This is a genomic window from Mesorhizobium temperatum (genome assembly GCF_002284575.1).
In the GTDB taxonomy this organism is placed as follows: Bacteria; Pseudomonadota; Alphaproteobacteria; order Rhizobiales; family Rhizobiaceae; genus Mesorhizobium; species Mesorhizobium temperatum.
This window is the reverse complement of record NZ_NPKJ01000019.1, coordinates 282,364-365,864: the sequence shown is the minus strand read 5'-3', so window position 1 is coordinate 365,864 and position 83,501 is coordinate 282,364. Positions and strand designations below refer to the sequence as shown.

Sequence of the window (83,501 nt, the reverse complement as noted above, 5' to 3'; positions counted from 1 at the left end):
CGTCGAAATCTCCAGAATCAACAATGGCAGCTACAGAATCACATACGATTCCAACCCTTCAAGCCCCTTTCGCAGCCGCCGGACCCTTCCCGCTTGACATCCCCAAGACGCAAATGTGTGCGCACGCTAGCCCCTTGTGGGAGAAGGGAAGGCGCTTTGCTACCGCCCCTCGCGGTACCACATCGAGCCCAATGCCAGAAGCAGCAGGCCGAGGCCGAGGAACCCGCCGAACAACGGCACGCGCGAGACGGCCTTCAGCACGCTGTCGTCGGTGGTGCGCAGGCCGATCCAGTCGTTGCCGGCCGCCGCGCCCGTGGAGCGGACCGGGACGACCGATGGCAGCGTCACGCCGCCGGTGAGGTTGCCAAGGGTCGACGATTGTGCCAGCCGGCGCACGCTGCCGCCGGTGGCCTCGGCCGGCGCTTTCAGCCGGTTCTCGGTGGAAACGACGTCGGTGAATTCCGGCGCATTGACCGGGCCGACATGGGCAAGCGCCTTCAGGTCGCCATTGCCGACCTGATAGAGGCCGATCTCGCTGGTTTCGATGCTGCCCAGGAAGACGCCGGGTTCGGCTCTCTCTAGCTTGACGGTCATCGCCTTGCCGGACGGGGTGATGATCTGCGCCGGGCCGGGATCGTCGCTCATCGTCTGGCGGCGGATTTCCAGCATCATGCCGCGGCCGTCGGCGGTCAGCCGCTCCTCCTCGAGTTCGGGCTCCTTCATCAGCCAGTGGGCGATGCGGCGATAGAGCTGGACATGCGGGCCGCCGCCCTCGAAGCCACGCGCCCACAACCAGCCCTGGTCGGACAGAAACATGCCGACGCGGCCTTCGCCCTTGCGGTCGAGCAGGAGCAGGGGACGGTTGTCGGCGCCCTTCATCACCGCCTCACCCTCGGGGTTCTCGACGCCGATGGTGCGGAACCAGCGGCTCCAGTGCGGCGGCTCGGTAGCGGAGCCGTCGAGCCCGCGCGTCACCGGATGGCGCTGGCCGAGCTCGGTGAGGCGCGGATAGAAGGCCTTGTCGACGACTTCGCCGGTCGGCATCGCCGGCAGCGCCGACATCAAAGGCGTGCGGGCGATGGAGCTTTCGCCGGCATATTCGGGCCCTGCCGCGATCAGCAGCGCGCCGCCCTTTTCGACATATTCGGCGATGTAGTCGTAGTAGAGGATCGGCAGCACGTCGCGATGCTGATAGCGGTCGAAGATGATCAGGTCGAAATCCTTGATCTTCTCGACGAACAACTCGCGCGTCGGGAAGGCGATCAGCGACAGTTCGTTGATCGGCGTACCGTCCTGCTTTTCCGGCGGCCGCAGAATGGTGAAGTGGACCAGATCGACCGAGGCGTCGGATTTCAGAAGGTTGCGCCAGGTGCGCTCACCGGCATGCGGCTCACCGGAAACCAACAGCACGCGCAAATTCTCGCGGATGCCGTCGATCAGCGCGATGGCGCGGTTGTTGGTGTCGGTGAGTTCGTCGGGCTCGGGGTCGATGGCGAGTTCGACGATGTTGCGGCCGGCGCCGGGAATGGTCACTTGCAGCGGCATGGCCTGGCCGATGGTGGCGCGCTCGACCGAAACCTGCTCGCCATTGACCGAGACACGCACATCGACCGAGCCGGCCTCGTTGTTGGTGCCGATGACACGATAGGTCATTTCGAGCGGCTTGCCGACCAGACCGAAGCGCGGCGCATTCTCGAAACGGATGCGGCGATCCTTTTCCTGGTCGTTGCCGGTGATCAGCGCGTGCAGCGGGGCATTGAAGTCGGGTGTGCCGCCGGGGGCGTCGTGCACCTCGCCATCGGTGATCATGATGGCGCCGCCGATGCGCGAAGGCGGCACGTCGCGGAAAGCGCTTTCAAGCGCGCCGAAAAGCCGCGTTTCGGTGCGCTCCTCGGCGGCTTCCGACTTGCCGGCCTCGACGACGCGGACGTCGAACTGCTTGAAGCGGCCAAGACGCTGCTGAAGCCCGGCCAGCGCCTCGTCTGTCTGCTTGGTGCGCTCGCCAATGTCCTGGCTCTGGCTGCGGTCGACGACGACGGCGACGACGCTTTTCAGCGCCTCGCGCTCTTCGTCGAGCAACACCGGGTTGAGCAGGGCCGCAGCCAGCGCCAGCAGGGCGGCAAATCGGAAGATCGCGCCGCGCTGGCGAAACCACAGACCGACCAATGCCAGCAGCAACAGCGGCGCCAGCACCAGGCCAAGCAGCGGCCAGGAGACGAGCGGTTCGAAGGCGAGCGACAAGTTCATGGCTTACTGCCCCAGCCGTTCGAGCAGCACCGGCACATGCACCTGATCGGATTTGTAGTTGCCGGTCAGCATGTACATCATGATGTTGACGCCTGCGCGCAGCGCATAAATGCGCTGCATCGGGTCCGACGGCACGGTCGGCAAAAGCGGATCGCCATTCTCGTCGACCGCCCAGGCGCCGGCGAAATCATTGGCGGTGATCATGATCGGCGAGACGCCGTCGCCGGTGCGTACCGGGCGGTTCTCGGTGTTGCTGGCTTCGAGCGACGCCGCGACCCAGAGCGGGCCGCCGGCGAAGCGTCCGGGAAACTCAGGCAGGATGTAGAAGGATTTGGTCAGCACATGGTCCGACGGCACCGGCTCCAGCGCCGGCACGTTGAGGTTGCCAAGGATGTCGCGCAGCCGCTCCGTCGCCGGGCTGGCCGAATCCGCGCCGATGCCGGTGGCGAACTGGTCGCGCGTGTCGAACAGCACCGTGCCGCCCTGCTGCATATAAGCATCGACGCGGGCGATCGCGGCCTGGCTCGGCATCGGTGCAGCAGGGTCGATCGGCCAGTAGATCAGGGGATAGAATGACAGCTGGTCCTTCGAGATATCGACGCTGGCCGGCGCCCCCGGCTCGAGCGCGGTTTTTTCGATCAGGAAGCGGGTCAGGCCCTCCAGCCCGGCTTGGCTGATCGAATCGACGCTCCGTTCGCCGGTCTGCACATAGGCGATCCGGGTCTTGGAAATGTCCTCGATCGCCCGTTCGTCGCCAGGTTTGGCATCGTCGGCGCGGGCGATGTCGGTGTGGCCGACCAGGGCGCCGAGCGCAATCAGCAGGGCGGCGGTGGTCGCAGCAGCCGTGCCGGCGCGGCGCGGCCGGCGCGAGAACAAGCCGCCCATCCAGAACACGGCCAGCGTGTCGAGCACCATCAGCAAGAGAGCTGCCGCCACCAGCGGCCCCTTCAAATTGTGCGATTCGTCGAAGGCGTACTGGATGGTGGTGACCGGCACGGTGATCTGAGGACGGACCAGCGGTGCGAAGCTGCTTTCGGCATTGAGCAGATTGTGGGCGAGGACGCCGGTTTCGGAGCCGTACAGGCCGGGCGGATTCTCGAACGTCACCGGCAGCCGGCCGGCACCCGGCACCAGCGGCCGTGCATCCGGCGTCGGCGGCACCAGCGTGCCGTCGGCTGATATCATGCGGTAGGGCGCCAGCGAGGTGGCGGCGGCCTCGGCATTGGCAACCGCCGCACCCTGGTTGCGCGACAATTGCACGATGCGCCGCAGCATCTCGACGAAGCTGCCGGAGATCGGCAGGTTCGACCAGGTCGCCTCCGGCGTGACATGGAACAGGACGAGCGTGCCCTTTCCCTTCTTCATCCCGGTCACCAGCGGCGTGCCGTCGGCAAGCGTCGCCCAGGTGCGCTCGACGATATCGGGCGTCGGCTCGGCCAGCACCTGCCTGGTGACGGTGACCTCGGCGGGCGGAGCGAGGTCGGCGAAGGGACCGGTCTTCGGAAAATCGGTGACCGGCTGCGGCGTCGTCCACGACAGCGCGCCGCCGAGCGAGCGCTCGCCGGTGCGCAGCCTGACCGGCAGCAGGTCGTCGTCATTGCCGGCGGCGACCAGCCGCGAGCCGGCGAACCGCACCAGCGTGCCGCCATTGTCGACCCAGTCGACCAACCTTTGCCGCACCTGCTCCGGAATGGTGCCGACATCGGCCATGACGATCATCGCCGGCTTCTGGTCGAGGAGCTGCGGGATGGCGTCGGCAAGGTCGGCGCTCGACGGCTCAGTCAGATCGGCGAAGGGCTGCAGCGCGCGGCGGATATAGTACAGTGGCGACAAAAGCGGCTGCGCCTGGTCGGCCTCGGCCTGCGACAGCAGCCCGACACGGCGGCGCTTGGAATTCTCGTCGAGCACGCGGACGGCGCCGGCCTGCCGCTGGCCGTCGAGCGCGATCGAGGCGAAGTCGTTGCGCAGTTCGAACGGCACCGCCATCGTGCCGGTGGCGGTGGATTCGCCCGGTGAGAAGGTCAGCGTGGCGTCGGCGATGCGGCGGCCCTTGTCGTCGAAGGCGCCGGCGGTCACCTGAGCCGGCGCCGGATCGCCCGGCGCGCGGATGGCGGTCAGCTCGAAGCCGTCGACCTGGTTGTCGGCGCCGGTCAGGCCGATCAAGCCAGGCCGGTCGGAGGCGGCCCAGACGACACGGGCGGCGTTCTTCGACAAAAGCGTGTTGAAGGCGGCCTCGTCGCCTTCCGCCGCCAGACCGTCGGCGAGCACGGCAACGCTGGCGCCCGGCAAGGTCTCCAGGGTTGCCGCGACGCGGGTGTAGACGGCAGGGCGGTCGGTCGGGATCGGCCGCGGCTTTGCCGCGCGCAGCCGGTCGAGCGCGGTGGCGGCGTCGAAGGGGCCGATCTCGGCGTTCGGCTTCTCGGCGGTGAAGGCGATGATGACGGGCACGTCGTTGGAGCTGGCATCGGTGATCAGCCGTTCGGCAGTGGCGACGCGCTGGCCCCAGTCGGCGGCACTTGCCCAGTCATTGTCGATGACCAGCGCAAGAGCGGCGCCCTCGGCCGGCAGTCTTTCACGCGGGTTGAAGACAGGTTCGGCAAGCGCCGCAACGATAAGGGCCGCCATCAGCAGCCTGAGCAGCGTCAGCCACCACGGGCTCTGTTGCGGCGTCTCCTCGCGCTTCAGCACGCGGGCCAGGATCTTCAGCGGCGGGAAGACCTCGGTCTGCGGCTTGGGCGGGGTGAACCGCAAAAGCCACCAGATCACCGGCAGCGCCAGAAGGCCCCACAGCACCATCGGTGCCCCGAAGGATAGCGGCAGCCAGCTCATGTGCGGATCCTCCCGGCTGAGCTGCCATCGACGGTCATCGCCATGTGGACTCGCACCAGCGCATCGGAGGCAAGGCGGTCGGTGTGGTTGACGGTGAAGCTCCAGCCGAGCCGCTTGCACCAGTCGGTCAGTTCCTGACGGCGGGCGATGTAAAGCAGTCGGTATTCATCGCCGAGCGTTTCGGCACGGCCGGCGGTCAGCTTGTCGCCGGTCTCGGGATCGGTGAATTCGGTGCGGCCGGCATAGGGGAATCTCTCCTCGGCCGGGTCGGCGACCTCGATCAAATGGGCACGCACGCCGTGGCGGGCGAGCACGTCGAGCCAGGCGATGGTGTCCTCGACCGGGTCGAGGAAGTCGCTGACGATGACGATGTCGCAGAAGCGGCGAATGGCGGACAGGTCGGGCTTCACCGGCAATTCGCCGGCATGGGTGAGTTGTGCCGCGATGCGCTCGGCGCCGTTGCGGGCGGTGAACGGATCGGTCAGCCCGGGCCAGGCGATGCGCTCGCCGCTGCGCGACAGAAGCTCGGCCATGGCCAACGCCAGCACCAGCGCGCGGGATTCCTTCGAGACGGTGGCTCCGGTCGATTTGTAGAGCATGGACGGCGAGGGATCGGCCCACAGCCACACCGTATGGGCAGCCTCCCATTCGCGGTCGCGCACATAGATGTGGTCGTCGCGGGCCGAGCGCCGCCAGTCGATACGCGAGGAATCGCCTTCGACATAGGGCCGGAACTGCCAGAAATTCTCGCCGATGCCGCGCTTGCGGCGGCCGTGCCAGCCGGCGATCACCGTGTTGACGATGCGGCGCGCCTCGACCAGCAGGTCCGGCACCAGCGACGCCCGCAACCGGCCGCGGGCGAGCGCGTCACGCGTCGCCGCCGGTGCCTGGGCCTCGCCTATACGCGCCATCAGATGCCTTTTGCCAGTTTCGCCACCACGTCGCGTACGGTCGTGCCCTCGGCACGGGCGGCGAAGGTCAGCGCCATGCGGTGCTGCAGCACCGGCTCGGCCAGCGCTCTGATATCGTCTATCGACGGCGCCAGCCGTCCATCATAGAGGGCGCGGGCGCGGGCGCACAGTGTCAGCGACTGGCTGGCGCGCGGGCCGGGGCCCCAGGCGACGTGCTTGTCGGTCTCGGCATTGCCCTGGCCGGGTCGCGCCGAGCGTACCAGCTGGAGGATCGCCTCGACGACGCTTTCCGGCACCGGCATGCGGCGAATGAGGGTCTGGATCTCCTTCAGCCGCGCCGGCTGCAGCACGTTCTGCGCCTTGGCGTCCTCGATGCCGGTGGTCTCCAGAAGGATGCGACGCTCCGCCTCGATTTCCGGATAGAGGATGTCGACCTGCATCAGGAAGCGGTCGAGCTGCGCCTCGGGCAGCGGATAGGTGCCTTCCTGCTCCAGCGGGTTCTGCGTCGCCAGCACGTGGAAGGGCGCCGGCAGGTCGTGGCGGACACCGGCAATGGTGACGTGGTATTCCTGCATCGACTGCAGCAGCGCCGACTGGGTGCGCGGCGAGGCGCGGTTGATCTCATCGGCCATCAGCAGCTGCGCGAAGATCGGCCCGGAGATGAAGCGGAAGGAGCGCTTGCCGAATTCGTCCTGCTCCATCACCTCGGAGCCGAGAATATCGGACGGCATCAGGTCGGGCGTGAACTGGATGCGGCGGGAATCGAGGCCGAGCACGATGCCCAGCGTCTCGACCAGCTTGGTCTTGGCAAGGCCGGGCACGCCGACCAGCAGCGCATGGCCGCCGGCCAGCAGCGCCACCAGCGTGCGTTCGACGACGCTTTCCTGGCCGAAGATGACGCGGCCGACGCCCTCGCGAACCCTGGAAATGTCGGCCAGCGCCGTCTCGGCCTGGGCGATCATGTCCTTTTCGCTGATCGGGCTTTCCTTGATCATCACGCTCATGCAGCATCGATCCTTCTCGTTGGAAATACCGGCTTGCACCTTAGACGCCACAGAGTGCCGCGATTCGGCCTCGCGTGGTGCCTGTCTTTGAACTTAAATCACAGACTTAGGCTGACAAGCGGAACAACAGTGACTATTTCGTGACCATGACAGAACGCGCCGAAGATCGTGATGAAAGTTTGACGACCGCGACCGGGGCGCGCGGACTCGAGGCGCTGATCTCGCGTGCCGCCCGCGCGGGCAAGGGGCCGGCGCCGGTGGAGCGCTGGAACCCGGCTTTTTGCGGCGATCTCGACATGGAGATCAGACAGGACGGCACCTGGTTCTATCAGGGCACGCCGATCGGCCGCATGCCGCTGGTGCAGCTGTTTTCCTCCGTGCTGCGCAAGGACGAAGACGGCAAGACCTACCTGGTGACGCCGGTGGAAAGGGTCGGCATCCGCGTCGTCGATGCGCCTTTCATTGCCGTCGAGATGGATGTTTGCGGCACCGGCTATGGCCAAGTCATCACCTTTCGCACCAATGTCGGCGATGTGGTCGAGGCCGGGCCGGAGCATCCGCTGCGCTTCGTCGACGAGGAGGCGACCGGTGGCCTGAAACCCTATGTGCTGGTGCGCGGACGGCTGGAAGCGCTGGTGGCGCGGCCGGTCATGTACGAACTGGTCGATCATGGCGAAGAGATCGAGGTCGGCGGCAGAAGGATGTTTGCCGTCCGTTCGAGGGGCGCGGTCTATCCGATCATGCCGGCCGAAAAACTGCAGCGGCTGAGCCCATGATGGACAGCGTATGATGGACAAGGTGACGCCGACGCCGTTTTCCGCAGAGGATTTTCGCGCCCGCGTCGCGGCACAGCCGCTGGCGCATGCCGCCGACGATTATGGCGACCATCGCTTCAACCCCGGCCATCCGCGTTTAAAGCTCGCAAAGGCATTGCGCGATGCCGCCGTGCTGATCCCGGTGGTCGATCACGGATACGATGCCACGGTTCTGCTCACCAAACGGGCGGAAAACCTGCGCAACCATTCGGGGCAGGTGGCCTTCCCGGGCGGCACGATCGATCCTACCGACCCGAGCCCGGAGGCGGCGGCATTGCGCGAGACATTCGAGGAGATCGGGCTCGGCCGGGACCGGGTAGAGATCATCGGCCGCATGCCCGATTATGTCTCCGGCAGCGGCTACCGGATCGCCCCGGTGCTGGGAATAGTGCGGCCGGGTTTTTCGCTGACGCTGAATTCTGAGGAGGTCGACGCCGCCTTCGAAGTGCCGCTGCGCTTCCTGATGGACCCGGCCAACCACGGCCGCGACAGTCGCATGTGGAACGACCTCGAATGGGTCTTCTACGAGATGCCCTACGACGGACAACGCATCTGGGGCGTCACCGCCGGGATCATCCGGACGCTCTATGAAAGGCTCTATACGTGAGCGGCCGGATGTCGCTCGCGGGCAAAGCCGAGTGGCTCGGCGAACGGCACCTGCAGCGCCTGCTGGCGGCGCTGGCGGATGGCGGCGAGGAGGCGCGTGTCGCCGGCGGTGCGGTGCGCAATGCGCTCATCGGCCAGCCGGTCGCCGACGTCGATATCGCCACCACGACCGTGCCTGATGAAACCATCCGCCGCGCCGAGGCGGCGGGCTTCAAGGCTGTGCCGACCGGCATCGAGCACGGCACCATCACGATTGTCGCCGGCGGGAAGCCGTTCGAGGTAACCACGCTGCGCGCCGACATCGAGACCGACGGACGGCGGGCCAAGGTGTCGTTCGGGCGCGACTGGAAGGCCGACGCGGAACGGCGCGATTTCACCATCAACGCTCTCTATGCCGAGGCCGACGGGACGATCGTCGACCTTGTCGGCGGCGTCGCCGACATCGAGGCGCGCCGGCTGCGCTTCATCGGCGATCCGGAAGCGCGCATCCGCGAGGATTATCTACGCATCCTGCGCTTTTTCCGCTTCTTCGCCTGGTATGGCGACGGCCGGCCGGATGCCGAAGGGCTGAAGGCTTGCGCCCGGCTCAAGGAGGGGCTCGGCCAACTCTCGGTCGAGCGCGTCTGGTCCGAGCTGAAGAAGTTGCTGTCGGCCCCCGATCCATCGCGCGCCTTGCTGTGGATGCGCCAGGCCAGCGTGCTCACCAGCGTTCTGCCGGAGAGCGAGAAATGGGGCATCGATGCGATCCATGCGCTGACCAGGGCCGAGAAGGATCTGGGCTGGACGCCGGACCCGCTGCTCAGGCTGGAAGCGATCGTGCCGCCGGACGCCGCACGGATGAAGACGCTCGCTGAGCGGCTGAGATTCTCCGTCAGCGATGCCGGCCGTCTGAGGCAGTGGGCGCTGACAGCGCCTGCCGAGCCGAAGACGACCGAAGCCGAACTCGCAAAACGGCTCTATCGTGGCGATCATCAGGGCGTTGTCGATCGCTTGCGGCTGTCGCTCGCTTCCGCTCGAGCCCGCGCCGTCGAGGACAATGACGCGCTGCTCGAAGCCGGCGGCTTCTCGCGCCTGCTGGCCTTCACCGGAAAGTGGAAAAAGCCCGACTTTCCGCTCAAGGGCGCCGATCTGACGACGCTTGGCGCGTCGCCCGGACCGAAACTCGGCGCAACCTTGAAGAACCTCGAAAACGAATGGGTCGAGTCCGGCTTTGCGCTGGATCGCGGCGCGCTCCTCGAGCGCGCCGCAGAAGCACTCGAAAGTTAGAGACCGTTTGGAAACTCTGCTCTGGCGGCCATCTGATGGCGTTTTCTGCGCTTCCGGTGCTCACGGACCCAAATGTCCGCTGCGCTCCGGTTCTCGAAACCACCACCATATGACTCGCCAGAGCGAATTTCGAAACAGTCTCTTAGGTAAATCAGGCCGCGTCGCGGGGCTTTTCGATGCGCGAACGGATGGCTTCGATCATCGTCTCGCGGATGATCGTCTCGCCATGCGTCTCACGCATGTGCTCGACCGCACGACGCATGATCTCGGCTTCCTCTTCGGCGCGCGTATGCCAGTCACAACCCGGAACGAGCGAGCCGCAGTGGAATTCTTTCATCGGATTTCTCCCTTTTCCTCCTCGGAGCGTCGCATCTGCTCTGACACGGAGCTCCAGCACCTTTGATCGACGCATGATCTCTGTCGGAAACCGGTTCGGTTTCGGGTCATGCGCTGGCCGAGCCAGCATAACACGATCGAATGGTTTTGGTTGCTGCAGAGACCGAAAAAGGCGGAGCAGCGCTGCTCCGCCCTCTTACGCTACCCCGGAGGCAAGACCTCGTCTTGCCCCAGCGAGCAGGCGATCACTTCATGATCCTGACTGCCTCGGCAATTTTGTGCTTGCCGCTCATGTCCCACGAAACGCGGACCTTTTCGCCGGCCTTCAGGCCAGGATTCTTGAAGGCCTTGGGCAGCGTAAAGGTAGATCCGTTATCCAGAACAAGGCTCATGGCCGTTCCATCATAGGTCTTGACCGTGCCCGTGGTGTGCTTGACCGCTGCGAAGGCAGCGCCACCAGAGGCAAGAACGGCAGCAGCCGCAACCGACATAATAAGCGTGCGCATGGCATGCTCTCCTGGAAAATGAGGGCACCATTTTGGGGAAGGTGCCCCACTCAATGATGGGCCGTCCGGTCGCGTCGGGTCGCGGTTCTAGGGAGGATGAACCGCCGGCGTTTCCCGGCCCGGAACGAAAAATAGTCCTGTTTTTTCAAGTGGATATTAGACGAAAAAGATATTCTGCGCGCCACATTCGACGCCAAAATCAAACGATTTAGACCTCATTGCGCCTCACGTCCGACTCACCCAGATTTTACGGCCATTTCACTTCCGGCGGCAGGCTGGACAGGATCGAGGCGACGTTGCCGCCGGTCTTCAGTCCGAAGATGGTGCCGCGATCGTGAAGCAAGTTGAATTCGACATAGCGGCCGCGGCGAATGAGCTGTTCTTCACGGTCGCCGTCGGTCCAGTTGTCGTTGAAATTGGCCCGCACCAGATGTCCGTAGACGACGAGAAAAGATCGCCCGACATCCTGGACGAAGTTGAAATCGGCGTTCCAGCCGCCTTTGTCCTCACCCGAATGCAGCCAATCGAAGAAGATGCCGCCGGTGCCGCGCGGTTCGTCGCGGTGCGGCAGATAGAAATACTCGTCGCACCAGGCCTTGAATTTCGCGTGGTCGGCGACGCCAGCGTGCTTCTCGCAGGCGAATTGCATGGCCCGGTGGAAGGCAACCGTGTCCGGGTCGTCCTGGGTGCGGCGACGGTCGAGCACCGGCGTCAGGTCGGCGCCGCCGCCGAACCACTGGCTCGAGGTGACGACCATGCGCGTGTTCATGTGCACGGCCGGCACGTTGGGGTTCCACGGATGGGCGATCAGCGAAATGCCGCTCGCCCAGAAGCGCGGGTCTTCCTCGGCGCCCGGCATCTGCTTCCTGAACTCCGGCGAAAACTCGCCATAGACGGTGGAGGTGTGGACGCCGACCTTCTCGAAGACGCGGCCACGCATCATCGACATGGTGCCGCCGCCGCCCTTGCCGGCGTCGCGCTCCCACGGCGTCTTTTCGAAGCGGCCGGGCGACCATGAGGCCTGCGGCCCCTGCAGATCCTGTTCGATCTGCTCGAAGGCGGCGCAGATGCGCTCGCGCAACGTCTCGAACCACAGCCGCGCCTTCCTCTTCTTCTGTTCGATGTCGGCTGGCAGCCCCGCCGGTATTTCGGGTCGTTGCAAATGCTATCTCCGGTTGTGGGGCGCGTACCCCGACAAATGACTCGTCTTTTCCGGCCGCGATCCCTAATCTCTTAGGTGCAAGGGTCAAGTGTGAATGGAGTTCTTTCGTGCGCACCCCGGCAAGACCGCCGCTGGATGGCCTGAAGAAGAGGCTCGACCGTTCGCGCGCCGAGCGCGAGCGTATGCCGCGCGACGGATTCCTGCGCGAGACCTTCGTCCTGCCGCGTTCCGATGCGCGGCTCAAGGCGAAGGAGTGGTTCGAGCGCTTTCCCAAGCAGGCCTACTGGACCGAAATCGAAAGCTGGTTCGAGCGGCCGGGCGACGTCATCGAATTCACCATCAGGCGGCTGCCGGCTGCGGATTAGCGAGCGACCAACAACCGCCTTGCGCCCGGGCCTTGGGCGCTCAATCGGTCTTCCTTGTTCCGCAGCGGGCATTTGTCGATCGACATGCAGCCGCAGCCGATGCAGTCGGTCAGCCCGTCGCGCAGCTTCTTCAGCTGGGCAATCTTGCGATCGAGCTGGTCGCGCCAGGCCGTTGAAAGCAGGTTCCAGTCCTCGCGCGTCGGCGTGCGGCCTTCAGGCAGCGATTCAAGCGCAGCACCGATCTCGGCCAGCGAGATGCCGACCTCCTGCGCGATCCTGATGATCGCCACACGTCGCAGCACGTCGCGGCCGTAGCGCCGCTGGTTGCCTGATGTGCGGTGGCTGCGGATCAGTCCGCGCGCCTCGTAGAAATGCAGCGCCGATACCGCCACGCCGCTCCGCGTGGCCACCTGGCCGACCGTCAGTTCCGTCACCGCCATTCGAATTTTCCGCTTGACCTCAAGTTAAGTTGAGCTTGTGACGAAGAAACCCTTGATATGCAAACCGCAGGAGAAGGCGATGTGCGCCTGGGTGAGAATGACTAGAGAGGGTGCGGTCGTCGGCCAGAAAGCGGCCGTGTTCGCTGCGCCCACTGAGGGTCTGCGAATGCTATCCGAGCTGCCGGATCGCCTCGCCGGCCACCATGGCGACGGAAAGCGCGACGTTGATGCTGCGCGCGCCCAGCTGCATCGGGATGATCAGTCGCGCATCCGCCGCCTCGTGGACAGGATCCGGCACGCCTGCGGATTCGCGGCCGAACAAAAGAATGTCGGCATCGGCGAAGGCGAAATCGGTGTAGGCGGTCGCGGCTCTGGTCGACAGCAGCACCAGCCGCCGCGCTTCGCCTCTGCGCCAGTTCTCGAAGGCGTGCCAGTCGACATGCCGGGTCAGCGCCGCCATTTCGAGATAATCCATGCCGGCCCGTTTCAGCGCACGGTCGGAGAGCGGGAAGCCGGCCGGTTCGATGATGTCGACGCCGAGACCGAGGCAAGCCGCGAAGCGTAGGATTGTCCCGGTGTTGCCGGCGATATCCGGCTGGTAGAGCGCGATGCGGAGACGGTTGTTCATTTCCGCATCCTGCTAATAAGTGGCAGATCGGCCACAGCAGGTTCGCGGTTTTGGAAATTGCTGGACTGGCGGGTGGTCATTTTCTGCGAAGTCGGCTATACGCCGGGCATTGTCAACCCGAACCGATGGAGGGGTAATTCATGATGATCATGTACATCCAGCGCCCCTCTTGTGGGCTTACCAGCCTGCCGGCGGTTTCGGTACGACGATTCTCCTGACTTTTTAGACTTCGATCGCACCGATTCTTAGCCGAAACCCTTTTTCGGCCTTCGAAGGAATCCTGCGATGTTTTTCAAGCTGTCGAAGGGGCTGAACGCCCCACCTGAACACGCCTCTGTTCAATCCCCGCCTTTCGCCGGCCATTCGCCCGCGAACAGGCCTGACTTTTTTCCGTATTTTCACATGGAGGACGGACCGATGTTCGATCCCTGCAAGATTCCCGGCTCAAGAAACCTGCACGAGCGCAGGATGGCGACCTGGGCGCTTTTGATCGGCGAAACCTATTCGTCTGCGGCTCACGCCGAGACCCGCCGGCGCCCGCATCGCGGCATGCTGCCGGACGTCGATTTCTCGCGCGCGGTTCCCGACCGCAGCCGACCGTCGTTGGTGCGCCGGATCATCAGGCTGATCCGGCCCGGCGCAAAAACCGGCGCGACACTCAGGGTCGTCGACACGGCACTGTCAGGATCGGCGAACGAGCCTGTCGGCGAAAAGCCCGCGACGTCCTATATTGCGCGAAGCAGGACCGGCGGCCCGGGTGATTCCGGCACGCCGGTCTTTGACGCTACGCGCTCCAAGGATGCCACGCGCTCCGCGCCGCGTGAGCGAAAACAAGCACATGAGTACCAAGACAATGTTCCGCTGGTTTGAAACAAGGCTCGATCCGTTCCCTGCCGAGGAGCCGGTCGAGCCGCCGAAGACGCTGATCGCCTTCTGCGTCCACTATACGCGCGGTGCCTGGCCCTACATCGCGATCGATGCGATGCTGGTGACGGCTATCGCCCTTGCCGAGGTGTGGATGTTCGGCTTCATGGGCCGGATCGTCGACTGGCTGTCGGCGCAGAACCGCGAGACGTTCCTGCAGACCGAGGGCTGGAAGCTCGCCGGCATGGCTTTCATCGTGGTGTTCGCCCTGCCGGCGACGGTCTGGTTCCATGCGCTCCTCAACCAGCAGACGCTGATGGGCAACTATCCGATGCGTATCCGCTGGCAGGTGCATCGCTACCTGCTCAAGCAGTCGATGGCGTTCTATCAGGACGAGTTCGCCGGACGCATCGCGACCAAGCTGATGCAGACCGCGCTCGCCGTGCGCGAATGCGTCATCAAGCTCATCGACGTGCTCAATTATGTCGTGGTCTATTTCCTCGGCATGCTGTTCATCGTCGGCTCGGCCGACTGGCGGCTGGCGGCGCCGCTTGCCGTCTGGCTTGCCGGCTATGTCTTGCTCCTGCGCTATTTCATCCCGCGATTGGGCAAGGTCGGCGAGGAGCAGGCCAATGCGCGCTCGACCATGACCGGCCGCGTCGTCGACAGCTACTCCAACATCCAGACGGTCAAGCTGTTCTCGCATGCGCGGCGCGAGGCGTCCTTCGCCCGGGAAGGCATGGCCGGCTTTCTCGATACGGTCTACCGGTCGATGCGGCTGGTGACGCAGCTCTACGGCCTGCTCTACGTCCTGAACTCACTGCTGTTGTTTTCGGTCACCGCGATCTCGCTGTGGCTGTGGCTCGGCCAGGTAGTGACGATCGGCGCTGTCGCCCTGGTCATCGGCCTCGTTCTTCGGCTCTGGGGCATGTCGCAATGGATCATGTGGGAGATGTCCACCCTGTTCGAGAATATCGGCACGGTGCAGGACGGCATCAGCTCGATCTCGCTGCCGCGCGTCGTCGAAGACAGGCCTGGCGCCAAGGACATTGTCGTGACCAAGGGCGAGATCCGTTTCGAGGACATCCGCTTCCACTACGGCAAGCAGAAAGGAATGATCGAAAGCCTGTCGCTGACGGTGAAGCCGGGCGAAAAGGTCGGCATCGTCGGCCGCTCAGGCGCCGGCAAGTCGACGCTGGTCAACCTTCTGTTGCGCTTCTACGACCTTGAAAACGGCAAGATCCTGATCGATGGCCAGGAAATCGCGGCGGTGACGCAGGATTCGCTGCGCGCCCAGATCGCCATGGTCACGCAGGACACCTCGCTGCTGCATCGTTCGGTGCGCGAGAACATCCTTTATGGCCGGCCGGACGCCAGCAACGAGATGCTGCTCGAGGCAGCAAGCCGCGCCGAGGCACTTGATTTCATATCAAGGCTTTCGGACGCCAGTGGCCGCACGGGTTTCGATGCGCATGTAGGCGATCGCGGCGTCAAATTGTCCGGTGGCCAGCGGCAACGCATTGCCATTGCCCGCGTTATGCTGAAGGACGCGCCGATCCTCATTCTCGACGAAGCGACGTCTGCGCTTGATTCCGAGGCCGAGGCCGCCATCCAGGAGAACCTCTACAAGCTCATGCAAGGCAAGACCGTCATCGCCATCGCGCACCGGCTCTCGACCATCGCGGCGATGGACCGGCTCGTCGTCATGGACAAGGGCCGCATCATCGAGGAAGGTTCGCATGAGCAACTCGTCGCCAGCGGCGGGCTCTATGCGCAGCTTTGGCAGCGCCAGTCGGGCGGCTTCCTGCTCGATGACGGTGCCGCCGCCAACGATGCCATCGTCAAGGGTCAAGCAGCAGAATGATGGGCAGCAGAATGATGGCCGCTGAATGATGATTGCCGTCTATCGCTGGTTCGAGAACTGGGTCTATCCGTTCAGGGAGCCCGCGGGGCTTCGGCCACCGGTCAGCGTCAGCGGGTTCCTCTGGCACTATGTCGGCCAGGCGAAGGTCGCCTTCTTCGCCATGCTGGTCATCGGCGGTATTGCGCCGCTGGTCGAGGCTGGACTGTTCTACTTCGTCGGGAGGCTGGTCGACATTCTCGACCAGCTCCCCGGCGAGCGCAGCTGGGATGCGCTATGGGCTGCCGCCGGTCCCGAACTTGTCTTCATGGCCGCCGTGGTGCTGGTCGTCCGCACCATCGTCGTCGGCCTGGCGGCGCTGGTCGACGAGCAGACCATCACCCCCGGCTTCTACAATCTGGTGCGCTGGCAGGCGCACCGTCATGTCTCGCGCCAGTCCTACGCCTTCTTCCAGAACGATTTCGCCGGCCGCATCGCGACCAAGGTCTGGCAGGCGGGCCAGGCGACCGGCGATTTGATGGAAAGCTTCATCGCGGTCATCTGGTTCATGGTCGTCTATACGGTGACGACGCTGGTGCTGGTCGCCAGCCTCGACTTGCGGCTGGCGGTGCTGGTGGTGATCTGGATCACCGCCTTCGGCTGGCTGGCCAAGCGCTATCTGCCGGCGATCCGCAAGCATGCCGAGGCAACCGCCGAGGCTGGTTCGATGATCACCGGCCGCATCGTCGATTCCTATTCGAACGTGCAGACGCTGAAGCTGTTCTCGGCCGACGGCGACGACCGTTACATCAGGAGCGGCTTCGATATCTATCTCGACGCGCTGCGCCCGTTCACCCGCAGGCTGACCGGCGTGCGCATGGCGCTGACGACGCTGTCGGGGATGATGATCACCGCGATCGCCTGTTTTGCCGTCTATCTCTGGGTCGAAGGCTCGATCACAGTCGGCGCCGTCGCCTTCACGCTGTCCCTGGTGTTGCGGCTCAACATGCTGCTCGGACGGCTGATGATGCAGCTCAACGGCATCCTGCGGAATCTCGGCGTGCTGGAAAATTCCAAGGCGCTGATCTCGCAGCCGCTCGGCCTGACCGACGCACCTGACGCCAGGGAGCTTGTCGTCGCCGGCGGCCGCATCGACGTGAAACAGGTCGAGTTCCACTATGGCAAGGGATTCGGCGTGCTCAACGGCATCGACCTTGTCGTGCGGCCGGGCGAGAAGGTCGGACTGGTCGGGCCGTCCGGCGCCGGCAAGACGACGCTGGCCAATCTGATCCTGCGCCTCTACGATCTCGAGGCCGGCAAGATCACCATCGACGGCCAGGATGTTTCAGAGGTGACGCAGGATTCGCTTCGCGCCAATATCGGCGTCGTCAGCCAGGATACCGCGCTTTTCCACCGTTCCTTGCGCGACAACATCAAGCTCGGCATGCCGGACGCGACCGACGCCGAGGTGGTCGCCGCCGCGAAGAAGGCCGAGGCGCACGACTTCATCCTCGACTTGCGCGACAATCGTGATCGCCAGGGCTACGAGGCCTTTGTCGGCGAGCGCGGCGTGAAATTGTCTGGCGGCCAGCGCCAGCGCGTGGCGATCGCCCGCGTCTTCCTCAAGGACGCGCCGATCCTGATACTCGACGAGGCGACGTCGGCGCTTGATTCCGACATCGAGGCGGCCATCCAGGAAAATCTGGCGAGGCTGATGGAGAACAAGACGGTCATCGCCATCGCGCACCGGCTGTCGACCATCGCCGCACTCGATCGCCTGGTGGTGCTCGACGGCGGCCGCATCGTCGAACAGGGCACGCATGACGAACTGGTGGCGCTCGACGGGCTCTATGCGCGGCTGTGGAAGCGGCAGTCCGGCGGCTTCCTGTTCAACGAGGAGAGCATGCTGGAGGAGACGCGGCCGGCGGAGTAGGGCCAGATTTCAGCAAGAACCGGAGTGAAGCATGTCGGTGCGAATGCCATCGAATTTCGGACGGTCGGGAGCGCAGGAGAGCGCGCTCGACCTGCTCGGCCATGAAATCCTCGGCGAAAAGGCAGCAGCGCTCGGCCGCGCCGGCCGGCGCGTGGATGAAACGCTGGCGAAGTTGCGTGAACATGGAGAGGATGGCGAACATCGTGCCCAGCTGCTCAGGGACGCGGCGGAGGCGGTCCACGGCTATTTCATCCAGCGCGAATTGTGCGGCTTGCGCAAGCACGACGCAGTGATCCGGGAATACAACATCCCCAAGGCCGTGCTGGCCAGGCTCGGCGCGAAATAGAGACCAGTGTTGAAATCAGACGCTTGGTACCGAAGGCGAAATACCGATTTCTACCCTAAGCGGAAGCTCGTTCGCCCTCAGTCGAATTCACGCCAATGACCCAAACCACCCATTCCGGCAGCTAAGCTCAAATATCTTGAATGTGGTAGAATACGACATTGGTCAACCATCGCCGCATCAGCCATCAATGAACGCGCGGAAAGTAGGGATTTGCTGAGTGCCGGCGAGGTCAGTTTCTTATCGGAACAACCAATGCTATGATATGGTGGGGTCAGGCCACCAATGGACCGCAAGCTTGCCGCGATTCTAGCCGCAGATGTAGTAGGCTATTCGACTCTGATGGAGCGCGACGAGGCCGGTACGTTTGAGCGACTACGTGCCGGACGCAAGGAACTGTTCGAGCCCGAAATTGCCCGCCACCACGGCCATATCTTCAAGCTGATGGGCGATGGGATGCTGGCCGAATTCGGCAGTGTCGTCGATGCCATCGAATGTGCAGTGTCGTTGCAGCGGGGCCTTTCCGAGCGCAACGCCTCGCTTCCCGCAGTGGAACAGATCCTGGTGCGGATCGGCATCAACCTCGGCGAGGTGATCGTCGACGGCGACGACCGGTATGGCGATGGGGTCAACATCGCGGCCAGACTTCAGCAGTTGGCGGAACCTGGCGGCATCTGCATCTCGGGAAAAGTGGCCAAGGAGGTCGAAAGGAAGCTGGCGTTCGCCTTTGAGCCAATGGGCGAACAGAGGGTCAAAAACATCGCCGAACCAGTTCAGGCGTATCGCGTGTTGCTTGATTCCGTGGCAGCGGGCAAGACCCTCCATGCTCGCCGCCAGCCACGCGCCTGGCGTTTTCCGGTCGCGGCGGGTGTTCTCTTCCTGGCTCTCGGCCTTGCTGCAGCATGGTGGCAGCTGTGGGAGAGGCCTGCACAGCCTGCTGTTCCGGCAGGCAGCGAGGCTGCCGACACCCGGCCCTCGCTAGTCGTCCTGCCCTTCGAAAATCTCAGCGATGACAAGGAACAAGAATATCTCGCCAACGGCTTCACAGAGGACCTGACGACCGAACTGGCGCGCGTGCCGGGTCTTTTCGTCGTCTCCCACAGCGCGGCCTTCGCCTACAAGGATAAGGACCCGAAGCCGGAGGAGATTGCGGCGGCATTGGGCGTCCGGTACCTGCTGAAAGGCTCGATTCGCCGCGTCGGCGACGACATGCGCATCAATGCGCATCTGATCGACAGCTCGACTTCCCGACATCTCTGGGCGGAGCGCTTCGACGGCCGGTGGGCGGACGTGTTCGCGCTGCAGGACAAGGTCGTCGGCAGCATCGCAGGCGCGCTCCAACTCCGCCTGGTGAGCGTCGCGCCGGCCGCCCGCTCGGGAGGCACAAACAGTCCCGAGGCCTATGATGTCTATCTCAAAGGGATGGACATCTATAACCGCATCAACACCCCCGAGGAGTTTGCGCAGGCTGTGAAGCATTTCCAGCACGCGGTTGAACTCGACCCCGATTTCGGCGCGGCTCATGCCCAACTCGCCTGGGCTTACTGGGACGCGGACATCACCCGGGCCGTGGTGATGGGGCTTACGCGAGCCGAGGCCTATGACAAAGTCCACGAAACCCTGAAGCTCGCCGCCCGACATCCCTCGCCCGGCTACTATCAGCTCGTCGCCGAGTTGATGGTCCGTGAACACAACTCGGACGAAGCAGTCACCGTTCTGCTGAAGTCGGTAGCGCTCGATCCCAGCGATACCTGGAATTATCTCTCGCTGGCCAATGCCCTGAATTTCAACGGCAGGCCGAAGGAAGCGCTGAGCTATCTCGAGGCGGCCGCGCGCGTCGACCCGATCTCGTGGATGGACTACCGGCACTACCAGGCCGGACTAGCCGAGTTCGGCCAAGGGAAATTCGAGGACGCGGTTCACTCCATCGAGAAGATGGATCTTGAATCGCCCGACCCACGGGCGAAATTCTATGCCCTGCAAGTCCTTGTTTCTGCCTATGGGCATCTTGGGCGCACCGACCAGACCGCGGCTGCCTTGGAAAGGTTTAGGAAGGTTGTTACGCAAAGGCTACTGTGGGAACCAAACCAACTGATCACCCAGGACTTCATGGTTTTCAAGAATACGGCCGATATCGAACGCCTTTTGGCCGGCCTGACCAAGGCAGGCGTGCCCGATCTGCCGCCATTGGCAAGGGCAGGCATGAATCCGAAGGACCGGCTCACAGGCGCGGAAATAAGGTCTCTCATGTTCGGCCACGAAATTCGCGGAAAATTCGCGTTTGACAAGTTCCTGCCGATGCAGCGCACGACCTCCGTCGACGGCGCCGTCAGCGAAACCTTTGGCCTGAGGACCCGAACAGGAACCTCCTGGGTGCAAGGCAATTTCCTGTGCGATGCCTTTCCCGGAGAGCTGACAAGCTGTGGAGCAATTTATCGCAATGTGTTCAGAACGCCGGGGCGCGACGACGAATACAAGGCCGTTTACCGCTGGGACCAGTTCGAGTTTTCGGTGGTCAAGTGAACTTGCGATTGCGCCTGGCGCAGGCGATCGACTGGCCGGTGCTGGAGGAGCGTTTCGGTGCGGTCCATTCGGACGGTCCCGGCATGCCGCCGCTGCCGACCCGGCTGATGGCGGGGCTGGCGATCCTCAAGCATACCTTCAACCTGTCAGACGAGGTGCTGCGAAAACGCGATCTTCGGTCGATAGGCGGGACTTATGCCGGTGTCCCGTTGTCGCAAGTGCGCCACGGGATGGAGGTCCAATGGGACGATCAATAAAACTAGAATTATGCTGGTAGTGGCAGAACCGACTGGGATTGGATTTCTCCGCTACTAAGGCGGAAACTGTGCGTTGAGGTCAAAAGGAATAATTCGGGTAAGCTTGGTGCCTCCCTCCTCATCGGCCGCCATTTCCTTTAGGATGCTTCAGGATTGCGGGAGCTGGCTATGGCCGTGGATCGCGTTCAGCGCAGAATGGCTGCCATCCTTGCAGCCGATGTGGTCGGCTACAGCCGGCTGATAGGCAGGGATGAGGAAGGTACTCTTGCGACCCTGAGAGCCTATCGCCAGATCATTGACCGGCTGATTGTGCATCATGAGGGACGGGTGTTCGGCAGCGCCGGAGACAGTGTCATCGCGGAGTTCGCAAGCCCTGTCGAGGCGCTGCGGTGTGCCACCGAAATCCAGTTGGAAATCGATAGACAGAACGCCGACCTCCCCGAGCCAGGCCGCCTGCGATTTCGCATCGGCATCAACTTCGGCGATGTCGTCGTAGAGGGTGACAACCTCATGGGCGACGGCGTCAACGTCGCCGCGCGTTTGGAACCGTTATCACGGCCGGGCGGAATATGTGTCTCCGAGGCGATCTATGCGCAGGCTCGCGATCGGCTTTCGCTCGATTTCATCGATCTTGGCGAGCACAAGGTGAAGAATATCGCCCGGCCTGTGCACGTCTATCGTGTACCCCTCGCTTCGGAGGAACAGGTCAGGTCGCCTTTTCGCGGTCTCGACGTCTTCGAATTTGAAAACGCCGACCTCTTTTTCGGCAGAGCGCGGGCGATCACTGCTTGCACCGAAAGGCTGGAGCAGCTGGCAGCCAACGGCAAAGCATTTTTGCTCATCTACGGGATGAGCGGCTCCGGCAAGTCTTCTCTTCTGCGCGCGGGGCTGATGCCTTCAATCACCCGACCCGGCGCAGTGGTAGGCATCAGTCTGTGGCGCCGTTGCCTGATCCGCCCGTCCGAAGGGCCTGATGCTGTCGCCTCGTTGACCGCGGGACTGCTTCGCGAAGGTGCTTTGCCCGAGTTGGCTCTCGAACTGACAGCGGCAGAGCTGACTCAACTCTGTCGAAGCGCTCCCGATCGCGCGCTGACTCTGATCCGCCAGGCACTCGGCAAAGCAGCCACCGCCGCTGGCTCGGTCCCTTCGCAAATACGATTGCTGATCGCCATCGATCAGACCGAGGAGCTGTTCACGACGGAGAAGGAACCGGCGTCGCGCGAAGGGCTTGTGCGGCTCTTGGCGGCGTTCGCCGGCAGCGGACTGGTCTGGGTGATTGCGACGATCCGGTCGGATTTCTTTCACCGCTGCGGCGAAGTCCGAGGCTTCTCGGCGCTGAAGGACGGCCTCGGCAGCTATGAGCTCTTGCCGCCGACGAACCCTGAGATCGCCCAGATCATTCGCGAGCCGGCTCGTGCTGCCGGGCTCCGCTTCGAGGAGCGCGCCGATCTGGGGCGGCTCGATGATGTGCTGCAGGACGCGGCAGCCGCCGATCCCGGATCGTTGCCGCTTCTCGAATTCGTTCTCGATGCGCTGTACGAGGTGGGCCGAGAGCGCCGGATCCTCACCTTTGCCGCGTATCGTGCGCTTGGCGGCCTCGAAGGGGCGATCGCGCGCCGCGCCGATGAAGTCGTCGACGCGCTCCCGCCCGACATCCAGGAGGCATTGCCGGCGGTGCTGCGCGCTCTCACCACGGTGCGTCCGGGCGATGAAACTGTTACGGCAAGTCCAGTCCTGCTCAGCGAAGTGGCTGGAAAGCCGGCACGATTGGCTCTCGTCGACGCGCTGATCGCCGCCCGGCTCCTCGTCAGTGATGAAGATGCCGCGGGCCATGTCTTCGTCCGCGTGGCCCATGAAGCGCTGCTCAGCCGCTGGCCGCGCGCCAGCGACATTGTCAACGCGAATAGGAGCTTCCTCGAGACGCGGGCTCGGCTCAAGGTTGACGCCCATCGATGGCACTCGGACAACAAGAACCGCGATCTTTTGCTGCCGTCCGGCAAGCGTCTCGCCGAGGGCGAGGAATTGCTGCTGTCGAGACGCCAGGAAGTCGACGATCAAGTCGTTGAATACATCGAGGCGTCCTCACGTGCCCAGAAGGAGAGAGAGGAGAAGGACCGGCAAGCAGAGCGGGCACTGATCGAGGCTGCTGAAGTAGCAAGACGCGAACGCTTGGAGCGCGAGGCCGACCGGCTCGCGGGAGAAGCTGAGCGTCGGGATCTGGCAGCAACTGCTGCGATACAGCTGGCACGACGTACGCGCTATGCGGCCATTGTCGCGACGGTGTTGGCTCTCTTGGCTGGAGCAGGCGCATTCATTGGGTTCAGAGGACAGCAGGAAGCAATGCGGCAGGCGGTGCTGGCGCAAATGAGCGCGGACAAGGCCAGGTCGGCCGAGAGGAAGGCCCTTGAGGCGCGCGACCAGGCGCTGCGCAACCAGTCTCTTTCGCTTGCGTTTCTTGCGCAGCAAACCGCAACGAGCGGTAATACTGAGGCCGCGGTTTTGCTGGCGCTCGAAGCGCTGCCGACGGGCACATCTGAACACAGACGCCCGTACATCGTTGATGCGGAGGCCGCGCTTTACAAGGCTTTGTTAGCGCATCGTCAAACGAGGATCTTCCACCAAGACGCCAGTGTGACACATGCAGCTTTCAATCGGACCGGCGACCGCATTGTCACCTCATCGCATGACGCGTCGGCACGCATTTGGGACGCCCTGAATGGTACCGAGACTGCGGTTCTGAAGGGCCACCAAGGCGCCGTTGAGAGAGCCGAGTTCAGCCCGGACGGAAGCCGCGTCATTACAGTTGCTAGAGATGGCACCGCGCGCATCTGGAACGCCACCTCAGGGGAGCAGCTCTTTTTACTTCAGCCGGTCGGCAATTTTCCTACGGCGATTTTCAGCCCAAACGGCACCCGGGTGCTGACAGCGGGGGAGAACAGCGATGCATCACTCTGGGACGCTCAAACCGGAAGGAAAATCCTAAGTGTAGAGAGACGTGGAAGCTCCCTGGCTAGCTTTAGTCCCGACGGCCAGAGCTTCGCAATCGCACAAGGCGATCAACGCTCCATTCTTATCTGGAATGCGGAAGATGGCAAACTGAACCGGACTCTGCGGGTTAACGCTTTTCCGTACAGCGTCGCATTCAGCCCGGACGGAAGCCGGATCCTGATAAGCTCGTGGGGCCCAATTTCATTCCCTTTCCTTTCGCATCTTTGGGACGTGTCGAAAGGCATGGAAATTGCGACATTGGCCGGTCACAAGAGCGACACACAATTACAAGGCGTAATGTTCAGTCACGACGGCCGTCGAATTGCGACGGTATCACTCGATGGTAGCGCACGACTCTGGGACGGAATCTCGGGTAAATTGCTTGGCGTGCTCGGCCAGGAGTCCTCGGGGCTCAAACTAAGTTACATGGGCCCGGATGAGCGCGATCAGGAGATGAACAGCGTCTTCAGCCAAGACGATCGGTTCTTGGCTGCCGCTTCCCTCAACGGCACGGTTCGTATTTGGGATGTCGAGCGCACGTCGCTGCTCACCACCATCATCGGCCATGACGCCTTGGTCGAGCACGTGGAATTCAGCCCAGTTAACAACAGCATTCTTCTCACTGCATCGCACGATCGCACCGCTCGGCTCTGGGATATCGACGGGGTTCTGACAACTGCGCTGTCCCATGAATATCCGCCGACCTTTGCGGTCTTTAGTCCCGATAATGTGCACCTTTTGACTGGAGGCGGGGATAGCGCAGCGCACCTGTGGGAGGTTGTAAGCGGACGTCAGATAGCCGAGCTTGACACACACGAACCTGTCCAAAGTGCGACGTTCAGCCCTGATGGAAGTCGCGTTGCAACCGCATCTCTTGGGGGCCGAGTTCTTGTTTGGGACGTTGCAAGCAGACGCGAGGTCGCGCAGCTCAAATCTCGTGACGGGCTACTTCAAGTTCAATTTAGTCCCAAGGGAGACCTGTTAGCGACGGGTTCGGCTCACGGTACCGCACAGTTGTGGGACGCGGCAAGCGGCGCCGAACTGGCCACCATCAAGACAAGCGGGAAGTTGCCACAGGCGATTTTCGGCCGGGACGGGGATCTCGTCCTTACCGCGACGGACGACAACGCTGCCCACCTTTTGAAGACGGACGGAACTGAATTCAAGGTTCTCATCGGGCATCAGAACCGAATCACCGCGGCCGCTTTCAGTCCAGACGGCCAACTGGTTGTCACGGGTTCACTCGACCGCACCGCGCGGATCTGGTCGATCAAGGACGGAAACAGTGTCGCGACGCTGAAGGGCCACAGCGACGAGCTGACAGCAGTCGCGTTCAGCCAGGACGGTCAGTCTCTCCTAACTGCCTCACGTGATGGGACCGTTCGAATCTGGAGCGTTCCGGTAGGAACAGAAAAGGTCGTTCTCAGGGGTCACAGCGGCGCAGTGGACAGCGCGCAAATCAGTCCTAACGGTTTGTATGTCGTGACGACGTCGTCTCAGGATCGCACGGTCAGGCTCTGGGCGGCGCAGTCGGGGCGCGAGATCGCAGTGCTTGCCAGCCGGGAGGACGAGGCCAACCGACCGGCGCTGATGCGGGCGGCTTTCAATTCCGATGGAACGAGGATCGCAATCGTGTCCGGTGATGATAGCGTCCGAATAATTCGCGCGTTCCAAACACCTCTGGACCTCATTGACTACGCACGTGGGATTGTTCCACGCGAACTGACCGCCTGCGAACGGCGACGTTTCTTCCTTCCTGTCGAACGTGAAGTTGGCGACTGTCCAAGCTGATATCGCTCCAATGCGCTGTCGACCTCACCACGCGATGGTCGGCGTCAGCCATTCCGAGCTAAGAGCGAATGGCAGTTCTGGCGTTCAAAAATTCTGCCTTGCTGAACCGCAATTTTGAAACCGGGTGCAAAAAAGCGATCTTCGGTTGATAAACGGAGCCTATGCCAGCCCACCTTCTCGTACGTGCGCCCTAGAGGAGGTCTAACGGGACGGCCAATCAGCAACGTTTTATGCAGCCAGCGGCAAGGGTGCTAGAGCAAGGGCATTGGTGAGCGGCCGGGGTGCGTCGACTCCCGCCGTTGGATGTTTGTCAACTGAACAGCCGCTTCTGGCGCACATCGTCGGTTGGTGCGTTCAGGCTTCAGATTGCTTGATGAGGCTCAGGAAGGTCCGGCCGGGGTGGAGAGCGGAAGTACCAGGAATTGTCATCTGTGGCAGGATTTGTCTCGACGCGCTGGGAGCGCGGGAGAGCGCGCTCGACCTGCTCGGCCATGAAATTCTCGGCGAAAAGGCGGCGGCGCTCGGCCGCGCCGGCCGCCGCGTGGATGAAACGCTGGCGAAGTTGCGTGAACATGGAGAGGATGGCGAACATCGTGCCCGGCTGCTCAGGGACGCGGCGGAGGCCGTTCACGCCTACTTCATCCAGCGCGAATTGTGCGGCTTGCGCAAGCACGACGCAGTGATCCGGGAATACAACATCCCCAAGGCCGTGCTGGCTAGGCTCGGCGCCAAATAGATACCAGTGTTGAAAATCAGACGCTTGGTACCGAAGACGAATACCCGAGTTCGTTCCATTCCAGTCGTCCAGATTCGCTCGCGCTACGGAATAAGTTGACCCAACGCAGTCATTGCCGCCACACGGGCGGGATGTCTGGTTGCACGGCGGAAGCGGACCCCTTGCGGTTAGTTCGGCGCCCCTCCCCAAAAGGCACCATTTCCACTAGGATGTTGCGAGATCGCGGGAGGGTTCCGGCTTGGATCGCGTTCATCGCAGAATGGCTACCATCCTCGCTGCCGACGCAGTTGGCTATAGCCGTCTGACAGGCAGAGACGAGGAAGGGACGCTTGCGACGCTGCGGGCGCATCGTCAGATCATTGACCGGGTAATCGAGCAACATGAGGGGCGGATATTCGGGAGCGCTGGGGACAGCGTCATCGCCGAGTTCGCGAGCCCTGTCGAAGCGGTTCGGTGCGCGACCGAAATCCAATTCGAGGTCGACAAACAAAACGCTGAGCTTTCCGAGGCGAGCCGGCTGCGCTTTCGCATCGGCATAAATCTCGGCGATGTCGTCGTAGAGGGCGACAATCTCATGGGCGACGGTGTGAACGTCGCTGCCCGTCTGGAAGCGCTGTCACACCCGGGTGGAATGTGCATTTCGGAAGCGGTCTACGCACAGGCACGTGATCGGCTCTCGCTGGAATTCGTGGATCTTGGCGAGCACAGGGTGAAAAACATCGCTCGGCCTGTACACGCTTACCGCGTGCCGCTCGCCTCGGAGGAGCAGGTCACGTCGCCCTTTCGAGGTCTCAACCCCTTCGAGTTCGAAAACGCTGACCTTTTCTTCGGCCGAACCCGCGCGATTGCCGACTGCATTGAGCGCCTCGAGCAGCAAGCTGCCAATGGCAAGGCATTCCTGCTCATTTATGGGATGAGTGGCTCCGGTAAGTCTTCTCTCCTTCGAGCCGGGCTGCTGCCTTCCATCACTCGACCCGGCGCAGTGGCTGGCATCAATTTTTGGCGCCGCTGTCTGGTCCGCCCGTCGGATGGGTCTGATCCGGTCACATCATTGGCTGCGGGGCTGCTTCGGGAAGACGCACTCCCCGAGCTTGGCTGCGAACCGGCAGCGTTGGCTCGACTCTGTCGGAGTTCGCCTGATCGAGCTTTGGCGCTGATACGCCAGGCCCACGCCAAAGCTGCGGCCGCAGCAGGTTCGGTCCCTACGCGACTGCGACTGATCGTGGCCATCGATCAGATGGAGGAGTTGTTCACGACGGAGGATGAGCCGGCAGCGCGTGCGGTGCTGCTGCGGTTCCTCGCAGCTCTCGCCGGCAGTGGACTGGTTTGGGTGATTGCGACGATCAGATCTGATTTCTTTCACCGTTGTGGCGAAGTCCCCGGTTTCTCGGGATTGAAGGATGGGCTCGGCAGCTACGAGCTTTTGCCGCCGTCCGGGCCCGAGATCGCCCAGATTATCCGCGAGCCGGCCCGCGCCGCCGGGCTCCGCTTCGAGGAGAGTCCTGATCGCGGGCGGCTCGACGATGTGCTGCGGGGTGCGGCAGCTGCTGATCCCAGATCCTTGCCGCTTCTCGAATTTGTGCTCGACGCTCTCTACGAGGCGGGGCGGGAGCAGCGCATTTTGACCTTTGCTGCGTATCAGGCACTTGGCGGTTTCGAAGGGGCGATCGCGCGCCGCGCCGACGAAGTCGTTGACGCGCTCCCGCCCGACATCCAGGAGGAGCTGCCAGTCGTGTTGCGTGCCCTTACCACGGTGCGCCCGGGTGATGAAGCCGTTGCGGCACGTCCGGCCTTGCGCGCCGAAGTCACGGGCACACCTCAACGATTGGCTCTCGTTGAAGCACTGGTCGCCGCTCGCCTGCTCGTCAGCGACGAGGATGCCGCAGGCCACGTCTTCGTCCGCGTGGCCCACGAAGCCTTGTTGAGCCGGTGGCCGCGCGCTGGCAACATTGTTAATGCAAACAGGAGATTCCTCGAGGCGCGGGCTCGGCTCATGGCCGATGCCCAACGCTGGCACTCGGATAACAGGAACCAGGAACTCCTCCTGCCATCCGGCAAGCGTCTCGCCGAAGGCGAGGATCTGCTGCAGTCGCGACGGGAAGAAGTCGACGATCAGGTCATCGAATACATCGAAGCCTCTTCGCGTGCCCAGAACGAGAGGGAGGAGAAGGATCGGCAAGCGGAGCGGGCACTGATTGAGGCCGCTGAAGCTGCAAGACGCGAACGCCTCGAGCGAGAGGCTGAACGTCTGGAGCGCGAGGCTGAACGTCTGGAGCGCGAGGCCGAACGCCGTACTCTCGCAGCCACGGCGGCGAGCCGGCTCGCGCGACGCACGCGCTATGCGGCCATCGTGGCGACCGCGTTGGCGCTCATGGCCGGCGCGGGCGCGTTCTTCGGGTTCAAAGGACAGCAGGAAGCGACGCGGCACGCGGAGTTGGCCAGGTCGGCCGAAAAGGAGGCCCTCGACGCGCGCGACCAGGCGCTGCGCAATCACGCTCTTTCGCTTTCGCTTCTTTCGCAGCAAACCGCGGCGAGCGGCGATACCGAGGCCGCGATCCTGTTGGCGTTGGAGGCGCTGCCGAAAGGCGGATCGGTGCCCGCGCGGCCATATCTCTTTGAAGCAGATGCCGCGCTTTTCAACGCTCTGTTGGCACACCGCCAGACGATGGTGTTCAAACACGACGCCGAAGTGACGCAGGCCGTCTTCAATCGGACGGGCGATCGCATTGTCACTGCGTCCCACGACAAGACGGCACGCATTTGGGACGTCTCGAAAGGTACCGAGATTGCAGTCTTGAAGGGCCATCGGGGACCCGTGGAGAGAGCCGGATTCAGTCCGGACGGACGCCGGGTCATTACGGCCGCAAGGGACGGCACCGCGCGCATCTGGGATGCTGCGTCCGGTGAGCAACGTGCTGTGCTCGAGCCGTCCGGCGCCTATCCTACGGCTGTGTTCGATCCCAACGGCGAGCGGGTGCTGACAGAGGGATTAAACGTTCAGGCGTCACTCTGGGACGCCCGGACGGGAACGAAACTCCTGAGCGTAGGCAGCACCGGAGGTGCATCAGACATGGGAGATGCATTGGCCGACTTTAATCCGGATGGTCGCAGTTTTGCGACTTCACAAGCGCGGAAGGTCTTCGTCTGGAATGCCACGGATGGCACTCTGATCCATGAATGGTATGTAGGCACTTGGGCATCCATGCTGACATTCAGCCCCGACGGAAGCCGGCTGTTGGTAGGCTCGTTGGGCACATTTTCATTCAGTAGTTTGCCCGCCCTTTGGGACGTTGGGAACGGGACTGAGATCGCCAGACTGGCCGGCCACAAGAGCGACACCCAACTGCAGGGTGTCATCTTCAGTCACGGTGGCCGCCAGATCGCAACGGTCTCGCTCGATGGCAGCGCACGGATTTGGGACGGCAAGTCGGGAACCTTGCTTGACGTGCTTGGCCAAGAGACGCCGAACTTGAAACTGGCTGACATCGGTTATAACTCTGACAAGGAAATGAACAGCGCGTTCAGCCCCGACGATCGCCTCCTGGTGACCGCATCCATCGACGGTCCGATACGCATCTGGGACGTCGGTCGAGCGTCGCTGTTCACAACCATTGCCGGCCATGATGGCTTGATTGAGCACCTGGAGTTCAATCCGGTCGACAGTAATACTCTTGTCACGGCTTCGCACGATGGCACCGCCCGGCTCTGGGACGTCAACGGGATTCTGACGACGGATCTGCTGCATGAATATCCACCGACCTTTGCGGTCTTCAGTCCCGATAGCGTGCATCTTCTGACTGGAGGCGGGGACGCCAAAGTTCACCTTTGGGATGTCACGACCGAACGCGAGATTGCCAAGTTCGACACAGGCGAGATCGTCCACAGTGCGACGTTCAGCCCGGACGGAACTCGGGTCGCAACCGTATCTCTCGCGGGCCGAGTTCTGGTCTGGGATGTTGAGAGTAAACGTCAGCTCGCGACCATCAAATCGCCCATTCGACTGCGTCATATTCAGTTCAGCCCGGCGGGAAGCCTTCTGGCGGCGGGTTCGGGTCGCGGTACCGCCCTGGTGTGGGACGCGGCGAGCGGCGCCAAAGTCGCCACCATCCCTTCAAGCGAGACGTTACCGCAGGTTGTTTTCAACCGGGATGGCGATCTCGTCTTCGCTGCGACCGGCAGCGCGGGACACCTGGTGAAACCCGACGGGACCGAACTGAAGAGACTGGTCGGGCACGAGCGCTCAATAACCGGCGCGGCATTCAGTCCGGATGGCCAACTGGTTGCCACGGCTTCGCTCGACCACACGGCGCGGATCTGGTCGGTCAAAGACGGACGGACCGTCGCGATCCTGAAAGGGCACAGCAACGAGCTGACAACAGTGTCCTTCAGCCAGGACGGCCGGTCCGTGCTGACTGCCTCACGCGACGGCACCGTACGAACCTGGGGCGTCCCGGAAGGAACGGAAAGAACAGTTCTAAGGGGACACAGTGGCGGAGTGAATAGTGCGCAATTCAGTGGCAATGGCCTTTATGTCGTGACGGCTTCATTCCAGGATCGCACGGTCCGTCTTTGGGCAACTCAATCGGGGCGCCAGATGGCAGTACTTGTCAGTCCGGACGAGGAGAACAAGCGACCAGCACTGACGCGCGCGGCCTTTAATTCGGATGGCACTAGGGTCGTGATCGTGTCCTTTAAGCAAGACCCTCGCGTCATCCGCGTTTTTCAGTCACACCAAGATCTCATTGATTTCGCGAAGCAAACTGTTCCACGCGAACTGACCGCGTGCGAACGGCGTCGCTTCTTCCTTCCCGTAGAAGGCGACGTTAGCGATTGTCCAAGCTGATGTCGCCCAACGCCCATGGCTGGCAACGTTACCTCGACGGCCACGCCGTAGCCCATCTCCGTTGTCTCAAAGGCGCGTATTGGATCTCATAGCGGTCAATGCTGAGCCGTTCGCAGCCGACTGCATTTGTGCGCAAAACAGCCGTTGTACGGAGACCTTCACAACGCGGCCTCCTCTCATTTTTGATCCTTTTACTGGGCAGCGCCTCGCGGTATAATTAGACTTGGCTAAAATGAAGATGGAAGGGCCGTGAAAACGGAACACCTTCCGTCTTTGGGTCGGGGGCCACTATGGGAGGCTCACATGCTTAGCGGTTTTGGCAGGACCTGCGCGGTAATCCTTTTGTCAGGGAACTGCGCTTTCGCCCAATCGGATCTGATAGAACCAGAGGCTGGAACGTGGAAGACGTGGGTAATCACGTCTGGCAAGGACTTCCGAGTCCCACCGCCGCCCGACGCCTCCGCCGCAGCAGCCGAATTGGTGCAGATGCGGGATCTCCTGGCGCAGAAAGATCCGGTTGCTGCCGACAAAATCACCTTCTGGGACGCCGGCTCGCCCGGGTACCGATGGATCGACCTGGTCAACAATCGCATTCTCGAAAACCAGCAGATTCCAAATGCGCACCGCGTCTACACCTATTTGACGATGGCGATGTACGACGCCACCGTCGCGGCGTGGGACGCGAAGTACTTCTACAATCGGCCGCGCCCGAGCGAGGCGGATGCCACGCTGCCGACTGCGCTGCCGCCGCCTCGGAGTCCCTCCTATCCATCCGAGCATGCCGCAGCCGCCGGAGCCGCCGCGACCGTTCTTTCTTATTTCTTTCCCGACGAGACGTCGTCGTTCAAGGCAATGGCCGAAGAAGCGGCACAGTCGCGTGTCCTTGCCGGTCTCCAGTTCCCGAGCGATTCTTCCGCCGGCCTGGAGTTGGGGCGACAGGTAGCAGAGCAGGTGATTGCGTGGGCAAAGGCCGATGGCTCCGATGCAGCGTGGACCGGCACTGTTCCGACCGGGCCGTGCATGTGGGTCGGGAGCAAACCCGCCAATGTAACCATGCCAAACTGGAAGCCGATTGTGCTGGCAGCACCCGATGAATTCAGGCCGCCGGCGCCACCCGACTGCCAATCCCCGGCCGTAAAGGCGGAGATGGATGCAATCCGGCAGTTTGAACGAAAATTCCCTAACAGCTACAAAGCGTTCTACTGGCAAAGTCCATCCGGCTTGTTCACCGACTGGTATGACTATGCCAGCAAGTGGATGTTCGAGGACAAGACGGATTCGAACCCACCCCGCGCCGCTCGGGCTTACGCGATGCTCGCAACGGTCTACTACGACGCCTACATTGCGAGCAACGACGGGAAGTACGCATATTGGTACCTGCGACCCAACATGCTTGACCCGAGCATCATTCCCCTGTTCACAGTGCCGGCACATCCCAGTTATCCGTCGAACCACTCCACGCTCTCGACCGCCAGATGCGAGGTCCTGGCGTACCTGTTTCCCGACCATGCCGACTTCATCCGCGCGGTCGGCAAGGAGGCGGGTGATTCCCGCGTCTGGGCCGGCATCCACTACCAAATGGACAATCAGGCCGGTGCCGCACTCGGCAAAGCGGTTGCGGGGAAATTCATCGAGCGGGCAAAAACCGACGGGGCGGATTAGCGAAAGGAAGTAGGCTTGTTTGATACGATCTCGACCATTTGCGAATAGCACCTATCGCAGTGGTCGAGCCATTCCTTCGCATCTACGAGATCGCGAGTATCGAGACCCGCGGTGAGAGCCGGGCATAAACAGGTGTGAGCAAGTCGCGAGCCCTCCGTCGCTCCTGTGGTCGTGATGTAGCCGCGCGATGCTGAGAGCGCTCGCGAATACACCGAAAGTCCGGAAATGGCGCCACTTTCTCTTCCCAATCGACGAGACGAATGGCAGCATTCCACCCAAAGCGGTTGTCTAACCTCGGGTACCAAGCGTCGGATTCTCACCACCAGTTTGACCATGGTCTTTTCCGAAAACCGGTTCCGCTTTTCGCTGACGCGGACCTTCGGTTCGGGGTCTACTCCAGCCATTCGGTGATGAAGCTGCCGTTTTCGTGGATGTCGGTGGTCTCCAGCGGACCTGGGCCGAGGTTGGTGAATTTGTGCGGCGTGTTCGGCGGCACGATCAATATCTGGCCAGCCGACGCCTCGATCTGCCGGTCGCCGACGGTGAACAGGCCGGTGCCAGTGCGGATGATGAAAATCTCGCAATAGGGATGCATGTGCAGCCGCGGGCCGCCGCCGATCTCCGGCAGATAGTTGAAGATCAGGCAGCTTCTGGAGCCGTACGCGCCGCACTGCAGTTCGCCCTGCCAATGGTCGGGGCAGCGGTCGGGCGTCCTGGCCCATTTGTCGCGGTCGATGACATGCGCCATGAGCCGAGGATAGACCGAGGCTGGGTCTCCTGTCGAGGCAAACACCGGCGCCGGTTTTGCCATTGTTTTCCTGTGGTTTCGCCGTCTTCGCCGCCATGCCGCCCGACGCCGAATTGCGTCCCCGCGACAATCTGCCCTTGTGCCTTCACCCGTCTGGACAAAAACGGGCTTCACGCATAAACCGAAGGCCAATTGCCGGAGGAATTCGCTAGCCTGTTCGCCATGCGCTGTCGGGTTTGGCGTGAAAGAGCGGGGAACAAGCCTCGGCCACCGGCACGGAAGAGGCGAAAGGATCAGGCACCCGTGAGCGCAACCGACATCCAGGATCCCAACCGTCGTGATTTTCTCTACGTCGCCACCGGCATGGCCGCGGTGGTCGGCGCGGGTGCCGTCGCCTGGCCGTTCATCGACCAGATGCGCCCGGACGCCTCGACGCTGGCGCTGGCCTCGGTCGAGGTCGACGTCTCCTCGCTGACGCCGGGAATGTCGCTTGTCGTGAAATGGCGCGGCAAGCCGGTGGTGGTGCGCAACCGCACCGAACAAGAGATGAAGGACGGCGAGGCGGTCAATCTGGCCGAACTCAAGGATCCGCTCGCCCGCAACGCCAATCTGCCGGCCGATGCGCCGGCGACGGACGCCAACCGCACCATGCCGGGCAAGGAAGCCTGGATAGTGATGGTCCAGGTCTGCACCCATCTCGGCTGCATCCCGCTCGGCCAGGAAGGCGAGTTCGGCGGCTGGTTCTGCCCGTGCCACGGCTCGGTATACGACACCTCCGGCCGCGTCCGCGGCGGGCCGGCGCCGGAGAATATGTCGGTGCCGGTGTTCCAGTTCATTTCCGACACCAAGATCCGTATCGGCTGAGGCTAAGGGATATTTCGATGAGCGAGGGACACTCGACCTATACGCCCAAGACCGGTATCGGACGCTGGTTCGACGCCCGCATGCCGCTGCCGCGGCTGGTCTATGACAGCTTCGTCGCCTATCCGGTGCCGCGCAACCTCAATTATGCGTGGACCTTCGGCGGCATCCTGGCGCTCATGCTGACGGCGCAGATGCTGACCGGCATCGTGCTGGCCATGCACTATGCGGCGGACAGCACTCTCGCCTTCGATTCGGTCGAGAAGATCATGCGGGACGTCAATTCGGGCTGGCTGTTGCGCTATCTGCATTCGAACGGCGCGTCATTCTTCTTCGTCGCCGTCTACATCCATATCTTCCGCGGCCTCTATTACGGCTCCTACAAGGCACCGCGCGAGCTTCTGTGGATCCTCGGCTGCATCATCTACCTCCTGATGATGGCGACTGGCTTCATGGGCTATGTGCTGCCCTGGGGGCAGATGAGCTTCTGGGGCGCGACCGTCATCACCGGCTTCTTCAGCGCCGTCCCGCTGGTCGGCGAGTGGATCCAGCAGCTTTTGCTCGGCGGCTTCGCTGTCGACAACCCGACGCTGAACCGCTTCTTTTCACTGCACTATCTTCTGCCGTTCATGATCGCCGGCGTCGTCGTGCTGCATATATGGGCGCTGCACGTGGTCGGCCAGTCGAACCCGACCGGCATCGAGGTCAAGTCGAAGACCGATACCGTCGCCTTCACCCCTTACGCGACCATCAAGGACGCGTTCGGGATGCTCGTGTTCCTGTTCATCTTCGCCTATTTCGTCTTCTACCTGCCGAACTTTCTCGGCCATCCCGACAACTACACAGTCGCCGACCCGCTGAAGACGCCTGCCCATATCGTGCCGGAATGGTACTTCCTGCCGTTCTACGCGATCCTGCGCGCCATCACCTTCAATATCGGGCCGATCAACTCCAAGCTCGGTGGCGTGCTCGCGATGTTCGGTTCCATCGCCATGCTGTTCCTGGTGCCGTGGCTCGACACCTCGAAGGTGCGCTCGGCGGTCTACCGGCCCTGGTACAAGCTGTTCTTCTGGCTGTTCGTGATCGATGCCGTCCTGCTTGGCTGGCTGGGTTCGCAGCCGGCCGAAGGCAGCTATGTCTTCATGGCGCAGATGGCGACATTGTTTTACTTCGCCTTCTTCCTGGTCGTGCTGCCGGTGCTTGGCCTGATCGAGACCCCGCGGCGATTGCCGAACTCGATCACCGAGGCAGTGCTCGAGAAGAACAAGGGTGGCGGTGGCGGGCATCCGGCTCGCGCGACAGCCGCACCGGAAACCAAGAGCTGAGCATGACCCCGAAAAGTGGAGACCGGTTTTCGGACAAGATCATGGTCGAGACGACGACGGCGCGGCAGAGAATCTCAAGGGGATTTGGCATGAAGACGATTCTCACCTCGCTGGCGCTGCTCGGCCTTGTGTTGGCAGGCACTGCGGCCGCGACCACCGGGGCGATTGCCCAGGAGGAGGCGCACAACGAAGCCCAGCCGACGCATTTCCCGATACACGAGCCGAAGGAGATGGACTGGAGCTTCGCCGGGCCGTTCGGCACCTACGACAAGGCGCAGCTGCAGCGCGGACTGAAGGTCTACAAGGAAGTCTGCGCGGCCTGCCATTCGATGAAATTGGTGGCGTTCCGCACACTGGAAGACCTTGGCTATTCGGAAGCGCAGGTCAAGGCACTGGCCGCCGAGTACACGATCAATGACGGTCCCAACGATGCCGGCGACATGTTCGATCGTCCCGGCATACCGTCCGACCATTTCCCGGCGCCGTTCCCCAACGATCAGGCAGCAGCGGCCGCCAATGGCGGGGCTGCCCCGCCCGACATGTCGCTGCTGGCCAAGGCGCGCGGCGTCGAGCGCGGCTTTCCGCGCTTCGTCTTCGACATCTTCACGCAGTACGCCCAGGGCGGTCCCGACTATATCCACTCGCTGCTGACCGGCTATGACGAGCAGCCGCCGGCGGGCATGGAGATACCGGAAGGCACGCACTACAATCCGTACTTCATAGCCGGCGTGTCGCTGAAGATGCCCAACCCGCTTTCCGACGATCAGGTGACCTATGACGACGGCTCGCCGCAGACGGTCGACCAGTATTCCCGCGACGTGTCGGCGTTCCTGATGTGGGCGGCCGAGCCGCATCTTGAAGCCCGCAAGAAAACCGGCTTTCGCGTGCTGGTCTTCATGTTGCTGTTCGGCGCGCTGGTCTATCTGACCAAGCGCAAGGTGTGGGCCGGCGTGGCGCACTGAGCTACGCAAAGCCACGAGATCGAAAGGGCGTCGAAAGGCGCCCTTTTTGTATTTCCTACCGCATCGGCCCGAAAATCGGAATCGATTTTCGGAAAGCACGATGCGTAGATTTCAAAAGTTTTAGAGCGTACTTTGTGCGTCCAAGTGGACGCACGTCGCTCTTAAGGCCGCCAGCTCAGTCCTTTGCCGGACAATTTTCTTCCAGGCGCCACATCGCGGTAGCCGTCGCCGGCCGCGCCGGGTTACGATCGGCCAGAGTTCCTTTTCACGTCTTCAAGTCGAATCGGACGAATGCCCGGAGAGCCGCCCATGAAACCTTCGCTCGAAGACACGCTGCTTGCCGCGATCCGCACCATTCCGGACTATCCCAAGCCGGGCATCCTGTTTCGTGACATCACCACGCTGCTAAGCAACGCGCGCGCCTTCCGCCGCGCCATCGACGAGCTGGTGCATCCCTATGCCGGCCAGAAAGTCGACAAGATCGCCGGCATCGAGGCGCGCGGCTTCATCCTTGGCGGCGCCGTCGCCCATCAGCTTTCGGCCGGCTTCGTGCCGATCCGCAAGAAGGGCAAGCTGCCTTACGAGACAGTGCGCGTCGCCTACAGCCTCGAATACGGGCTGGACGAGATGGAGATGCACAGGGATGGCGTGTCTCCGGGTGAGAAGGTGATCCTGGTCGACGACCTGATCGCCACCGGCGGCACGGCGGCGGCGGCGGTCCAGCTGTTGCGGCAGATCGGCGCCGACATTCTCGCCGCCTGCTTCGTCATCGACCTGCCGGACCTCGGCGGCCGCGACAAGCTCGAAGCACTCGGCGTGCCGGTCAGGACGCTGATCGGGTTTGAAGGGCATTGATACGCTTTTTCCTTCTCCCCTTGTGGGAGAAGGTGGCCTCGCGAAGCGAGGTCGGATGAGGGGTGTTGGACAGATCGCAGCGCCGAAGGCGTAAGTGCTTCAAATCATTTGATTTTTTAGACGAATCATTTCTTCCAACCCCCCTCATCCGTCTCGGCGCTTTGCGCCGATCCACCTTCTCCCACAAGGGGAGAAGGAAGAAACTACCCCATCTTCACCAGCACGGCGCTTTCGAACTCGATGACCTTGTCGCCGGTCGAATCGAAGGCTTCCGAGCGCAGCGTCAGCAGCCGCCAGCCTGGCCGTGACATGATGGGGCGGTGGGCAAGCGCGGTGCGGGTGAAGGTCACGGTTTCTCCGGCATAGACGGGCTTCAGCCATTTGAGGTTCTTGAAGCCGGGCGAGGGGCCGAATTCGGGCGCGGGTCCAGCGACGGCCCAGCGGACGCCCTCGGCCTCCACGCCGGTCTCGAGGTTCAATTTCATCCAGGTTGCTGCTGTGTGCCAACCGGAGGCGCACAGGCCGCCGAACACGCTCTTTTTCGCCGCCTCTTCGTCGAGATGGAATATCTGCGGATCGTATTTCCTGGCGAACGCCTTGATCGCCTCGGGTTCGAATTTGTGCGACCCGAGCGTGACGGTGATGCCGATGCAGAAGAACTCGTCCAATGTCATGAGGGGCCCTGTGCGGCATCACGAGCGAGGAACATGACGGTGTTCTCGAGTTCGAAAACGCCTTCGCCACGCTGGTTGAAAAGCTCGCTGCGCATGGTGACGAGGCCGAGCTGGGGCTTGGACCGGGACAGGCGCTTGGCAAGGACGGTGGTGTTGCCGCTCAAGATGTCGCCGGCCAGCACCGGCCTCTTCCACCGGACCTGATCGACACCGGGGGCGCCTTGCGAGGTCGAGTCCAGCAGGAAGGCGTCGCACAGCATGCGCATGAACATTGCGCAGGTGTGCCAGCCGGAGGCCGCCAGCCCGCCAAGGATGCTGGCCTTGCCCGCCGCCTCGTCGAGATGCATAGGCTGCGCATCGAACTCCTGCGCGAATTCGATGATCTCGGCCGCACTCACCAGCTTCGTGCCGAGGTCGAGCGAGGCGCCCTCGACGAAATCCTCATAGGCCCAAGTCTTTCCGGTCATGGTCTGGAGTTCTTTCCGGTCATGGTCTGGAATCCGGTTCAAGATTGTACGATCGCCACGGATAGGGTTCCCGGATGCAGGCGGGGCGGGATTTGGTCAAGTCATTTCTGGTGCGCCAAGCCATCGCGCCCAACGGGAACAGAGGGTCCGAAGGCTTTACAACCAGCCGCGGCGGCGGAAATACCAGAAGGGCAGGATCGCCGACGCGATCATCAAGCCGATGGCGAAGGGGTAGCCGAAGTTCCAGGTCAGTTCGGGCATGACATTGAAATTCATGCCGTAGATCGAAGCGACCAGCGTCGGCGGCAGGAAGATGACCGCGGCGACGGAGAAGATCTTGATGATGGCGTTCTGCTCGATCGAGATCATGCCGAGCGTCGCGTCGAGCAGGAAGTTGATCTTCTGCGACAGGAAGGTGGCGTGGTCGGCGAGCGACAGCACATCGCGGGACAAGGTCTTGATACGGGCGCGGATATCCTTGCTCATCTTGGTCTGGGTCGAGGCGTGGGTGAGGAAGCCGGCGAGCCGCTGCAGCGAGATCAGGCTGTCGCGGATCGAGGAGGCGATGTCCTCCTTGCGGCCGATGGCCTTCAGCAATTCCTGAAAATCGCGGTTGCGCTTGGACGCCTTGGTCGAGCTTGCCTGGAAGATGTCGCGTGAGATCGTCTCGATGTCGCGGCCGGCGCGCTCCAGAATGTCGGCGAGGCGGTCGACGATCGCCTCCAGCAAACCGATCAGGATGGTGTCGCCGCTGGTGCAGCCGGTCGCCACTTTCTCGGCACGCTGCGGAAAAGTCTTGAAAGCCTTCGGTTCGTGGTAACGCACGGTGATCAGCCTGTTGCCGGCCAGCACGAAGGTGACCGGCGACATCAAGGGATCGTCGGCCTCGGTCTGGGCGGGCAGAATGGCGGTCATGAAATAGGCGCCGTCCTCGACATAGAGGCGGCTCGAAATCTCGATCTCCTCCATCTCCTCGCGCGTCGGAATGGCAACACCGAGCCAGGCCTCGATGGCCGCTTCCTCTTCCTTTGTCGGGCTCACAAGGTCGGCCCAGACAACCTTGTCGCTGTTTGCCAAGAGATCGTCGGCAAGGCGCAGGCGATCATTGTCCACGACGAATGCCTTGATCATCGCCGGGTCTCCCTTGCTGAGGCCAAAAGGATGGGTTCGAACGGGCGCGTCGTTTCGGATTGCACCGGACGGGCGCTTTCGACGAAAGCAGGCCTGAGTGCAGACGCCCCTTAGACCGGGCATTGCGGGCAGTCAAGCGGCGCGGAAATGGCCTGTGCAGTCTCCTCCTTCTCCCCTTGTGGGAGAAGGTGGCCGAGCCCACGGGTCTTGCCTCCGGCAAGCCCGAGGACAGGCTCCGCTCGGTTGATGAGGGGTGTTCCAACTTGGCACCAACAGCGCTCCGGCCAACACCCCTCAACCGTCTTGGCGCTACGCGCCAATCCACCTTCTCCCACAAAGAGGGCTTTGCACGGGGGGAGAAGGAAGAAGGCGCCGTCGGTCAGCTCAGGTGTTGAACTTGAACAGCATGATGTCGCCGTCTTGGACGACATATTCCTTGCCTTCGTCGCGCGCCTTGCCGGCCTCCTTGGCCGCCACTTCGCCGCCTAGCGTGACGAAGTCGTTGTAGGCGATGGTCTGGGCGCGGATGAAGCCGCGCTCGAAATCGGTGTGGATGACGCCTGCCGCTTGCGGCGCCTTGGCGCCCTTGTGCACGGTCCAGGCGCGTGTCTCCTTCGGCCCGACGGTGAAATAGGTGATGAGCTGCAGCAGCTCGTAGCCGGCGCGGATCACCTTGTTCAGGCCGGGTTCCTCGAGGCCCAGCGTTGCGAGGAATTCCATTTCCTCATCGTCCGAGAGCTGCGCGACCTCGGCTTCGATCGCCGCCGAAATCACCACGATGCGGGCGCCTTGCGCGGCAGCCATCTGCTCGACCGCTTTGGTGTGCGCGTTGCCGGTGGCGGCGTCGGCCTCGGCGACATTGCAGACATAGAGCACGGGGTGCGACGTCAGCAGGTTCAGCCCCTGCAGGATGCGCAGATACTCAGGCGCAATGCCGTTGAGCAGGATGCGGGCCGGCTTGCCGGCCTGCAGGAGTTCAAGAGCGGCTTCCATCATGGGAAGCACGGTCAGCGCCTCCTTGTCCTTGCCGGAAGCGCGCTTGCGGAACTGCACGATGCGGCGCTCGAGGCTGTCGAGGTCGGCGAGCATCAGCTCGGTCTCGACGGTCTCGGCGTCGGCGACGGGATCGATGCGGCCTTCGACATGGGTGATGTCGTCATCCTCGAAGCAGCGCAGCACATGGACGATGGCGTCGACCTCGCGGATATTGGCCAGGAACTGGTTGCCCAGCCCTTCGCCCTTCGAGGCGCCGCGCACCAGGCCGGCGATGTCGACGAAGGAGATGCGGGTCGGGATGATCTCCTTCGACTTGCCAATCGAGGCGATCTTCTGCAGGCGCGGGTCGGGCACCGCCACCTCGCCGGTGTTCGGTTCGATGGTGCAGAACGGATAGTTGGCGGCCTGCGCCGCCGCCGTCCTGGTCAGCGCGTTGAAAAGCGTCGACTTGCCGACGTTGGGCAAGCCAACGATGCCGCATTTGAAACCCATTTTTATCCGGTCCTATCGGGAAATCGAAATTTGATGAGGGCTATGGGCGAAAGCGCCGACGATCGTCAAGCCCTCCAGCCCCGATCCGTGGCGAGGCTCAATCCTTGCCGCCGAAGAGCTTCTTCAGCATGGCGGCCATCGGGCCGGTTTCGGGCGGCTTGACCGCCGGCTGCTGCGGCCGCGCCTGACGGATGTGGCTCTGCTGTTTCGGGCTCTGCTGTCTCGAGTCGGGATTTTCGCGTTCGGGCGCAGCACCGGTCTTGCGCTGGACGGCAACGCTGACCTTGTTCATGAAGCCGGGCTCATCACCCCTCACGATCATTTCGGCATGAGCACCGATGGCGTCGAGCAGCGGCTCCAGCCATTCACGATCGGCCTTGGCGAAATCGCCAAGCACATGATGCTGGACGAATTCCTTGACACCGGGGTGGCCGACGCCGATGCGCACGCGGCGGTAAGTATTGCCGACATGGCCGTCGATCGAGCGGATGCCGTTGTGGCCGCCGGCGCCGCCGCCGGTCTTCACGCGGAGCTTGCCTTCGGGAAGGTCGATCTCGTCATAGAAGACGGTGAGCGCCGAGGGAGCGAGCTTGTAGAAGCGCAGCGCTTCGCCGATCGACTGGCCGGAATTGTTCATGAAGGTCTGCGGCTTGATCAGGATGATCTTTTCGCCGCCAAGCGTGCCTTCGGCGATCAGGCCCTGGAACTTCTTCGACCAGGGCGAAAAGGAATGGCGGCGGGCGATCGCGTCCGCCGCCATGAAGCCGACACTGTGCCGGTTGTTGGCGTATTTCGCGCCCGGATTGCCGAGGCCTGCAAACAGCAGCATCGTCACCTCCGGGCGGAAAGGGATTACTTCTCTTCGTCGGCAGGAGCCGCTTCGGGTTCAGCCGCTTCGACGGTCTCTTCTTCCGTCTCCGGCTTCATCGCCGCGGAGCCGGCAATGGTCGCGATGGTGAAGTCGCGATCGAAGATCACCGGCTTGACGCCGGCCGGCAGCTTGACCGCCGAGATGTGGATCGAATCGCCGATATCGGTGCCGGTGAGATCGACGGTGATGAATTCCGGGATCGCATTGGCCGGGCAGTGGAACTCGACGTCGTGACGCACGATGTTGAGCACGCCGCCGCGCTTGATGCCGGGCGACTTGTCCTCGTTGATGAAGTGGACCGGCACGTCGACATTGACTTCGGTGTCCTTGCCGATGCGCAGGAAGTCGACATGGACCGGGAAATCCTTGACCGGGTCGAGCTGGAAGTCCTTGGGCAGGACCTGGATCTTCTTGCCGTCGACATCGATCGTGGCGATCGTAGTCAGGAACCCGCCGCCATGGATCTTGTAGTAGATATCCTTGTAGGTGAGGGCAATCGCCAGGGGAGGCTGCTTGTCACCGTAAATTACTGCAGGCACTTTACCGTTGCGGCGAACTGCACGGGCGGACCCCTTACCGACCTGTTCGCGCGCTTCGGCCTTGAGCTCGTAAGAATCTTGGCTCATGGCATTTCCTTTCGCGTTGTTCTGGAGCGTTCGCGGCCGGCGAGGTGCCTGGGCCGTAAACGTCGAAAGCCGTCATGGCCTTACATGATCTGGTCCAAAATCTTTTTTGGGATCACGCAGGCCGGACAGCCTTCCGCCGCGTTGCCTCCAAGGGTGTCTACGCGGGTGGCGGCTCTATAGCGGAAGGCGGGCCTGGGTGCAAGCCAAAGGCGGGTGGGCAGTGTCTCGCTTTGAATTCGGCCTTGCTCCCCCATTTTCAAACATTTGGGTTATATCTTGAAAGCCGACCGCAATCGATCAGTGTCAGACCGGAAACAGGAGTGCCGAAAGCAACGCAGCGACATACAGCCCGATCCCGAAGGACAGATGAGTCATAAGGCCGCGCAGACGCGCAGTGTTCGGATTGGGCGTTTTCGAGGCTGCAATTCCGGCTCCAAAAGCTGGCTGCATTATGAAGAATGGGGCGACAACAGTGGACATGCCGACGAGAAGGGCAGGAAGCAATGTCGGATGTCGTGCCCAGTCCAAGCCCCATACTCCCATCAGCAATGCAGCAAAGACGATGCCGATCGCGTAATGCGCAACCCAACCGATAGGCGTTTCGCCACGAATTCGGGGAGCCTGCGCGATATTCGCATGCGCGAAACGTCCTCGCGGAAAGTGCCCGATCCAGCGGCCGACCCAGGCATAATCAAGCGATGGAATTGCGAACGCTCGCTTCAGAAACAACCCCCAAAGATCCATCACCGCCGTCGCTCCCGTTCCGATCGCGGCTGCGCGGACAACGAATTCAACCTGCTCGTTCATTTTTTATGCTCCTGTTTTGTCCATGCTCCTGTCATGCGTCAGACACTAGTCAATTAAAACCTCTCATTCAATGTATTGATTGATCGTTTGATTGATGGTAGCCATGCGATATGAAAAACGCAGACGTCCATCATCCGATCTTTGACGAAATAGCCGATCTCGCCCGAACGCTGGGACATGCACACCGGCTGGTTCTCCTCCGCCATATTGCCGACGGCGAACTCGCGGTAGAGCAGCTGACGCAGCTTTCCGGGATCGCGTTGGCCAACACCTCGCAGCATCTTCAACACCTCAAACGGGCCGGCTTGGTGCAGACCCGGCGAGACGGGAAACGCGTGCTCTATCGTTTGGCAGGTGGGCCAATCGAAGACGTGCTCGCGGCCCTGCGAAGCCTTGCGAACCATAGGCGCGAGCAAATCCGTGAGCTCATCAACGACACTATGAGCCGGCCGGACAGGCTGGAGAACATCTCGCGCGAGGAACTCGTGCGCCGCATGCGGGACAACGAAGTCGTGCTGCTCGACGTTCGGCCGCAGGAGGAATACGCAGCCGGCCATTTGCCGGGTGCGATCAACATTCCCGTGGGTGAGCTGGAGGATCGACTTGCGGAGCTTCCACGAGAGAAGATCATCGTCGCCTATTGCCGTGGTGTCCAGTGCGTTCTTTCTGCCGACGCGCTGGCAATCCTGAGGACGCGAGGCCGGGCCTCACGCCGGTTCGAAGGCGGTTTTCCCGAGTGGCTGACCTCAGACCTTGATGTCGACGGCAAGAACTACGAGAGCGGCTGACAGAAGCCAAAGTCGGCGTCGCCGGCCCAAGCCCGAATATGAATGGAAACTGGAACCGCCACAGGGGCAATGCCCGCGGCAGGCTGGACGGCACACGCCGGACGCGCGCTGGCGCCTGCTGGCAAGGGCATGCCAATGTCATTCACCGCGGCCTTGCCTGATGTCGGCTGGCCACCTTGCTCTGCTGGGCGCTCCCGGTCACAACCTCACCAGACCGAAGCCGGCAAAAGCCAAGGCGATCCCTGACGCGATGGTTCGCGCCTGGTTCCAGAACTGCCACCGTTGTGAATAGTCCTGCCAGATCTCTCGCGCAGTCTCGATATCCTTGGGAACGGGAATTGCGGCCAATGCCTCGTTCATCGGCACGTTCACCGTCAATGTGAGGAAAAGGCCCGATGTCAGATAGACGAGCGTTGCGGCAGCGAACCAGAACGCAGGCGACTTGCGGCCATCGAAAAGCATCGCGGCAGCCGTGAGCCCCAGAACGACCGGCGTCAGAAAGAATGCCGGAAAGAATACGGCGTTGCGAACCGATGCATTCATCGCCTGCATAGCCTCGATCGCCACTCGGGGATCGGCCTGGTCGAGCCCCCACATTGTGGAGCAGACCCAGGCGTAGAAAAATCCGAAAATCGCCCCGGAAAAGACGATCGATGTGACCGACAGTCCTGCCACTATGCCAGGCATCACTGCTTTCATAGAACCGTATCATCGTGTACGCTTTCACATATACGTACAAAAGTGTACGGTTTTGGTCAAGCAGTTTCGAAGATTGGCAGTTTCGAAGATTGGCAGTTCGGAGATTGGAATGCGCGAAGACACCAAGGCTGCGCGTCGGGCACAGATCGAGAGGGCAGCCTACAAGCTTCTTAAGGAAAGAGGCTACGGCGGGACTTCCATGCTTGGCATAGCCAAAGAGGCAAAGGCGTCAAACGAGACCCTCTATCGCTGGTATGGCGACAAGAAGAGTTTGTTCAAGACGATGGTCGAAAACAATGCAAGGACGACGAAGGCGGCACTGGATGCGGCAATCAGGGACGAAGCCGATCCTCTGGTAACCCTTGAAGAGGTTGCTCCGATCCTGCTTTCGATGCTGCTTGGCGAGCGGGCAATCTCCCTGAACCGCGCGGCTGCTTCTGACGAAAGCGGCGAATTGGGTGCGACGATTGCCGCAGGCGGCCGCGATTCGGTATTTCCGCTGATCGAGAAACTGATCCAGCGCGGCTTGGAGAGCAGCGTGCTGGCCGCGCCATCTGCGCGCATTGCGGCCGATTGGTTCCTGAACCTGCTGATTGGTGATCTGCAGATCCGGCGGGTCATTCACACTCTGCCCGTTCCTTCAGACAAGGATATCCATTCAAGGGTGGTTGCCGCGACCAGTGCGTTTAGAAAGCTTTGTGGCACGTGACGCCAAAAATCGACCTGTGCCTGTTCCACGCATAAAGGTGGCAGGAAGAGGGCGCTCCCGACCTCTACGGAGCGAGGCCGAAGTCCAACTGAGACTTCACCCGATCGTGGCCTCTTCCTTGAGCTTCCTCGCTTCCTTCATGTTGGGAAGAAACACCGTCAGCAGCCCGAGCAGCGGCAGGTAGGAGCAGATCTGAAAGACGAAGTCGATGCCTTTCAGGTCGGCGACGACGCCGAGCACGGCGGCGGCGATGCCGCCCATGCCGAAGGCGAAGCCGAAGAAGATACCGGCGATCATGCCGACGCGGCCGGGCACCAGTTCCTGGGCGAAGACGACGATGTTCGAGAAGGCCGAGGACAGGATCAGGCCGATCAGCACGGTCAGGACCATCGTCCATTCGAAATTGGCGTAGGGCAGGGCCAGCGTAAACGGCAGCACGCCGACGATCGAGAACCAGATCATCGGCTTCTGTCCGTAGCGGTCGCCGAACGGGCCGCCGAGCAGGATGCCCAGCGCCGAGGCGCCGAGGAACAGGAACAGCATGACCTGCGACATCTGCACCGAAACGCCGAATTTATCGATGGCGTAGAAGGTGTAGTAGCTGGCGAGGCTGGCGATGTAGGCGTTCTTGGTCAGCACCAGCAAGGTCAGCACCGCCAGCGCGCCCATCACCCTGCGGCGCGGGAAGGGCGAGACGAAGCCGACCGCCTCGCGGCTGGCGAGCGAGGCGCGCAGGCGGCTGTACCAGCCGCCGACCCGCCACAGCACGATGATGCCGATCAGCGAGCCGGCGGCAAACCACGCTATGCTGGTCTGGCCGAAGGGTACGACGATGAAGGCAGCCAGCAGCGGCCCGATGGCCTGGCCGAAATTGCCGCCGACCTGGAACAGCGATTGCGCCAGGCCGAACCTGCCGCCCGAGGCGAAGCGGGCGATGCGCGAGGATTCCGGGTGGAAGATCGCCGAGCCGATGCCGATCAGCGATGCGCCGATCAGCAGCAGCGAATAGTGTCCGGCATAGGCCAGCACGATCAGGCCGATCAGCGAGGACGCCATGCCGTAGGGCAGCGAATAGGGCATCGGCCGCTTGTCGGTGACCATGCCGATCAGCGGCTGCAGTAATGAGGCCGTCACCTGGAAGGTGAAGGTCAAAAGGCCGATCTGCCAGAAATCGAGACCGTAATTGTCCTTCAGCAGCGGATAGATTGCCGACAGCAGCGACTGCATGATGTCGTTGACACAATGGCAGAAGCTCACCGCAAGAATGACGGTGAAGGCCGTCGCTTGCGCCGAAGTGTGGCTGGCCGCCGCAGGCGTAGCGACGGTGGTGGCTGTCGTGTCGGTCAAGGCATGCTCCGTGGTCTTTTTGGCGGGCGCTGCAGCAGGCGGCCTCATAGCCCGATTGCTTTATATAAGTCACTTGTCGGGCAACTTCTTTCGTGGTTTGGTCCAATAGTTTCGCGAGTGGGCCATTACTCGATGCCACGTGGCAACGAAATCTTCGAAGCGGGCGACACCGATCTCGGCCAGTTCACCGATCTCGGGCAGTTGCATCAGCGCCGCTGGCAGTGGCTGGAGCAGGCCGTCGGGCCGGCGGTGGCCCTGCCGACCGAATATCCCGACGGCTACCACGTGCCGCAGCACCGTCACAGTCGCAGTCAGCTGCTGCATGCGCTTGTCGGCGTCGTGCTGGTGACGACGCGGCATGGGCGCTGGATGGTGCCTCCCGATCATGCCATGTGGATTCCCGCCGGCACCGAGCATTCCGTCGAGATGCTTGGCGACGTCAGCATGCGCTCGGTCTATGTGATGCCGGACGCCATTGCGGGGCTGCCGCATGGGCTGCGCGTCGTCGGCATCACCGATCTGATGCACAGCCTGATCGTGGAATCGGAAAAGCTGCCGCAGGGCGCCGAGTTGGAGGGGCGCGGCGGGCTGATCATGAGCCTCCTGCTGCATGAAATCCCGAACCTGCCGGAACGGCCGCTCGGCCTGCCTTTTCCTTCCGATCCAAGGCTTGCGGCACTCTGCCGGCGCTTCGTCGCAGCACCCTCGCCGCACGCGACAATCGACGAATGGGCCGATATCGTCGGCATGAGCCGCCGTTCCTTCACCCGTGCCTTTCATCGCCAGACCGGATTGTCGCTGTCGACATGGCGCCAGCAGGCCTGTCTGTTCGCGGCCTTGCCGAGGCTGGCCGACGGCGAGCCGATCACAAGGGTGGCGCTCGACCTCGGCTATGACAGCGTGCCGGCCTTTATCACCATGTTCAAGCGCATGCTGGGAGCGTCGCCGCGCGGCTACATGCGCGGGTCAAGGGACAACATCAGGGTGTCGAACGGATAGCGCATGACCCCGAACCTTCGGTTCGGAAAGGTTCGTGCGCAAAATCAAAGTGCTACAGCGTCCTTCGCGCGTCCGCTGGACGCGCGGCGCTGTAGGCTGGCAGATTTCAGTCGAACAGGCTCGACACCGATTCTTCGGTCGCCGTGCGCGAGATCGCCTCACCCATCAGGTCGGCGATGGAGATGACGCGGATGTTGCTGGCGTCGAGCACCGCCTGGGTCGGCTGGATGGAATCGGTGATGACCAGTTCCTGCAGTTTCGAGGCGCCGATGCGGGCGATGGCGCCGCCCGACAAAACGCCATGGGTGGTGTAGGCGGTGACGCTGGTGGCACCGGCGGCAAGCAGCGCATCGGCCGCATTGCACAAGGTACCGCCCGAATCGATGATGTCGTCGATCAGCAGGCAATCCTTGCCGCGCACGTCGCCGATGACGTTCATGACTTCCGATTCACCGGGGCGCTCGCGACGCTTGTCGACGATGGCAAGCTGGGCATCGATGCGCTTGGCGAGCGCGCGCGCGCGGACCACGCCCCCGACATCCGGCGACACGACCATGACATTGGCAAGCTTCTTGTATTTCGCCTTCACGTCGCGGGCCATGACCGGCACCGAGAAGAGATTGTCGGTCGGGATGTCGAAAAAGCCCTGGATCTGGCCGGCGTGGAGATCCAGCGTCAAGACACGATCGACGCCCGCGCGCGTGATCATGTTGGCGACCAGCTTGGCCGAGATCGGCGTGCGGCCCGAGGCGCGGCGGTCCTGCCTGGCATAGCCGAAATAGGGAATGACCGCGGTGATGCGCTTGGCCGACGAGCGCATGAAGGCATCGATCATGATGAGCAGTTCCATCAGGTGATCGTTGGTCGGGAACGAGGTGGACTGCAGGATGAAGACATCCTCGCCGCGCACATTCTCCTGGATCTCGACGAAGATTTCCTGATCGGCGAAGCGCCTGACGCTGGCTTTGCCCAGCGGGATGTTGAGATAGCGGGCGACCGCTTCGGCCAGCACCCTGTTGGAATTGCCCGCGAAAAGCTTCATGCACCGTTCCTGGTGAAGGATGGAGACTCTGGCAGACTCTCTTGAGCCCCTTAGTCGGGGCTTTTAGCGGCCCGTGCCGGTATTGCAAGCGTCGTGATCGGGAATCCGCCGGCTAATCTCAATAAACGTCGACGACGAGGGAAGCCGGCAACATGTCAGCCCGCCGGTCAGCCCGCTTGGCCGCCAAGCCATGTGGCGAACTGGTCGATCGTCTGGTCGGCGATCGCCTGCATGGTCTCCGGCGCGACAGCAGCCCAGCCTTCGCCATCATTGACCGAGGGCGCCTTCTGCTGACCGTTGATGCGATGCAGCCGGTTGCCTGCCGGGTCATAGACGTCCCAGACATAGATGACGGTGGTATCCTTGCCTTCCGACATCGTTGAGAAATAGCCTTTCAGCACGTGCGTGGGGGTCTGGCCAGCGCTGCCTGCCAAGGTGATGCCGCGCTGCTTGGCTCGCGTTTGAAGCGCCGCGGTCAGCGGTGTCGCGGCTTCCACCGAGGCGCCGACGATCGGCGCTACCTGCAGTCGGGTTCGTGCGATGACGGCGGCGCTCTTTGCGGGCGGCGCGGTCGTGGTTGCAGGTTGCGCAGCGGCGGACGGCTGTGTTGCTGCGGAAGACTGCGCGGTCGTTGCAGGTGTGGTGGGCGTTGCAGCCGTGCCGGTTCCGGCCGTTGGCGACTGCGGGGCGATGGCCGAGGGTTCGAGAACGTCCTTCGCGTTGGTGCAGGCGGCCAGCGTCAGCGCCGCAAGCAATGACACGGTCGTCACGTGCGATCGCCTCATTCCCTCAAAACTCCCTGGCGATGAACGCCCTTTGCATCCGTACCATTATGGATTCATTGCACAATCAAGTCGAGATCATGGCGGGACAGCGGTTTCGGCTGCGATTCAGTCGTCAGATAGGTGCGGCCGAGCGTCATTGCCGTCTCGGTTTCGGAGTCCATGATGATCATGTGGGCGAACAGCGTCATGTTTGGCGCAATGGGTTCCGGATTGCCCTGATAGAACATCGGCGTGTCCATCCATGATGGGGTGAAGCGGGCCCCGAGCGAATAGCCGCAGGCGTTGAGCCGGTGTTTGGTCAAGTTGTGCGCTTCGAGCGTGCGGGCATGCGCGTCGAACACGTCGCCGAAGGTATTTCCGGGCATCATCGTCTTTTCGACCGCCAGAAGTGCGGCGCGCGCAGCATCGAACAGTTCCTGGTGACGTTTCGACACTTTGCCGGTCAGCACCGTGCGCATCATCGCCGCATGGTAATGGTGGAAGACGCCGGCCCATTCGAGCGTCAGCTGGTCGTTCTTGCTCAGTTTGCGGCGGCCAGCCTTGTAACGGCAAAGCAATGCGTCCACGCCAGAGCCGATGATGAACTCGTTGGCCGGATAGTCGCCGCCGCCGGCAAAGATCGCGCCCTGCATGGCGGCGAGGATCAAGGCTTCGTCGCCACCCTGCTTGATCAGCGGCAGGGCCGCGTCCAACGCGTCGTCGGCGAGATTTGCGGCCTTTTCCACCTTGGCGATTTCGGCCGGGCTCTTGAACAGGCGCAGCCGGCTGACGATGCCGGACGCGTCGGCGATCTGGCCAAAGGTCTGCAATTGCTCGTCCAGGCGCCTGCCATTGTAGGCGGTCAGGCCGTGGGTGTCGTATTCGACGCCGATGCGGGCGCCGAGCAGGTCGAGGTCGTTGAGCAAATTGCGCAGGTCGATCGCCGGATTGGCGCCGTCGCGATCGGTCCACAGCACGATGTTGTCGATGATCGAGGTGTGGCGCGCCTGGCGCAGATCGGCCGAGCGCGTGAGCAGGATCATCGAGCCGTCCGCCTTCACCACGAGGCACTGGAAGAAGCAGAAGCCGAACGTATCGTAGCCGGTCAGCCAGTACATGCTCTCCTGCGCAAACAAAAGGACGGCATCGAGCTTCTTCTCGGCGATCTCGATCATCAGCCGATCGCGCCGCGCGTCAAATTCCGACCGTTCGAAATGCAGCGCCATTATTCTGTCTCCAAAACGATTGCCGAAATCTGCCGCCCGTAATCCGGCTCCTCGCGATGGGTGCTGCGCCGGTAGGAATAGAACAGATCCTCCTCGGCGTAGGTGCAGCGGCCGAGCCCATCGGCGGTGACGCCGGCCCGGGTCAGCCGATCGACCGTATAGCGGTTGAGGTCGAACATTGCATGTCCCGGCTTCGCGGAGGGCGCGAAATAGCCGATATTGTCGGCATCGGCCTCGACGAAACGAGCGATGAATTCCGGGCCGACTTCATAGTTTTGCGGGCCGATGGACGGGCCGAGAACCGCAACGATGCGCTCGCGCCGGGCGCCGAGGCTTTCCATCGCCGCAACGGTGTTTTCCAGCACGCCTGACAAGGCGCCCTTCCAGCCGGCATGGGCTGCGCCGACGATTCGCGCCTCGGCATCGGCGAACAGCACCGGTCCGCAATCGGCCGTCGAGGCGCCCACCGCAATCCCCGGCCGGTCGGTGACGACAGCGTCGGCCTTCGGCCGCTCGCCGGGAAAGGGCTTCCTGGCGATGACGACGTCGGGCGAATGGATTTGGTGGGCGGTCAACAGATGGCTTGATGGCACGCCCATCCAGTCGGCGACGCGGCGGCGGTTCTCGGCGACCTGCGTCTGGTCGTCGCTCGAGCCGGTGCCGATGTTGAGGCCCTGATAGATGCCGCTGGAGACGCCGCCGACGCGGGTGAAATAGCCGTGGCGAATGCCTTGCGCCCGCGCTTTCTCCAGCAAGGGCGACCGAACGGGATCCGGTTTGGTCTGATTCAGCATGGCTGCGTTGTTGTCCGTGTGAGCGATTTCGTCAAGCGACAGTCGAAAGATGGCGACAGTCCAAAGATGGCGACAGTCCAAGATCGGCGACAGTCGGAAATTGGGAGAGTGGGAGAGGCGGCAGCGAAAAGTCAATCCGCCGTTGCAAAGGGCGGAACGGCGATGCCGGCAGGCAGGACGGCAAGCACTTTGAACAGGTCGCCCATGGCTTGCGGACCGGCGAGGCGTTCGACCTCGCCTGCAATTTTTTCGCGAGCCGCCTCATTGGCATTGGCGCCGAGCTGGCCGGCGCGTTCGAGAAGTCCCATTTCCACCAGGAATTCGCCTTGCGTGGAGAGATGGGCATCGAGGCCATGCGCCCGCACGATCGCGGCAAGGGCGGCGAAATCGACATGGGCGGTGAGATCGGCTTCGCCCGGATTGGCCAGCACATCTTCGTGATCGTGCTTGCGCAAGGCCTGCAACGTGTCGCCGATCCCTGGTCGGAGATAGCCATAGTCGAGGAACAGGCCGGCGCCGCCGAGCCCGGCCAATCGCTCGGCGATGGTCGCCATCAGCGCGGCTCGGGCCGGCGCGACCTCGACGATCGCGCCCTGTGGGGCGTCTTCGGCATCGTTCGGCAACAGCGTTGGATCGACCGAGCCGGCGCCGGCGAAGAAGTGCAATTCGTCCGCGCTGTCGAGGCCGATCATCCGTTCGCGCCAGCCTGTTCCGGCGCGGACGAACTGGCGGATGGGCACCGCGTCGAACAATTCGTTGCCGACGATGAAAAGCGGGGTCTGCGGCAAGGTGTCTATGCTTTCGTGCCAGCCGATCGCGGCAGGCGTGGCGGCAAGCGTTTGCTTCTGGACATCGGTCAGCCGCGGGCTGGTCTCGATCATGGCGAACGATGCGCCGGCGGTCAGCGCCGGATCGAGCCGCGAAAGCGTGCGCAACATGTCCTTCATCAGCGTGCCGCGGCCGGGGCCGATCTCGGCGATGGTGACCGGCATCGGCCGGCCGGTTGCCAGCCAGGCCTCGTAGAGCCAGACGGCGATCAGCTCGCCGAACATCTGGCTGATCTCCGGTGCGGTGACGAAGTCGCCGGCAGCCCCGAACGGCTCGCGCGTCGTATAATAGCCGTCCAGCGGATCGAACAGGCAAAGCGCCATGTAGTGGTTGACGGGAATCGGCCCCGCCGCACCGATCAGCTCGACGATGCGGGTTTTCAGCCGTGTCATACCGGCTGCGGCTGTGTGATCGCCCTAGGGCGACGTGCGTCCATTTGGAAAGTACGCCCTGGCACTTTGATTCTACGCATCGTGCTTTCCCAGAATCGATTCCGATTTTTGGGCCGATGCGGTAGCCGTCGCCATCGCCCATAGGCCGGCCAGCAGCATCGGCAGCGACAGCACCATGCCCATCGTCAGCCAGCCGGTGCCGAGGAGGTAGCCGAGCTGCTGGTCGGGCTCGCGGAAGAATTCGACAAGGATGCGCGAGAGACCGTAGCCGGCGATGAAGGCGCCGCCGACGAAGCGCGGCGTCTTCAGCTTGAGCCTGGAATGGGTGAGGAAGCGCAGGACCAGGAACAGCACCAGGCCTTCGAGCAGCGCCTCGTAGAGCTGGCTCGGATGGCGCGCAAAGGGCCCGCCATTGGGGAATTCGACCGCCCATGGCACGTCGGTCGGCCTGCCCCAGAGTTCGGAGTTGATGAAATTCGCCATGCGGACGAGGCCAAGGCCGACCGGCACGCCGGCCGCCACCACGTCGAACAGCGACCATGTGCGGATGCCGCGCGACCAGGAAAACAGCGTCATGGCGAGAATGACGCCGAGCAGCCCGCCATGGAAGGACATGCCGCCCTGCCAGACGGCAAGGATATCGAACGGTTGAGCGATGTAGCGCGGGAGGTCGTAAAACAGCACGTAGCCGACACGCCCGCCAAGCACCACGCCGATAGCCGCCCAGACGATGAAGTCGTCGAGATCCTCGGGCTTCATGGGCACGGTGCCGTCGGGCCAGAGCCTTGCATTGGTGACGAGCCGCTTGGCATACCACCAGGCGAAGAGAATGCCGACGATGTAGCCGACGCCATACCAATGCACCGCCAGCGGCCCGATCTGGACGATGACCGGATCGATGTTGGGGAAGGGCAGGGCGGCCAACGGCAGCATAAAATATTCGCTCAACAGGATCTCCCGGTTGCGATCACGTTCGGGCGCGGACCATGCGGCAGGGTTTTGACGGGGTCAAGGCGACGTGGATGCTCATTTCCCAGGGAAAAGGATGGCATCAAAATCCATCGCGCCGTGCAAGACATGCAGTGTCTCCAATGCGTCGGTGGTGATGCGGTAGAAGATCAGATAGCTGCCATGAAGGCGGCGGCGGACGCCGGAAGATCGATGACGCTGCAGGAGCGGATATCGCTCCGGCATGGTCCGCAGTTCCAGGCAATCGTCACGCAATTCCCGGATGAATGTCACCGCGCGAAGCGGGCTGTCGAACGCGATGTGATCGCCAAATGGCTTCAAGATCTGCCTCAGCCTGATGGGTAAAGATCAGCCGCATCACCTGGCCTTCTCGGCCATCGCCTTGTATTTTCCCTCCAGGCGGTCAAGCACGTCTTCCGCGGGCTTCAGTCGCCCTGCGTCGGCATCGCCGATGCCTTTGGCGAGCGCGGCGTCGAGCGCAGCCAGGCGCTTCTCCCGCTCTTCGACGAGGCGAACGCCTTCGCGCAGCACTTCGCTCTTCGAATTATAGCGGCCGGTGCTGACAAGCTGGTTTACGACGTCCTCCAGACGGTTGCCCAAATCTGCGCTGATGGCCATGGAGTGCTCCTCGGAGATGCCTCTCGGGTGATAATAATAGTTATTGATCTGCTAAACCAGTACTCAGTGGACCAAAGTCCACCGACAGTCGGTGCCATCGGCTTCAACGTTCTTGCATTCCGTGTCGCGCGCCACTACGTCAAATCGAGCAAGCGAGGATTTGCCATGTCGACCGGACCGAACCGCATTCTCGATGAATTCGCCAAGCTGATGACCGACGCTGCGGGTGCCGCGCAAGGCGTGCGCCGCGAAGTGGAAACCGCCTTCAAGGGGCAGGCCGAGCGCGTTCTCAACTCAATGGACCTGGTGCAGCGCGAAGAATTCGAGGCCGCCCGCGACATGGCGGCGAAGGCCAGGGAGGAAAACACCCGTCTCGCTGCCCGCATCGAAGTGCTTGAGGCGAAGCTCGCCGAATTGACCGGGCAGGCCGCACCTGCGGCTGCGGCAAAGCCCAGATCAAAAAAATAATCGTTAAACTTTTCCACAAAGCACAATCGCAAAAAGCGCTTTGTCGTGAATCGCTTACCGGCATTGCGTGAATCTTTGTGACAGCGGCTTTCCACATGCGAATGACGCAGTGCGAAAAATTGGGCTGGTCACGCGACTCCCGATCAATAGACTGAATTTGTTGCATGATTCGGAGCAGGGTCATGCGCCGGGCGGTGGGGTCCGGTCTGGGGTCTTTGCGTTGACGAAGTCCCGGCCGTCCGAGTTCTAGACAAGATTGTTCGTTGTGTGTGCCCCGCGGCGCGTGTGGCGCTCACTAGAGCGACGTGCGTCCACTTGGACGCACAAAGTACGCTCTAGAACTTTGAACGTTCGCATCGTGCTTTCCGAAAATCGAACCGATTTTCGGGCCGATGCGAAGGAACGACAGGAAGCATTCCATGGAACTTCTCGAACTCGAATTCTCGCGCGAAATCCATCCGGTGGATGTTATCGAGCAGGTGGCGCACAACAACGAATGGTCCTTCGAACGGGCCGGCGACGACGAGATTTCGATTTCGGTTGCCGGAAGCTGGACCGACTACCACGTCTCATTTTCCTGGATGGAGGATTTCGAGGCGCTGCATCTGGCCTGCGCTTTCGACATCAAGGTGCCGGAGGCGCGCGCGCTCGAAGTGATGCGGCTGCTTTCGCTGATCAACGAGCAGATGCTGTTCGGCCATTTCGACCTCTGGGAACAGGAAGGCGCGATCATGTTCCGCCAGTCGCTGCTGCTCGCCGGCGGGGTAGAGCCGTCGAGCCAGCAGGTCGAGGTGCTGTTGTCGTCGGCGCTGGAAGCCTGCGAATGCTATTTCCAGGCGTTCCAGTTCGTCGTCTGGTCGGGAACCTCGGCCAAGGATGCGCTGGCCGGCGTCCTGTTCGAGACCTACGGAAACGCCTGAGCCAGGTCCTCAATGAGTTCGAGCAGCCAGCGCAAGCCCGAGATCAGCTTCGCCGATTTCGACCGGGTCGATATCCGTGCCGGCACCATCGTCGAGGCCGAGCCGTTTCCGGAGGCGCGAAAGCCGGCGATCAAGCTGAAGATCGATTTCGGCCCTGACATCGGGGTGAAGAAATCGTCGGCGCAGATCACCAAATATTATGCGTCCGAGACGCTGATCGGCCGGCAGGTGTTCGCGGTGGTCAATTTTCCGCCGCGGCAGATCGGACCCTTCATGTCGGAAGTGCTGACGCTTGGCTTTCCCGACGAGGAGGGTGCCGTTGTCCTCGGCGCAATCGAACGCAGGGTCCCTGACGGCGGCCGATTGTTCTAGCTTCGTCATCCACCGGCGAAGCGGACGCGCAGACCCGAGGATCCACGCCGTAGCAGTGGTCGAAGAATAGGACGGTCCAGAATCGCGTTGTTCTTTCCTTGGCCGCTCCCGTGGAGCAAGTGCGGCTCGCCGCCTCAACCCAACAAGTTCTTCACCGAAGGGGCCGCCCGCAGGTCACGGAATGGATCCTCGGGTCTGCGCGTCGGCTTCGCCGCCGCTTCGCCCGTGAATGACGAAAGTTGGTGTCAGTTTTCGCTGGGTGCCCAGTGCCTCTCCAACCGTTTCCAGGAACATCTCCGCGCAGGCTTTCCAGCTATAGCGCATCGCCCGTTGGCGCGCCTCGGCGCGATCGACGTGGAGCGCGGCGAGCGCGGCCTCACGCAAATCGTTCGACACCGCTCCGCCGTCGCCGTCGCCGACAATGTCGATTGGTCCGGTCACCGGATAGGCTGCGACCGGCGTGCCGCTGGCCAGCGCCTCGATGATGACATTGCCGAACGTGTCGGTGCGGCTGGGGAAGACGAAGACATCGGCCGAGGCGTAGATTTCGGCCAGTTCGTCGTTCGGGCGGTGGCCAAGGAAATGGGCATCGGGGTATCTGGCCTTGAGCCTGGCCAACTCCGGCCCCTCGCCGACGATCACCTTGCTGCCGGGCAAATCCAGATCGAGGAAGGCGGCCAGGTTCTTTTCGATTGCGACGCGGCCGGCACAGAGGAAGATCGGTCGCTGGAGTCCCAGATCCTTCTTCTTGTCCGGCCGGAAATGGTCGGTGTCGACGCCGCGTGTCCATGGTCTCAGCTTGGTGAAGCCGCGCGCCGACAGATCGTCCGCCAGCGACTGGGTGGCGACCAGCGTGCCTTGTCCGGAATTATGGAAATTGCGAAGCCAGCGATAGGCCCAGGCTTCCGGTATAGGCAGCCGCGCGCTCAGATATTCCGGAAAGCGCGTGTGATAGCTTGTCGTGAACGGCCGGCCGGCTTTGCGGCAATAGCGCCGCGCCATGATGCCGAGCGGGCCTTCGGTGACGATATGGATATGATCGGCATTGCGCGCCTCGATCAGGCGCGCGACGTGGCCTGGCGTCGTCAGCGCCAGCCGGATGTCCGGGTAGGTCGGCAGGGGCAAGGTGCGAAAGATGTTCGGGGTCAGGAAGTCCGTCTCGACGTCGAAGGATTTCAGGGTTTCCGAAAGCCGTTCCAGCGTGTGGACGACGCCGTTGACTTGCGGGCGCCAGGCGTCGGTAACCATCAGGATGCGCATAGCAGCCCTTTGCTTGAAAGGTCGTCGGTTTCCTTGATGCGAGGCCGCAAGGCCGAATCAATCAGGATCACGCGCTTCATGCGCGCTCTTCAGCATGGTTTCATGACGGGCCGATGAAGGCATAGCCGACGGCCGTCTACAACCACCGGAAAGCAGCGCATCGGCCGAAAATCGAATTCGATTTTCGGAAAATACGATGCGTAGGTTCAAAGTGTTAGAGCGTACTTTGTGCGTCCAATTGGACGCACGTCGCTCCAATCAGGCCGGAACCTTGATGACGGCGCGCAAGCCGCCGAGCGGGCTCTTGTCCAGCATGATGTCGCCGCCATGGCTGCGCGCGATGTCGCGTGCGATGGCAAGGCCTAGGCCGGTGCCGCTGGCGTCGAGGTTGCGGGCCTCATCAAGCCGCACGAAAGGCTTGAACACGTCCTCGCGCTTTTCGGGTGGAATGCCCGGACCGTCGTCGTCAATGGTGACGAGCAGCGAGCCGCGGCCGTGGTTGGCGTTGATCTCAATCGTCTTAGCATAACGGAAGGCGTTGCCGACGACATTGGACAACAGCCGGGCAAAAGCGTGGGGCCGCACATGCACATTTGGATCACCGGCGAGCGCGGTCGACAGTTTGCGCTTGCGCAGCGTGGCCTCCTCGCCGAGCTTGTCGAAATAGGCTTGAAGATTGAAACGGCCGGCGTCTTCCGTCGCCTCGCCGCGGGCAAAGGCGAGATAGCCTTCCAGCATGGACTGCATGTCGTCGATGTCCTGGCCGAGCGCCTCGGTGTCGGCCTTGGTCCCGGTCAGCGCAATCTGCAGCTTGAAGCGGGTGAGGATGGTCCTCAAATCGTGACTGACGCCGGTAAGCATGGCGGTGCGCTGTTCGAGCTGGCGTTCGATACGTTCGCGCATCTGGATGAAGGCAAAGCCGGCGCGGCGAACCTCCTCGGCGCCGCGCGGACGAAAATCGAGCGGCATCGGCCGGCCCTTGCCAAAACTTTCGGCGGCCTCGGCCAACGTCAGGATCGGCCGGATCTGGTTGCGCAGGAACGGGATGGCGATCATCAGCAGGACCAGCGAGGTGCCGACCATCCAGATCAGGAAAATGTGCGTGTTCGAGGCATAGGCCTGACTGCGGCGCACGAAGGCGCGCAGCACCTTGCCCTCGAGCTGGACACGGACCTCGATGATATTGGAATTGCCGACCGTATCGATCCAGAACGGACGGTTGATCTGATGGGTGATCTCGGACGAGAGAATTTCGTCGAGGATCGAGAAGAACGGCTTTGGACCGGGCGCCGGCAGCGGATCGGGCGGCAGCAAGTCGATCTTCAGCTGCATGCGATCCTGCGCGATGCGGATGATGTTGGCGTAGTCGGCGTCGTTCGGATAGGTTTCTACCAGGTCGACGATCGCGGCAATGTCGCGGACCGTGGCCTGCGACAGGCGCTGTGTCACGGTCTGCCAGTGGCGTTCCATGAAGACAAAGGCGAGGACCGATTGCAGCAGGATCATCGGTGCGATGACGATGATCAGCGAGCGGGCATAGAGCCGCTTCGGCATGTAAAGCGAAACGAGGCGCCAGAACCGTTTCCAGGCAAGCGGCACCGCCTTGAGCGCCCGCGTGGCGCGAGCGCTCAAGCCGCGATCTCCCGGCCGTTCCAGTTGTGTGGTCGCCATTCGCCCTTTTTGCTCATCTTCAGCCACTCAACAAGGGGCTGTGGGCGTCAGTCTATTCCACGCTGAGCCGATACCCAATACCGCGCACGGTCTGCAGCCAGACCGGATTGGACGGATCGCGCTCGATCTTGCGGCGCAGCCTGTTGATCTGGACGTCGATGGTGCGTTCGCCGACTTCGGACTCGTCGCCGACAAGCTCATGACGCGGTATCGTTTCGCCGGCCCGCGCCGCGAAGATCGCCAGGATCTCCTGCTCGCGGTCGGTCAGCTTCAGAGCCTCGCCGCCGCGCTTGAGCTCCCGCCTGGCGATCTGGAACGTGTAGGGGCCGAAGACCAGTTGCTCGACCTTGGGCGTCGTTGCCGGACCGCCGCGGCGCAGGATGTTGTTGATGCGCAGGATCAATTCGCGGGGATCGAAAGGCTTCGGCAGGTAGTCATCGGCGCCGGCTTCGAGCCCGGTGATCCGGCTGTCGGTCTCGGAGAGCGCGGTAAGCATCAGGATCGGCACGTTCTTGCTTGCCCGCAGCGCCTTGGCGAGATCGACGCCGGTTTCGCCCGGCATCATGATATCGAGCACGAGCAGGTCGAAATCGAGGCCGGCGAGCTTGCGCCGCGCTTCGCCGGAATTTCCGGCAACGGTGACGCGAAAGCCGTTTTCGGTCAGATATTGTTTGAGAAGATTGCGGATACGGGTATCGTCATCAATCACCAGCAGATGCGGCGCGTCGTCGTCCGGTGCTGCCGGTCGATCAACCCTTTCAATGGTCTCCATGGCTTTTCCCTGACGTTTTTGCGGGCACAATGTCGATCTGCGCCCTTAGTTCCGGATTGACCATCGCTTCCAGGAAGCGCTCGATCAAGGCGCGTTCGGTGGCTCCGGAATCTTCCAATGCAGCATGGATGCGGCGTGACTGTGGCCGTGCCAGCGCCAGTGCCAGGGCGCGGCCCTTGGCTGTCGGATAGAGCTCGCGCTGGCGGCGGTCGCGCGGACCCTGCAACTGGACGATGTGGTCGGTGTCGATCAGTTGCTTGAGCACGCGCGCCAGGCTCTGCTTGGTGATCTTCAGCACGTCGAGGAGTTCGGCGACCGTCAGGCCCGGCCTGCGATTGACGAAATGCAGAACCCGGTGATGGGCGCGGCCGAAGCCGTAGTCGGACAGGATCTGGTCCGGATCGGAGGTAAAATCGCGATAGGCGAAGAAGAACAATTCGATGATGGCAAAGTCGATGCCGTCCTCGTCGGTGATCGCCGTCCTGATCGGTTTTCCGGCTGGGTGGCTGCGATCCGTCATCTTTTCTCCGTGCGAAAGGGAAATTATGTCAGTACTATTGACGTAATTTCCCGGCAATGGTAATTTTTGACAAGCTTTTCGGCGGATTGCGAACGAAAAGGCAAGGGAAAGCCGTTTTTCCGGAACTTCCTGTGTTTGCCAGACCTTATATATCCGCCTACGCTTCGAGATACCGGCCGCTCGGTGCGGCTGACTTGAAACACGCAACGACACAATAATGTGCGGGCGGCCGCCCGCGGGAGGTTACCATGGCATCCGTTCCCTTTGACCAAATGGACGGCTTTATCTGGATGAACGGCGAGTTCGTCAAATGGACCGACGCCAAGATCCACGTGCTGACCCATGGCCTGCACTACGCCAGCGCGGTGTTCGAGGGCGAGCGCGCCTATGGCGGCGAGATTTTCAAGCTGACCGACCACAGCGAGCGCCTGCACGAATCGGCACGCTTGCTCGGCTTCAAGATTCCCTATTCGGTTGCCGAGATCGACGATGCCTGCCGCACGCTGTTGAAGAAGCAGGGTTTCCAGGATGCCTATGTCCGGCCGATCGCCTGGCGCGGCAGCGAACAAATGGGCGTTTCGGCGCAAAACAGCCGGATCAACTGCGCCATCGCCATCTGGCAGTGGCCGAGCTATTTCGATCCGGCACAGAAGCTGAAGGGCATCCGTCTCGATCTGGCCGAATGGCGCCGCCCCGATCCGCGCACCGCGCCGTCGAAATCGAAGGCTGCCGGCCTTTATATGATCTGCACCATGTCCAAGCACGCCGCCGAAGCCAAAGGCTATGCCGACGCCATGATGCTCGACTGGCGCGGCCAGGTTGCGGAAGCGACCGGCGCCAATATCTTCTTCGTCAAGGACGGCAAGATCCACACACCCACCCCCGATTGCTTCCTCGACGGGATCACCCGCCGTACGGTGATCGGCCTTGCCAAGGATCGCGGCTTCGAGGTGATCGAGCGCACCATTATGCCGGAAGAGCTCGAAGGCTTCCAGCAGTGCTTCCTCACCGGAACGGCGGCCGAGGTGACGCCCGTTTCAGAGATCGGTCCATACCGATTCGAGGTGGGTGAAATCGCCAAGACTCTGATGAACGACTATTCTGCAGCCGTTCAACCCAAGCATGCGATCGCCGCAGAATAACGAAAGTCACAGCTTTTTTAATAAGTAGGGGCGGTTTTCGAGCCGCCCCTTTTATTTAAGCAGTTCTGCATTTGACTTTCGTCCAATTCGGCGTCTCATGATGCTGTCGGCCCGGGAGGCTGGCAGCTATGGAGGGACTGGTAATATGGACATGAACACGCTTCTTCCGATCATTGTTCAGGTGATTACGGGTATCATCGGTGGCCAGGCGGTGGGCGCGGCGCTCAAAACAGCGGCAATGGGGCAGCTTACCAAAATCCTGGGCGGCGCGCTTGGCGGCGTCGGCGGTGCGGCCATCCTCGGCAGCCTGCTCGGCGGTGGTACGATCGATCCGGCTGCAGCCGCAGCGGCAACGAGCGGATTGGGCAGCGCGCTGAATGTGCAGAACATCGTCGGCGGTGCCGGTGGTGGCGCCATTCTGACGGCCATCATCGGCGCGGTCATGAATGCGATGAAGAAGTAAGCCTGGCGGTTTCGGGCTTTTCGCATGGGCGGCTTCGGCCGCCCATTTTTGTGTCGTGGCAGCGGTGGACGCCGTTTACATGTGTCTCTACATCAGGGCCGACACAGCGAAAGGACGATCATGGGTCAGCTCAATGCCGGTATCGTGCCGGTCACGGCGTTCCAGCAAAACTGCACCATCCTCTTCGATATGGACGACAGACAAGGCGTTGTCGTCGATCCGGGCGGCGACATCGATAAGGTGCTGGCAGTGCTCAAGGATAATGCGATCAACGCCGGCGCAATCTGGATCACGCATGGTCATATCGACCACGCCGGCGGCGCCATGGAACTGAAGGAGGCGCTCGGCATCGAGATCATCGGCCCGCATGAGGCCGACCGTCCGTTGCTTGCCAATCTCGAGAACCAGGCGAAACACTACGGCATCACCGATCCGGTACGCAATTGCGTGCCCGACCGCTTTCTCAGCGAAGGCGATACCGTCTCGTTCGGCCAGCACGCGTTCGAGGTCCTTCATTGCCCCGGCCACGCGCCCGGACATGTCGTCTACTACAATCGTGCTGCGAAGTTCGCCCATGTCGGCGACGTGTTGTTCCGCGGCTCGGTCGGGCGCACCGACCTGCCGGGCGGCGACCACGCCGCGCTGATCGCCTCGATCAAGGACAAGCTTTTGCCGCTCGGCGACGACATCGGCTTCATCTGCGGCCATGGTCCCGGCGGCCGCTTCGGCGAGGAGCGCCGGAGCAATCCATTCCTGATTTAAAGCGCGTCGCGTCTGGGGTGCCTCATGCGACGCGCTTCAATCTCTTCCCTTTGCATACGGACAACAAAAAAGCGCTGGCCTTGCGGACAGCGCTTTTGTTTGGGGGCAGGAAAGCCTCAGTTCGCGGTGCAGAAACGCTGTTCGCCGTCATAGCCGGTGAACGTGCCGGTGCGGGCGTTGAAAGAGCGATAGCGATCCGAACAATATTCATACCAGCCACGGGTCCATGGCTCTGCGTAGCCGTCATTGTAGACGACCCGCGGTTCCGCGTAGTAGCGGCGCACCGGGGCGGGGCGTGGATAACGACCGTAATCGTCGTAGCCGGGGTCGTAATAGCTGGGCTGCGGGTTGTTGAGCGCACCAACGATCAGGGCGCCGGCCGCGAGGCCAAGGACGCCTGCCGCGATCGCATCGCCATTGCCACGATGATGGTGCCGGTGGCGCCAGTCACCAGCGCTAGCCGCTGGCAAGGTCGCGAGCGTGGTCGCAGCAATTGCGGCGGACAGGACGGCGGTCTTGAAAATTCGATTCATGTCGGTCTCCTTCATGCCGGCCCGGGTAATTTGGGGGATGCGGTCCGGCTTTACCGAAGCTAATAGGCGACCGTGGCTGAACGGGGGCTGAACGAAATTGACGGGGCTGGGGCCAGCCGATATTCATCGATCAGGCATGGCGCAAGGCACAAATATCGTACGCTCAACAAGGAGCGGACCTGCGCCACGGGACCGTCCGACGCTGTCTCGATCTCGGCTCAGCCGATCGACAGGTTGACGGCTTTCGGACCCTTGCCGCGCTTGTCCGGCTCGGTGTCGAATGTTACCTTCTGCCCATCCTCAAGACCGGGAAGACCCGACGCCTGCACGGCCGAAATATGGACGAAGACATCCTTCGCGCCATCATCCGGCGTGATGAAGCCGAAGCCTTTGGCATGATTGAAGAATTTGACGGTGCCGGTCTGCGGCATGGGAAGCTCCTTTGATCCCATCAAGTCCAGTCTCGGGCCGGCAAATGCCCGAGTGGAAATTTGTCCTTTATTTTAGCGTCATCGGCAAGAGAAAGTTTTGCGAGCCCTGGCTTGCCGCCACGCCAAGAAAAAGGCGCGACGAAAACCGCCGCGCCTTCGAAAACTCGGGTCCGGCGCTGAAAGCCGGTTCAAGGCCTCTGAAGGGGCCCCGGGCACATTCCTGGCACGTCCGCGCGGACGTGCGCGCGCCGACGATTCAGTCCGCGCGGAGATTGACCGCCTTCGGTCCCTTGCCCATGCGGTCGGGCTCAACGTCGAAGGTGACCTTCTGGCCATCGACGAGCGTGCGCAGGCCCGAAGCTTCGATCGCAGAGATGTGGACGAACACGTCCTTGGCGCCGTCATCTGGCGTGATGAAGCCGAAGCCTTTGGTAGCGTTGAAGAATTTAACGGTGCCGGTCTGGGCCATTGGGGAAACTCCTTCACCCGTGTCAGTCTTTGTGGTTTGCCCGCCGCCTGACGCCGTGGGCAAGTCCCGGTGGTTGCTTCGGCAGTCATGCATTGGCGCATGGTCAAAACCCCCCGCCGAAAAACGGGGCCGTCAGAGATTCACAGTATCGGGGAAAGGTCGTCCAAAACGTTCCGCTCTCCGGGTCGCAAATGCCCGAACACAAAATTTATCGCACGGAAAGGTGATCGTTGCAAGGTAGCGTCCGCGGGCCGCCCGATGGGCGCATTCCGACGCGTGGCATCGATAGGGCGGGGTGCTCGCCCGGTCATCAGCCAGAGCCCGGCCACGCATGGTCCAGCGGGCGGGGGCAGCTTGCAAACAGGGGTTGCATTTGGCAGCGGAATGGCGAGGATCGGCTTGGAGTGGAGCGTATTTTGCGCCGGAGCGGGGGCTCGGGAGGTACGGTCATGAAATTTCTTGCGGCAATCTTCTCGCGGCAGGGTTTTGCCATCCTGTTGCTGTCGGCAGTTCTTGCAGCCTGTACCGCGGTTGTGGTGGAGGAAGGACCGGGGTACCGCCCGCCAAGGCCCGGGCCGCAATTCTGCACCAAGCAGTATGATCCGGTCTGCGCCCGGCGCGGCGGCGACCGCCAGACCTTCGCCAATGCCTGCCTTGCCGAGCGGGCCGGGTACCGCATCATCCGCGACGGCCAGTGCCGCGACGGCGGCGGCGGTGGTGACGAGCAGACATTCTGCACGCGCGAGTATGCCCCTGTCTGCGCACGCCGCCGTGGCGAATTGCGCACCTTCCCCAACGCCTGCGAGGCTCGCGCCGCCGACTATCGTATCGTCGACGACGGTCCCTGCTGAGAGGCTGGTTTCCTCCCCCGTCTCCGGACGGGGAGGGCCCATCTGCCAACTGGACATAGGCGGGGAGGGCAGTTGGCGCCTCTTGCCTCTACGCCGGCAGCCTCGCCTTATGGCAATGGGCGATGAACTCGGCCCTAGCCAATCCTGACCATATGGCTTCGACGTTGCGTGGATCTTTAATCCGATCCGCGCGGCGGTTGGATGAATGCAGGGTTGCTCATCCGTCAGCCACTAGCCCTTGGACTTCGGCTTCAAACCGGCTTCCGCCTGCTTGACGGCCGAGCCGAAGGGCGAGGCCGGCTTTGCCGCCGTCTTGTCCTTCTTGGGCTTGCGTGTCTCGCGGTTGCTGCGCTGTTGACCCTTGGCCATTTCTTGGTCCTCGTGATTGATTAACGTGGTGGTGGTTGATGTGGAACCAAAGCACATCGCGTGAAAAGGATTCAGTCGACGCGCTTAAAGCTTTTGTTTTTATGCATGTCGTTAACCGCTTCGCACTTTTGGGCGACATGCATTAGACGCTCGGATTGTCCGCCATTTCGAGATTGTCTTCCGTGGTGACCCGCTCATAGGTCTCCTCGTCGCTGCGGATGCGGTATTGCGGCGAGCCGTCCTTGACCGGCAGCTTGCTCTTGATCTGGAACAGCTCCGCGGTCTTCTGGACAAGGCCGGTACGGCTCTTCATGCGAACGGTCTGGCCGATCGCGAAAAGATGCGCCGGCGTGTCGGTGCGCGGGCGCGCGTTCTGCTGGAAACGGATCATACGGCATTCTCCTGGTCGCGCCTCAGCGCGGTTTCGAGTTCGGCGAGGTCGATAGCGACCAATTGGCTGGTCTGGCTTTTCACCGTCCTCGCCGGCAGATGGATGAAGGTCGCGACACGGCGCCAGGCAAGCCACGACATGCCATCGATAAGCTCCTCATCGTGGTCGATGTCGTAGTCGCCGGCCGGCAATTTTCCTTCCAGGCCGCCGAGCATGAAGGGTGCCTCGAAATGCGCTATGGAATGGGTAGTTCGGCCAGACATTCTCGTGCCTCGAAGTCTCGTTTCCGGCTTGGATCCGATAAGGTGGCGCCCGCTTCGCGGCACCGGGGCTTTAATGTCGTGCGTCCCTGTGTCGGCAATTTGGGTATCGGCGATCTGGAATGAGTTTGGCGGGTCGAGAACCTCTGACGCCGCGAGATGCCAAGCTTGGCCCAAAAAACGATCTCAATTCTTTAATCCGAAATTGCGGCTTATTCAAGAAGGTTCCTGCCGGATCATGATCCATTCACAAAATTCTCTCTCTATAATTATTTGCAGAATGCTGATATGATTCAAGAGCTTTCTGAAAATGTCTGATACGTCGCCGGAACTTTTGTGCCGGCATCTATGTTTTATTTCGTTTGAAAGGAAAAACTTCATGATCTCTGTGAAAACGCCGAGTGGCGTAACCGTAACAATCAATCCCGTCGTCACGCCGACCGTCGGGCCTGCGAAAGTCATGTCGGCGCGTCTGACGATACGAAGTGACGAGGCTGCACGGCGAAGGATCGCCGACACCGACGGCACGGTGCGGCGGGCCAAACAGGTTGCGGAGACCAACCGCCTGATCTGACATGGCCGGCTTGCAGTGCCCTACAGCGCCGCGCGTCCTTTTGGACGCGCAAAGGGCGCTGTAGTACTTTGATTTTGCGCATGATCCTTTCCGAACTTCCGGTTCGGGGTCATGCGCTGAGGAACTCGATCATGACGCTCAATTTTCCCAACCGCAGCCGCTCCTATGACGCTGCCGCCAGGCGCATTCGCTTCGTCGGCCATGACGGCATGTTCGAAGTGCCGTTCTTTGTGGAGATTGCAGCGCTTCCGGCGGCAACGGCCACAAGCGGAGCGGAAGCCGAGTATCTCAGCGCCTTCGATGCGGAGCGTTCGTCGATCCAGGATGTTGCGCGCGAAGCCTATTCGCACGGCCGCAAGAACATGTATGTATTGACCCAGGCCGATTTCCGGTAAGCTGGCCTGCGAACCCTTGAACCTACCGCGCCGATGGCCTAGATCGCGGCAGGCGGACAAAACACGGCAGGTTTCCCATCAACAGAGATCAGAGAAGACCGGCAGGCGCGGGCGCTAATTTCGGCTCAGGCGGACAGCCGCCGCTGGGGCTCGACCAGCGCGTGCAGCAGGCGCTGCAATTGCATCAGGCGGGGCGCCGGCAGGAAGCCGAGATGCTCTACCGGCAGGTGCTGGCGCAAAAAGCCAACCACGCGGCGGCAGCACATTTCCTCGGCTTGCTGCTGCACCAGACCGGGCGCAGCGCCGAAGGACTTGATCTCCTCGAACAGTCGGTGCGCCTGCAGCCCAAGAATCCAGATTTCCTCAACAACCTCGGCACGGTGATGCGCGACCTCGGCCGTGTCAGTGCAGCCGTCGATTTCTTCCGTGGCGCGGTGGCAATCCGGCCGGACCAACTCGCGGCGCGCGACAATCTCGGCTCCTCGCTGAAGCAACTCGGCCAGTTCGAGGGCGCGGAAGAGATCTATCGCGGCACCATCGGTCGCAACCCGTTCCATGTCCGCGCCCGCATCGGGCTTGCCGAAACGCTGCAGGAGGCGGGGCGGCTGGAGGAGGCGCTTGCCGTCTTCCGCGAAGCATTGGCAATCCGGCCGAAGGACGCCGACCTGCTGCACGGTCTGGGCGTCGGGCTGATGGAGAAGGGCAACCTCGGAGAGGCAGCGGAGCATTTCCGGCAGGCGCTGGCGGTCGATCCCGGTATGGCCAGGGCCTGGCTGATGCTCACTCAGGTCAAGCGCCAGCAGGAGCGTGACGCCGAGCTTGCCGGGATGGAGGCGCAGCACGCCAAGGCGCCGGAAGGCAGCCTGGCGCGCATGCAGCTTTCGTTCGGCCTCGGCAAGGCCAATGACGATCTGAAGGATTATGGCCGTGCCTTCGATTATTTCGCCGAAGGCAATGCGATCCGCCGCACGGGCATCGACTATGATGCGGGCAAGACACGTGCCGAATTCGAGGCGATGAAGGCGGTGTTCGACAAGGCCTTCTTCGACAAGCACAGACCGAGCGGGATTACCGACGACACGCCGATCTTCGTCGTCGGCATGCCGCGCTCCGGCACCACGCTGGTCGAGCAGATCATCGCCAGCCATCCCCAGGTCTATGGCGCCGGTGAGCTCGGCATATTGAAGACGGCGGTCGGCAAGCAGTTTCCGCCTGGTATGAAGGGCGGTTTCCCCAGCGGGATTGCCGACCTGCCCGACAAGGCCTATGCCGAGGCAGGCCAGGCCTATCTAGACCTGCTGCACGCCCGCTATCCGGGTTTCCGGCATGTCACCGACAAGATGCCCGGCAACTTCCTGCTGATCGGCTTCATCCATCTGATGCTGCCCAAGGCCAAGATCATCCATTGCGCGCGCGACGCGGCGGCGACCTGCCTGTCGATCTACAAGGTGCATTTCCGCGGCGACAGCCACCGCTACGGCTACGACCTCGGCGAGCTCGCCGATTTCCACAATCTCTACACCGATATCATGGCGCATTGGCGCACCGTTCTGCCTGATGTCGTGCATGATGTGCGCTACGAGGATTTCGTCGCCGATCAGGAAGGGCAGACGCGGGCGCTGATCGCCCATCTTGGCCTGCTATGGGACGATGCGGTGCTGTCGTTCCACGAAACCGACCGGCCGGTGCGCACGGCATCGGCGGCGCAGGTGCGCCAGCCGATGTACCAGGGCTCGGTCGATCTGTGGAAGCGCTATGGCGACCGGCTCAAGCCGCTGCTCGACCGGCTAGCGTAATGCGGGCCTACAGCTCAATGAACGGCTGAAAGCCGCCGAAGATCATGCGCTTGCCGTCGAACGGCATCGCCGACCAGTCGGATTTCATGCGTGGGTCGGCCATCACCTTGGCCATTACCGCATCGCGGCTCTGCCGCGATTCATAGACGGCCCATGAGAAGACGACGACCTCGTCGTCCTTGGCCTGCACGGCGCGCGGGAACGAGGTGACCTCGCCATAGGGCACGTCATCGCCTATGCATTCGACAAAGGCGAGCGCACCGTGCTCCTTCCAGACGGCGCCGGCTGTTTCTGCCAGCTTCTTGTAGGCATCGAGATTTGCTTTGGGCACGGCAAGTACGAAACCATCGACATAGGACATTGTGGTTCTCCTTGGATTGGATTTTTCCTTCTCCCGCAAGGGGAGAAGGAAAGAAGGCGCTACGCCGCCTTCACCGGCGCGTTCATCGCCCACTCCACGCCGAAGGGGTCAGTCAGCTGACCCCAGCGGTCGCCCCAGAACATCACCTGCAGCGGCGTGCCGACCGTGCAGCCTGCGTCGACTGCGCGCTTCCACCAGGCGTCGATGTCGTCGCTGCCGAGATGGAGCTGCATGGTGAAGCCCTGCGGCTTCACCGCGGCCATTCCGTGCTCGGGATAGAAGTCGGAAATCATCAACGTCGAACCGTTTATGTGGAGATGGATGTGCATCGTCCGCCCCTGCTCGTCCGGCGGGTAGAAGAAGACCTGCTCGGCGCCGAACGCCTTCTGATAGAATTCTGAAGCCTTGAAGGCGCCGTCCAGCTGAAGGTAGGGCGTCAATCCGCCGAGGACTTTCGCGGCAGGCTGGGTTTGGGGCTGATCGTTCATCTCTGTTCCTCCTTGATACCGGGTTTTGCCGTTGCGGCCATTCGCAGGACGAATGAGGCGGCGGCGATCCTACACCGTCGACGCGTTTTTTTAATGCCGAGACCAGATGGGCTGGGCCGTCGGCGGCTGGAGTGACCCTGGGCGACGCGCAAGGCTTATGACGGCCCCGCTGCGGCCAGCGGGTCTCTTCATCTTGCCTCGGACAAGGAGATTGCAATCCGCGGGCTGTTCTGTGCGTCGATGACGATCTCCGGCCAGCCGATGTCCTTGCGCAGCTCGATCGGCAATGAAAGGAGGGCGCGCTCGCTGCGGTAACGGGCGCGAGCCGCCGAGTAACGGGTCGCTATACGACCTACGGATGACAGAATAGACATGATGCTTTCTCCTCGATTGGCGCCGGCATCATCGTGTCGGCATCCCAAGGACGTGGCGCGCGGCCATGACCCGACAGACCGTCAGAATTTTTTGCCGCAAAGCTTCAACCGCCCGTTTCTGCCACCGATCGGAAGAAACCTTCGGGGCTGTCGACCTCGGCCAGCCGCCGCTTCTCGATCAGCCAGAAACGGTTGCCGATCGCCCTGATGAAGGAGCGGTCGTGCGATGCCAGCACGCAGCTCGCCTGATGGGCGAGCAGTTCCGTTTCCAGCGCCTCCTGGCCGTCGATGTCGAGATGGTTGGTCGGCTCGTCGAGCAGGTAGAAATTGGGATTGGCGAGTCTGAGCGCCAGCATCATCAGCCGCGCCTTCTGTCCGCCCGACAGCACGCCGATCCTGCGCTCCTGCATGTCGATGCCGACGCCCGCACCCGCCAGCAACGAGCGGGCGCGCTGCTCGCCGACATCGAACCTGCGCGAGAGCATCGCCAGCGGCGTGTCGTCGCCACTGATGCCCGACAGCGCCTGATCGCTGTAGCCGAGCACCGTCGACGGCGTCACCTTCACGCCTTGCGCCGCCGTCTCCGGCTCGACGATGGCATTCCTGATCAGGCTGATGAGCCGCGACTTACCGACACCGTTGCGGCCAAGCAGGACGATGCGGTCGCCTTGGCAGATATGGCGCTTGCCGGTCCTGAACAGCAGCGTGCCGTCAGGCGTTTCGACCGCCACGTCGTCGAGCGTGATCAGCACCTTGGCATGGGTGCCGCGATTGGCGAGCTTTATCGCGCCCGCAGATCTTTCGCGGTGCGCGGGTGCCGCGACCTCCTCGAGGCGCTGGGCGCGCTGGTTGAGCTGCTTGGTCTTGACCGTCAGCAGGTCACTGCCCGAGTTGATGCCGATGTTGTTGAGCTTGGCCGCCTGCCGGCGCAATTGCTGCGCCACCTTCATGTCGCGCTGGAATTTGCGCTCGGTCGAGGCGTCAACTTCGCTCAACACATCGCGTGCCCTTGAGTAGGGCAGCGAGAATACCGGCGACTGTTCGGGGCGCAGGAACAGCGTCCGGTTGGTCGTTGCGTCGAGGAACGCCCGGTCATGGCTGGCAATCACCACCGGCACCTCGCGCGGCAGTGCGTTCAGCCAGGTTTCGAGCTGGCTGATCTTGGCAAGGTCGAGATGATTGGTCGGCTCGTCGAGAAGCAGGACGTCGGGATCGGTGACCCAGACGCGGGCGATCAGCGCCAGCCTTTGCCAGCCGCCGCTCAAGGCCCGCATCGGCCGCTCGCGCATCGGCTGCGGCACGTCGAGTGAATCGAGAACCACGTCGACGCGCCATTGCTCGCTTTCGGCCTGCTCGGCCGGCAAGGCGTCCGCCACCACCTGCTGAAAGCGGTGCTCGGCCAGTGCGGCGGGAACGGCCTGCTCGACATAGCCGACGCGCAGGCCGCGCGTGTGGGTGATGTCGCCTGATGTCGGCTCCATCTCGCCGGTCAGGCACTTCAGCAAGGTGGATTTGCCGCGGCCGTTGGCGGCGACGATGCCGAGGCGGTCGCCGGTGCCGATGGTGAGATCGAGGTTGGAGAAGAGCGGCGCACTCACGGTGACGCCGAGGGACTTGAGGCTGATCAGGGCCATGTTGATTTCTCTGGTCTGCCCGGAGTGAGGCTCCGGTTCGATGCACTTTGACGGTGCGCAGGCAGGCCATCAGGCTCGGCATTGCAGCACCACGAAGGGCAGACCAAGAAAATCGAAGCGGGAGAACCCGGACCGTCTCTGGTCAGCCCTGCAAGCAAGCTCGCAGGGCAGGGACAGGGCCGCGCTGACGGTGGTGGTCGAAAGACATGCAGCCCTCCTTTCAAGACGTTTGAGTTGTAGAAACTGGCTACACCAAGGGTGGGGCGGATGGCAAGTGGCCGGCCGTTGACAGTGGTGGCTATGCTCCCCCTTCTCCCCTTTGTTTGGACTGGGGACATCGCGAACAGGTGTGCGAGGACATCGCGAACAGTTTTGCGCATTGTGCGCGAGGGGGTTCGGGATGCCGCTCAAGGACAGAAGCGCGATGAAGCAGAAGTTGGAGTTCGTGAGGCTGGCGTTGGTGGAGGGGTCGAATGTGAGCGCGTTGTGTCGGCGCTTCGGCATCGGGCGGACGTGCGGCCACAAGCTGCTTTCGCGCTACCGGAGCGAGGGCGAGGCAGGACTGGCCGAGCAGTCGCGGCGGCCGAGATCGAGCCCGGCGCAGTGCGCGCCGGAGGTGGAAACGGCTGCGCTTTCGGTGCGTGCAGCGCATCCGGCTTGGGGTGGACGCAAGATCGCGCGCGTCATCGCCCGCGATGGTATCGGCACGCCCGCGGCCTCGACGGTGACCGGCATCCTGCGCCGCAACGGCATCGCGCTGGGCGCGCTGGGCGGCGGGGCGCAGCCCTTCATCCGCTTCGAGCACGAAGCTCCCAACGATCTGTGGCAGATGGATTTCAAGGGCCACATCGCCTTGCATGGCGGTCGGCTGCATCCGCTCACTGTGCTCGACGACCATTCGCGCTTCTCGATCGCGCTGTCGGCCTGCGCCGATCAGACCACCGCAACCGTGAAGGCCCGGCTGATCGCCGCCTTCCGCCGATACGGCCTGCCGTGGCGTATCGCCACCGACAACGGCCCGCCCTGGGGCGACGGCGGCCGCAACAACTTCACGCTGCTCACCGTCTGGCTGATCGAGGCTGGCGTCGCCGTCAGCCACTCCAGGCCTTGCCACCCGCAGACGCTCGGCAAGGACGAGCGCTTCCATCGCTCGCTCAAAGCCGAAGCGCTGCAGGGACCGCCCTTTGCCGATCTCCCCAAGGCCCAGGACGCCTTCGATCGCTGGCGTCACGTCTACAACACCGTGCGTCCGCACGACGCGCTTGGCGGCGCTGTGCCGCTCGACCGCTACCGCGTCTCGCAGCGCCAGTATCGCGATATCGTCGAGCCGTTCGACTATGCCAAGGACGATCTCGTCCGCCGCGTTCAGCAGCATGGCTTCGTCTCCATCCTCGGCCACACCATGCGCCTGTGCAGGGCCTTCGCCGGCAAATCCGTCGCCTTTCGCCCAACCGCTGCCGACGGCGTCTTCGACGCCTGGTTCAGACACCAGAAAATAGAAACCATCGACCTCAATGCCCTGGCTCGATAGGATGGCAAACTGTTCGCGATGTCCTCGCACACCTGTTCGCGATGTCCCCAGTCCAAACACCCTTGTGGGAGAAGGTGGCCGAGCAAAGCTCGGTCGGATGAGGGGTGTTCCAGCTTGGCACCGACGGCGCTCCGTCCAGCACCCCTCAACCGTCTTGGCGCTGCGCGCCAATCCACCTTCTCCCACAAGGGGAGAAGGGAAGCTCTCTACCGTCCGGGCCGACCGGTCTTACCGGGGCGGCGCTTTTCGCGGCGGGCGTCGGCGGGGTCTTCGTAGGAGCCGATGCCGGCGCGCTGGCGGACAACTGGTTTGGCCGAATCGTAGCGTTCCTTCGCGCCCGTTTGGCGGGAGATCGGCTGTGGCTTGGCTGGCACTTTTCCTTCGACCGGTTTCTCAGTCCGCCGCACGGTCATCTCATCGAGCGAGTTCTTCTTGAACAGCGGCTTGGTCGAGTCGCCTGGAATGCCGAAATCGGAACCGTGCGCCTCTTCGGCCGACTGTTTCTTGAACAGCGAGCGGGATACCGCACCGGCCGGCGTCGGCATGTCGGTGCCCGGACCCATCGCGTCGAGCGAGGGTTTGGCAAAGAGCGGCTTCTTGACCGGCACGGCGCCGTCGGCGCCCATCTCATCGAGCGCGGGCTTGCGGAACAGGCCCTTGCCGTCATCGTCGACCGTGCGGTGGATGGCGCGGCCCTTGTTGTGCTTGCCCTTCTCGCGGCCCGAAACCGGGCTTTCCATATCGGCATATTTGGCCAGCGGATCGTCGGAGATGGACAGCTCCATCTCGCGCAGCCGCTTGATCTCGTCGCGGATGCGGGCCGCCTTCTCGAAGTCGAGATTGGCGGCGGCGTCGCGCATCTGCTTGTCCATCGCGTCGAGATGAGCTTTCAGATTGTTGCCCATCATCGCGCCGGCGCTGTCGGTGAACTGCGAGATGTCGGCGCGGACATGATCCTTCTCGTAGACCGAGTCCAGGATGTCGGAGATGCGCGACTTGACCGATTCCGGGGTAATGCCGTTGGCCGCGTTCCACTCCATCTGCTTCTCGCGACGGCGGTTGGTTTCGGCCATCGCCCGCTCCATCGAGCCGGTGATCTGGTCGGCGTAGAGGATGACCTTGCCGTCGACGTTTCGGGCGGCGCGGCCGATGGTCTGGATCAGCGAAGTTTCGGAGCGCAGGAAGCCCTCCTTGTCGGCATCGAGAATGGCAACGAAGCCGCATTCGGGAATGTCGAGACCTTCGCGCAAAAGGTTGATGCCGACCAGCACGTCGAAGGTGCCGAGGCGCAGGTCACGCAGGATCTCGATGCGCTCCAGCGTGTCGATGTCGGAGTGCATGTAGCGGACGCGAATGCCTTGCTCGTGCAAATATTCGGTGAGGTCCTCGGCCATGCGCTTGGTCAGCACGGTGACCAGCGTACGGTAGCCGGCCTTGGTGGTTTCGCGGATTTCGCCGACGACGTCGTCGACCTGGGTCTTGGCCGGACGCACTTCGACCGGCGGGTCGATCAGGCCGGTCGGGCGAATGACCTGTTCGGCAAAGACGCCGCCGGACTGTTCCATTTCCCAGCCGCCGGGCGTTGCCGAAACCGCGACGGAGAGCGGGCGCATGGCGTCCCATTCCTCGAAGCGCAGCGGCCGGTTGTCCATGCAGGACGGCAAGCGGAAACCGTACTCCGCCAGTGTCGCCTTGCGGCGGAAGTCGCCGCGATACATCCCGCCGATCTGCGGTATGGTGACGTGGCTTTCGTCGATGAAAACCAGCGCATTATCGGGAATGTATTCGAACAGGGTCGGCGGCGGATCGCCCGGCTGACGGCCAGTGAGATAGCGCGAATAGTTCTCGATACCGGCGCAGGAGCCGGTGGCTTCCAGCATCTCGAGATCGAAGCGGGTGCGCTGCTCCAGCCGCTGCGCCTCGAGCAGGCGTCCTGCCCGTTCGAGTTCGACCAGCCGGTGCTTGAGCTCTTCCTTGATCGACTTGATGGCCTGGTTCAGGGTCGGGCGCGGCGTGACATAGTGCGAATTGGCGTAGATCTTGACGCTCTTCAATTCGCCGGTCTTCTGGCCGGTGAGCGGGTCGAACTCGGTGATCGCCTCGATCTCGTCGCCGAACAGCGAGATGCGCCAGGCGCGATCCTCTAGGTGAGCCGGAAAAATTTCGATCGTGTCGCCGCGCACGCGGAACGAGCCGCGCACGAAGTTGATATCCTGCCGCTTGTATTGCTGGGCGACGAGGTCGGCGAGCAGCGCGCGCTGGTCGAGCCGGTCGCCGATCTGCATCTGGAAGGTCATCGCCGTATAGGTTTCGACCGAGCCGATACCGTAGATGCAGGATACCGAGGCGACGATGATGACGTCGTCGCGCTCCAGCAGCGAGCGCGTCGCCGAGTGACGCATGCGGTCGATCTGCTCGTTGATCGACGATTCCTTCTCGATGAAGGTATCCGTCCGGGGCACATAGGCTTCCGGCTGGTAGTAGTCGTAGTACGAGACGAAATACTCGACGGCGTTTTCCGGGAAGAATTTCTTGAACTCGGAATAAAGCTGCGCGGCCAGCGTCTTGTTGGGGGCGAGGATCAAAGCAGGGCGCTGCGTCTCCTCGATCACCTTGGCCATGGTGAAGGTTTTTCCCGAGCCGGTGACGCCGAGCAGCACCTGGGTGCGGTCGTTGTCGTTGACGCCTTCGACAAGGTCCTTGATCGCCGTCGGCTGGTCGCCGGCCGGCTCGAAATCCGACACCATCTTGATGGCGATGCCGCCTTCGGATTTTTCCGGCCGGGCCGGGCGGTGCGGCGTCCACAGCACGCCGTCCTTGTGCAGCGGATTGCCGGATTCGATCAGCGCCGACAGCGCCGCAACGGTGGCGGTGACGCCGCCGGAGGCCATGGTCTCGGCCTCTTCCAGCGAAACATCGAGGCCGGCAACTGGATTGAGGCCGGCCGCGGTTCGCTCCCGCGCCGACGCCGCGCCGCCCATCGAGGTGCCTCGCGCCGTGCGGCCAGGGGAGGAGGAGCGTTCGGGAATCTTCTTTTGCTTGGCGCCTTCCCTCCCCCTTGAGGGGAGGGTGGCGGCGGAGCCGCCGGGTGGGGTCGGTGCGGCAGTGCTCGGCGACCCCTCATGTTGAGCGCTTCCTTTGCCGACCCCCTCTGTCGCCTTCGGCGACATCTCCCCCTCAAGCGGGGAGACTTGGCGCCCTTCCTTCTCGGCTTCCTGCTCGATCTGCTCGGCCCAATCGGCGATCGAGCCGGTCAGCGGCGTGCCTGAGAATTCAGCCTGCGGCGCCTCGGCAAAACCGCACTTGTGCAGCGGCTCCGAAGCATCGAGGAAATCGGTCAACGGGCTGCGCCGCTTGGGCGGCGAAGCGCGATCATCACGCGCCGGCTGCGGCGTTTTTTTATCAGAAAGTTTGGCCATGCCCCGAATATGGGAGGTATCGGCCAAAATGGAAAGAGCGGAGTGACTAGGGGCGCGAGAGGAAACCAAGCTGCTGACACAAGGGTGTCAGGAGCGATGTCGAAACGCCCTCAGTTGAACCACAGCGCAAACGTGAAAAACCCGGCGCCGCCGAACTGGCGCTGGATCTGGTCGAACTCTTCGCTGGTGAGGATCTTTCCGCTCTCGAGATAGGGCGCGATGGCCGGGCCGGTGATCGACAGCACCAGGTCAAAGGGCTTTGGTTCGTCGAAGAAGCGCTTCATATTGATGCCTTTGTCAGCGAAGCGGAAATGCGGCAGCAAGATGCGGCCTTCGAGTAGGTCCTCTGCCATGTCAAGCGCGGCGTGCCAGGCCTGGACCTGCTCCTCGCCGACTTCCAGGCCGGTGAGCGGGCTGGCGCCTTTCTGTAGCGGGCCGGGCAGCCATTCGCGGTCGTTGTCGGTCTCGGCGCGGATCGCCTTCCAGTCTTCGCGGGACAGACGGATCATTTCCATGAGATGGCGACGCGCCGCCTGCCGGCGCTCCGGCTCGACGACCGGCCAGTTGACCAGATGAACCAGCGAGATGAAGTCGGCGATGCGCCACTCGGACGACAGCATGCCGCCGCTCATGCCGCCGTCCGGCGGAACGAGCGTGTCCTGCAGCGGCAGTCTGGCGCGCGGAAACAGCATGTGGAACGAACCGTCGAAGGCGTTCCTGAAATCATGCGCCAGCCAGAAATCCGCCTGCGCCATCAGGAATTCGGCATAGCCCTGCAGCCAGTAGCCATCGGCGCGGTCGAAGCGGAAGGTGAGGGCGGGTGCGGCCGGGTCTGGCGCGCCGCCGCGTGACAGCGATGCCATGATCGCCGCGGCGCTTTCGTCCGGCGCGATCTGGCCATCCTCGTTGAGGTCGATGCCGAGACGTGTGAGGTCGACCTCCATGCCGATGTCGGCATCGGCAGGCACGGATCCAAGCGTGGCGGCGGACTTTTCCAACCGATCGCGGAAGGCGACCAGGATGGCGCGGAAGTCGTCGTAGGTCAGCGGCTCGGGATTGGGATTGTCCGGTACCGGCAGCCGCATCAGCGGCAGTATGAATGATTGCGGGCTCTCGAAACCATGGCGGTGCAGGCCGCCGGCCAGGATCTCCAGCGCGGTGAAGAATTGGCCGGCGCCCGCGGCGTAGGCCGACGCGGGATCAGTGGGCGCGGCTTCGAGCGCTGTAAGCGTGCTGTCGCGGTCGGCTACGGTTTTTGCCTCGAACAGGGCGGCCGGTTCGGGGGCTGCGGCACCGGCAGAAGCAACCGGCAGCAGCAGAATAAGGGCGGATGCCAGCAGGCTCGAAAATCGCGTCATCTTGGTCCTCCGGTATGCTGTTCGGCGGCAAGCATACACGCAATTCGCGTGCCGCGCCTTGTCCGCACGATTCCGAACAGAGGCGCTTCGCTATATCGGGCGCATCGTCTACCGTGGCAGTTCCATTCGGGTACAGGCTGCGCGTGTCGAACTATCCGCTTTCCTACAAATTGTCTTGGCTGCCGCGTTTCCTGAAGCCGACGCTTGGCGGCGACGCCCGTGGTTTTGCACCGGCGGCAGGAACGATGATCGAGCCGCCGCCGGGGCGGACGGTGCGGCTCGCCTTTGTCGGCGATATCTCGGCGGTGGCCAATCGCAGTGCGCCGCAATGCGACCCGGCGATCGCCACGTTGCTCGGCTCCGCCGATCTGGTGGTCGGCAATTGCGAAAGCCCGGTGGTGGAGCGACCGAGCGCGGCGATGGGCACGAAGCTTGGCACCCGTCACGCCATGACCGAGCGGTTTCTTGCCGAGACGCTGGCGGCCGTCGGCATCTCGCGCGAGAAACTGGTGCTATCGCTCGCCAACAATCATGTGCTCGATCAAGGCGTCGAGGGTTTCGACGAGACCGTGGCGGCGCTGAACCGTCTCGGCATCCGCAGCATCGGTACCGCCGCCGCCGGTCCGGTCGAGCGCCTTTCGGTCGGGCCGCTGACAATAGGCTTTGCCGCTTTCACGCTGTGGCGCAATGCCGGCGCGGCCGCGTACGCGGGCCGTGTGTCGATGCAAGGCGACCCGGCACGATGGCCGCGCGGCGCCGCCGTCGACCTCACCTGTGCCGTGCCACATTGGGATTGGGAATTCCGGCATTTTCCACAGGCCGCAACGCGTGCATTGGCACGGCATTTGGCCGCGCAAGGCGTCGGGCTGATCGCCGGCCACCATGCCCATGTCGTGCAGCCGGTGGAGCGGATCGGCAAGGCGCTCGTCGCCTATGGGCTCGGCGATTTCCTCGGCACCGCCTTTGCGCGCCAGCCGTGGCCCGGCCGCATCGGGGGCATCCTGACCGTCGATATCAGCGCTGACGCCGGCACGCGTGGCGCCATTGCCGCCTACCGGCTGCATCCCTTCATGCGGCTGCGCGCCGGCGACCATGAGCGGCTGGTTCCCATTGAGACGCTGGAGGGCGCATTAAGGCAAAACGTTACGGACCGTTTCGTTGCGGTTTTTGGTAACCGGGATTGATGGCCACAGTCGACTGGTGGCTCAGACAAATCGTGTGGTCTCACCACCATCCCAACGCTGTCGTCGCGCGACTTTCCGCAAAATCGGCTATTGTCCGAGATGGGTGTTCGGTCTTTCGACGGTGGTATGGCGATGGAAGCAGCGGATTTCATGCCTGATGAAGCTGACATCGCCGGCATCAAGAGCAATCTCGCGGCCTACGAGACCGAAAGGGCTTCGGCCTACCGGCAAGTCCGCTGGCGGGTGCCGCTGTTCATCGGACTGGTGCTGTTGTTCGTGGCACTCGTCGCCTGGCTTTTCAATATGATCGCCGATCCATACGAGCGATGGTTCTCGACACCGCATGTGTTCCTCTATGTCGTCGGGTTCGTGGCGGCGATCCTGCTCTATTTCCAGGCGATCAAGCCGACGAGCACGTTGCAGCACTCGTTCCGCAAAACGCTGCTGCCGATCATCTTCGGTTTTATTGAGGATATGCGCTACGAGCATGATGTGACGCCGAATTCGTTCGACCGGCTGCCGCGCGAGACGATCGGCACTTTTAACACCAGACGCTTCGACGACATCGTATCCGGCCGCTACGAGGGATTTCCGTTCGAGCTTTACGAAGCGGATCTCCGGCAAGGCACGGGCAAGAGCGGCACGATAGCATTCAAGGGGATCGTCGTTGCCTTCGAGACGATCGTGCCGTTCCCCGGCATATTGGTGGCGGCCCGCCGGACTGACATGGCCGTCGGGTTCTTCCGCGGCATGTTCGCCAGCAAGATGCAGGAATTGTCATGCGGGGTGCCCGAGCTCGATGCCGCCTACGACTTCCGCACCGACAATGTCGAGGCGGCGCAGCCGCTGGTGAGCGGCCGGCTGGCGCAGGCGCTGACATGGCTCAGCGAGACATGGCCTGATGACCCCGCCCGGGTTGCGCTCAATGGCGGCGATGGTTTTCTGCTGTTGCCGCAGAGGAAGGATTTTTTCGAGCTGCCTGATATCTCGGTGCCGCTCGACTACGCCAAGCATGTCGCGCCGATGATATCAGACATCGGCGCGATGCTGGCGACGGCGGCGCTGGTGCGCAAGATCGGCGCAAACGACGAGGCAGCGGGTTAGCCGCCGGGCATTTTCGCAGCCAGCCAGTTCGCCGACCGCTTGGCCATGCCGATGGTCGCGGATGCGGCGCGGCCAAAGTCGGTCTTGACGACGCCGTAACCATTCTTTGTGCGATACAGCACCGACCGTCCGCCATCGACCACAGAGTCATAGGCAACCGGTGTGGCAGCTTCCGTTTCCGTCGCCGTTGCCCGCGATCCGACAGCAACGCTCGGCCGATGGTCCAATTCCGAGGGGAGCGGGTCGGTGGCTGTCTGCGCTGCCGTCGTCAACTCGGGCATTGAGGCCGTCGCGGCAAGCTGCGACGACGGCGTTTGCGTCGTACGACAGATGCCTGAGACAAGCGGATAGTTGAAATTGCGCGCGTGCAACATCTGGCTTTTCATGGCCGCTTCGCAATCGGCGATGGACGACCACTTGGCCGGCGTCTCGCCGATATATTCGCAAAGCCTGGCATCGCAGTCGCAGCCGACGATGGTCATGGCGACAAGGGCGGTCTTGATCACGGTCCTGTCCCTCTGAGTTGCTTGAAAAATACCGCTGAGGTCCTTCGCGTGACCGAACAGGATGCGCGACGCTCAGGCATCGTCAATCACCGTGGAACAAGGCGGGATTTGGCCGCGATTGTGGAATGAGCGTGACGGGTACGCCACGGAACGGAACGTGGTCGCTGACTGTGGCCGAAAGGTCGCACCAATCGTAGTTGTGTTCGACTTGACGTCTGCTGCAAAGCTTCTGAATCAACGTCAGGAAGTTTCCCTCCGGGGCGATCGTAGTCGATCCGATGCGCGTGAGCCAGGCGGTCAAATCGCGAGAGAAGCCCAAACGACAGTCGGCGCCGGGATTTCTCCCAGCGCCTCCCTGTCAGATCAGGACACGGTCGCGGCAGCAACTTCCGTAAAGACGTCGCGCCATGCCGGCCTTGATGTTGACGGTCCTGCCAGTCACTGCGCGAGGGCAGCGCCGTTCGGGACCTCGCCAGTCTCCACCCTTGCGAGCTTCGTCCAGCGCGCCATCGAAGGTGTTTGCCGTCCTTCATGGCAGCATCGGTCCGCCGTAGGCGTTCGCACGCTTTCCGCGGCCCCGTAGGTCTCGGCATCCCTCCTCAAATCAGGCAAGCCTGCTTTCGTTCGGGGCCGTACGGGCCTCAGGAAATCCGCCGTTTCGCTTTGCCTTTCGACTTGGCGATCGGTAGCCGCCTGAGATGGGTTTAACATACGGGGGATAAGCTTCTGGCGAAACGGCCACGAGCCTGTGGATAGCGGGATTATCGGGGACCAAGTTCGGCGTCGGAGCGTTTTTCTGGACGAGATGCAGGAGGCGGGACACGGCCCTGATCTGCGGCGAGCAGCATGATCGAACATTCGGCCCTTGCCCCACGGAGCGGCGCGGGCTTCAATGCCGGCAAAGGATTTTAGGACAGCAGTGTCGTTGCCGTCCTTTGGGGAGGGCGTTCTTGAAGGTCGGGGTGGTTCTCAATCCGATTGCCGGTGGTGGCCGGCTCAGACGACATTGGCCTGAGGTCAGTGCTTCGCTCAGGAAAAATTTCGGCGATTTCGAGCTGCGCGAAACGCAGGCGACCGGCGACGCCGAACGGCTGGCGCTCGTCCTTGCCGCCAGCGGCTTCGAACTGGTGATCGCGGCGGGCGGCGACGGCACAGCCAGCGAAGTGGCCGACGGACTGCTGCAGGCGTTTGCAGAAAGCGGCCGGACGGCCGAGCTCGGCCTGCTGCCTTGCGGCGCCGGCATCGATTTCGCCCGCGGGCTCGGTCTTTCGGACGAGGTCGACTTGACGCTGAAGCGCATCGCCGAGGCCAAGGCTCGCAGGGTCGATGCCGGCCGCATCTCCTATGTTGATGACCATGGCGCGCTGGCCAGCCGTCATTTCATCAACATTGCCAGCCTCGGTCTTTCGGGCGCTACCGACCGGGCGGTCAACGCCGACAAGCGCAAGGGCAAGGTGTCGGCCAAGGCGCTGTTCTACTGGCGCACCGTGTGGGAATTCATCCGCTACCGGTTCCAGGACGTTGTGATCACCGTCGATGACGGCGTCCCGGTCGAGGCGCGCGTGGCGCTGGTGGCGGTGGCCAACGGAAAGTTCTTCGGCGGCGGCATGATGATCGCGCCGGATGCCGAACTGGACGACGGGCAGTTCGACATCGTCATCCTGCGGGCGGCGGGCAAGTTGAACCTGATCTGGGATATCCGTCTGCTCTATGGCGGGAGGCATCGCAACCATCCGGCGATCACCATTTTGCGCGGCAAGAAAGTGGTTGTCGAACCGTTGGGCGATGTGCAGAAGAACGGCGCGCTGGTCGACGTAGACGGTGAATCGCCAGGGCGCATACCGGCGACCTTCGAGATCCTGCCGGGTGCGCTTACGCTGAGGTATTGAATCAACGCGCTGAGAAACTGATTCAGGTCGTTACGGGCGTGATTTCGGCGATCCGGTCAATGTACTGAAATCGCGTGGTAATTACCTGATGTCAGAGCTCGAGCTTGGCCGGGAAACCCAGCGTACGATGAAGGCGTACCTCTCGCGCGCGCTCACGGCATCAACGGCGTCTGCATCATCTGCAGATGCAGGTCCGTACCGGTCCAGGGATGCGCCTCGCAGACGGCTTCGTCGAGCTCGACGCCAAGGCCTGGTTCCTTCGACGGAATGATGTTGCCGTCCTGCCATTCGATCTTCTTCTTCAGCAGCTTTTCGTGAAAACCGTCCCACTGCTTCAGCGATTCCAGGA

Annotated in this window: 79 protein-coding genes and 2 pseudogenes (1 of these 81 running past the window's edge); 36 read left to right on the top strand and 45 right to left on the bottom strand. The window is 62.6% G+C overall.

What is annotated here, in order from left to right; all coding sequences use genetic code 11:
- Positions 1 to 159 precede the first annotated feature (159 nt).
- From CIT26_RS05715 to CIT26_RS05700, 4 genes are read right to left on the bottom strand one after another with little or no spacing between them, the layout of a single operon-like run.
- Entirely contained in the window at positions 160 to 2,247 is a 2,088-nt protein-coding gene (locus CIT26_RS05715; protein ID WP_095491634.1) for a hypothetical protein, read from the bottom strand.
- Between the two features lie 3 nt (positions 2,248 to 2,250).
- The gene (locus CIT26_RS05710; protein ID WP_095491633.1) at positions 2,251 to 5,076 is read right to left on the bottom strand and encodes a DUF4159 domain-containing protein; all 2,826 of its coding nucleotides are present in this window, start codon (positions 5,074 to 5,076) and stop codon (positions 2,251 to 2,253) included.
- Complete coding sequence (locus tag CIT26_RS05705) at positions 5,073 to 5,987, bottom strand: DUF58 domain-containing protein (protein WP_095491632.1); 915 nt, start codon at positions 5,985 to 5,987, stop codon at positions 5,073 to 5,075. The genes CIT26_RS05710 and CIT26_RS05705 overlap by 4 nt, the downstream gene beginning before the upstream one ends.
- On the bottom strand, positions 5,987 to 6,991 hold the full coding sequence (locus CIT26_RS05700) for an AAA family ATPase (RefSeq protein ID WP_027151026.1): 1,005 nt from the start codon (positions 6,989 to 6,991) through the stop codon (positions 5,987 to 5,989). The genes CIT26_RS05705 and CIT26_RS05700 overlap by 1 nt, the downstream gene beginning before the upstream one ends.
- 146 nt (positions 6,992 to 7,137) lie before the next feature.
- Here CIT26_RS05700 and CIT26_RS05695 point away from each other — a divergent pair, with 146 nt between their 5' ends.
- Genes CIT26_RS05695 through CIT26_RS05685 form a run of 3 tightly spaced genes read left to right on the top strand, consistent with a single transcriptional unit; the run spans position 7,138 to position 9,678 of the window.
- Complete coding sequence (locus CIT26_RS05695) at positions 7,138 to 7,767, top strand: DUF1285 domain-containing protein (protein WP_095491631.1); 630 nt, start codon at positions 7,138 to 7,140, stop codon at positions 7,765 to 7,767.
- Positions 7,768 to 7,780: 13 nt separating this feature from the next.
- Complete coding sequence (locus CIT26_RS05690; RefSeq protein WP_095491675.1) at positions 7,781 to 8,413, top strand: CoA pyrophosphatase; 633 nt, start codon at positions 7,781 to 7,783, stop codon at positions 8,411 to 8,413.
- Positions 8,414 to 8,421: 8 nt separating this feature from the next.
- Positions 8,422 to 9,678, top strand: coding sequence for a CCA tRNA nucleotidyltransferase (locus tag CIT26_RS05685; RefSeq protein ID WP_095491630.1), 1,257 nt, complete (start codon positions 8,422 to 8,424; stop codon positions 9,676 to 9,678).
- A gap of 151 nt (positions 9,679 to 9,829) precedes the next feature.
- Here the strand turns inward: CIT26_RS05685 and CIT26_RS05680 are convergent, their stop codons facing one another.
- From CIT26_RS05680 to hemF, 3 genes are all read right to left on the bottom strand, one after another.
- Entirely contained in the window at positions 9,830 to 10,015 is a 186-nt protein-coding gene (locus CIT26_RS05680; RefSeq protein ID WP_095491629.1) for a DUF1059 domain-containing protein, read from the bottom strand.
- Positions 10,016 to 10,259: 244 nt separating this feature from the next.
- Positions 10,260 to 10,520: a DUF1344 domain-containing protein gene (locus CIT26_RS05675; RefSeq protein ID WP_095491628.1), complete on the bottom strand. Its 261-nt coding sequence runs from the start codon at positions 10,518 to 10,520 to the stop codon at positions 10,260 to 10,262.
- A gap of 247 nt (positions 10,521 to 10,767) precedes the next feature.
- Positions 10,768 to 11,682, bottom strand: a complete 915-nt coding sequence (gene hemF / locus CIT26_RS05670; protein ID WP_095491627.1) for an oxygen-dependent coproporphyrinogen oxidase — start codon at positions 11,680 to 11,682, stop codon at positions 10,768 to 10,770.
- 107 nt (positions 11,683 to 11,789) lie between these two features.
- On the opposite strand from hemF, the gene CIT26_RS05665 reads away from it, so the two are divergent.
- Positions 11,790 to 12,047, top strand: a complete 258-nt coding sequence (locus CIT26_RS05665) for a hypothetical protein (RefSeq protein ID WP_006202578.1) — start codon at positions 11,790 to 11,792, stop codon at positions 12,045 to 12,047.
- Here the strand turns inward: CIT26_RS05665 and soxR are convergent.
- Positions 12,044 to 12,487: a redox-sensitive transcriptional activator SoxR gene (soxR, locus tag CIT26_RS05660; RefSeq protein WP_095491626.1), complete on the bottom strand. Its 444-nt coding sequence runs from the start codon at positions 12,485 to 12,487 to the stop codon at positions 12,044 to 12,046. The two genes, CIT26_RS05665 and soxR, sit on opposite strands and share 4 nt — an antisense overlap.
- A gap of 169 nt (positions 12,488 to 12,656) precedes the next feature.
- On the bottom strand, positions 12,657 to 13,115 hold the full coding sequence (locus tag CIT26_RS05655) for a tRNA (cytidine(34)-2'-O)-methyltransferase (protein WP_095491625.1): 459 nt from the start codon (positions 13,113 to 13,115) through the stop codon (positions 12,657 to 12,659).
- 417 nt (positions 13,116 to 13,532) lie between these two features.
- On the opposite strand from CIT26_RS05655, the gene CIT26_RS05650 reads away from it, so the two are divergent.
- From CIT26_RS05650 to CIT26_RS05605, 10 genes and pseudogenes are all read left to right on the top strand, one after another.
- Positions 13,533 to 13,985, top strand: a complete 453-nt coding sequence (locus CIT26_RS05650; RefSeq protein WP_095491674.1) for a hypothetical protein — start codon at positions 13,533 to 13,535, stop codon at positions 13,983 to 13,985.
- Positions 13,969 to 15,843: an ABC transporter ATP-binding protein gene (locus tag CIT26_RS05645; RefSeq protein WP_095491624.1), complete on the top strand. Its 1,875-nt coding sequence runs from the start codon at positions 13,969 to 13,971 to the stop codon at positions 15,841 to 15,843. The genes CIT26_RS05650 and CIT26_RS05645 overlap by 17 nt, the downstream gene beginning before the upstream one ends.
- Positions 15,844 to 15,868: 25 nt before the next feature.
- The gene (locus CIT26_RS05640) at positions 15,869 to 17,752 is read left to right on the top strand and encodes an ABC transporter ATP-binding protein (RefSeq protein WP_095491623.1); all 1,884 of its coding nucleotides are present in this window, start codon (positions 15,869 to 15,871) and stop codon (positions 17,750 to 17,752) included.
- Positions 17,753 to 17,783: 31 nt separating this feature from the next.
- Positions 17,784 to 18,098 carry a DUF6665 family protein gene (locus CIT26_RS05635; RefSeq protein ID WP_095491622.1) on the top strand — a complete coding sequence of 105 codons (315 nt, stop codon included), beginning with the start codon at positions 17,784 to 17,786 and terminating at the stop codon, positions 18,096 to 18,098.
- Between the two features lie 282 nt (positions 18,099 to 18,380).
- A complete protein-coding gene (locus CIT26_RS05630) occupies positions 18,381 to 20,618 on the top strand; it encodes an adenylate/guanylate cyclase domain-containing protein (RefSeq protein WP_095491621.1) in 2,238 nt (745 codons plus the stop codon).
- Between the two features lie 8 nt (positions 20,619 to 20,626).
- Positions 20,627 to 20,788, top strand: a pseudogene (locus tag CIT26_RS05625) (transposase); the annotation flags it as partial.
- Between the two features lie 255 nt (positions 20,789 to 21,043).
- Entirely contained in the window at positions 21,044 to 25,654 is a 4,611-nt protein-coding gene (locus CIT26_RS05620) for an nSTAND1 domain-containing NTPase (RefSeq protein ID WP_167391280.1), read from the top strand.
- A 373-nt stretch (positions 25,655 to 26,027) separates the two neighbouring features.
- Complete coding sequence (locus tag CIT26_RS05615; RefSeq protein WP_245319152.1) at positions 26,028 to 26,390, top strand: DUF6665 family protein; 363 nt, start codon at positions 26,028 to 26,030, stop codon at positions 26,388 to 26,390.
- A gap of 259 nt (positions 26,391 to 26,649) precedes the next feature.
- Complete coding sequence (locus CIT26_RS05610) at positions 26,650 to 31,233, top strand: nSTAND1 domain-containing NTPase (RefSeq protein WP_167391279.1); 4,584 nt, start codon at positions 26,650 to 26,652, stop codon at positions 31,231 to 31,233.
- 303 nt (positions 31,234 to 31,536) lie between these two features.
- Positions 31,537 to 32,895 carry a phosphatase PAP2 family protein gene (locus CIT26_RS05605; RefSeq protein WP_245319149.1) on the top strand — a complete coding sequence of 453 codons (1,359 nt, stop codon included), beginning with the start codon at positions 31,537 to 31,539 and terminating at the stop codon, positions 32,893 to 32,895.
- Between the two features lie 391 nt (positions 32,896 to 33,286).
- Here CIT26_RS05605 and CIT26_RS05600 read toward each other — a convergent pair whose 3' ends face one another.
- A complete protein-coding gene (locus CIT26_RS05600; protein WP_095491671.1) occupies positions 33,287 to 33,643 on the bottom strand; it encodes a cupin domain-containing protein in 357 nt (118 codons plus the stop codon).
- Positions 33,644 to 33,946: 303 nt separating this feature from the next.
- Between CIT26_RS05600 and petA the strand changes: the two genes are divergently transcribed.
- The 4 genes from petA to CIT26_RS05580 all read left to right on the top strand — a co-directional run bounded on the left by petA (position 33,947) and on the right by CIT26_RS05580 (position 37,646).
- Positions 33,947 to 34,507, top strand: coding sequence for a ubiquinol-cytochrome c reductase iron-sulfur subunit (gene petA / locus CIT26_RS05595; RefSeq protein WP_095491618.1), 561 nt, complete (start codon positions 33,947 to 33,949; stop codon positions 34,505 to 34,507).
- Between the two features lie 17 nt (positions 34,508 to 34,524).
- Positions 34,525 to 35,829: a cytochrome b gene (locus CIT26_RS05590; protein ID WP_095491617.1), complete on the top strand. Its 1,305-nt coding sequence runs from the start codon at positions 34,525 to 34,527 to the stop codon at positions 35,827 to 35,829.
- An 89-nt stretch (positions 35,830 to 35,918) separates the two neighbouring features.
- Positions 35,919 to 36,791, top strand: coding sequence for a cytochrome c1 (locus tag CIT26_RS05585; protein ID WP_095491670.1), 873 nt, complete (start codon positions 35,919 to 35,921; stop codon positions 36,789 to 36,791).
- Positions 36,792 to 37,100: 309 nt separating this feature from the next.
- Entirely contained in the window at positions 37,101 to 37,646 is a 546-nt protein-coding gene (locus CIT26_RS05580; RefSeq protein WP_095491616.1) for an adenine phosphoribosyltransferase, read from the top strand.
- A gap of 203 nt (positions 37,647 to 37,849) precedes the next feature.
- Here the strand turns inward: CIT26_RS05580 and CIT26_RS05575 are convergent, their stop codons facing one another.
- The 7 genes from CIT26_RS05575 to CIT26_RS05540 all read right to left on the bottom strand — a co-directional run bounded on the left by CIT26_RS05575 (position 37,850) and on the right by CIT26_RS05540 (position 43,710).
- Positions 37,850 to 38,320, bottom strand: a complete 471-nt coding sequence (locus CIT26_RS05575) for a MaoC family dehydratase (RefSeq protein ID WP_095491615.1) — start codon at positions 38,318 to 38,320, stop codon at positions 37,850 to 37,852.
- Complete coding sequence (locus CIT26_RS05570; protein ID WP_095491614.1) at positions 38,317 to 38,787, bottom strand: MaoC family dehydratase; 471 nt, start codon at positions 38,785 to 38,787, stop codon at positions 38,317 to 38,319. The genes CIT26_RS05575 and CIT26_RS05570 overlap by 4 nt, the downstream gene beginning before the upstream one ends.
- 156 nt (positions 38,788 to 38,943) lie before the next feature.
- Positions 38,944 to 39,918, bottom strand: coding sequence for a magnesium/cobalt transporter CorA (corA, locus tag CIT26_RS05565; RefSeq protein WP_095491613.1), 975 nt, complete (start codon positions 39,916 to 39,918; stop codon positions 38,944 to 38,946).
- A gap of 384 nt (positions 39,919 to 40,302) precedes the next feature.
- The gene (gene ychF / locus CIT26_RS05555) at positions 40,303 to 41,406 is read right to left on the bottom strand and encodes a redox-regulated ATPase YchF (protein WP_095491611.1); all 1,104 of its coding nucleotides are present in this window, start codon (positions 41,404 to 41,406) and stop codon (positions 40,303 to 40,305) included.
- A 97-nt stretch (positions 41,407 to 41,503) separates the two neighbouring features.
- Positions 41,504 to 42,235: an aminoacyl-tRNA hydrolase gene (pth, locus tag CIT26_RS05550; protein ID WP_095491610.1), complete on the bottom strand. Its 732-nt coding sequence runs from the start codon at positions 42,233 to 42,235 to the stop codon at positions 41,504 to 41,506.
- 23 nt (positions 42,236 to 42,258) lie between these two features.
- Entirely contained in the window at positions 42,259 to 42,903 is a 645-nt protein-coding gene (locus CIT26_RS05545; RefSeq protein ID WP_095491609.1) for a 50S ribosomal protein L25/general stress protein Ctc, read from the bottom strand.
- Positions 42,904 to 43,206: 303 nt separating this feature from the next.
- Positions 43,207 to 43,710 carry a DUF2938 domain-containing protein gene (locus CIT26_RS05540; RefSeq protein WP_095491608.1) on the bottom strand — a complete coding sequence of 168 codons (504 nt, stop codon included), beginning with the start codon at positions 43,708 to 43,710 and terminating at the stop codon, positions 43,207 to 43,209.
- A 110-nt stretch (positions 43,711 to 43,820) separates the two neighbouring features.
- On the opposite strand from CIT26_RS05540, the pseudogene CIT26_RS37375 reads away from it, so the two are divergent.
- Both CIT26_RS37375 and CIT26_RS37370 read left to right on the top strand, forming a co-directional pair.
- Positions 43,821 to 44,024, top strand: a pseudogene (locus tag CIT26_RS37375) (ArsR/SmtB family transcription factor); the annotation flags it as partial.
- A 126-nt stretch (positions 44,025 to 44,150) separates the two neighbouring features.
- Complete coding sequence (locus tag CIT26_RS37370) at positions 44,151 to 44,498, top strand: rhodanese-like domain-containing protein (protein ID WP_245319165.1); 348 nt, start codon at positions 44,151 to 44,153, stop codon at positions 44,496 to 44,498.
- 198 nt (positions 44,499 to 44,696) lie between these two features.
- On the opposite strand, the gene CIT26_RS05530 is transcribed toward CIT26_RS37370, so the two are convergent.
- A complete protein-coding gene (locus CIT26_RS05530) occupies positions 44,697 to 45,185 on the bottom strand; it encodes an anthrone oxygenase family protein (protein ID WP_095491606.1) in 489 nt (162 codons plus the stop codon).
- Positions 45,186 to 45,306: 121 nt separating this feature from the next.
- Here CIT26_RS05530 and CIT26_RS05525 point away from each other — a divergent pair, with 121 nt between their 5' ends.
- Positions 45,307 to 45,906, top strand: coding sequence for a TetR/AcrR family transcriptional regulator (locus tag CIT26_RS05525; RefSeq protein ID WP_095491605.1), 600 nt, complete (start codon positions 45,307 to 45,309; stop codon positions 45,904 to 45,906).
- A gap of 96 nt (positions 45,907 to 46,002) precedes the next feature.
- Here CIT26_RS05525 and CIT26_RS05520 read toward each other — a convergent pair whose 3' ends face one another.
- Positions 46,003 to 47,253 (bottom strand): MFS transporter, encoded by a 1,251-nt coding sequence (locus CIT26_RS05520; protein WP_167391278.1) that lies wholly within the window; start codon positions 47,251 to 47,253, stop codon positions 46,003 to 46,005.
- 132 nt (positions 47,254 to 47,385) lie between these two features.
- On the opposite strand from CIT26_RS05520, the gene CIT26_RS05515 reads away from it, so the two are divergent.
- Positions 47,386 to 48,252: an AraC family transcriptional regulator gene (locus CIT26_RS05515; protein WP_095491669.1), complete on the top strand. Its 867-nt coding sequence runs from the start codon at positions 47,386 to 47,388 to the stop codon at positions 48,250 to 48,252.
- A gap of 106 nt (positions 48,253 to 48,358) precedes the next feature.
- Here the strand turns inward: CIT26_RS05515 and CIT26_RS05510 are convergent, their stop codons facing one another.
- The 8 genes from CIT26_RS05510 to CIT26_RS05475 form a co-directional block, all read right to left on the bottom strand.
- Entirely contained in the window at positions 48,359 to 49,294 is a 936-nt protein-coding gene (locus CIT26_RS05510) for a ribose-phosphate pyrophosphokinase (protein ID WP_095491603.1), read from the bottom strand.
- A gap of 167 nt (positions 49,295 to 49,461) precedes the next feature.
- Complete coding sequence (locus CIT26_RS05505) at positions 49,462 to 50,079, bottom strand: hypothetical protein (protein WP_095491602.1); 618 nt, start codon at positions 50,077 to 50,079, stop codon at positions 49,462 to 49,464.
- Between the two features lie 53 nt (positions 50,080 to 50,132).
- The gene (locus CIT26_RS05500) at positions 50,133 to 51,284 is read right to left on the bottom strand and encodes a M24 family metallopeptidase (protein WP_095491601.1); all 1,152 of its coding nucleotides are present in this window, start codon (positions 51,282 to 51,284) and stop codon (positions 50,133 to 50,135) included.
- Positions 51,284 to 52,078 carry a peptidoglycan editing factor PgeF gene (pgeF, locus tag CIT26_RS05495; RefSeq protein ID WP_095491668.1) on the bottom strand — a complete coding sequence of 265 codons (795 nt, stop codon included), beginning with the start codon at positions 52,076 to 52,078 and terminating at the stop codon, positions 51,284 to 51,286. Before pgeF ends, CIT26_RS05500 begins: the two co-directional genes overlap by 1 nt.
- A gap of 131 nt (positions 52,079 to 52,209) precedes the next feature.
- Complete coding sequence (locus CIT26_RS05490) at positions 52,210 to 53,298, bottom strand: class I SAM-dependent methyltransferase (RefSeq protein ID WP_095491600.1); 1,089 nt, start codon at positions 53,296 to 53,298, stop codon at positions 52,210 to 52,212.
- A gap of 72 nt (positions 53,299 to 53,370) precedes the next feature.
- Positions 53,371 to 54,246 carry a prolipoprotein diacylglyceryl transferase gene (lgt, locus tag CIT26_RS05485; RefSeq protein WP_095491599.1) on the bottom strand — a complete coding sequence of 292 codons (876 nt, stop codon included), beginning with the start codon at positions 54,244 to 54,246 and terminating at the stop codon, positions 53,371 to 53,373.
- A gap of 78 nt (positions 54,247 to 54,324) precedes the next feature.
- Complete coding sequence (locus CIT26_RS05480) at positions 54,325 to 54,588, bottom strand: type II toxin-antitoxin system RelE/ParE family toxin (protein ID WP_342586985.1); 264 nt, start codon at positions 54,586 to 54,588, stop codon at positions 54,325 to 54,327.
- Between the two features lie 36 nt (positions 54,589 to 54,624).
- The gene (locus CIT26_RS05475; protein ID WP_095491598.1) at positions 54,625 to 54,885 is read right to left on the bottom strand and encodes a type II toxin-antitoxin system ParD family antitoxin; all 261 of its coding nucleotides are present in this window, start codon (positions 54,883 to 54,885) and stop codon (positions 54,625 to 54,627) included.
- Between the two features lie 165 nt (positions 54,886 to 55,050).
- Between CIT26_RS05475 and CIT26_RS05470 the strand changes: the two genes are divergently transcribed.
- From CIT26_RS05470 to CIT26_RS05460, 3 genes are all read left to right on the top strand, one after another.
- Complete coding sequence (locus CIT26_RS05470; protein WP_095491667.1) at positions 55,051 to 55,353, top strand: accessory factor UbiK family protein; 303 nt, start codon at positions 55,051 to 55,053, stop codon at positions 55,351 to 55,353.
- A gap of 419 nt (positions 55,354 to 55,772) precedes the next feature.
- Positions 55,773 to 56,273 (top strand): type III secretion system chaperone family protein, encoded by a 501-nt coding sequence (locus CIT26_RS05465; RefSeq protein WP_095491597.1) that lies wholly within the window; start codon positions 55,773 to 55,775, stop codon positions 56,271 to 56,273.
- Between the two features lie 12 nt (positions 56,274 to 56,285).
- The gene (locus CIT26_RS05460) at positions 56,286 to 56,645 is read left to right on the top strand and encodes a tRNA-binding protein (RefSeq protein ID WP_095491596.1); all 360 of its coding nucleotides are present in this window, start codon (positions 56,286 to 56,288) and stop codon (positions 56,643 to 56,645) included.
- A 174-nt stretch (positions 56,646 to 56,819) separates the two neighbouring features.
- Here CIT26_RS05460 and CIT26_RS05455 read toward each other — a convergent pair whose 3' ends face one another.
- From CIT26_RS05455 to CIT26_RS05440, 4 genes are all read right to left on the bottom strand, one after another.
- Positions 56,820 to 57,905: a glycosyltransferase family 4 protein gene (locus CIT26_RS05455; RefSeq protein ID WP_245319130.1), complete on the bottom strand. Its 1,086-nt coding sequence runs from the start codon at positions 57,903 to 57,905 to the stop codon at positions 56,820 to 56,822.
- 258 nt (positions 57,906 to 58,163) lie between these two features.
- Positions 58,164 to 59,576 carry an ATP-binding protein gene (locus CIT26_RS05450; RefSeq protein WP_095491595.1) on the bottom strand — a complete coding sequence of 471 codons (1,413 nt, stop codon included), beginning with the start codon at positions 59,574 to 59,576 and terminating at the stop codon, positions 58,164 to 58,166.
- 52 nt (positions 59,577 to 59,628) lie between these two features.
- On the bottom strand, positions 59,629 to 60,348 hold the full coding sequence (locus CIT26_RS05445; RefSeq protein WP_095491594.1) for a response regulator: 720 nt from the start codon (positions 60,346 to 60,348) through the stop codon (positions 59,629 to 59,631).
- Complete coding sequence (locus tag CIT26_RS05440) at positions 60,335 to 60,868, bottom strand: MarR family winged helix-turn-helix transcriptional regulator (RefSeq protein WP_031255243.1); 534 nt, start codon at positions 60,866 to 60,868, stop codon at positions 60,335 to 60,337. Before CIT26_RS05440 ends, CIT26_RS05445 begins: the two co-directional genes overlap by 14 nt.
- A 248-nt stretch (positions 60,869 to 61,116) precedes the next feature.
- On the opposite strand from CIT26_RS05440, the gene CIT26_RS05435 reads away from it, so the two are divergent.
- The 3 genes from CIT26_RS05435 (at position 61,117) to CIT26_RS05425 (ending at position 63,235) form a co-directional block, all read left to right on the top strand.
- Positions 61,117 to 62,010 (top strand): branched-chain amino acid aminotransferase, encoded by an 894-nt coding sequence (locus tag CIT26_RS05435; RefSeq protein WP_095491593.1) that lies wholly within the window; start codon positions 61,117 to 61,119, stop codon positions 62,008 to 62,010.
- A gap of 145 nt (positions 62,011 to 62,155) precedes the next feature.
- Positions 62,156 to 62,473 (top strand): hypothetical protein, encoded by a 318-nt coding sequence (locus tag CIT26_RS05430; protein WP_095491592.1) that lies wholly within the window; start codon positions 62,156 to 62,158, stop codon positions 62,471 to 62,473.
- Between the two features lie 120 nt (positions 62,474 to 62,593).
- A complete protein-coding gene (locus tag CIT26_RS05425; protein WP_095491591.1) occupies positions 62,594 to 63,235 on the top strand; it encodes an MBL fold metallo-hydrolase in 642 nt (213 codons plus the stop codon).
- Positions 63,236 to 63,351: 116 nt separating this feature from the next.
- Here the strand turns inward: CIT26_RS05425 and CIT26_RS05420 are convergent, their stop codons facing one another.
- The 3 genes from CIT26_RS05420 to CIT26_RS05410 all read right to left on the bottom strand — a co-directional run bounded on the left by CIT26_RS05420 (position 63,352) and on the right by CIT26_RS05410 (position 64,668).
- Complete coding sequence (locus CIT26_RS05420) at positions 63,352 to 63,768, bottom strand: BA14K family protein (RefSeq protein ID WP_095491666.1); 417 nt, start codon at positions 63,766 to 63,768, stop codon at positions 63,352 to 63,354.
- A 218-nt stretch (positions 63,769 to 63,986) separates the two neighbouring features.
- Positions 63,987 to 64,199 carry a cold-shock protein gene (locus CIT26_RS05415; RefSeq protein ID WP_006202521.1) on the bottom strand — a complete coding sequence of 71 codons (213 nt, stop codon included), beginning with the start codon at positions 64,197 to 64,199 and terminating at the stop codon, positions 63,987 to 63,989.
- Positions 64,200 to 64,455: 256 nt separating this feature from the next.
- On the bottom strand, positions 64,456 to 64,668 hold the full coding sequence (locus tag CIT26_RS05410; protein WP_023799871.1) for a cold-shock protein: 213 nt from the start codon (positions 64,666 to 64,668) through the stop codon (positions 64,456 to 64,458).
- 449 nt (positions 64,669 to 65,117) lie between these two features.
- Between CIT26_RS05410 and CIT26_RS05405 the strand changes: the two genes are divergently transcribed.
- A complete protein-coding gene (locus CIT26_RS05405; RefSeq protein WP_095491590.1) occupies positions 65,118 to 65,519 on the top strand; it encodes a Kazal-type serine protease inhibitor family protein in 402 nt (133 codons plus the stop codon).
- 231 nt (positions 65,520 to 65,750) lie between these two features.
- Here CIT26_RS05405 and CIT26_RS36430 read toward each other — a convergent pair whose 3' ends face one another.
- The 3 genes from CIT26_RS36430 to CIT26_RS05395 form a co-directional block, all read right to left on the bottom strand.
- Positions 65,751 to 65,888: a hypothetical protein gene (locus tag CIT26_RS36430; RefSeq protein WP_023799867.1), complete on the bottom strand. Its 138-nt coding sequence runs from the start codon at positions 65,886 to 65,888 to the stop codon at positions 65,751 to 65,753.
- Between the two features lie 142 nt (positions 65,889 to 66,030).
- Positions 66,031 to 66,279 (bottom strand): hypothetical protein, encoded by a 249-nt coding sequence (locus CIT26_RS05400; RefSeq protein WP_095491589.1) that lies wholly within the window; start codon positions 66,277 to 66,279, stop codon positions 66,031 to 66,033.
- Positions 66,276 to 66,542, bottom strand: a complete 267-nt coding sequence (locus CIT26_RS05395; RefSeq protein ID WP_095491588.1) for a hypothetical protein — start codon at positions 66,540 to 66,542, stop codon at positions 66,276 to 66,278. Before CIT26_RS05395 ends, CIT26_RS05400 begins: the two co-directional genes overlap by 4 nt.
- 376 nt (positions 66,543 to 66,918) lie before the next feature.
- Here CIT26_RS05395 and CIT26_RS05390 point away from each other — a divergent pair, with 376 nt between their 5' ends.
- The 3 genes from CIT26_RS05390 (at position 66,919) to CIT26_RS05380 (ending at position 69,304) form a co-directional block, all read left to right on the top strand.
- Positions 66,919 to 67,113 carry a hypothetical protein gene (locus tag CIT26_RS05390; protein ID WP_095491587.1) on the top strand — a complete coding sequence of 65 codons (195 nt, stop codon included), beginning with the start codon at positions 66,919 to 66,921 and terminating at the stop codon, positions 67,111 to 67,113.
- A 131-nt stretch (positions 67,114 to 67,244) separates the two neighbouring features.
- Complete coding sequence (locus CIT26_RS05385) at positions 67,245 to 67,508, top strand: DUF1488 family protein (RefSeq protein WP_095491665.1); 264 nt, start codon at positions 67,245 to 67,247, stop codon at positions 67,506 to 67,508.
- Positions 67,509 to 67,669: 161 nt separating this feature from the next.
- Positions 67,670 to 69,304 carry a tetratricopeptide repeat-containing sulfotransferase family protein gene (locus CIT26_RS05380; protein ID WP_095491586.1) on the top strand — a complete coding sequence of 545 codons (1,635 nt, stop codon included), beginning with the start codon at positions 67,670 to 67,672 and terminating at the stop codon, positions 69,302 to 69,304.
- Between the two features lie 7 nt (positions 69,305 to 69,311).
- On the opposite strand, the gene CIT26_RS05375 is transcribed toward CIT26_RS05380, so the two are convergent.
- From CIT26_RS05375 to CIT26_RS05360, 4 genes are all read right to left on the bottom strand, one after another.
- Positions 69,312 to 69,665, bottom strand: a complete 354-nt coding sequence (locus tag CIT26_RS05375; protein ID WP_095491585.1) for a DUF1428 domain-containing protein — start codon at positions 69,663 to 69,665, stop codon at positions 69,312 to 69,314.
- Positions 69,666 to 69,724: 59 nt separating this feature from the next.
- The gene (locus CIT26_RS05370) at positions 69,725 to 70,153 is read right to left on the bottom strand and encodes a VOC family protein (RefSeq protein WP_095491584.1); all 429 of its coding nucleotides are present in this window, start codon (positions 70,151 to 70,153) and stop codon (positions 69,725 to 69,727) included.
- Between the two features lie 188 nt (positions 70,154 to 70,341).
- Positions 70,342 to 70,527 carry a hypothetical protein gene (locus CIT26_RS05365; protein ID WP_095491583.1) on the bottom strand — a complete coding sequence of 62 codons (186 nt, stop codon included), beginning with the start codon at positions 70,525 to 70,527 and terminating at the stop codon, positions 70,342 to 70,344.
- Positions 70,528 to 70,631: 104 nt separating this feature from the next.
- Positions 70,632 to 72,161, bottom strand: coding sequence for an ABC-F family ATP-binding cassette domain-containing protein (locus CIT26_RS05360; protein WP_095491582.1), 1,530 nt, complete (start codon positions 72,159 to 72,161; stop codon positions 70,632 to 70,634).
- 400 nt (positions 72,162 to 72,561) lie between these two features.
- On the opposite strand from CIT26_RS05360, the gene CIT26_RS05355 reads away from it, so the two are divergent.
- A complete protein-coding gene (locus CIT26_RS05355; RefSeq protein ID WP_095491581.1) occupies positions 72,562 to 73,692 on the top strand; it encodes an IS481 family transposase in 1,131 nt (376 codons plus the stop codon).
- Positions 73,693 to 73,898: 206 nt separating this feature from the next.
- Here the strand turns inward: CIT26_RS05355 and uvrB are convergent, their stop codons facing one another.
- Both uvrB and CIT26_RS05345 read right to left on the bottom strand, forming a co-directional pair.
- Positions 73,899 to 77,111, bottom strand: coding sequence for an excinuclease ABC subunit UvrB (uvrB, locus tag CIT26_RS05350; protein ID WP_425350321.1), 3,213 nt, complete (start codon positions 77,109 to 77,111; stop codon positions 73,899 to 73,901).
- A 110-nt stretch (positions 77,112 to 77,221) separates the two neighbouring features.
- Positions 77,222 to 78,469, bottom strand: coding sequence for a hypothetical protein (locus tag CIT26_RS05345; RefSeq protein ID WP_095491580.1), 1,248 nt, complete (start codon positions 78,467 to 78,469; stop codon positions 77,222 to 77,224).
- 143 nt (positions 78,470 to 78,612) lie between these two features.
- Between CIT26_RS05345 and CIT26_RS05340 the strand changes: the two genes are divergently transcribed.
- Entirely contained in the window at positions 78,613 to 79,653 is a 1,041-nt protein-coding gene (locus tag CIT26_RS05340) for a CapA family protein (RefSeq protein ID WP_095491664.1), read from the top strand.
- Positions 79,654 to 79,785: 132 nt separating this feature from the next.
- Entirely contained in the window at positions 79,786 to 80,757 is a 972-nt protein-coding gene (locus CIT26_RS05335) for a DUF3137 domain-containing protein (RefSeq protein WP_095491663.1), read from the top strand.
- On the opposite strand, the gene CIT26_RS05330 is transcribed toward CIT26_RS05335, so the two are convergent.
- A complete protein-coding gene (locus CIT26_RS05330) occupies positions 80,754 to 81,263 on the bottom strand; it encodes a hypothetical protein (RefSeq protein WP_095491579.1) in 510 nt (169 codons plus the stop codon). The two genes, CIT26_RS05335 and CIT26_RS05330, sit on opposite strands and share 4 nt — an antisense overlap.
- Positions 81,264 to 82,213: 950 nt before the next feature.
- Here CIT26_RS05330 and CIT26_RS05325 point away from each other — a divergent pair.
- Positions 82,214 to 83,152, top strand: a complete 939-nt coding sequence (locus CIT26_RS05325) for a diacylglycerol/lipid kinase family protein (protein WP_095491578.1) — start codon at positions 82,214 to 82,216, stop codon at positions 83,150 to 83,152.
- Positions 83,153 to 83,304: 152 nt separating this feature from the next.
- Here the strand turns inward: CIT26_RS05325 and CIT26_RS05320 are convergent, their stop codons facing one another.
- Positions 83,305 to 83,501 carry the 3' portion of a mandelate racemase/muconate lactonizing enzyme family protein gene (locus CIT26_RS05320; protein WP_095491577.1) on the bottom strand. The gene runs 1,015 nt beyond the window's last position, so the window shows 197 of its 1,212 coding nt (coding positions 1,016–1,212); its start codon lies off the right edge, out of view; the stop codon is at positions 83,305 to 83,307.

Bases quoted from the DNA above. Each gene is read 5' to 3' on its own strand.
- CIT26_RS36430 (WP_023799867.1), bottom strand. From the start codon at position 65,888: ATGGCCAAGGGTCAACAGCGCAGCAACCGCGAGACACGCAAGCCCAAG.
- CIT26_RS05705 (WP_095491632.1), bottom strand. From the start codon at position 5,987: ATGGCGCGTATAGGCGAGGCCCAGGCACCGGCGGCGACGCGTGACGCG.
- pth (WP_095491610.1), bottom strand. From the start codon at position 42,235: ATGCTGCTGTTTGCAGGCCTCGGCAATCCGGGCGCGAAATACGCCAAC.
- CIT26_RS05635 (WP_095491622.1), top strand. From the start codon at position 17,784: ATGTCGGTGCGAATGCCATCGAATTTCGGACGGTCGGGAGCGCAGGAG.
- CIT26_RS05580 (WP_095491616.1), top strand. From the start codon at position 37,101: ATGAAACCTTCGCTCGAAGACACGCTGCTTGCCGCGATCCGCACCATT.
- CIT26_RS05470 (WP_095491667.1), top strand. From the start codon at position 55,051: ATGTCGACCGGACCGAACCGCATTCTCGATGAATTCGCCAAGCTGATG.
- CIT26_RS05650 (WP_095491674.1), top strand. From the start codon at position 13,533: ATGTTCGATCCCTGCAAGATTCCCGGCTCAAGAAACCTGCACGAGCGC.
- CIT26_RS05440 (WP_031255243.1), bottom strand. From the start codon at position 60,868: ATGACGGATCGCAGCCACCCAGCCGGAAAACCGATCAGGACGGCGATC.
- corA (WP_095491613.1), bottom strand. From the start codon at position 39,918: ATGATCAAGGCATTCGTCGTGGACAATGATCGCCTGCGCCTTGCCGAC.
- CIT26_RS05675 (WP_095491628.1), bottom strand. From the start codon at position 10,520: ATGCGCACGCTTATTATGTCGGTTGCGGCTGCTGCCGTTCTTGCCTCT.
- ychF (WP_095491611.1), bottom strand. From the start codon at position 41,406: ATGGGTTTCAAATGCGGCATCGTTGGCTTGCCCAACGTCGGCAAGTCG.
- CIT26_RS05645 (WP_095491624.1), top strand. From the start codon at position 13,969: ATGTTCCGCTGGTTTGAAACAAGGCTCGATCCGTTCCCTGCCGAGGAG.
- CIT26_RS05655 (WP_095491625.1), bottom strand. From the start codon at position 13,115: ATGAACAACCGTCTCCGCATCGCGCTCTACCAGCCGGATATCGCCGGC.
- CIT26_RS05460 (WP_095491596.1), top strand. From the start codon at position 56,286: ATGAGTTCGAGCAGCCAGCGCAAGCCCGAGATCAGCTTCGCCGATTTC.
- CIT26_RS05545 (WP_095491609.1), bottom strand. From the start codon at position 42,903: ATGAGCCAAGATTCTTACGAGCTCAAGGCCGAAGCGCGCGAACAGGTC.
- CIT26_RS05390 (WP_095491587.1), top strand. From the start codon at position 66,919: ATGATCTCTGTGAAAACGCCGAGTGGCGTAACCGTAACAATCAATCCC.
- CIT26_RS05405 (WP_095491590.1), top strand. From the start codon at position 65,118: ATGAAATTTCTTGCGGCAATCTTCTCGCGGCAGGGTTTTGCCATCCTG.
- CIT26_RS05690 (WP_095491675.1), top strand. From the start codon at position 7,781: ATGGACAAGGTGACGCCGACGCCGTTTTCCGCAGAGGATTTTCGCGCC.
- CIT26_RS05630 (WP_095491621.1), top strand. From the start codon at position 18,381: ATGGACCGCAAGCTTGCCGCGATTCTAGCCGCAGATGTAGTAGGCTAT.
- soxR (WP_095491626.1), bottom strand. From the start codon at position 12,487: ATGGCGGTGACGGAACTGACGGTCGGCCAGGTGGCCACGCGGAGCGGC.
- CIT26_RS05585 (WP_095491670.1), top strand. From the start codon at position 35,919: ATGAAGACGATTCTCACCTCGCTGGCGCTGCTCGGCCTTGTGTTGGCA.
- CIT26_RS05695 (WP_095491631.1), top strand. From the start codon at position 7,138: ATGACAGAACGCGCCGAAGATCGTGATGAAAGTTTGACGACCGCGACC.
- CIT26_RS05570 (WP_095491614.1), bottom strand. From the start codon at position 38,787: ATGACCGGAAAGACTTGGGCCTATGAGGATTTCGTCGAGGGCGCCTCG.
- CIT26_RS05420 (WP_095491666.1), bottom strand. From the start codon at position 63,768: ATGAATCGAATTTTCAAGACCGCCGTCCTGTCCGCCGCAATTGCTGCG.
- CIT26_RS05385 (WP_095491665.1), top strand. From the start codon at position 67,245: ATGACGCTCAATTTTCCCAACCGCAGCCGCTCCTATGACGCTGCCGCC.
- CIT26_RS05530 (WP_095491606.1), bottom strand. From the start codon at position 45,185: ATGCCTGGCATAGTGGCAGGACTGTCGGTCACATCGATCGTCTTTTCC.
- CIT26_RS05415 (WP_006202521.1), bottom strand. From the start codon at position 64,199: ATGCCGCAGACCGGCACCGTCAAATTCTTCAATCATGCCAAAGGCTTC.
- pgeF (WP_095491668.1), bottom strand. From the start codon at position 52,078: ATGCTGAATCAGACCAAACCGGATCCCGTTCGGTCGCCCTTGCTGGAG.
- CIT26_RS05505 (WP_095491602.1), bottom strand. From the start codon at position 50,079: ATGAGGCGATCGCACGTGACGACCGTGTCATTGCTTGCGGCGCTGACG.
- uvrB (WP_425350321.1), bottom strand. From the start codon at position 77,111: ATGGCCAAACTTTCTGATAAAAAAACGCCGCAGCCGGCGCGTGATGAT.
- CIT26_RS05400 (WP_095491589.1), bottom strand. From the start codon at position 66,279: ATGATCCGTTTCCAGCAGAACGCGCGCCCGCGCACCGACACGCCGGCG.
- CIT26_RS05435 (WP_095491593.1), top strand. From the start codon at position 61,117: ATGGCATCCGTTCCCTTTGACCAAATGGACGGCTTTATCTGGATGAAC.
- CIT26_RS05395 (WP_095491588.1), bottom strand. From the start codon at position 66,542: ATGTCTGGCCGAACTACCCATTCCATAGCGCATTTCGAGGCACCCTTC.
- CIT26_RS05410 (WP_023799871.1), bottom strand. From the start codon at position 64,668: ATGGCCCAGACCGGCACCGTTAAATTCTTCAACGCTACCAAAGGCTTC.
- CIT26_RS05370 (WP_095491584.1), bottom strand. From the start codon at position 70,153: ATGAACGATCAGCCCCAAACCCAGCCTGCCGCGAAAGTCCTCGGCGGA.
- CIT26_RS05605 (WP_245319149.1), top strand. From the start codon at position 31,537: ATGCTTAGCGGTTTTGGCAGGACCTGCGCGGTAATCCTTTTGTCAGGG.
- CIT26_RS05640 (WP_095491623.1), top strand. From the start codon at position 15,869: ATGATGATTGCCGTCTATCGCTGGTTCGAGAACTGGGTCTATCCGTTC.
- CIT26_RS05510 (WP_095491603.1), bottom strand. From the start codon at position 49,294: ATGAAGCTTTTCGCGGGCAATTCCAACAGGGTGCTGGCCGAAGCGGTC.
- CIT26_RS05685 (WP_095491630.1), top strand. From the start codon at position 8,422: ATGTCGCTCGCGGGCAAAGCCGAGTGGCTCGGCGAACGGCACCTGCAG.
- CIT26_RS05710 (WP_095491633.1), bottom strand. From the start codon at position 5,076: ATGAGCTGGCTGCCGCTATCCTTCGGGGCACCGATGGTGCTGTGGGGC.
- CIT26_RS05680 (WP_095491629.1), bottom strand. From the start codon at position 10,015: ATGAAAGAATTCCACTGCGGCTCGCTCGTTCCGGGTTGTGACTGGCAT.
- CIT26_RS05575 (WP_095491615.1), bottom strand. From the start codon at position 38,320: ATGACATTGGACGAGTTCTTCTGCATCGGCATCACCGTCACGCTCGGG.
- CIT26_RS05365 (WP_095491583.1), bottom strand. From the start codon at position 70,527: ATGTCTATTCTGTCATCCGTAGGTCGTATAGCGACCCGTTACTCGGCG.
- CIT26_RS05490 (WP_095491600.1), bottom strand. From the start codon at position 53,298: ATGACACGGCTGAAAACCCGCATCGTCGAGCTGATCGGTGCGGCGGGG.
- CIT26_RS05615 (WP_245319152.1), top strand. From the start codon at position 26,028: ATGAGGCTCAGGAAGGTCCGGCCGGGGTGGAGAGCGGAAGTACCAGGA.
- CIT26_RS05450 (WP_095491595.1), bottom strand. From the start codon at position 59,576: ATGGCGACCACACAACTGGAACGGCCGGGAGATCGCGGCTTGAGCGCT.
- CIT26_RS05515 (WP_095491669.1), top strand. From the start codon at position 47,386: ATGCCACGTGGCAACGAAATCTTCGAAGCGGGCGACACCGATCTCGGC.
- CIT26_RS05600 (WP_095491671.1), bottom strand. From the start codon at position 33,643: ATGGCGCATGTCATCGACCGCGACAAATGGGCCAGGACGCCCGACCGC.
- CIT26_RS05620 (WP_167391280.1), top strand. From the start codon at position 21,044: ATGGCCGTGGATCGCGTTCAGCGCAGAATGGCTGCCATCCTTGCAGCC.
- CIT26_RS05525 (WP_095491605.1), top strand. From the start codon at position 45,307: ATGCGCGAAGACACCAAGGCTGCGCGTCGGGCACAGATCGAGAGGGCA.
- CIT26_RS05500 (WP_095491601.1), bottom strand. From the start codon at position 51,284: ATGGCGCTGCATTTCGAACGGTCGGAATTTGACGCGCGGCGCGATCGG.
- CIT26_RS05375 (WP_095491585.1), bottom strand. From the start codon at position 69,665: ATGTCCTATGTCGATGGTTTCGTACTTGCCGTGCCCAAAGCAAATCTC.
- CIT26_RS05360 (WP_095491582.1), bottom strand. From the start codon at position 72,161: ATGGCCCTGATCAGCCTCAAGTCCCTCGGCGTCACCGTGAGTGCGCCG.
- CIT26_RS37370 (WP_245319165.1), top strand. From the start codon at position 44,151: ATGAGCCGGCCGGACAGGCTGGAGAACATCTCGCGCGAGGAACTCGTG.
- CIT26_RS05355 (WP_095491581.1), top strand. From the start codon at position 72,562: ATGCCGCTCAAGGACAGAAGCGCGATGAAGCAGAAGTTGGAGTTCGTG.
- CIT26_RS05715 (WP_095491634.1), bottom strand. From the start codon at position 2,247: ATGAACTTGTCGCTCGCCTTCGAACCGCTCGTCTCCTGGCCGCTGCTT.
- CIT26_RS05475 (WP_095491598.1), bottom strand. From the start codon at position 54,885: ATGGCCATCAGCGCAGATTTGGGCAACCGTCTGGAGGACGTCGTAAAC.
- CIT26_RS05465 (WP_095491597.1), top strand. From the start codon at position 55,773: ATGGAACTTCTCGAACTCGAATTCTCGCGCGAAATCCATCCGGTGGAT.
- CIT26_RS05700 (WP_027151026.1), bottom strand. From the start codon at position 6,991: ATGAGCGTGATGATCAAGGAAAGCCCGATCAGCGAAAAGGACATGATC.
- CIT26_RS05455 (WP_245319130.1), bottom strand. From the start codon at position 57,905: ATGCGCATCCTGATGGTTACCGACGCCTGGCGCCCGCAAGTCAACGGC.
- CIT26_RS05445 (WP_095491594.1), bottom strand. From the start codon at position 60,348: ATGGAGACCATTGAAAGGGTTGATCGACCGGCAGCACCGGACGACGAC.
- CIT26_RS05430 (WP_095491592.1), top strand. From the start codon at position 62,156: ATGGACATGAACACGCTTCTTCCGATCATTGTTCAGGTGATTACGGGT.
- CIT26_RS05425 (WP_095491591.1), top strand. From the start codon at position 62,594: ATGGGTCAGCTCAATGCCGGTATCGTGCCGGTCACGGCGTTCCAGCAA.
- CIT26_RS05590 (WP_095491617.1), top strand. From the start codon at position 34,525: ATGAGCGAGGGACACTCGACCTATACGCCCAAGACCGGTATCGGACGC.
- CIT26_RS05335 (WP_095491663.1), top strand. From the start codon at position 79,786: ATGGAAGCAGCGGATTTCATGCCTGATGAAGCTGACATCGCCGGCATC.
- CIT26_RS05610 (WP_167391279.1), top strand. From the start codon at position 26,650: ATGGCTACCATCCTCGCTGCCGACGCAGTTGGCTATAGCCGTCTGACA.
- CIT26_RS05540 (WP_095491608.1), bottom strand. From the start codon at position 43,710: ATGAACGAGCAGGTTGAATTCGTTGTCCGCGCAGCCGCGATCGGAACG.
- CIT26_RS05345 (WP_095491580.1), bottom strand. From the start codon at position 78,469: ATGACGCGATTTTCGAGCCTGCTGGCATCCGCCCTTATTCTGCTGCTG.